General features: G+C 72.0%; 102 protein-coding genes and 1 tRNA gene (2 of these 103 only partly in view). 59 read left to right on the top strand and 44 right to left on the bottom strand.

Going from position 1 to position 112,831, the window contains the following annotated elements; translation table 11 throughout:
- Nucleotides 1–419: the beginning of an isoleucine--tRNA ligase gene (gene ileS, locus ACIBK1_RS25620; protein ID WP_396738204.1), read on the bottom strand. The gene continues 2,740 nt to the left of window position 1, outside the view; 419 of the gene's 3,159 nt are visible here — the first part of the coding sequence; the start codon lies at nt 417–419; the stop codon falls past the left edge of the window.
- Nucleotides 420–1,119: 700 nt separating this feature from the next.
- Here ileS and ACIBK1_RS25615 point away from each other — a divergent pair.
- Genes ACIBK1_RS25615 through ACIBK1_RS25605 form a run of 3 tightly spaced genes read left to right on the top strand, consistent with a single transcriptional unit; the run spans nt 1,120 to nt 3,039 of the window.
- Nucleotides 1,120–1,512: a TraR/DksA family transcriptional regulator gene (locus ACIBK1_RS25615; RefSeq protein ID WP_030509064.1), complete on the top strand. Its 393-nt coding sequence runs from the start codon at nt 1,120–1,122 to the stop codon at nt 1,510–1,512.
- Nucleotides 1,513–1,565: 53 nt separating this feature from the next.
- On the top strand, nt 1,566–2,117 hold the full coding sequence (gene lspA, locus ACIBK1_RS25610) for a signal peptidase II (RefSeq protein WP_231513950.1): 552 nt from the start codon (nt 1,566–1,568) through the stop codon (nt 2,115–2,117).
- Nucleotides 2,110–3,039, top strand: coding sequence for an RluA family pseudouridine synthase (locus ACIBK1_RS25605; RefSeq protein WP_030509066.1), 930 nt, complete (start codon nt 2,110–2,112; stop codon nt 3,037–3,039). The genes lspA and ACIBK1_RS25605 overlap by 8 nt, the downstream gene beginning before the upstream one ends.
- Nucleotides 3,040–3,131: 92 nt before the next feature.
- Here ACIBK1_RS25605 and ACIBK1_RS25600 read toward each other — a convergent pair whose 3' ends face one another.
- The 3 genes from ACIBK1_RS25600 to ACIBK1_RS25590 form a co-directional block, all read right to left on the bottom strand.
- Nucleotides 3,132–4,715 (bottom strand): serine/threonine-protein kinase, encoded by a 1,584-nt coding sequence (locus tag ACIBK1_RS25600; RefSeq protein WP_396738201.1) that lies wholly within the window; start codon nt 4,713–4,715, stop codon nt 3,132–3,134.
- 372 nt (nt 4,716–5,087) lie between these two features.
- Entirely contained in the window at nt 5,088–5,411 is a 324-nt protein-coding gene (locus ACIBK1_RS25595; RefSeq protein ID WP_156080972.1) for a hypothetical protein, read from the bottom strand.
- 185 nt (nt 5,412–5,596) lie between these two features.
- Complete coding sequence (locus tag ACIBK1_RS25590) at nt 5,597–7,498, bottom strand: serine/threonine-protein kinase (protein ID WP_396738198.1); 1,902 nt, start codon at nt 7,496–7,498, stop codon at nt 5,597–5,599.
- A 360-nt stretch (nt 7,499–7,858) separates the two neighbouring features.
- Here ACIBK1_RS25590 and ACIBK1_RS25585 point away from each other — a divergent pair, with 360 nt between their 5' ends.
- Nucleotides 7,859–10,693 carry a M14 family zinc carboxypeptidase gene (locus tag ACIBK1_RS25585; protein WP_396738195.1) on the top strand — a complete coding sequence of 945 codons (2,835 nt, stop codon included), beginning with the start codon at nt 7,859–7,861 and terminating at the stop codon, nt 10,691–10,693.
- 65 nt (nt 10,694–10,758) lie between these two features.
- A complete protein-coding gene (locus ACIBK1_RS25580) occupies nt 10,759–12,189 on the top strand; it encodes a M1 family metallopeptidase (RefSeq protein ID WP_030509070.1) in 1,431 nt (476 codons plus the stop codon).
- 68 nt (nt 12,190–12,257) lie between these two features.
- On the opposite strand, the gene ACIBK1_RS25575 is transcribed toward ACIBK1_RS25580, so the two are convergent.
- Together ACIBK1_RS25575 and ACIBK1_RS25570 are read right to left on the bottom strand one after the other, a co-directional pair.
- Entirely contained in the window at nt 12,258–12,893 is a 636-nt protein-coding gene (locus tag ACIBK1_RS25575; protein ID WP_030509071.1) for a response regulator, read from the bottom strand.
- Nucleotides 12,890–14,035, bottom strand: a complete 1,146-nt coding sequence (locus ACIBK1_RS25570) for a sensor histidine kinase (protein ID WP_051761884.1) — start codon at nt 14,033–14,035, stop codon at nt 12,890–12,892. The genes ACIBK1_RS25575 and ACIBK1_RS25570 overlap by 4 nt, the downstream gene beginning before the upstream one ends.
- Before the next feature lie 123 nt (nt 14,036–14,158).
- Between ACIBK1_RS25570 and ACIBK1_RS25565 the strand changes: the two genes are divergently transcribed.
- Nucleotides 14,159–14,971: a lysostaphin resistance A-like protein gene (locus ACIBK1_RS25565; protein WP_396738190.1), complete on the top strand. Its 813-nt coding sequence runs from the start codon at nt 14,159–14,161 to the stop codon at nt 14,969–14,971.
- Between the two features lie 55 nt (nt 14,972–15,026).
- Here the strand turns inward: ACIBK1_RS25565 and ACIBK1_RS40620 are convergent, their stop codons facing one another.
- Both ACIBK1_RS40620 and ACIBK1_RS25550 read right to left on the bottom strand, forming a co-directional pair.
- Nucleotides 15,027–16,895: a cellulose binding domain-containing protein gene (locus ACIBK1_RS40620; RefSeq protein ID WP_449566890.1), complete on the bottom strand. Its 1,869-nt coding sequence runs from the start codon at nt 16,893–16,895 to the stop codon at nt 15,027–15,029.
- Nucleotides 16,896–17,053: 158 nt separating this feature from the next.
- A complete protein-coding gene (locus ACIBK1_RS25550; RefSeq protein ID WP_030509075.1) occupies nt 17,054–17,776 on the bottom strand; it encodes a DUF2470 domain-containing protein in 723 nt (240 codons plus the stop codon).
- 68 nt (nt 17,777–17,844) lie between these two features.
- On the opposite strand from ACIBK1_RS25550, the gene rpsD reads away from it, so the two are divergent.
- Nucleotides 17,845–18,459: a 30S ribosomal protein S4 gene (gene rpsD / locus ACIBK1_RS25545; protein ID WP_030509076.1), complete on the top strand. Its 615-nt coding sequence runs from the start codon at nt 17,845–17,847 to the stop codon at nt 18,457–18,459.
- Between the two features lie 33 nt (nt 18,460–18,492).
- Here rpsD and ACIBK1_RS25540 read toward each other — a convergent pair whose 3' ends face one another.
- Nucleotides 18,493–19,254 carry a GNAT family N-acetyltransferase gene (locus tag ACIBK1_RS25540; RefSeq protein WP_231513951.1) on the bottom strand — a complete coding sequence of 254 codons (762 nt, stop codon included), beginning with the start codon at nt 19,252–19,254 and terminating at the stop codon, nt 18,493–18,495.
- A gap of 138 nt (nt 19,255–19,392) precedes the next feature.
- Here ACIBK1_RS25540 and ACIBK1_RS25535 point away from each other — a divergent pair, with 138 nt between their 5' ends.
- The gene (locus ACIBK1_RS25535; protein WP_030509078.1) at nt 19,393–20,166 is read left to right on the top strand and encodes a MerR family transcriptional regulator; all 774 of its coding nucleotides are present in this window, start codon (nt 19,393–19,395) and stop codon (nt 20,164–20,166) included.
- A gap of 185 nt (nt 20,167–20,351) precedes the next feature.
- Nucleotides 20,352–20,843: a hypothetical protein gene (locus tag ACIBK1_RS25530; protein WP_030509079.1), complete on the top strand. Its 492-nt coding sequence runs from the start codon at nt 20,352–20,354 to the stop codon at nt 20,841–20,843.
- Nucleotides 20,844–20,928: 85 nt separating this feature from the next.
- On the opposite strand, the gene ACIBK1_RS25525 is transcribed toward ACIBK1_RS25530, so the two are convergent.
- Nucleotides 20,929–23,589, bottom strand: coding sequence for a serine/threonine-protein kinase (locus tag ACIBK1_RS25525; RefSeq protein ID WP_396738183.1), 2,661 nt, complete (start codon nt 23,587–23,589; stop codon nt 20,929–20,931).
- A 340-nt stretch (nt 23,590–23,929) separates the two neighbouring features.
- On the opposite strand from ACIBK1_RS25525, the gene ACIBK1_RS25520 reads away from it, so the two are divergent.
- Together ACIBK1_RS25520 and dnaE are read left to right on the top strand one after the other, a co-directional pair.
- Nucleotides 23,930–24,946 carry a chorismate mutase gene (locus ACIBK1_RS25520; RefSeq protein WP_396738180.1) on the top strand — a complete coding sequence of 339 codons (1,017 nt, stop codon included), beginning with the start codon at nt 23,930–23,932 and terminating at the stop codon, nt 24,944–24,946.
- Nucleotides 24,947–25,025: 79 nt separating this feature from the next.
- Complete coding sequence (gene dnaE / locus ACIBK1_RS25515) at nt 25,026–28,547, top strand: DNA polymerase III subunit alpha (RefSeq protein ID WP_030509082.1); 3,522 nt, start codon at nt 25,026–25,028, stop codon at nt 28,545–28,547.
- Between the two features lie 370 nt (nt 28,548–28,917).
- Here the strand turns inward: dnaE and ACIBK1_RS25510 are convergent, their stop codons facing one another.
- Nucleotides 28,918–31,821 carry a transglycosylase domain-containing protein gene (locus ACIBK1_RS25510; RefSeq protein WP_396738177.1) on the bottom strand — a complete coding sequence of 968 codons (2,904 nt, stop codon included), beginning with the start codon at nt 31,819–31,821 and terminating at the stop codon, nt 28,918–28,920.
- 52 nt (nt 31,822–31,873) lie between these two features.
- Nucleotides 31,874–33,178, bottom strand: a complete 1,305-nt coding sequence (murA, locus tag ACIBK1_RS25505) for a UDP-N-acetylglucosamine 1-carboxyvinyltransferase (protein ID WP_030509929.1) — start codon at nt 33,176–33,178, stop codon at nt 31,874–31,876.
- 101 nt (nt 33,179–33,279) lie between these two features.
- Between murA and ACIBK1_RS25500 the strand changes: the two genes are divergently transcribed.
- The gene (locus ACIBK1_RS25500) at nt 33,280–33,771 is read left to right on the top strand and encodes a hypothetical protein (protein ID WP_051762063.1); all 492 of its coding nucleotides are present in this window, start codon (nt 33,280–33,282) and stop codon (nt 33,769–33,771) included.
- Here ACIBK1_RS25500 and ACIBK1_RS25495 read toward each other — a convergent pair.
- The 3 genes from ACIBK1_RS25495 to ACIBK1_RS25485 form a co-directional block, all read right to left on the bottom strand.
- Nucleotides 33,768–35,180, bottom strand: coding sequence for an amidase (locus ACIBK1_RS25495; RefSeq protein WP_396738173.1), 1,413 nt, complete (start codon nt 35,178–35,180; stop codon nt 33,768–33,770). The two genes, ACIBK1_RS25500 and ACIBK1_RS25495, sit on opposite strands and share 4 nt — an antisense overlap.
- A 94-nt stretch (nt 35,181–35,274) precedes the next feature.
- On the bottom strand, nt 35,275–35,772 hold the full coding sequence (ybaK, locus tag ACIBK1_RS25490; RefSeq protein WP_030509932.1) for a Cys-tRNA(Pro) deacylase: 498 nt from the start codon (nt 35,770–35,772) through the stop codon (nt 35,275–35,277).
- Entirely contained in the window at nt 35,769–36,185 is a 417-nt protein-coding gene (locus tag ACIBK1_RS25485) for an arsenate reductase family protein (RefSeq protein WP_396738170.1), read from the bottom strand. The genes ybaK and ACIBK1_RS25485 overlap by 4 nt, the downstream gene beginning before the upstream one ends.
- A gap of 132 nt (nt 36,186–36,317) precedes the next feature.
- Here ACIBK1_RS25485 and ACIBK1_RS25480 point away from each other — a divergent pair, with 132 nt between their 5' ends.
- Complete coding sequence (locus tag ACIBK1_RS25480; protein WP_051762064.1) at nt 36,318–37,007, top strand: hypothetical protein; 690 nt, start codon at nt 36,318–36,320, stop codon at nt 37,005–37,007.
- Here ACIBK1_RS25480 and ACIBK1_RS25475 read toward each other — a convergent pair.
- From ACIBK1_RS25475 to ACIBK1_RS25460, 4 genes are read right to left on the bottom strand one after another with little or no spacing between them, the layout of a single operon-like run.
- Complete coding sequence (locus ACIBK1_RS25475) at nt 36,996–38,441, bottom strand: NAD(P)/FAD-dependent oxidoreductase (protein ID WP_396738599.1); 1,446 nt, start codon at nt 38,439–38,441, stop codon at nt 36,996–36,998. The two genes, ACIBK1_RS25480 and ACIBK1_RS25475, sit on opposite strands and share 12 nt — an antisense overlap.
- Nucleotides 38,441–39,904 (bottom strand): NAD(P)/FAD-dependent oxidoreductase, encoded by a 1,464-nt coding sequence (locus tag ACIBK1_RS25470; protein WP_231514029.1) that lies wholly within the window; start codon nt 39,902–39,904, stop codon nt 38,441–38,443. Before ACIBK1_RS25470 ends, ACIBK1_RS25475 begins: the two co-directional genes overlap by 1 nt.
- Complete coding sequence (locus ACIBK1_RS25465; protein ID WP_030509938.1) at nt 39,901–41,349, bottom strand: FGGY family carbohydrate kinase; 1,449 nt, start codon at nt 41,347–41,349, stop codon at nt 39,901–39,903. Before ACIBK1_RS25465 ends, ACIBK1_RS25470 begins: the two co-directional genes overlap by 4 nt.
- A gap of 43 nt (nt 41,350–41,392) precedes the next feature.
- Nucleotides 41,393–42,166 carry a DeoR/GlpR family DNA-binding transcription regulator gene (locus ACIBK1_RS25460; protein ID WP_396738165.1) on the bottom strand — a complete coding sequence of 258 codons (774 nt, stop codon included), beginning with the start codon at nt 42,164–42,166 and terminating at the stop codon, nt 41,393–41,395.
- A gap of 189 nt (nt 42,167–42,355) precedes the next feature.
- Here ACIBK1_RS25460 and hisD point away from each other — a divergent pair, with 189 nt between their 5' ends.
- The 9 genes from hisD to hisF all read left to right on the top strand — a co-directional run bounded on the left by hisD (nt 42,356) and on the right by hisF (nt 48,593).
- A complete protein-coding gene (gene hisD, locus ACIBK1_RS25455) occupies nt 42,356–43,663 on the top strand; it encodes a histidinol dehydrogenase (RefSeq protein ID WP_076432225.1) in 1,308 nt (435 codons plus the stop codon).
- Nucleotides 43,660–44,736, top strand: coding sequence for a histidinol-phosphate transaminase (locus ACIBK1_RS25450; RefSeq protein WP_076432227.1), 1,077 nt, complete (start codon nt 43,660–43,662; stop codon nt 44,734–44,736). Before hisD ends, ACIBK1_RS25450 begins: the two co-directional genes overlap by 4 nt.
- Nucleotides 44,733–45,338, top strand: a complete 606-nt coding sequence (gene hisB, locus ACIBK1_RS25445) for an imidazoleglycerol-phosphate dehydratase HisB (protein WP_030509942.1) — start codon at nt 44,733–44,735, stop codon at nt 45,336–45,338. The genes ACIBK1_RS25450 and hisB overlap by 4 nt, the downstream gene beginning before the upstream one ends.
- A complete protein-coding gene (locus ACIBK1_RS25440; RefSeq protein ID WP_167769238.1) occupies nt 45,338–45,490 on the top strand; it encodes a hypothetical protein in 153 nt (50 codons plus the stop codon). Before hisB ends, ACIBK1_RS25440 begins: the two co-directional genes overlap by 1 nt.
- Nucleotides 45,487–46,119: an imidazole glycerol phosphate synthase subunit HisH gene (gene hisH / locus ACIBK1_RS25435; RefSeq protein WP_167769239.1), complete on the top strand. Its 633-nt coding sequence runs from the start codon at nt 45,487–45,489 to the stop codon at nt 46,117–46,119. The genes ACIBK1_RS25440 and hisH overlap by 4 nt, the downstream gene beginning before the upstream one ends.
- Before the next feature lie 114 nt (nt 46,120–46,233).
- The gene (locus tag ACIBK1_RS25430) at nt 46,234–46,617 is read left to right on the top strand and encodes a hypothetical protein (protein WP_030509944.1); all 384 of its coding nucleotides are present in this window, start codon (nt 46,234–46,236) and stop codon (nt 46,615–46,617) included.
- A 4-nt stretch (nt 46,618–46,621) separates the two neighbouring features.
- Complete coding sequence (gene priA, locus ACIBK1_RS25425; RefSeq protein WP_030509945.1) at nt 46,622–47,347, top strand: bifunctional 1-(5-phosphoribosyl)-5-((5-phosphoribosylamino)methylideneamino)imidazole-4-carboxamide isomerase/phosphoribosylanthranilate isomerase PriA; 726 nt, start codon at nt 46,622–46,624, stop codon at nt 47,345–47,347.
- A gap of 52 nt (nt 47,348–47,399) precedes the next feature.
- Nucleotides 47,400–47,819 (top strand): RidA family protein, encoded by a 420-nt coding sequence (locus tag ACIBK1_RS25420; protein WP_030509946.1) that lies wholly within the window; start codon nt 47,400–47,402, stop codon nt 47,817–47,819.
- A 3-nt stretch (nt 47,820–47,822) separates the two neighbouring features.
- The gene (hisF, locus tag ACIBK1_RS25415) at nt 47,823–48,593 is read left to right on the top strand and encodes an imidazole glycerol phosphate synthase subunit HisF (RefSeq protein ID WP_076432229.1); all 771 of its coding nucleotides are present in this window, start codon (nt 47,823–47,825) and stop codon (nt 48,591–48,593) included.
- Between the two features lie 43 nt (nt 48,594–48,636).
- On the opposite strand, the gene ACIBK1_RS25410 is transcribed toward hisF, so the two are convergent.
- The gene (locus ACIBK1_RS25410) at nt 48,637–48,867 is read right to left on the bottom strand and encodes a hypothetical protein (protein WP_030509948.1); all 231 of its coding nucleotides are present in this window, start codon (nt 48,865–48,867) and stop codon (nt 48,637–48,639) included.
- Nucleotides 48,868–49,166: 299 nt separating this feature from the next.
- Here ACIBK1_RS25410 and ACIBK1_RS25405 point away from each other — a divergent pair, with 299 nt between their 5' ends.
- Nucleotides 49,167–49,454 (top strand): chorismate mutase, encoded by a 288-nt coding sequence (locus ACIBK1_RS25405; RefSeq protein ID WP_030509949.1) that lies wholly within the window; start codon nt 49,167–49,169, stop codon nt 49,452–49,454.
- A 213-nt stretch (nt 49,455–49,667) separates the two neighbouring features.
- On the opposite strand, the gene ACIBK1_RS25400 is transcribed toward ACIBK1_RS25405, so the two are convergent.
- The 3 genes from ACIBK1_RS25400 to ACIBK1_RS25390 form a co-directional block, all read right to left on the bottom strand.
- Nucleotides 49,668–49,829 (bottom strand): hypothetical protein, encoded by a 162-nt coding sequence (locus ACIBK1_RS25400; protein WP_167530286.1) that lies wholly within the window; start codon nt 49,827–49,829, stop codon nt 49,668–49,670.
- 309 nt (nt 49,830–50,138) lie between these two features.
- Nucleotides 50,139–50,303, bottom strand: a complete 165-nt coding sequence (locus tag ACIBK1_RS25395; RefSeq protein WP_357319535.1) for a hypothetical protein — start codon at nt 50,301–50,303, stop codon at nt 50,139–50,141.
- 103 nt (nt 50,304–50,406) lie between these two features.
- Entirely contained in the window at nt 50,407–51,042 is a 636-nt protein-coding gene (locus ACIBK1_RS25390) for a TIGR03085 family metal-binding protein (RefSeq protein ID WP_363531528.1), read from the bottom strand.
- Nucleotides 51,043–51,355: 313 nt separating this feature from the next.
- Here ACIBK1_RS25390 and ACIBK1_RS25385 point away from each other — a divergent pair, with 313 nt between their 5' ends.
- The 4 genes from ACIBK1_RS25385 to ACIBK1_RS25370 all read left to right on the top strand — a co-directional run bounded on the left by ACIBK1_RS25385 (nt 51,356) and on the right by ACIBK1_RS25370 (nt 56,009).
- Complete coding sequence (locus ACIBK1_RS25385) at nt 51,356–53,146, top strand: ABC transporter ATP-binding protein (protein WP_036407853.1); 1,791 nt, start codon at nt 51,356–51,358, stop codon at nt 53,144–53,146.
- Complete coding sequence (locus ACIBK1_RS25380; RefSeq protein WP_081903771.1) at nt 53,127–55,001, top strand: ABC transporter ATP-binding protein; 1,875 nt, start codon at nt 53,127–53,129, stop codon at nt 54,999–55,001. The genes ACIBK1_RS25385 and ACIBK1_RS25380 overlap by 20 nt, the downstream gene beginning before the upstream one ends.
- Before the next feature lie 113 nt (nt 55,002–55,114).
- On the top strand, nt 55,115–55,507 hold the full coding sequence (locus tag ACIBK1_RS25375) for a TetR/AcrR family transcriptional regulator (protein ID WP_396738597.1): 393 nt from the start codon (nt 55,115–55,117) through the stop codon (nt 55,505–55,507).
- A gap of 46 nt (nt 55,508–55,553) precedes the next feature.
- On the top strand, nt 55,554–56,009 hold the full coding sequence (locus tag ACIBK1_RS25370; protein WP_396738160.1) for a RidA family protein: 456 nt from the start codon (nt 55,554–55,556) through the stop codon (nt 56,007–56,009).
- A gap of 82 nt (nt 56,010–56,091) precedes the next feature.
- Here the strand turns inward: ACIBK1_RS25370 and ACIBK1_RS25365 are convergent, their stop codons facing one another.
- From ACIBK1_RS25365 to ACIBK1_RS25350, 4 genes are all read right to left on the bottom strand, one after another.
- Nucleotides 56,092–56,892 (bottom strand): ABC transporter permease, encoded by an 801-nt coding sequence (locus ACIBK1_RS25365; RefSeq protein WP_030509955.1) that lies wholly within the window; start codon nt 56,890–56,892, stop codon nt 56,092–56,094.
- A 64-nt stretch (nt 56,893–56,956) separates the two neighbouring features.
- On the bottom strand, nt 56,957–57,826 hold the full coding sequence (locus ACIBK1_RS25360; protein WP_076432239.1) for an ABC transporter permease: 870 nt from the start codon (nt 57,824–57,826) through the stop codon (nt 56,957–56,959).
- A gap of 74 nt (nt 57,827–57,900) precedes the next feature.
- Nucleotides 57,901–59,133 carry an ABC transporter substrate-binding protein gene (locus ACIBK1_RS25355; RefSeq protein ID WP_081903772.1) on the bottom strand — a complete coding sequence of 411 codons (1,233 nt, stop codon included), beginning with the start codon at nt 59,131–59,133 and terminating at the stop codon, nt 57,901–57,903.
- A gap of 30 nt (nt 59,134–59,163) precedes the next feature.
- Entirely contained in the window at nt 59,164–60,216 is a 1,053-nt protein-coding gene (locus ACIBK1_RS25350) for an ABC transporter ATP-binding protein (RefSeq protein WP_030509958.1), read from the bottom strand.
- A 121-nt stretch (nt 60,217–60,337) separates the two neighbouring features.
- On the opposite strand from ACIBK1_RS25350, the gene ACIBK1_RS25345 reads away from it, so the two are divergent.
- From ACIBK1_RS25345 to ACIBK1_RS25265, 17 genes are all read left to right on the top strand, one after another.
- Complete coding sequence (locus ACIBK1_RS25345) at nt 60,338–61,081, top strand: FadR/GntR family transcriptional regulator (protein WP_396738595.1); 744 nt, start codon at nt 60,338–60,340, stop codon at nt 61,079–61,081.
- Between the two features lie 5 nt (nt 61,082–61,086).
- Nucleotides 61,087–61,860 carry a hypothetical protein gene (locus ACIBK1_RS25340; protein WP_396738157.1) on the top strand — a complete coding sequence of 258 codons (774 nt, stop codon included), beginning with the start codon at nt 61,087–61,089 and terminating at the stop codon, nt 61,858–61,860.
- Between the two features lie 55 nt (nt 61,861–61,915).
- Nucleotides 61,916–62,266 (top strand): phosphoribosyl-AMP cyclohydrolase, encoded by a 351-nt coding sequence (gene hisI, locus ACIBK1_RS25335; protein WP_030509961.1) that lies wholly within the window; start codon nt 61,916–61,918, stop codon nt 62,264–62,266.
- Nucleotides 62,263–62,889: a Trp biosynthesis-associated membrane protein gene (locus ACIBK1_RS25330; protein WP_030509962.1), complete on the top strand. Its 627-nt coding sequence runs from the start codon at nt 62,263–62,265 to the stop codon at nt 62,887–62,889. Before hisI ends, ACIBK1_RS25330 begins: the two co-directional genes overlap by 4 nt.
- 439 nt (nt 62,890–63,328) lie before the next feature.
- A complete protein-coding gene (locus ACIBK1_RS25325) occupies nt 63,329–64,099 on the top strand; it encodes an RDD family protein (RefSeq protein ID WP_396738154.1) in 771 nt (256 codons plus the stop codon).
- Nucleotides 64,100–64,109: 10 nt separating this feature from the next.
- Nucleotides 64,110–64,535 carry a DUF2752 domain-containing protein gene (locus ACIBK1_RS25320; RefSeq protein ID WP_396738151.1) on the top strand — a complete coding sequence of 142 codons (426 nt, stop codon included), beginning with the start codon at nt 64,110–64,112 and terminating at the stop codon, nt 64,533–64,535.
- Between the two features lie 144 nt (nt 64,536–64,679).
- Nucleotides 64,680–65,504 (top strand): indole-3-glycerol phosphate synthase TrpC, encoded by an 825-nt coding sequence (gene trpC, locus ACIBK1_RS25315; RefSeq protein ID WP_363535484.1) that lies wholly within the window; start codon nt 64,680–64,682, stop codon nt 65,502–65,504.
- 80 nt (nt 65,505–65,584) lie between these two features.
- A complete protein-coding gene (trpB, locus tag ACIBK1_RS25310; protein ID WP_239104840.1) occupies nt 65,585–66,775 on the top strand; it encodes a tryptophan synthase subunit beta in 1,191 nt (396 codons plus the stop codon).
- Nucleotides 66,776–66,797: 22 nt separating this feature from the next.
- The gene (trpA, locus tag ACIBK1_RS25305) at nt 66,798–67,592 is read left to right on the top strand and encodes a tryptophan synthase subunit alpha (RefSeq protein ID WP_030509967.1); all 795 of its coding nucleotides are present in this window, start codon (nt 66,798–66,800) and stop codon (nt 67,590–67,592) included.
- 137 nt (nt 67,593–67,729) lie between these two features.
- Nucleotides 67,730–68,299, top strand: a complete 570-nt coding sequence (locus ACIBK1_RS25300; RefSeq protein ID WP_396738148.1) for a DoxX family protein — start codon at nt 67,730–67,732, stop codon at nt 68,297–68,299.
- A gap of 51 nt (nt 68,300–68,350) precedes the next feature.
- Nucleotides 68,351–69,097 (top strand): DsbA family protein, encoded by a 747-nt coding sequence (locus ACIBK1_RS25295; RefSeq protein ID WP_030509969.1) that lies wholly within the window; start codon nt 68,351–68,353, stop codon nt 69,095–69,097.
- 251 nt (nt 69,098–69,348) lie between these two features.
- Nucleotides 69,349–69,510, top strand: coding sequence for a zinc ribbon-containing protein (locus ACIBK1_RS25290; protein WP_030509970.1), 162 nt, complete (start codon nt 69,349–69,351; stop codon nt 69,508–69,510).
- A 34-nt stretch (nt 69,511–69,544) separates the two neighbouring features.
- The gene (locus ACIBK1_RS25285; protein WP_396738145.1) at nt 69,545–70,240 is read left to right on the top strand and encodes a hypothetical protein; all 696 of its coding nucleotides are present in this window, start codon (nt 69,545–69,547) and stop codon (nt 70,238–70,240) included.
- Nucleotides 70,241–70,430: 190 nt separating this feature from the next.
- Nucleotides 70,431–71,393 (top strand): ADP-ribosylglycohydrolase family protein, encoded by a 963-nt coding sequence (locus tag ACIBK1_RS25280; protein ID WP_396738142.1) that lies wholly within the window; start codon nt 70,431–70,433, stop codon nt 71,391–71,393.
- A gap of 91 nt (nt 71,394–71,484) precedes the next feature.
- Nucleotides 71,485–72,531, top strand: a complete 1,047-nt coding sequence (gene lgt, locus ACIBK1_RS25275; RefSeq protein WP_396738139.1) for a prolipoprotein diacylglyceryl transferase — start codon at nt 71,485–71,487, stop codon at nt 72,529–72,531.
- Complete coding sequence (locus tag ACIBK1_RS25270; RefSeq protein ID WP_030509974.1) at nt 72,528–73,247, top strand: VIT1/CCC1 transporter family protein; 720 nt, start codon at nt 72,528–72,530, stop codon at nt 73,245–73,247. Before lgt ends, ACIBK1_RS25270 begins: the two co-directional genes overlap by 4 nt.
- Complete coding sequence (locus ACIBK1_RS25265) at nt 73,244–74,185, top strand: hypothetical protein (RefSeq protein ID WP_396738136.1); 942 nt, start codon at nt 73,244–73,246, stop codon at nt 74,183–74,185. The genes ACIBK1_RS25270 and ACIBK1_RS25265 overlap by 4 nt, the downstream gene beginning before the upstream one ends.
- A gap of 142 nt (nt 74,186–74,327) precedes the next feature.
- Here the strand turns inward: ACIBK1_RS25265 and ACIBK1_RS25260 are convergent, their stop codons facing one another.
- On the bottom strand, nt 74,328–75,875 hold the full coding sequence (locus ACIBK1_RS25260) for a bis-aminopropyl spermidine synthase family protein (protein WP_396738132.1): 1,548 nt from the start codon (nt 75,873–75,875) through the stop codon (nt 74,328–74,330).
- 158 nt (nt 75,876–76,033) lie between these two features.
- Between ACIBK1_RS25260 and gltB the strand changes: the two genes are divergently transcribed.
- The 4 genes from gltB to ACIBK1_RS25240 all read left to right on the top strand — a co-directional run bounded on the left by gltB (nt 76,034) and on the right by ACIBK1_RS25240 (nt 84,550).
- The gene (gltB, locus tag ACIBK1_RS25255) at nt 76,034–80,560 is read left to right on the top strand and encodes a glutamate synthase large subunit (protein ID WP_396738129.1); all 4,527 of its coding nucleotides are present in this window, start codon (nt 76,034–76,036) and stop codon (nt 80,558–80,560) included.
- Between the two features lie 68 nt (nt 80,561–80,628).
- Entirely contained in the window at nt 80,629–82,113 is a 1,485-nt protein-coding gene (locus tag ACIBK1_RS25250; protein WP_396738126.1) for a glutamate synthase subunit beta, read from the top strand.
- Between the two features lie 176 nt (nt 82,114–82,289).
- Nucleotides 82,290–83,936, top strand: coding sequence for a S8 family peptidase (locus tag ACIBK1_RS25245; RefSeq protein ID WP_396738123.1), 1,647 nt, complete (start codon nt 82,290–82,292; stop codon nt 83,934–83,936).
- A gap of 197 nt (nt 83,937–84,133) precedes the next feature.
- Nucleotides 84,134–84,550, top strand: a complete 417-nt coding sequence (locus ACIBK1_RS25240) for a DUF2784 domain-containing protein (protein WP_051762071.1) — start codon at nt 84,134–84,136, stop codon at nt 84,548–84,550.
- Here ACIBK1_RS25240 and ACIBK1_RS25235 read toward each other — a convergent pair.
- Nucleotides 84,471–85,325, bottom strand: coding sequence for a hypothetical protein (locus ACIBK1_RS25235; protein WP_156081047.1), 855 nt, complete (start codon nt 85,323–85,325; stop codon nt 84,471–84,473). The two genes, ACIBK1_RS25240 and ACIBK1_RS25235, sit on opposite strands and share 80 nt — an antisense overlap.
- 107 nt (nt 85,326–85,432) lie before the next feature.
- On the opposite strand from ACIBK1_RS25235, the gene pyk reads away from it, so the two are divergent.
- The 6 genes from pyk to ACIBK1_RS25205 all read left to right on the top strand — a co-directional run bounded on the left by pyk (nt 85,433) and on the right by ACIBK1_RS25205 (nt 92,158).
- On the top strand, nt 85,433–86,866 hold the full coding sequence (pyk, locus tag ACIBK1_RS25230) for a pyruvate kinase (protein WP_030509982.1): 1,434 nt from the start codon (nt 85,433–85,435) through the stop codon (nt 86,864–86,866).
- Between the two features lie 150 nt (nt 86,867–87,016).
- Nucleotides 87,017–88,813, top strand: a complete 1,797-nt coding sequence (locus ACIBK1_RS25225) for an ABC transporter ATP-binding protein (protein WP_396738120.1) — start codon at nt 87,017–87,019, stop codon at nt 88,811–88,813.
- Nucleotides 88,814–89,001: 188 nt separating this feature from the next.
- Nucleotides 89,002–90,807 carry an ABC transporter ATP-binding protein gene (locus ACIBK1_RS25220; protein ID WP_396738117.1) on the top strand — a complete coding sequence of 602 codons (1,806 nt, stop codon included), beginning with the start codon at nt 89,002–89,004 and terminating at the stop codon, nt 90,805–90,807.
- Between the two features lie 126 nt (nt 90,808–90,933).
- A complete protein-coding gene (locus ACIBK1_RS25215; RefSeq protein WP_030509985.1) occupies nt 90,934–91,407 on the top strand; it encodes an anthrone oxygenase family protein in 474 nt (157 codons plus the stop codon).
- A gap of 11 nt (nt 91,408–91,418) precedes the next feature.
- The gene (locus tag ACIBK1_RS25210; protein WP_269321803.1) at nt 91,419–91,553 is read left to right on the top strand and encodes a hypothetical protein; all 135 of its coding nucleotides are present in this window, start codon (nt 91,419–91,421) and stop codon (nt 91,551–91,553) included.
- Nucleotides 91,550–92,158 carry an NAD(P)-dependent oxidoreductase gene (locus ACIBK1_RS25205; protein WP_051762072.1) on the top strand — a complete coding sequence of 203 codons (609 nt, stop codon included), beginning with the start codon at nt 91,550–91,552 and terminating at the stop codon, nt 92,156–92,158. Before ACIBK1_RS25210 ends, ACIBK1_RS25205 begins: the two co-directional genes overlap by 4 nt.
- A 13-nt stretch (nt 92,159–92,171) precedes the next feature.
- Here ACIBK1_RS25205 and ACIBK1_RS25200 read toward each other — a convergent pair whose 3' ends face one another.
- From ACIBK1_RS25200 to ACIBK1_RS25170, 7 genes are all read right to left on the bottom strand, one after another.
- Nucleotides 92,172–92,612: an acyl-CoA thioesterase gene (locus tag ACIBK1_RS25200; RefSeq protein ID WP_363533662.1), complete on the bottom strand. Its 441-nt coding sequence runs from the start codon at nt 92,610–92,612 to the stop codon at nt 92,172–92,174.
- A gap of 8 nt (nt 92,613–92,620) precedes the next feature.
- Entirely contained in the window at nt 92,621–93,766 is a 1,146-nt protein-coding gene (locus ACIBK1_RS25195) for an acyl-CoA dehydrogenase family protein (protein WP_396738112.1), read from the bottom strand.
- A gap of 75 nt (nt 93,767–93,841) precedes the next feature.
- Nucleotides 93,842–95,131: an ABC transporter substrate-binding protein gene (locus tag ACIBK1_RS25190; RefSeq protein WP_030509989.1), complete on the bottom strand. Its 1,290-nt coding sequence runs from the start codon at nt 95,129–95,131 to the stop codon at nt 93,842–93,844.
- Nucleotides 95,092–96,120, bottom strand: a complete 1,029-nt coding sequence (locus ACIBK1_RS25185) for a branched-chain amino acid ABC transporter permease (protein ID WP_197042770.1) — start codon at nt 96,118–96,120, stop codon at nt 95,092–95,094. Before ACIBK1_RS25185 ends, ACIBK1_RS25190 begins: the two co-directional genes overlap by 40 nt.
- Before the next feature lie 199 nt (nt 96,121–96,319).
- A complete protein-coding gene (locus ACIBK1_RS25180; RefSeq protein ID WP_030509991.1) occupies nt 96,320–97,210 on the bottom strand; it encodes a branched-chain amino acid ABC transporter permease in 891 nt (296 codons plus the stop codon).
- Nucleotides 97,210–98,106, bottom strand: a complete 897-nt coding sequence (locus tag ACIBK1_RS25175) for an ABC transporter ATP-binding protein (RefSeq protein ID WP_396738109.1) — start codon at nt 98,104–98,106, stop codon at nt 97,210–97,212. Before ACIBK1_RS25175 ends, ACIBK1_RS25180 begins: the two co-directional genes overlap by 1 nt.
- Nucleotides 98,094–98,996: an ABC transporter ATP-binding protein gene (locus tag ACIBK1_RS25170; protein ID WP_396738106.1), complete on the bottom strand. Its 903-nt coding sequence runs from the start codon at nt 98,994–98,996 to the stop codon at nt 98,094–98,096. Before ACIBK1_RS25170 ends, ACIBK1_RS25175 begins: the two co-directional genes overlap by 13 nt.
- A gap of 187 nt (nt 98,997–99,183) precedes the next feature.
- Here ACIBK1_RS25170 and ACIBK1_RS25165 point away from each other — a divergent pair, with 187 nt between their 5' ends.
- The gene (locus tag ACIBK1_RS25165) at nt 99,184–100,362 is read left to right on the top strand and encodes a PucR family transcriptional regulator (RefSeq protein ID WP_076432284.1); all 1,179 of its coding nucleotides are present in this window, start codon (nt 99,184–99,186) and stop codon (nt 100,360–100,362) included.
- Between the two features lie 355 nt (nt 100,363–100,717).
- On the opposite strand, the gene ACIBK1_RS25160 is transcribed toward ACIBK1_RS25165, so the two are convergent.
- Nucleotides 100,718–100,791: transfer RNA gene (locus tag ACIBK1_RS25160), tRNA-Leu, on the bottom strand.
- A gap of 121 nt (nt 100,792–100,912) precedes the next feature.
- On the opposite strand from ACIBK1_RS25160, the gene ACIBK1_RS25155 reads away from it, so the two are divergent.
- Complete coding sequence (locus ACIBK1_RS25155; protein WP_269321804.1) at nt 100,913–101,509, top strand: ANTAR domain-containing response regulator; 597 nt, start codon at nt 100,913–100,915, stop codon at nt 101,507–101,509.
- A 207-nt stretch (nt 101,510–101,716) separates the two neighbouring features.
- Nucleotides 101,717–103,018: an ABC transporter substrate-binding protein gene (locus ACIBK1_RS25150; RefSeq protein WP_030509996.1), complete on the top strand. Its 1,302-nt coding sequence runs from the start codon at nt 101,717–101,719 to the stop codon at nt 103,016–103,018.
- Nucleotides 103,019–103,151: 133 nt separating this feature from the next.
- Here the strand turns inward: ACIBK1_RS25150 and ACIBK1_RS25145 are convergent, their stop codons facing one another.
- From ACIBK1_RS25145 to ACIBK1_RS25120, 6 genes are all read right to left on the bottom strand, one after another.
- Complete coding sequence (locus ACIBK1_RS25145; protein WP_396738103.1) at nt 103,152–103,631, bottom strand: hypothetical protein; 480 nt, start codon at nt 103,629–103,631, stop codon at nt 103,152–103,154.
- Between the two features lie 106 nt (nt 103,632–103,737).
- On the bottom strand, nt 103,738–104,667 hold the full coding sequence (locus ACIBK1_RS25140) for an ABC transporter ATP-binding protein (RefSeq protein ID WP_396738100.1): 930 nt from the start codon (nt 104,665–104,667) through the stop codon (nt 103,738–103,740).
- Nucleotides 104,664–105,593, bottom strand: coding sequence for an ABC transporter ATP-binding protein (locus ACIBK1_RS25135; protein WP_036407872.1), 930 nt, complete (start codon nt 105,591–105,593; stop codon nt 104,664–104,666). Before ACIBK1_RS25135 ends, ACIBK1_RS25140 begins: the two co-directional genes overlap by 4 nt.
- Entirely contained in the window at nt 105,583–106,572 is a 990-nt protein-coding gene (locus ACIBK1_RS25130) for a branched-chain amino acid ABC transporter permease (protein ID WP_030510000.1), read from the bottom strand. The genes ACIBK1_RS25135 and ACIBK1_RS25130 overlap by 11 nt, the downstream gene beginning before the upstream one ends.
- 13 nt (nt 106,573–106,585) lie before the next feature.
- Entirely contained in the window at nt 106,586–107,872 is a 1,287-nt protein-coding gene (locus tag ACIBK1_RS25125; RefSeq protein ID WP_231514034.1) for a branched-chain amino acid ABC transporter permease, read from the bottom strand.
- Nucleotides 107,873–108,345: 473 nt separating this feature from the next.
- Entirely contained in the window at nt 108,346–108,726 is a 381-nt protein-coding gene (locus ACIBK1_RS25120) for a PaaI family thioesterase (protein WP_156081054.1), read from the bottom strand.
- A gap of 97 nt (nt 108,727–108,823) precedes the next feature.
- Here ACIBK1_RS25120 and polA point away from each other — a divergent pair, with 97 nt between their 5' ends.
- Entirely contained in the window at nt 108,824–111,505 is a 2,682-nt protein-coding gene (polA, locus tag ACIBK1_RS25115; protein ID WP_076432296.1) for a DNA polymerase I, read from the top strand.
- Nucleotides 111,506–111,635: 130 nt separating this feature from the next.
- Here the strand turns inward: polA and ACIBK1_RS25110 are convergent, their stop codons facing one another.
- The gene (locus ACIBK1_RS25110) at nt 111,636–112,433 is read right to left on the bottom strand and encodes a DUF2127 domain-containing protein (RefSeq protein ID WP_051762074.1); all 798 of its coding nucleotides are present in this window, start codon (nt 112,431–112,433) and stop codon (nt 111,636–111,638) included.
- A 74-nt stretch (nt 112,434–112,507) separates the two neighbouring features.
- On the opposite strand from ACIBK1_RS25110, the gene ACIBK1_RS25105 reads away from it, so the two are divergent.
- Nucleotides 112,508–112,831 carry the 5' portion of a polysaccharide deacetylase family protein gene (locus ACIBK1_RS25105; protein ID WP_030510005.1) on the top strand. The gene runs 726 nt beyond the window's last position, so the window shows 324 of its 1,050 coding nt (coding positions 1–324); it begins with the start codon at nt 112,508–112,510; its stop codon lies beyond the right edge, outside the window.

The raw sequence follows: 112,831 nt of genomic DNA, 5'->3' as shown, positions 1-112,831 counted from the left end.
TCGGTCATCTCCTCGAACGCGTCCACGTGCCGCAGCACCGACTCGCGGCAGCGCGCGTTGAACTCGGCGATGCCGTACGACTCGATCTCGGGCTTGCCGGACAGGCCGAGTTCCTTCTCGACGGCGACCTCGACGGGCAGGCCGTGGCAGTCCCAGCCGGCCTTGCGGGGCACGTGGTAGCCGCGCATCGACTTGTAGCGGGGGAAGACGTCCTTGAAGACACGGGCCTCGACGTGGTGGACGCCGGGCATGCCGTTGGCGGTCGGCGGACCCTCGTAGAACACCCAGGACGGGCCGTCGGCGTTCTGCTCCAGCGAGCGCTCGAAAACCTTCCCGTCCCGCCAGCGTTCGAGGACCTCGTGCTCGAGGGCCGGCAGGTCGACCTGCGCGGGAAGTGAGCGGAAATAGTGGGAAGACATCGTCGGGCGGGACCTCCACGCGGTGGCTGTGACAGCGCTGCTGACATGGCGTGAAGGGACGAAGCCGGGGACGGCTCCGCGGTACCACCCTTCTTGACGACCGGCATGGCCGGGCGCCCTCTCGTTTTCTCTCCGCTGCCGGTTCTACTCGGCCGGGACGGCCTTTCCTCCGGCGGCTCCGGGGTGATCTTCCCTGCGCGGCCCGCCCCGGGCTCACACCGTCCCCGGGTCGCTGAGCGGGCGGATGCGGAGGTACTCGTCCCCATCAACGCCTTGCAGACTACGACGATAACGCAACGCGGGCGGAAGGGCTTCCCGATATACGGCCGACGTTCCGGGTGAGACCCGGCTCGTCCCGGGAATACGTGGGAGGAACACAGGCGGGCCCCGCGATTGTTGTGGGGGTGTGCGGGTGGGGCCCGGTGGCCGTCCAGGACGATCGAGGGCGGTCCCGTGGGCCGTCGCCTCGGGATTCGGGGCATGGGTCCCGGTGGCACCGTCCGCAACAAAAAGATCGAAATAGAGCGCGACGAGGAGGAGCTGGCCAAATACGCCACCCGGTTACGGATGGGGTAAAAGCCTCGGCGATTCCGTTGCCGACCTGTTATCGGCGACTTATTCTGCCCGGACCGGCTCGAATCGCACCCGCCGGAAGGGTGCCCCGGGCCCGAAGGGTTCTGGGCGAAGGGGGAGGCCCGCAATGACGCGCACGGCGAGAACCGCCACCAGTGACGACGTCTGGTCCGACGAGGAGCTCGCCGAGGTCCGCGAGCGGCTGCGGCACGAGATCGAGGAGCTGCGCTCCGACATCGCCCGGGCGGAGGAGCAACTCGCGTCCGGGGACGTGAGCCAGGGCGCGGGGGACGATCCGGCGGACGCCGGGGCCAAGACGTATGAGCGCGAGCGTGAGATCGCCCTTACCCTGAATGCGCGCGACCTGCTCGCGCAGAACGAGCGGGCGATCGCCCGCGTCGAGGCAGGGACTTACGGAGAGTGCGAATCGTGCCACAAGCCGATCGGCAAGGAGCGTCTTCGGGCATTCCCGAGGGCGACGCTGTGCGTAGCGTGCAAGCAGCGGGAGGAGCGCCGCTGAGCGGTGCGCCGGCGCGGCCCGACCGCGCGCGGAAGATCGCTCTCCTCGTTGTCGTGGCCGCGGTCGTGTACGCCCTCGACCAGGTGAGCAAGTTCCTTGTCGTGGAGTTCCTGGAGCACGAGGAGCCCCTCACCGTCGTGCCCGGCGCGCTGGTGCTGACCGTGATCCGCAACGCCGGCGCCGCCTTCAGCATCGGCACCGGCATGACGATCGTGTTCACGGTGATCGCCCTGGCCGTCGTCGTCGCGATCGTGCGTACGGCGCGGAAGCTGCACAGCCTGCCGTGGGCGATCACGCTCGGCCTTCTGCTGGGTGGCGCGCTCGGCAACCTGACCGACCGCATCTTCCGCTCGCCGGCCCCGTTCCAGGGGCATGTGGTCGACTTCATCCAGGTGTTCCCGGTCACCCGGTTCCCGGTGTTCAACCTCGCCGACTCGGGCATCGTGTGCGGCGGCGTGCTCGCCGTGTTCCTCGCCTGGCGCGGCCACCAGATCGACGGAACCCGCCAGACGGACGAGCCGGTCGAGGGCCGCGAACACACCCACGCGGAGGGCGAGGCGGACACGCAGGCCGGCGAGCCGGCGGGGGAGCGGGCCGATGGGTGACCAGCGCAGCCTGCCCGTGCCGGACGGCCTGGAGGGCGAGCGCCTCGACGCCGCGCTGGCCCGCCTCTTCGGCTTCTCCCGCACCCGCGCGGCCGAACTGATCGCCTCCGGGGACGTGCTGGTCGACGGCGCCGTCCCGGCCAAGTCCGACCGCGTCCACGCCGGGGCCTGGCTGGACGTGACGATCCCGCCGCCGCCCGCCGCGCCGATGCCCGTGGCCGAGCCGGTGCCGGGCATGACGATCCTGTACGAGGACGACGACGTGGTCGTGGTGAGCAAGCCGATCGGCGTGGCGGCGCACCCGACCGTCGGCTGGACCGGCCCCACCGTGATCGGCGGCCTGCTCGGCGGCGGCCACCGGGTCTCCACGAGCGGCGCGGCGGAGCGGCAGGGCATCGTGCACCGGCTCGACGCCAACACCACCGGCGTCATGGTCGTCGCCAAGAGCGAGCGGGCCTACTCCCACCTCAAGCGGGCGTTCAAGGAACGCACGGTCGACAAGCGCTACCACGCGCTCGTCCAGGGGCACATGGACCCGCTGCGAGGCACCGTGGACGCCCCGATCGACCGCCACCCGTCGGGAGACGGGCGCTTCGCGGTGGTGGCGGGGGGCAAGGACTCGGTCACGCACTACGACACGATCGAGGCGTTCCGGGCGGCGTCGCTGCTCGACATCAAGCTGGAGACCGGCAGGACCCACCAGATCCGGGTCCACATGGCCGCGCTCAGGCACCCGTGCGTGGGCGACCTGCTGTACGGCGCCGACCCCACCCTCGCCGCCCGCCTCGGGGTGGGCCGGCAGTGGCTGCACGCGGTCTCGCTGTCGTTCGAGCACCCGGCGACGGGGGAATGGATGACCTTCACCAGCGACTACCCCGCGGACCTGGCCCACGCGCTGGAGATCCTCGCGGACGAGGGCTGAGCCGGGCGCTCCAGGTCCCCGGCCCCTGAGCGGCGCGTCTCGCCCCGGCTCCGGGGGAGGCGCCTGTGCGCCAAGGCCCGGCCGGGCGGAGGTCAGGCATCCCAGTCGGTCTCCGGCTGGGTGTAGCCGTCGGGGATGTCACCGACGTCACCGAGGTCGTCCGTGGTGGCCTCCTGGCCCTCGCCTTTTCCCTGGCCCCCACCCGTGCCCTGGGACGGCTTGGCGCTTCCGCCGCCGTTCCCGGGCTTGGCCGCGGAGGGCTTCCCCTTGCCGTTCTGCTTCGCCGGGGGAGACCCCTTGGGCTTGCCCGCGCCCTTGGACGCGGCGCCGGTGGGCTTGTCCTTGGGCTTTCCCCTTCCGGGCTTCTCGGGTGGCCTCCCGGCGGGCCCGCCGCGATCCTCCGCACGGTGCCCGCCGGCGGCGCCGCCCGCTGGGTTCGCCACCGGCTGGGTGGTCGTCTTCTCCGCGTCGCGGCTCTCGGTCCGCTTGCCGGTCTTGGCGGCCTCGGCGGTCTTGGGCTCGGCGGTCCTGGTCGCGAAGACCGTCACCGTGGGCGTGCTCACCACGGCGGTCCCCCTTGGGTCGGCCGGAAACCTGGCGGTGGCGAACGCGATGGCACCGGCCGCCAGCCCGACGAGCGCGACGAGCGCTCCGGAGCTCGCCGCCAGCGCCCAGGGCCTGCGGCGTCCGCTCAGCGGCACGGGGGCCGGGACCGGCGTCGGGGTGTCCTCGCCGAGGGGGACGTGCGCGGGCGTGGAGACGGAAGCCGCGGGCGAGGTGTCGAAGACGGGCATCAGCCGGGCGAGCCGGGGCGGCTGCCGCGGACGCGGCACGACAGGGTCGGTCACCTGGCCGGTCGCCACGGCGTGCAGGTGCTGCGCGGCGTAGTCCGCGGTCATCCTGCGGGCCGGGTCCTTGATCAGCAGGCCCTCGATCACCGGTGCCAGCGGCCCGGCGTTGCGCAGCGGGCCCGCCTCCTCGTACATGACCGCGGCGAGCGTCGCCAGCGCGTGACCCCGGTGGAACGGCGAGCGCCCCTCGACGGCCATGAACAGCGTCACCCCGAGCGACCACAGGTCCGACGCCCGCTGCGCCTGCCGTCCCGCCGCCCGCTCCGGTGCGATGAACGCCGGGGTGCCGATCAGCATCCCGGTGCGGGTGACCGGCGAGTCGTCCTCCATCGCTGCGATGCCGAAGTCCGTCAGCACGACCCGGCCGTCGTCGGCGAGCAGCACGTTGTCGGGTTTGACGTCCCGGTGCAGCACCCCGTTCGCGTGGGCGACGCGCAGTGCGGCGAGCACACGGGACCCGATCTCCGCCACCCGCCGCGGCGGCAGCGGGCCCTCCTCGCGGATGACCGATCCCAGCGTCCGGGACGGGATCAGTTCGAGGACGATCCAGGGGTAGCCGTTCTCCTCGAAGGCGTCGTGCACTGCCGCCACACTCGGATGGCTCAGCCGTCCGGCCGCCCGGGCCTCGCGGAAGGTCCTGATGGTGAAGACCTCCCGCTCCGGCCCGGTGAGCTCGGACGACGCGAGCAGCTCCTTGACGGCGACCTCCCGTTCGAGCACCTGGTCGACGGCTCGCCACACGGTGCCCATGCCGCCCCGCCCCAGCGGCTCGATCAGGCGATAGCGTCCTGCCACGACACGTTCGGAGGTCTGCGCTTCAGCCATGATTGTCGCGCTACCCGTCTTGGGCGAACGCATGCGACAACATTGCTGTTCTGGGGCGAAATCCCCCTTGAACTGCGGATCTTTACCGAATCGTTATCACGGTTGGAAGGTGCGGGTGGCCGCGCCGGAAGTGGCACGGGCTGCCGACGTCGCAGGCCTTCGACGGCGCGGCGCAAAGGTGGCCGCGCCTGGCGCATAGGTGCGTTCAGGTGCGGCCCGCATGCGGTGCCCGGGCTCGCTTCCGCTCGATCCGCCCGCTGGAGCCACCCCCGCTGGATGACTCACCGACCGGCCCAAGCATAACGACAAGGGTTGATATCCTCAGTTGGAGATGTCTCGCTGCGACGAACTCGAGAAAACGCTCTGAATGCTCTAGAAGGTATAGGCGTCTGTTACGAAGTCGTTCACATTGGTGCACCAGAGAGTGGCTTGCCCGGCGCCCTTCCTCTGTGAGGTGGACTTAGTGTATTCTTGGCCACCGCTGGCCGACTCGCACCAGATGCGGAAGTACCAATAGGTGCTGGCGCTGACAGCGCAATTGACGTGCGCACCATAACGGTATACGCCGACTCCGCCGTCCTCGACATAGCTGATGGAGCAGCCGGAGACCGCGTGGGCGGTCCCTGTGGTCGCGAAAGTCGTTCCGATGGCGACAGCGGTGGCGATAAGGCCCGATGCCAGACGCTTGTACTTCACGAGACCTCCACATTCATCTGAACGGTGCTAGTGAACAGTTACCTGCGTTCTGCCAACGACTAGAAAATATGTTCTCCGCCGGTGCGGGATCAAGAGATTTCTGGTAAGCGTTCTTGCCGAGTGAAGGTTCCGGCGCGGTGCGCCCGCTCGCTTTGTCATCCGGCGCGGTGCGCCCGCTCGCTTTGTCACCCGGCCTCTGGCCGGAAAGTGGAGGTGAACATTCGGAACCGGGACAGGGCGGAAGTCCATCGGGTGTCCGCGACCTGCCAATAGAGCATGATGGACCGGCCGTCGTCGAGCCTGAAGGCGCGGTCGAGCACCCGCACCTTGCCGGAGTCGGTCATGTGGGTGAACTCCCAGTCCGCGGAGGGAACACCGAGGTAGTTCCCGGACGTGATGCTGATGCGCTCGTAGCCGCGCAGGTAGCCCTTCTTGGTCGAGGCCGCCTCGACCGTGCGCAGCGCGTCCGCCGGGTCCGTGGTCTCCCAGGGGGTGAAGTCGACCTGCAGGTAGTCGCGCCCGCTCGGGGCGTGGAAGCGCACGCGGGTGGCCTCCCTCTGGAACGGGACCCAGCCGGCGGGCAGGGCGATAGAGAAGCCCAGCGGGTCGCGGTGGGTCTCCCACCCCTTGGGGGGCTTGACCGTCGCCGTCGTCGGATACTCCGCGGAGGGCTCGTCCGACGGCTCCTCAGACGGCTCCTTCGAGGGATCGTCCGCCGGCTCCGTCGTCGGCTCCTCCGACTGCGACGCGGGCGACTCGACGGAGGCGCTCGGTTCGGTGTCCCCCGGCGTGTTGTCGGTGCCCGTGGTGGGACCGATCTCCGTAGGCGTGAGCCCCTCGGCGACGCTCCCGCCGCCGGCCAGCGAGCGGTAGCCGTACCAGCCGCCCGCGACGACGGCCACGAGCAGCAGCGGTAACAGGACGAGCAGGGTCACCTTGGCCGCGGAGCCGCGTCCCGGAGGGCGCGCACCCGGCGCGGCGTACGGGCCGGGGTGGCTCCCGGGCGGGACGGCGGGCCCGCCGGGACCCGCGTACCCTCCGTGGCCGTTCGGTGCCGTCGGGTGGCCCGCCATACCCGCGCCGCCGGGGCCGGGCGGCCCGGCAGGACCGGTGCCCCCGGGCCAGGGGGCGGAGCCGCCGGACTGGTGCGGGACGCCGTAGGGCTGGGCGCCGTACTGGGGGCCGTACGGGGGCTGCGACGGCCCGGACGGCGAGCCGCTCCACGCGCCGGGCTCGGGCCGGTTCCCCGGCAGATCGGGGGCGGCGTGTCCCGGGCCGGCCGTCAGGGCGGCGTTGAGCAGGGCCGCGGCCTCGGCCGCGCCCATGCGCCGGGCCGGGTCCTTGCGCAGCAGTCCTTCGAGCACCGGCGTCAGGGCGCCCGCCCGCTGGGGCGGGGCCGGGTCGTCGTGCAGGATGGCCGCCATCGTGGCCACCGGGGAGTTGCGGTCGAACGGGGTCCTGCCCTCGACCGCGGCGTACAGCGTCGCGCCGAGCGACCACAGGTCGGACTCGGGGGTCGCCGGCTCGCCGTCGAGCCGCTCGGGCGGCATGAACGCGGGGGTGCCGGTGATCCCGCCGGTCATGGTCAGCGCGGCCTCCTCCGGCATCGTCGCGATGCCGAAGTCGGTGAGCACCACCCGGGTCTCCCCGTTGAGCAGCACGTTCTCCGGCTTGACGTCCCGGTGCAGCACCCCCGCGGCGTGCGCGGTGCACAGCGCGTCGAGCACCTGCAGGCCGATCGCGGCGACCCGGCCGGGCGGGAGCGCGCCCTGCTCGCGCAGCACCTGGCCCAGGGACACCGACCGCACCAGCTGCATCACGATCCAGGGACGGCCGTCCTCCTCGATGACGTCGTGGACGACGACGACGTTCGGATGGTCGATGCGGCCCGCCGCCCGCGCCTCACGGATGGTGCGCCGGTTGAACGTCTCCCTGTCCTCTTCCGAAGTGGGGTGGTAGAGCACCTCTTTCACTGCCACCGTGCGGTCGAGCAGGTCGTCGTGGGCGCGCCACACGACGCCCATGCCTCCGCGGCCGATCGGTTCGAGCAGGTGATATCTGCCCGCGACCCGACGCTCCTCGTCCACCCTGTCCTCCTCCAAACCCCCCTGAATGGTCCCACAGCCCGGCGCGCGGCCGTCCGTCTTCGATCTCACGGAACCGGCGCCGGTGGAGGAACTCGCAGGTCGGGCCGGTCGGCCGTGGCCGCCGCCGAGACGGGCGAAGCCGATGCTCAGTTGTTATCGGACGTTACAAAAGGACGATTCGGTCGGTCACTCCCACATTGACTTGCGGAAACGCCATTGCTCACAGTTTCGGCTCGAGTGTGGTTATGTTTCGCGATGGCTTGTCCGGTTTATTCCCTTCTAATACTGTCCGCAGTGACTTTGTCGTTTCCCGGACGGGTGCTCCTCCGAGACCTCCCCGTCCCCCCGCCTGGAGGCTAGATGCGGTTACGCACGCTGTTGTGCGGAAGATCCCCTTACGGCATGGCGCTCGGCACCGCGGTCCTGGTGTCGGCCGCGCTCACGCTGACGCCCGCGGCCCCCGCGCAGGCCGACCCGGCCGGCGCGGGCAAAGCGCCGGGACGGTGCAGCACCGACCCGAACGCCCGCCTGGGCACGGTGCCGGCGCCCGAGCAGTTCTTCGGCTTCCCGCTGGGCAAGGGACAGTCCCGGGTGCTCACGACCGAAGAGATCAAGAAGTACGTGGAGGCCGTGGGAGGCGCCTCGGACCGCGTCGTCACGGGCACCGTGGCGCACAGCGTGACCGGCCAGGAACTGCCGTACGCCATCGTGTCCGACTCCCACCACATGGTCCCGGGGCAGCTCAAGAAGATCGCGGACCAGATCCGCTCGCTGCGCGACCCGAGGAAGCTGAAGGCGGACAAGGCGGCGCGCATCGCCGACGACTCGCCCGCCGTCGTCTGGATCGCCGGCAACGTGCACGGCGGCGAGAAGAGCGGCGCCGACGCCGCGCTCAAGACCCTGTACGAGCTGGCGAGCGGCCTGTCCTGCGACGTCGCGAAGCGCAACGACAACCTGGTCACGGTCATCGTGCCGACCCAGAACCCCGACGGCCGCGACGCGAGCCGCAGGACGAACGAGTACGGCTTCGACCTCAACCGGGACTGGTTCGCCCGCACCCAGCCGGAGACCGACGGCAAGATCGAGATGCTGCGGAGCTATCCGCCGCAGGTCTTCGTCGACGCGCACGAGATGGGCGGGCGGCAGTACTTCTTCCCGCCCAACGCCGACCCGATCCACCACGAGATCGCCGACCAGCCGGTGAACTGGATCAACCGCATCGGCGCGGCGAACGCCGCCGGCTTCGGCTACAACGGCGCCTGCGGCGGCGCGGTCACCACCGAGTGCTACTTCAACTACGCGACGTACGACCTGTTCTACATGGGCTACGGCGACAGCGTCCCTGCCGCGGGCTTCGGCGCCGCCGGGATGACGTTCGAGAAGGGCAGCACGTCGGCGGTCGAGGACCGGGTGCAGCAGCAGTTCAACACCCAGTGGGCGACGACCGGCTGGGCCGCCGACAACAAGCGCGAGGTCCTGAACGGCTACTACTCGATCTGGCAGACCGCGCTCGCCGAGGGGGCCGCGGGCGCCCTGGAGCCCAACGAGGTCGTCCAGCCGTCCAACACCGTCCGGTTCCCGGTGCCCGACATCTCGATCCGGTCGTACTTCCTGCTGCCCGACCGGCAGCTCGGTGACGTGCGCCGGCTGGTCGAGCGGCTGCGCCGCATGGACGTGGAGGTCTACCGGGTGAGCAAGCCCGTGAAGGTGCCCTCCGCGCGGGTCTTCGGCGGCCGGACGGCCAGTGACGTGACGGTCCCCGAGGGGGCCTACTGGATCCCCATGGACCAGCCGCAGAAGCATTGGATCCAGGCGGTCATGGGGGAGGACCCGTACGTCCCGTTCCCCTACTTCTACGACGTCTCCTCGTGGAGCAACCCGCTGCTCGCGGGCGTGGACGTCATCTCCACCGGCGACGCGCTGTCGCCGAAGGCCGCCCTCGTGAAGGACGTCGACGGCGGCGTGGCCTCCGCCGCGCCCAAGGGCGGGTCGTACTCCTACCCGATGGACTCGGCCGCCGCCTCCGAGCTGACCTTCCGGCTGCTCGGCGCGGGTGTGCCGCTCACGCGCGACGACCGGACCGGGGTGGTCGGCCTGGCCGCCACCGCGATGAACCGCGGCGAGCTGGACAAGCTCGCCCGCTCGCTGGGCGTGACGGTCGAGGGCGGCAGCGCCCCCGCCTCCGGCGCGGCGCTGCGCACGCCCGACGCCGGCCTGTTCGCCGGCACCGGCGTGTCCACCACCTCCGGGTCGTACGGCGAGGCCCGCTACGTGCTCGGCGACCGCTGGGGTCTCGACCTCAAGCCGGTGACCACGGCCGACGTCAACGGCAACACCCCGGCCTTCACCGAGCGGACCGTCCTGCTCGTCCCGGACGGCAGCAGCTCCAACGGCGGCCTGACCGAGCAGGGCCTGGCCAACCTCAGGCAGTGGGTGGCCGCGGGCGGCACGTACGTCGGGCTGCGCAACGAGGGCACCCGGGTCGCCAGGGCCGCCGGCCTCACCTCCACGACCGAGAAGGCCAAGCCGACCGGCTACCAGGTCATCGGCTCGCACTTCCGGGTGGACGTGGAACAGGGCAGCCCGGTGGCGCTCGGCCGGCCGGCGGAGGACTTCCAGTTCAACAACGGCGACCCGATCCTCAACCCCAGCCAGACCGGGGTGAACGTGCTCACCTACCCCACGGATGACACGTTCTGGTCCAACGGCTACACGGTGGGGGCGGAGGCGCTCAAGGGCACGGCTTCTCTCGTCGACGAGCCGACCGGCGCGGGACACGCCGTGCTGTTCGCGTACAACCCGCTGTTCAGGGCGTACAACGAGAACGGCATCCACCTGCTCGCCAACGCGCTGCTCTACCCGGCGGGCGCGTCGCAGGCGTCGCCCCAGGCGAAGCAGCGGATCGCCGCGGCGCCCGACCCGCTGCGCATCGCCGCGGCGACGACGGAGGAGCCGCCGAACCTCGGCGGGGAGTGGCGGCCGATCGTCATCCAGGTGGCCGACGCCGACCTCGCGCGGACGCAGGCGGTGGTCGAGCGCTACACGGACACGGCTCAGACCGCGTCCGCGGACGGCTCGTCCTACATCACCATCCCGAACCCCGACGGACTGTCCGCCGACGAGCACCCGTTCGTCCGCGACCTCGTCCGCGACCTCGGCGCGGCGGGCATCCCGCTCCGCTCCGTCGTCGCCTGATCCCACGTAAGACACCGGGCCGGGCGGCCGGTCTTCCGGCCGCCCGGTTCTTCGAAAGGAACCTCATGACCTCGTTCCGCTCGCGCCGGGCGGCGCGGCTCGGCGGCGCGGCCCTCGCGGCCGCGCTGCTCGCCGCCACCCAGGCGACCACGGCTCTGGCGGCTCCCGGCAACCCCGGCGCGCCGCGCTACTCCGCGGGCGCCCCCTCGCTCGGCGACCCGTACTTCCCCGACCAGGGCAACGGCGGCTACGACGTGCGGCACTACGACGTCACGTTCTCCTACGACCCCGCCACCAAGGTCATGGACGCCACGACGGTGATCACGGCGGTCGCCACCCAGGACCTCGACCAGTTCGACCTGGACTTCCGCGGGCCGGAGATCACTTCGCTGAAGGTGGGCAAGCATCCGGCCGACTACCGGCGGGACGGGCAGGAGCTCGTCGTCACGCCGCGGCCGAAGCTCAAGACCGGGGAGACCTTCACGGTCACGGTGACGTACGCCGGGACGCCGCCGGTCGTCACCGACCCCGACGGCTCGATCGAGGGCTGGGTGCCGACCGACGACGGCGCCTTCGTGCCGGGCGAGCCGCAGGGCGCGCCGGCCTGGCTGCCCTCCAACGACAGCCCCGCGGACAAGGCGACGTTCACCTTCCGCGCGACGGTCCCCGAGGGCGTCACGGTGGTCGGCAACGGCCGCCTGGTGTCCAAGACGACCGCGAACGGCAAGACGACGTTCGTGTGGGACTCGGCGGAGCCGATGGCGACCTACCTCGCCACCGTGACCCTGGGGAACTTCGTCGTGAACGAGACGACCACGCCGAGCGGCATCCCGGTCTACACGGCCGTGGACCCGCGGCTGGCGACCCAGTCGGCCGCGGCCGTCGCGCAGATCCCCGGCATCCTGGAGTACTTCTCCTCGATCTTCGGGCCGTACCCCTTCAACCAGGCGGGCGCCATCATCGACCGCGCGCCGGACGTCGGCTACGCCCTGGAGAGCCAGACCAAGCCGATCTTCTCCAGCGCGCCCAGCGTCGGCACGATGGCGCACGAGCTCGCGCACCAGTGGTACGGCGACAGCGTGAGCGTCGGCAAGTGGTCCGACATCTGGCTCAACGAGGGCTTCGCGACGTACGCGAGCTGGCTGTGGACCGAGCACACCGGGGGCGCCACCGCACAGCAGACGTTCGACAGCTCCAGCAACTACGGCCGGGCGGCGACCTCGTCGTTCTGGCAGATCGTCACGGCCGACCCCGGCCCCGAGGACATGTTCGGCAACGTGCCGTACAACCGCGGCGCGATGACGCTGCACGCGCTGCGCGGCAAGATCGGCGACGCCGCCTTCTTCACGCTGATCAAGGACTGGACGACCCAGCACCGGCACGGCAACGCGAGCACCGCCGACTTCATCCGGGCGGCGGAGAAGGTCTCGGGCATGGACCTGAAGGCGTTCTTCGACGTGTGGCTGTTCCAGAAGGGCAAGCCCGCCTCCTGGTGACCCTCCTCCGGCGGCTCCCGTTCGCGGGAGCCGCCGGTTTCTTCGGCGTACGCGGCCGGGGGAGCGGCTCAGGGACGCAGGTGCAGGGCGAGCTGGATGCGGTCGCGCAGGCCCAGCTTGCGCAGCACGCTGGACACGTGGTTCTTGACCGTGCCCTCGGTGATGAACAGGCGCGCCGCGATCTCCCTGTTGGCGGCCCCGGCGGCGACCATCCGCGCCACCTCCACCTCGCGGGCCGACAGCAGCTCCTGCCCGTGGAAGGCGACCGGGTTCACCGGCAGGTGCCGCAGCTCGGCGACGAGCCGGGCCGCCACCGGGCTGCCCAGCACGGTCTCCCCGCGGCTCACCCGGTGCACGGCCGAGACCAGCTCCTCCGGCGAGCAGTCCTTCAGCAGATAGCCGGTCGCGCCGCCGCGCAGCGCGCCGAAGATGTACTCGTCCTCGTCGAACGTGCTGAGCACGACGACCGCCACCTCCGGATGCTCGGCGGCCAGACGGACGATCAGCTCCACGCCGTTCATGCCCGGCATCCGCATGTCCACGAGCGCCACGTGCGGGCGGCGGTCGCCGATCACCCGCAGCGCCTCGTAGCCGTCGGCCGCCTCGCCGACGACCTCGACGCCGTCCTCGACCTCCAGCAGCTTGCGCAGCCCCTGGCGCAGCAGCGCCTGGTCGTCCACCAGCACCACCCTGACCGGCGTCATGCCCGCACCCCCGACAACGGCAGCTCGGCGCGCAACTCGAACCCGCCGCCCGGCCTGTTGCCGCCGGCCAGCGTGCCGCCGAGCGCCCTGGCCCGATCCGCCAGCGACGACAGCCCGAAGCCGCCGCGCGACCGGTCGTCCCTGCCCGTTCCGTCGTCGCTGACCACGAGCGCCACCCGGCCGTCGCCGAACGTGAGCGTGCCGTGCACGTGCTCCGCCTTCGCGTGCCGCAGCGCGTTGGTGAGCCCTTCCTGCAGCACCCGATAGAGGACGAGCTCGGTGTCGGCCTCCAGCCGCCGCTCCTCGCCCCGCACCTCGAAGCTCACGCTGATGCCGGTGCCGTCGAACGACGCCGCGAGCCGTTCGAGCGCGGCGCCGCCGACGCGGCCGTCCAGCGCGAGCGGCCGCAGCGCGCGCACCCAGCGCCGCGCGTCGGCCAGCGCCTCCACGGTGAGCTCCTTGGCCTGGCGGACCTCCCCCCAGGCGGCGTCGGGGCGGCGCTCGCGGAACCGCTCGGCGTTCTCCAGGCCCATCTTGATAACGGTGAGGTGATGGCCGACCGAGTCGTGCATCTCCGCCGCCATCCGCGCCCGCTCCTCGGCGACGGCCAGCTCCCTGATCCGCTCCAGCAGGCCCTGGGCCTCCTCGCGCCTGCGCCGCGCCTCCAGTGTGGACGCCGCCATGCCCAGGACGAACGCGGAGAACACCGCCATCGCGGTGGCCTGGACGATGCCGTTGGCGATCGTCGACCCGAGAAGCGGGGGCACGAACACGGAACCGACCACGACACAGGACAGGATGGCCGTCGCGACGCGCATGCCGTACAGGAACGCGAGGTTGGCCACCGCGAGGAGGATCAGCGGCAGGTGGGTCTCCCGGGAACCGGTCATCCCCAGCAGGATCGTCGCCGCGAGGAACAGCGGGGCCACCCAGAGGCGGCCCCGCGCCCGGCTCCAGGGCAGCGCCGGCCAGAGCACCGCGAGCAGCACCAGGTCCGCGCCGAAGAGCACATGTAGCGGGGTGGCGGCGCCGGTCACGACCCACTGCGCGAGGCCGGAGGTCAAAATGGCCGTCATCGCCCAGAACACGAGGTTGAACAGGAACGGCCGGTCGGCGTCGCGAAGCCAGTCGAAACGCGCCATGGTCTCGACCCTAGAGCGATTCGGGTCGGACGCAATCGCCCATCGGAACCATGACCATGGTCATGCCCGCGTCTATCCGCCGCTCGATGTGCCGGAAAGCAGGGCGAATCTAGCGTCTCGCCCATGAGAGCCACTACGCCCGTGTGGGCTGTGTCCATCGCCGTCGTCGTGATGTTCATCCAGGCGTTCATCGGCCCGCTGATCGTGTCGCTGCTGACCGACGATCACGGCATCCTCGTCCAGACACTGAGCGCCCTGTCCGTGACGCTCGTCTCGCTCGCCCTGGTCTACGGGGTCCGCCGGTTCCTCGGCGGTCAGCGCTGGTCGGGCGTACGGCTGACCTGGTCGTGGAGCGCCTTGTGGCAGGCGCTCGCGGGGTTGTTCGCCGGAGCGGCGGCCGTCGCGTCCGCCCAGGCGCTCGCGGTGGCGCTGGGCCTGACCACCTGGCTGCCGTGGACGGAGCAGGGCGCGGTGCTGCTGCGGTATCTGCCGTTCGTGCCGGCGATCCTCATGCTCGGGCAGGCGTTCCCCGAGGAGCTGTTGTGGCGGGGGCACGTGTACGACACGCTGTCGGCCCGGCTGTCCCCCGGCGCGGTGGTGATCACGGTGTCGGCCGTCTTCGGCGCGCTGCACATCATTTCCCAGAGCGCGGCCGACACCCTCGCCGAGAGGCTGCTCTACGTCGTGATGGCCACCGCGCTCGGCTTCGCGTGCGCGGTGGCCCGGCTGCGCAGCGGCGCGGTGTGGATGGCGGTGGGCGTGCACACCGGCCTCCACGTCGGCTTGCGTCTGGCGGCCACGCAGGTCACGAACTACGGAGTGCAACTGGTGCTGATGTCAGGCGCCCTCATACTGGCCGCGTGGGTGATCGACGTCGTGTATCGCGCGCGTGCGGATCGCGAGCCGGTGCCCGCCCCTCAGCCGGTCCGCGAGTAGCGGCGGGGCCGCGCCCGCCCGCCCGCTCGTGCGTACGGGCGGGCGCGGGCGGATGTCAGCCGGTGGTGCAGGAGATCGGCGCCGGGACGTCACCCGCGCCGTTGCCGGTGAAGCCGAACGACGTGGACGCTCCGGCGGCCAGGCCGTCGTTGTAGCTCGCGTTCCTCGCAGTGACGGCGGCGCCCGACTGGGTCAGCGTGGCGTTCCACGAGGAGCTGATCGTCTGGCCGTTCCGGAAGGACCAGCCGACGGTCCAGCCGGAGATCGCGGTGGCGCGGGTGTTCGTCACCGTCACGTCGGCCTGGAAGCCGCCCGGCCAGGAGTTGGTCACCTTGTACGTCGCCGAGCACCCCGAGCCGCCGGCCGTGGGGGAGGCCGAGGGTGACGGGGACGGGGACGGGGACGGCGTGCGCGAGGGCGAGGCGGACGGCGAGGCGGACGGCGAGGGGGACGGCGTGGGGGACGGCGTGGGGGACGCGGTGCCGCCGCCGGACGACTTCACCACCGTGATGGAGTACGGCGGGAGCGTGATCGAGGTGGCGGACGACGCGGTGCTCGTGCCGATCGAGGTGGCGCCCTTGCGCCACTGCACGACCGAGGCCGTGCCGCCCGGGGAGAAGCCCGAGTAGGACAGCGAGACCGTCGTGGAGTTGTTCAGGTCCTTGTTGACGAGCACGACGTTGACGCCGCCGGAGGTCCTCACCGCGTGCGCGGCGAGCAGCGAGCTGGACGAGGAGGCCTTGACCAGGGTGTCACCCGGCGATCCGGCCCTGCCGACCATGGCCAGCCCGTAGTAGGGCGGGAGAGGCGTGTTCACCGGGGGCTCCCCGGAGCTGCCGGAGGACAGGATGCCGAAGTCGTTGTAATCGGTGGTTCCGTCGTCATTGGTCTTCGGGCTGCTGCTTGTGCCGTTGTGGAGGCTCCACCAGTCGACGTTCATCACCCCGTTCTCGAACCAGGTGAGGTAGCTGTCGGCGGCGCCCAGGGCCGTCGTCGCGCTGTTGAGCTGGTAGTTGAGGTTGGCCTCCGTGACCGCGATGCCGATGCTCGACGCCCTGCTCCCGGCGTACCTGCCGAGAAGGGAGCGGATCGTGCTCACCATCGGGGCGATCTGCGAGACCTTCGTCAGGCTGTCGGCCGCCGACGTGGCGCCCGGGTACCAGTGGACGATCACGAAGTCGGCCTTGTCCTGCACGATGGACATGACCGTGTTGTTCCAGTCGGCGCTGTCGCCCGAGCCCACGACGCCGTCCGGCCAGCCGCCCGGGGTGGTGAGCACGACGCCCACCTTGATCGAGGAGTCCACGACCTTCATCGCCGAGATGTACTGCAGGACGTTGTTCGCGTACGCCCTCGGGCTCTTGTCGGAGTGGTTGTCCTGCTCCCAGCCCGAGCCGTAGTGGCCGTTGCCGTAGACCTCGTTGCCGATCTCCCAGTACTTGACGCCGTAGCCCTTGGTGACGTTGGCGTAGCGCACCCAGTCGGCGGCCTCCTGGGCCGTGCCCGTGCCGTAGTTGGCGATGACGACGGGCTGCGCGCCGGCCGAGCGCACCGTGCTCACATAGGTGTCGAAGTCGGTGCCCGGGGCCACGTAGCCGCCCTCGGTGGTGTGGGTCTTCCAGTGGTAGATGTCGCCGTACGATCCGCCGGGGTAGCGGACGGCGGTGAAGCCGGCGTCCCGCAGCAGACCCGAGACGGGGGAGCTGTTCATGTTCCCGTCGTAGACGGCGACGTTGACGCCGTGCCCGGCGGCCGGGATCGTGCCGAGGCTCGTGCCGGTGTTCACCGTCACGGTGGCGGAGGTCGCGGCCGAGGCGGGCGCGCTGACGGCCGTCGCCGCCACGACGGCCGACGCGGCGGCGAGCGCCGCCGACGTCAGCAGGGCCAGGCCGGCGCGCCGCCGGCGGGTGAGCGAGCCGTGCATGGGAGCTCCTTCGAGCGGTCGCGCTGTCGCCTTTTCCGGGCGAAGGTCGAGCCGCATCCTTTGCCTCGCCATGCCGTACGGTCAACAGCTCAGGCAGCCTGCAAGCCCCTGAGCTGGGGGTGATTTCGTTTGGACGTGCAACTTTCATCGGAGGTCGCTCAGGAGGGGTGCATGAGGCAGGCCAGGGCGTGTTCGAGCGCCGCGGGCGTCGCGACGGGCGCCGGCCAGGGGACCCTCACCAGGTGGCCGGGCCCCGGCCGCAAGGTGGCGCCGTAGCGGTCCAGCTCCCACAACCACACCTCCTCCTGGGCCGGTCCCCCTGTCAGCCGCTCCGCCGCCTCGCGCAGCTGCCGCGAGTGGGACTCGTTGACGTGGCGCACCATGCGTTCGGCCAGGGGGAGCAACGGGTCGGGCGCCGAGGCGAGGTAGCTCTCGGCGTCGAGGACGCCCGACTCCTGGCCGGTCATATAGATCACGTGGCAGACGTCGACGCGCAGCAGCGCGGGACCGCCTCCTTCGACGGCCGCGAACAGGTCCTCGTCGGGGCACGCCTCCGCGATGGCGACGGCGGCCGCGCGCGTCTCCGCCGCCGGCACGGGCTGCGTCCACCCCCGCACCTTCAGCAGCGCGCGGGGCCGCTCGACCCCGCCGACCTCCCTGCTCGCCGTGAGGTCGACCGTCACCAGGGTCTCCGCGGGCGCGCCGTGCAGGGTCTCGCCGGGCTTCACCAGCAGGACCGGCCGGCCTCTGCCGTCCACGCCGCCGCGGGCGGCGGCCGTGGGCACGCCGGACCCGGCGACGGAGACGTGGGTGGGCGCCGCCAGGGCCGCGAGCGTCCGTACGCGCTCGGGAATGGGGGCTGCGGTGACCGGGTGGCGCATAGGGAGCTCCTCGCTTCAGTAGGTTAGGCTTACCTTAGTAAGGCTTACCTAACTTGGAAAGAGGCGTCATGCGTTACACGGGACCGAAGGTGCGGCTGTCGCGGCGGGCGGGCGTCCCGCTCACCCGTAAGGCGGTGAAGTACTTCGAGGCGCGGCCCTACCCGCCGGGGGAGCACGGGCGCAAGACCAGCCGGCGTAACACCGGCGACTACGGGATGCGGTTGCTGGAGAAGCAGAAGCTCCGCTGGTATTACGACGTGTCGGAGCGTCAGCTCCGCCGCTACTGGGACCTCGCCGTCCGCCGCCCCGGCCGGTCGGGGGAGGAACTGGTCGCGCTGCTGGAGACCCGGCTCGCCTCGCTCGTCCTGCGGGCCGGCCTGGCGCCGTCCATCTACGCCGCCCGGCAGTACGTGAACCACGGGCACATCACGGTCGACGGCCGCAAGGTGGACATCCCGAGCTACCAGGTCACGCCGGGCCAGCGGGTGGGCGTACGGGGCCGGTCGGCCAGGATGCAGCCGTTCGCGGCCGCCGCCGAGGGCACGTACGCGGACGAGCGGATCGCCCCCTACCTGGACGTGGACCACCGGACGCTGCGCTTCACGCTGCTGCGACGCCCCGTACGCGAGGAGATCGCGGTCCCGGTGGACGAGCAGCTCGTGGTCGAGCACTACTCCCGCTGAGGCCTCGACAGCGGAGGCGGCCGTGACGGACCCTCACGGTGTGCGGAACCCCCGGAACGTCACGCGCCTGCGGACCGCGAAGCCCAGCCGCTCGTAGAGCGCCATCGCATTGACGTTGGCCTCGGCCACGTGGAGGAACGGGCGCTCGCCGCGAGCCGTGATGCGGGTGACCAGGGCGCGCACCAGGCGGGAGGCGTGACCGCGCCCGCGGGCTTCCGGGGCGGCGCAGACGGCGCTGATCTCGGTCCACCCGGGCGGGCGGAGCCGTTCGCCCGCCATGGCGACCAAGGCGCCGTTCTCGCGGACACCCAGATAGGTGCCGAGCTCGTGGGTCCGGGGCCAGAACGGCCCCGGCCGGGTCCGCGCGGTGAGATCGAGCATCTCGGGCACGTCGCCGGCGCCCAGCTCGACGATCCGCGCGCCCGACTCGGCCTCCGCGCGACCCGGATGGGCGCCCACGGGCCAGATCATCTGGAAGCCGTCGAGAGTGAAGAGCGGCTCCCAGCCCGCGGGCGGGGTCGCCGGACAGCTGAACATGTCGGCGAATCCGCCCCGGCCGAGCAGTCGCGCGAGGTCGGCCCATTCCGCCGGGCCGGGGTCGGCGGACACCGTGGAGAAGGTCGCGACCTCCGGCAGGTAACCGGCCGCCCGGCCGAGCCGGCGGGCCAGGTGCGCGTGGTGGCCGCGAAGCGACTCCCCGACGGGGTCGTCGAGTGCGACGGCGTCGCGGTCGGCCATCGTGCCGTGCCTTCCCATCCGCGCGTGAGCGCCGCTGACCAGCCGTCGACGGGTCACGGCCGGAGGTTCCGCAGCGCAGTGTAGTCAGGCGGGATCCCGTGCTCGCCGGGGGAGGGGCGCCGCCGGGCGGGTGCCGATGATCGCGCACTCGCGGGGGTTGAACCCTACGCGGCGGGAGGTCGTAGCGTTTCGAGCGTGATCGGGGCAGACGACGCCGGACGGCGATGGTCGATCGGCGAACTGGCGCGGGCGACCGGGATGACGGTGCGCGCGCTTTACCACTACGACGAGATCGGGCTGCTGAGCGCGAGCGAGCGTACGCCCGCCGGGCACCGCCGCTACACCGAGCGGGACCTGCGGCGGCTGTACCGCGTGCGCGCCCTGCGGGCGCTCGGCCTGTCGCTGGAGGAGATCGCGGGCGTTCTCGACGGCGCGGCGGACGACCCCGAGTCGATGCGCGACCTGCTGGCAGAGCAGTTGCGCAGGCTCGACGAGCACGCCGAGCTGATCGGGGTGCTGCGTCAGCGGATCCGCGGCCTGCTTGGGCAGGCCGGCGACTCGTCCGGCCTTGATCCGGATCGGTTGATGACCACATTGGAGTTGATGTCGGTGTTCGAGACCTATTTCACCGAAGAGCAGCGTGAGCGGCTGGCCGAGCGCAGGGACGCGCTGGGCGGCGAGGGCGTCGACGCGGCCAAGGGCGCGTGGGCGGGGCTGGTCGAGGAGGGCCTGCGGCTCGTGGAGACCGGCGTGCCCGCGGAGGACGAGCGCGCCCGCGACCTCGTACGCCGCTGGGACGCCCTCGCGGGCGGGTTCCACCCCGAAGGACCGGAGGGCGAGCGGACCAGGGCGGCGGCCCGCAGGATGTGGCAGGACAACAGCGCGGAGATCGGCCGGAGCCTGCCCTGGCCGGCCGAGCGGATGGCCGCCCTGGTGACCTACCTGGAGCAGGCCCGCCAGGCCGGCTGAGCCCGTCCGCCACGGCGGGTGGGGGCCGGGGCGCGGAGGCGGCGCTGCCGGGGTGAACCTTTCACCCGTTCCGCCGCGTCTTCCGAGCGCCGGTCGAGCGGGGGAGGGCGAACGTTGACCGGCGGGAAGGACCGGCCTACCGTCCGGGTCGCCCGCCCCCGCCCCTGTCGTCAGCCGGAGGTTCCGTGTTCCGCACCGCCGCAGCGCGCCTTGTCCCCCTGGCCGTCGCCGTCCTCGCGGCGGCCACCGCGCTCCCCGCCTCGGCCGAGGTCGTCGACCCCGCTCCCATCGGCCCCCACCAGTACTTCTACGGTTTCGTCAATGGCCAGACCGGCCACACGATCATCAAGATGGCGTGCTACGGGCCGGTATTCCCGGGACAGACCGGTCATCCGTTCCCCGGGCAGACGGTGGAGGTGCGGCCCGTCGCGATCTCGTCGTCGTCGGCGAGCATCGGCTACACCGGCAGCGGCGGCACGTCGATCGCGGTGGACCTGGGCGACCCGTCGACCGTCGCGAGGGCCCTCGTGCTGCGCTACTACGGGGTCAAGGCCGAGATCCCGGCCACCGCGACACTGCCGTGCTACGGCTCCGGGAAGGTGACGTTCACGCCCGTGGCCGACAGCTGGACCGCGCGCCAGGCGACCGTCCTGGTCGACTACGTCGGCCAGCCCTGACCCGCATCGCGTCGCCGCCGTGCGGTGACCGCGGGCACCCGCGCAGGGGTGCCCGCGGTCACCGGCGTGACACGCCCGCCGGTCACTACTTCGCCGGCTTGAAGGTGGAGGCGATGGTCTCGAAGAGCTCCTTCTTCTTCTTCCAGTCCTTGTCCTGGGTCTTGTAGAGCAGCGCGTAGCCGTTGTGCTTGTCGGTGACGAAGCCGCGGTCGATCACACGTGACCGGTAACGGCTGTCGCCGAAGGTGAACTCCCAGTCGGCCGCGGTCTTCCAGTACCCCTTGACCTCTCGGATCTCGACGAGCTTGTAGCCGGGGAAGTTCCGGCTCATGCCCGGGACGTCGCGCCGCCACACCTTCAGCGCGTCCGACTCGGGACTCGTGGTGTGGTGGACCTCCAGATAGGTGTGCGAGTCCCCGCGGAAGCGGACCTCGCCGTTGCCCCTGCCGTCGACGTGCCATCCCTTCGGCAGCGCGAGGGAGAACCCGCTCGAGTGCTTGTACGTGTGCCAGTCCTCGGGGACGTCGGCGGGCTCGGAGGTCTTGGGGCTCGGGGAGGGCTCGGGAGACTCCGTCGCCTCGTCCGAGGCGGACGCGGACGGCTCGGCGGAGGACGGCGCGTCCGAGGGGGGCGCCGAGGCGGAGGGCTCGTCGCCGCCCTTGCCCGTCGCGGCCGTGGCCGCGTCCGACCCGGCGGCGGGGTCGCTCCCCGAGTCGCCCTCACCCGCCCGCAGGCCGAGGTAGCCCGCCACGCCCGCGATGATCAGCAGCGCGGGGATGAGGATCAACGCGACCTTCAGCAGGCTGTTCGACGACCGCGGCGAGACCGGGCTGGTCAGCGATCCGTGCCACTCCGCCCCGCTCTGCGGAGGCATCGTCGCGGACGCCTGCCGCAGCCCGGCGATCGGGCTCCCGGGGCCGGCGAGCCCGGCCGCGCCCGAGGCGTCCTGCGTCCGGTCCGCCGTGGCCGCGCGCCGCTCGTCGCCCGCGCCCGGCGTGGGCCCGCCGCTCGCGAGGGGCCGGGACGCGCCGGCGCGGTCGCCCGTCCGGTCCGTACGGCTGTCGCCCCCGGAGCCGCCGGAACCCACGGAGTCCCCGGAGCCGGTGGAGCCGAGGGAACCGGAGGAGGCGGACGACGCCGAACCCGCCGCGCCCTTCGAAGCGATGCTCTGCGAAGCGGTGCCCTTCGACGCGGCGCTCCCGCCCCCGCCCTTCTGCGTCCCACCCGCCCCGGAGGGGGTGGAGGACTGCGCTGCCGAGGATTGCGCTGTCGAGGACTGCGCCGTCGAAGACTGGGCCGCCGGAGACTGCGGGGGACTGGCGGGGTGCTCGCCTGAGGAGGCGCCGGAGTTCTTCGTCTTCCCGGCGGCGGGTGAGCCCTCCGGCGCCTTACGGTCCTCCCTGCCCGAGGCCGCGGAGGGCCCGGAGGCGATGGCGGCGGGGGCGATCCTGGTGGTGCCGTCGCCCGCGTCCGCGGCCGGGCCGTCCTCCTTCCCGGGCCCATCCTCGGCGGGAGCGCCGGTCGAGGGCTTCGTACGGGCGGGCGGGGCGGCCTGCGCGCCGGTCTCCGGCATGGTCGCCGGCGCCCTCCCCGCCTGCTCCCCAGCCGGGCCGTCCCCCTGCTCGGGGGCCACTTCGTCGCGTATGACCGGAAGGGGGGAGGTGATCTCGCCCGGGCCCGCGGCCTCGCTCGCGGCCCCGGCCCCGGCGCGCCCGGCCGCCGCTCTCTCGCCTGCGGCGGGTGCGCGGCCCGCCCCCGCCGCCTCGTCGCGCTCGGCGGGACGCTCGTCCGGCCGAGCGGATGACGCGGGCGGGTACGGCGCCGCGCCCCGGGACGCCTTGCCCTGCCGGGAGGCGGGCGTTTCCGGCTTCGCGGCCTGCGAGGAGGCGTCCTCTGCGGGCGGGGCGGCGGGCCGGGGCGGCGGCGGGGCCAGGTCCCGCGACGCCCGCTTGAGCAGCCGGGTGAGCTCGTCGTAGCCGGGACGGTCCGCCGGCTCCTTGGCGAGCATCCTGTGGAGAACGGAGCCCAGCGCGCCCGCGTGCCGCGGCGGGGCCGGATCGTCGTTCAGCACGGCGTGCATGGTGGCCATCGCCATGCCCCGGTCGTGCGGGGGCTTGCCCTCCACCGCCGTGTACAGCGTGGCGCCGAGCGACCACAGGTCCGATTCACGCTGCGCGGCCTCGCCGCGGAGCCGTTCGGGAGCGATGAAGGCGGGGGTGCCGACGAGGCCGGTGCGGGTCATGGTGGAGTCGGCTTCGAGCCTGGCGATGCCGAAGTCGGTCAGGACCACCCGGCCGTCATCGGTGAGCAGCACGTTCTCGGGCTTGACGTCGCGGTGCAGCACGCCCTGGCGGTGGGCGGCGCGCAGCGCGTCCAGGATCTGCAGGCCGATCTCGACGGTGCGCTCGGGCGACAGCGGGCCGTCCTCCCTGATCACCTGCCCCAGCGAGCGGGACGCCACCAACTGCATGATGATCCAGGGGCGGTCGTCCTCTTCGATCACGTCATGGACGACCACCACGTTCGGGTGGGTGAGGCGGCCCGCGGCCCGGGCCTCGCGCATGGTCCGGCGATTGAGGTCGCTGAGCTCGTCGCCCATCGCACTGTCGTAGCGGACCTCCTTGACCGCGACCGCGCGGTCCAGCAACTGGTCGTGGGCGCGCCAGACGACGCCCATGCCACCCCGGCCGATCGGCTCCATCAACTGGTACCGGCCTCCGACGAGCCGGCCTTCCGCACGCGACACTCGAACCCCTTCCTGGACCAATGAATCGTCCCACGGATGGCAAAGGGATCAACCGCGTCCATGACTGGCGATCCCGAAATTCGAGACAGATCGGTTCGAGTCGTGGGCCCGCCGCTGCTAAGGTCCTTGTTATGGGTAGGTACAGCTTGTTTACGAGGCCGGCTCCGGAGGGCCGGTCGCGTGACGTGAGCTAGCGACCATCCGGAGCCGGCTTGAGGCAGGGACGCCAGCGTCTCTGCCTTTTTCGTTTTCGGACGTTCGTCTCTCAGCCAGTCCCGATCTCAGCGAGCCCCCATGGCGGACGGCCGGTTCCGCGGGGGCGGCACACGGAGGAGCCCACATGTCGAAGGCGGCCCAACTCGACCGCGATGCCGTACGGATCGGCGATCTCGTGATCGGCGACGGGCTCCCCGTTGTGGTCATCGGGGGCCGGGACGCCCGCTGGCTGCGCCTGCGCGGCGACGGCGGCACGCCCGGGGACGGAGCGGAGACCCTGCGGGACATGCCGGGGGACTCCACGGAGGATGGTTCTTCCGGGGACGGCTCTCCGTGGAATGGTGCGGCCGCCGGGGCCGGGGCGCGCCCGGCGGGCCCGCTGCTGGTGGAGCCCGCCACGGCCGCCGACCTGCCCGCCGTGGCCCGGCACGCCGACGGAGTGATGATCGGGGCGGCCTGGGCGGCCGACCCCGATCTCGTCCGGGCCGCGGCCCGGCTCGGGCTCCCCGTCGTCATCCAGCGGGGAATCGACCGGCACGGGCGCGTGGCGACGCTGGAGGAGTGGCTGGCCGCGGTGGACGACTGCGCCGCCGAGGGCAACGAGGCGGTCGTGCTCTGCGAGAGCGGCGGCCGCGGCGAACCGGAGGACGCCGCGCCCGATCTCGGGCTCCTGCGCGCCGCGCGGGAGCGCGCCGACCGCCCCGTCCTCGCCGGGCTGGGCGGCGACGGCGGGCTGGCGGACGCGGCGGTGGCGGCGGGGGCGGACGGCCTGCTGGTCGGCCCGGGCGCGCCCGCGAGGACCCTCGCGGCGGCGCACGAGGCGGCGACCGTCATGGCGGCGCTCGTGCGGCCCGACGACCCCGAGACCCTCGACGCGGCCCGGGCCGCCATCGACCGGGTGGACGCGGCCCTCGCCACGCTGATCGAACGCCGGGCCGCGCTGGCCGGGCGCATCCAGCGGCTCAAGCCCGTCGGCGGCTTCCGAGGGCGGGACATGGAGCGCGAGCGCCGCCTCGTCGAGGCCATGGCCCGCCGCGCCCCCGGCCTCGGCGCGAGGCTGCTCGCCCCCATCATGAACGCCGTGATCGAGGCCGGGTTGCGCCTGTCGGAGGAGGCGCGGGACGGCGAGGACCGGAGATAAACTCTGTTTCACCTGAGTCCCACTGGCTCGCGATCACGGCGTAGGCTCTGGTCCGCGGTCCGGTGACGATGGGGGTCTCATGGGTGATTCGTTTGTTCATCTGCACGTCCACACCGAGTATTCGATGCTCGACGGAGCGGCGCGGCTGAAGCAGATGTTCAAACTCGTGGGCGAGCTGGAGATGCCCGCGATCGCGATCACCGACCACGGCAACATGCACGGCGCCTACGACTTCTACAAGCAGGCGACCGGCGCCGGGGTGAAGCCCATCCTCGGCATCGAGGCGTATGTCGCGCCCGAGTCGCGCATGCACAAGAAGCCGGTGCTGTGGGGCGAGCCGCACCAGAAGAGCGACGACGTCTCGGCGGGTGGCTACTACACCCACATGACCATCTGGGCGCGGAACAAGACCGGCCTGCAGAACCTGATGAAGCTCAGCTCGCGCGCCTACACCGAGGGCTTCGTCCGCAAGTGGGCCCGGATGGACGCCGACATCCTCGCCGAGCACGCCGAGGGCCTGATGGCCACCACCGGCTGCCCGTCCGGGGAGGTGCAGACCCGGCTGCGGCTCGGCCAGTACGACGGGGCGCTCAAGGCGGCCGCGAAGTTCCAGGACATCTTCGGGAAGGACAACTACTTCCTGGAGATCATGGACCACGGGCTCGACATCGAGCGCCGGGTCCGCGACGGCCTGATCCGGATCAGCCGCGAGCTGGACATTCCCCCGGTGGTCACCAACGACTCCCACTACACGTACGAGTCGGACGCCGCCGGTCACGACGCGCTCCTGTGCATCCAGACGGGCAAGCAGCTCAGCGACCCCGACCGGTTCCGGTTCGACGGCAGCGGCTACTACGTCAAGTCCGCCGACGAGATGCGGGCGGTCGACTCCTCCGACATCTGGCAGGAGGGCTGCCGCAACACGCTGCTGGTGGCCGAGAAGGTCGAGCCCGAGGGCTTCTTCCCCTACCACAACCTGATGCCGACCTACCCGATCCCCGAGGGGCTGACGGAGGAGGAGTACTTCCGGCAGCAGGTCTGGGAGGGCATGAAGCGGCGTTTCCCCGGCGGGGTGGACGAGGAGCACCGCGTCTGGGTCGAGAACGAGATCGGCGTCATCCTCCAGATGGGCTTCCCGAGCTACTTCCTCGTGGTCGCCGACTTCATCATGTGGGCGAAGAACAACGGCATCCGGGTCGGTCCCGGCCGTGGTTCGGCCGCCGGCTCGCTGGTCGCGTACTCGCTGGGCATCACCGACCTCGACCCGATCCCGCACGGCCTGATCTTCGAGCGGTTCCTCAACCCCGAGCGCGTCTCGATGCCCGACATCGACATCGACTTCGACGAGCGCCGGCGCGCCGACGTGATCCGCTACGTGACCGAGAAGTGGGGCGCCGACAAGGTCGCCATGATCGCCACGTTCGGCACCATCAAGGCGAAGGCGGCCGTGAAGGACGCCGGCCGCGTCCTCGGCTACCCGTACGCGCTGGGCGACCGCATCTCCAAGGCGTTCCCCCCGGCGGTGATGGGCAAGGACATCCCGCTCTCAGGCATCTTCGACTCCGACCACCCGCGCTACAACGAGGCGGGCGAGCTGCGCAAGCTGTACGACGAGGACGTCGACGTCAAGGCGACGATCGACCTCGGGCGCGGCCTGGAGGGCCTGATCCGGCAGACCGGCGTGCACGCCGCGGGCGTCATCATGTCGGCCGAGCCGCTGACCGACCACATCCCGATCATGCGCCGCGACTCGGACGGCGCGATCATCACGCAGTTCGACTACCCGACCTGCGAGACGCTCGGCCTGCTGAAGATGGACTTCCTGGGCCTGCGCAACCTCACGATCATCGACGACTGCCTGAAGATGATCGAAGGCAACACCGGGAACAAGATCGAGCTGCTGGAGCTCCCGCTCGACGACAGCAGGACGTACGAGCTGCTGGCCAAGGGCGACACGCTCGGCATCTTCCAGCTGGACGGCGGCGGCATGCGCACGCTGCTGCGGCTGATGAAGCCCGACAACTTCGAGGACATCTCCGCGGCCCTCGCGCTCTACCGGCCCGGCCCGATGGGGGCCAACTCGCACACCAACTACGCCCTGCGCAAGAACGGCCAGCAGGAGATCATCCCGATCCACCCCGAGCTGGAGGAGCCGCTCAAGGACATCCTCAACACGACCTACGGCCTGATCGTCTATCAGGAGCAGGTCATGGCCATCGCCCAGAAGGTGGCCAACTACACGCTCGGCGGCGCCGACCTGCTCCGCCGCGCGATGGGCAAGAAGAAGAAGTCCGAGCTGGACAAGCAGTTCGAGTTCTTCGAGAAGGGCATGAAGGAGAACGGGTTCTCCGCCGCGGCCATCAAGGCCCTGTGGGACATCCTTCTCCCGTTCTCCGACTACGCCTTCAACAAGGCCCACACCGCCGGATACGGCCTGGTGTCGTACTGGACCGCCTATCTCAAGGCCAACTACCCGGCCGAGTACATGGCGGCGCTGCTCACCAGCGTCAAGGACGACAAGGACAAGTCGGCGCTCTACCTCAACGAGTGCCGCCGCATGGGCATCAAGGTGCTCCCGCCGGACGTCAACGACTCCGACTTCGACTTCACCCCGCGTGGCACCGACATCCGGTTCGGCCTGTCGGCCATCCGCAACGTCGGCGCGAACGTCGTGGACGGCATCATCGCGGCGCGCAAGGAGAAGGGCAGGTTCACCGACTTCAAGGACTTCCTGCGCAAGGTCCCCGCGATCGTCTGCAACAAGCGCGTCATCGAGTCGCTGATCAAGTCGGGCGCGTTCGACTCGTACGGGCATGTGCGCAAGGGCCTGCTGATGGTGCACGAGCAGGCCGTCGACGCGATCATCGACATCAAGAAGAACGAGGCGATCGGCCAGGACTCGCTGTTCGGCGCGATCGACGGCGCCGAGGACCAGACCTTCGACGTGCAGATCCCGCCGGGGGAGTGGGACAAGACGACGCTGCTGCAGTTCGAGCGGGAGATGCTCGGCCTGTACGTCTCCGACCACCCGCTGTTCGGCGTCGAGCACATCCTGTCGTCGGGCGCCGACTGCTCGATCGCCGCGCTGCAGGACGACAGCCGCCCCGACGGGCAGGTCGTCACGGTCGGCGGCATCCTGTCGGGCCTGCAGCGGAAGGTGACCAAGAAGGGCGACACCTGGGTCCTCACCATGCTGGAGGACCTGGAGGGCTCGATCGAGGTCATGATCTTCCCGTCCGCCTACCAGCTCTGCGCGACCGTGCTCGCCGAGGACGCGATCGTCTTCGTCAAGGGCAGGATCGACAAGCGGGAGGACGTCGCGAAGATCATCGCGATGGAGGTGACCGCGCCGGACCTGACGGCCGAGTCGGGCGGGCCGCTGGTGGTGAGCATGCCGATCAACCGCTGCACGCCGCCTGTCGTCGGCCGGCTCAAGGAGGTGCTGACCACCCACCCCGGGACGACGGAGGTCCACCTCCAGGTGCACAACGGGCCGCGTACGACGGTCATGCGGCTGGACGACCGGCTCCGCGTGAGCCCGTCGCCCGCCCTGATGGGCGACCTCAAGCAGCTGCTCGGGCCGGCCTGTCTGGCCGGTTGACCGGGCGCCCGGTCAACCGGACGGCGACGTGACGAGGCGGGCCGCCGCGCGATCCGCCTCGTCGTACGGCGACCGGGCCGGCCTCGGCGACAATCCCGGAGGCTGATCCCCGCCGGCTCGCGGCACAGCCGACGTCGCGCCCGGGGGTGAGCACGTCATGGCTGGTGGCGACCTCCTGGTGCCCCTCCGACAGCCGGGACAGCTTCAACCACAACGAGACTGCACCGGGCTCGAAGTCGCGTTGTCCGTGGCGTCGTTCGCGGCGTTTTCCGCGGCGTCGTTCATTTCGCCCCGCGAGCAGGTCCGCGCGTGTTCCCGAATTCGCCCCCACCACATCCCCGCGCAGGTGCGATCGTGACACGCGCGGCCCTCACCGGTGGGGCCGGTCGGGCCGCCCGCCGTGCGAGGCGCGCCGGCTCTTTCCGGCCGCGGCGCCGGGCCGGTGGCCGGACCCGGAGGGCCGGGTGGATCGAGCAGCCGAGGTGGAGCGCCCCTGCCGGTGTCCGCTCCCCGCCGCACCGGCATGGGACCTGCGGGGCGGAACCGCCGCGCCGTGTCGTGTCGCGCCGTGTCGTGCCGTGCTGTGTTGTGCCGCGCTGTGCTGTGTCGTCTCCCGGCGTACCGCGGCACGTCGGGCCTTGGCTCCCGCCGTGGCATGTCCGGCCGTGGCACGTCCGGCTGTGACGCGTCCGGGTGCGGCGCGCTGGGTCTTGGCGGCCCGGATGGCGGGCCGTGCCGCTGGAGGCGCGGCGCGAGGTGGGGCCAGGCTCGCCCAGCCCGTCCTGCTCGCCGGCGCGCTGCCGGCGCCCCTGCGGAGCGGCGCACGGGGTGAGGAGCCACGGGCCGCCGTGTGGGCTCCGGTGGAGACCGGCGTGCCACGGGTGGATCGGGCCGTGGTGGAGCGCGCGGTGGTGGAGCGGGCCGTGGTGGAGCGCACGGTGGTGGAGCGGTTCAGAGGGGCGGCGGCGGGGGCGGCCCGGGGGGCGGGGGGAGTGGTCCTGCCGCCTCCGGCCAAGGGACTGGTCCTGGCGCTGCCGGAAGCCGCCTCACCGCCGTTCGCCGCGCCGTCCGTCGCGTCCTGCGCGGAGGCCGAGGCGCTGTCGCCGTCGTCGTGCTTGTCGCGCTCGGCCTCTCGCTTCTTCTTCTCCTTCTTGCGCTGCTTCTCCAGCGCCTCCTTGAGCCCGGGCGTGAAGCCTCCGCCGAACCGGGCCATGTCGGGCGGGACGAAGCCGTACGCCGGGGTGTCCCGCAGGGCCGCGCGCATCGAGTCCACCCAGATCGGGCCGGGCAGCGAGGCGCCCTGCACCGCCCCGTAGTAACGGCCGCCGATGGTGACGCCGGTGAGCGGATAGCGGTAGGAGCCGCGGATGTCGCCCACGCTGACGGCGGCGGCGAGGGCGGGCGTGTATCCGGCGAACCAGGCCGAGGTGTAGCCGTTGTTCGTGCCGGTCTTGCCCGCGACGGGCCGGTCGATGGACTGGCCGCGCATCGTGCCCTTGGTGAAGACTCCCGTGAGCACATGGCTCACCGCGTCGGCGACCGCGGGTTCGAGCGCGGTCACGCAGGCGGGCGGTGTCTCGGTGCGGGTGCCGTCGCGCTCCACGACGGCGGTGACGGCCATCGGCCGGCAGTAGCGTCCCCGGGCGGCGAACGCCGCGTACGCCGCAGCCACGGTCGTCGGGTCCATCTCGTTGGCGCCCAGCGTGAACGTCGGCACCTCGTGGAGCGGCGTGCCGTCCGCGCGCTTGATGCCGAGCGACTTGGCCGTCTGCACGACGTCGCACAGGCCCACCTCGCGCTCCAGCCGCATGTAGAAGATGTTCACCGACTGCCAGGTGCCCATCTCCAGGCTCAACGGCCCGCCGCCGCCCTCGCCGCCCGCGTTGTGGATGACCGTGTTCGGGTCGTTGACGGCCTTGCCCGAGCAGTCGCGATAGCCGTACGACGGGACGTACGCGCCGGGGATTGAGAAGCCGTCGCCGAACCGCATCCCCTGCTTGAGCGCGGTGGCCAGCGTGAACACCTTGAAGGTGGACCCCGCCTGCAGGCCGAGCCCGCCGCCGTGCGCGGTGTCGGCCGCCAGGTTGTAGGTGGTGCTGGGCCCGAGGTCGCGGTCGTGCGGGTTGCGCCCGTAGTGCTTGCTCACGGCCATCGCGCGGATGTGCCCGGTGCCCGGCTCGATCATCGTCTCCGACGCCACCTGGTTGTCGCGGGGCCTGACCCGCGCGGCGATGGCACGCTCCGCGGCCCGCTGGGCGACCGGGTCGATGGTCGTCCAGATGGTCAGCCCGCCGCGCTGCAGGCGCCGCTCCCGGTCGGCCCTGCTGTAGCCGAAGGCGGGGTTGGTGAGCACCTCGCGCTCCACGTACACGCAGAAGAAGGGGTGCGCGCTGCCCGCGCAGCCGCCGGGCTCGGGACTCAGGTGCAACTCAAGCGGCTCGGCCGTGGCGGTGCGCGCCGCGTCCTTGCCGATCATCCCGAGCTCCGCCATCCGGCCCAGGACCAGGTCGCGCCGGGTGCGCAGCCGGTCACGGTGCTCGTCGCCCAGCGAGGGATCGGTGTCGTACGGCGTTCGCACGGCACCGGCGAGCGTCGCGGCCTGCGTGAGCGTGAGGCTGGCGGCGTCGACGCCGAAGAACCGCTTGGCCGCCGCCTGGACGCCGAACGCCCCGGCGCCGAAGTAGGCGATGTTGAGGTAGCGCTCGAGGATCTGGTCCTTGGTGTATTTACGCTCCAGCGCCAGCGCGTACCGCAGCTCGTCCAGTTTGCGGCGGAACGAGCGGACGAGCGCCTGCGCGCGCTCCTGCTCCGACTCGGCCTGGGTCAGCATGATGTTCTTGACGAGTTGCTGGCTGATGGACGAGCCGCCCTGCCGGATCCCGCCGGCCCGGGTGTTGGTGACGAAGGCACGCAGCGTGCCCTTGAGGTCCAGGCCGCCGTGCTCGTAGAACCGGGCGTCCTCGATGGCCACGATGGCCTGGCGCATGACGGGGGCGACCGCGCTCAGCGGCACCGACTGCCGGTTCTGGTAGTAGAACTGGGCGATCTGGTGCCCGTTGCGGTCGAGCAGCCGTGTCACCTCGGGCAGCGGCTCCTCACGCAGGGGCGTGGGCAGGTAGGTGAGGGTGGACGCGGCGCTCCTGGCCGCCAGGCCGGCTCCGCCCACGAAGGGCATCACCAGCCCGGCGACCAGGGTGCCCCCGGCCGCGCCGCACATGCCCAGGGCGAGGACGGCGCGCCCGAGATTGACGTGGCCGAGAAGACGAGAGGTCACGGGATATCAGTGCGACCTCTGGCGTTTCTCCAAACCCAGCAGCCGCAAAGCTTTACGTAAGCCTGTTGATCTTCAATCCGAGGGAGGTGAACTGTTCGAACGGCCTGTGGTAACCGCGTTCGATGTGGTTGACGCCGCGCAGGGTCGAGGTGCCCTCGGCCACGGCGGCGGCCAGCACGGCGGAGAACCCGGCGCGGATGTCGGGGAGCGTGACGTCGGCCCCGCGCAGGTTGGAGATTCCGCGCACGACCGCCGAGTGCTTGGCGTTGGTGTCGTGGTAGCGGCACGCCGGTCCGCCCAGGCACTGGGCGAACACCTCGATCTCGCACCCCATCTTCTGCAGCGCGGGAACGTACACGAGCCGGTTCTCGAACACCGTCTCGTGCAGCACCGACATGCCCTCGGCGCGGGTGAACAGCACCATCAGCGGCGTCTGCCAGTCCGTCATGAAACCGGGGTGGGTGTCGGTCTGCACCGCCGCGGCGCGCAGGCCGTCCGGGGCGGAGGCGCACAACCACTCGTCGGTTATCTCGAACCGCGCGCCCATCCTCGCCAGCGTGGTGATGGCGGTGACGAGCCGGTCCTGGTGGCAGCCGTGCACGCGCACCTCGCCGCCCGTGACCAGGCCCGCCACGAGGTAGGAGAACGCCTCGATGCGGTCGCCGGCCAGCCAGGTGGAGGCGCCGTGCAGCCGTTCGACGCCCTCGATGACGATGCGCCGGTCGGGGCTCAGCTCGATCATCGCGCCCATGCGCTGGAGGAACAGCGCCAGCTCCACCACCTCGGGCTCCATCGCCGCGCCCTTGATGACGGTCTTGCCCTCCGCCAGCACCGCCGTCATGAGGATCGTCTCGGTGGCGCCCACGCTGGGGTAGGGGAGCGTGATGCGGCTGCCGCGCAGCCGGGCCGCCTTGGCGGTGATGCCGTTGTCGCCGACCTCGATCTCCGCGCCCATCGACCGCAGCGCCTCGACGTGGAAGTTGACCGGCCTCCTGCCGATCGGGTCGCCGCCGACGAGGGGGACGAACGCCTCGCCCGCCAGGTGCAGCAGCGGGCCGAGCATCAGGATCGGGATGCGGTTGAGCCCGGTGTACTCCTCCGGCACCCGCGGCCGTATCTCGGTGCCCCGCTCGATGGTGATCTCACCCGGGGTGATCTCCACGTGGATGCCGAGGGCTTCGAGCATGGCGGCGGTGAGCCCCACCTCGCCGACCTCGGGGGCGTTGTGCAGCGTGCTCGGACCCGTGCCGAGCATCGCGGCCACCATGTGTTTGGAGACCGCGTTCTTCGATCCCCGGACCTCCACGTCCCCCCGCAGGGGGCCGGACGGGTCGATCTGCCATACCTCTTCGCTCACTCGGCCTCCTTGGCCCACACCGATGCCGTGTGTCCCCTGCACCCGGCTCAAGCAAGAGTAACGGGACCGGACCCGATCACCACGTGGGTACTATCGGGACGGTGCGGCATCTGAGGGGCAATCTGGCGGCGATCGGCCTTACCGTCCTCGTGCTCGCCGTCCTCGGGGTGGTCGCCGGATACGTGTGGTCGGCGCTCGCCCCCACTGCGCAGTACGTGCTGATCGACGGGACGCCGCATCTGGCCGATCCCGAGTCGCAGTCGCTCATCGAGGCCGACGGCTGGTTCGCCGTGGTCACCGGCGCGTTCGGCCTGGCCTGCGGAGTCGCGGGCTACGTGCTGTCGCGCAGGCGGCCGGTCGAGGTCCTCATCGGGCTCGCCGCCGGCGGGCTGCTCGCCGGATACGTCGCGATGCTGGTCGGCGGCACGGCCAAGGGCGGGATCCAGGCGGCGGGACCGGACGGCTACACGACCACGACCTCGCTGGACCTGACCGCGCACGGCGTGCTGTTCGCCTGGCCGCTCCTGGCCACCGCGGTCTTCTGGGTCATCGAGTTCGCCGTGACCTACAACCAGAGGGGCGGCCCGGCCTAAGCCCCGCCGCCGGGTCCGCCGAGGTCCGGCTCGGTCCGCCAGAAGCCGGTCGCCCGTTCGAAGGCGTGCCCGAGGCGCAGGACGTCCATGTCGGCCCACGGCCTGCCCACGATCTGCAGGCCGACGGGGAGGCCGTCGGGCGTGAAACCGCACGGCACCGACATCGCGGGCGTGTGCAGCACGCTGATCCAGTAGCACGACCGCATCCAGGCCAGGTAGTCGGGCATCTCCACCCCGGCCACCTGCGTGACGTACGGCTGCTCGACCGGGAACGGCGGCACCTGGCTGACGGGCGCCACCAGGAAGTCGTAGCGGCCGAAGAACTCGCGCATGCGGTGGAACAGGCCGGTGCGCAGCCGCTCGGCCCTGGCGAGGTCGGCCCCGGTGACCTTCCGCCCCTGCTCCACGTTCCAGGCCACATTGGGGCCCACCTCGGGGAGGTCGCCGAAGTTGAGCGCGTAGTACCACGACCGGTAGACGCGGAACGCCTCCTCCGCGGCGGACAGGTCGAGGTCCACCCGCTCGACCTTGGCCCCCAGCGCGGCCAGCGTCTCGGCCCCCCGCGCCGTCGCGGCGGCCGTGCGCGGGTCGACCGGGAGGCCGCCGAGGTCCGGGCTGAAGGCGACGCGGACCCCGGCGAGGTCCATGTCGAGAGACCCCGCGAACGCCGAGCCGTCCTCGCGGATCGAGAACGGCGAGACCGGGTCGAACCCGGAGACGGCCGACATGAACAGCGCCAGGTCGCCCGCGGTGCGGGCCATCGGCCCCGGCACGCTGAGCGTGAACCAGGCCGCCGTCGCCGACTTCGCCGGCACCCGCCCCGGGGTGGGCCGCAGGCCCGCCACGTTGCAGAACGACGCGGGGTTGCGCAGCGAGCCGCCCATGTCGGAACCGTCGGCGAGCGGCACCATCCGGCAGGCCAGCGCCGCCGCCGCGCCGCCGCTGCTGCCGCCCGCGCTCTTCGACGGGTCGTAGGGGTTGCGGGTCGCCCCGAACACCTCGTTGACCGTGTGCGAGCCGGTGCCGAACTCCGGGGTGTTGGTCTTGCCCAGCGCGATCCCGCCCGCCTCGCGGATGCGCCGCACGAGGGGGTCGTCCTCGGTGGGGACGTGGTCGGCGAACGCCCGCGAGCCGTAGGTGGTGCGCACGCCGGCGGTGTCGGCGAGGTCCTTGTGCGCGACCGGGATGCCGTGCAGCGGGCCGCGCACCAGGCCCTGCCGCAGGTCCTCGTCGGCGCGTGCGGCCTGGTCCAGCGCACGCTCGGCGGTCAGCGTCACGACGGCGTTGACCCGCGGGTTCGTCTCCTCGACGCGCCGCAGGCACGCCTCGGTCAGCTCGACCGCGCTCACCTCGCGTGCCCGCAGCAGCGCGGCCATCTCCGTCGCGGTCAGATCGGCCAGCTCGTTCACGTCTCCCCCGTTCGGTGTGCTTCCCGGCCAGTCTCATGGCCGGTGAGCCGCACGGGCGATGGCAACAGTAGACAGGCTCCAACAGTAGACAGGCTCAGAGCTTCGCGATGGGGGCGGTCACGGCCTGGGCGAGCCGGACGAGGTTGCCCGGCGCGGTCTCGATCTGCAGGCCGCGCCGCCCGGCGGAGAAGTAGATCGTCTCGAAGCCGAGCGCGGACTCGTCCACCACGGTCGGCAGCCGCTTGCGCTGGCCGAGCGGGCTGATGCCGCCGACCACGTAGCCGGTGACCCGCTCCACCTTGGCCGCCTCGGCCATCGCCGCCCGCTTGCCCTTCAGCGCCGCCGCGAACGCCTTGAGGTCGAGCTTGCCCGCCACCGGTACGACCGCGACCGCGAGGCCCGCCTCGGTCTCCGCCACCAGCGTCTTGAAGATCCGCTCGTACGGCAGCCCGAGCGCGTCGGCCGCCTCCTCGCCGTACGCCTGGGCGTTCGGATCGTGGTCGTAGGGGTGAAGGGTGAACTCCGCCTTCGCCTGCGTGAGGGCGACCGTCGCCGGAGTGCTCTGGCCGCCCTTGCTCTTGGTCTTGCTCACGACGGCAAGCCTAGTGCGGAGGCTCCTCCCCGATCCGCCCCCGCCGGACGACCCCGTAAGGGCAGGACGGAGCGTACGGCCTCGGGGGAGCGGGCCACCACGGCGGTGCCGTCGTCGGCGGTGATGATCGGCCGCTGGATCAGGATCGGGTGGGCGGCCATGGCCTCGATCCACCGCCCGCGGGCCGCCTCGTCGCGCGGCCACGACTGCAGGCCCAGCTCCTCGGCGACGGGCTCGCCGAGGCGGACGACGTCCCAGGGCTCCAGCCTGAGGCGGCGCAGCACCTCGGCGAGCTCCTCCGCGCTCGGCGGGTCCTCCAGGTAGTGCCGGACGGTGTATCCGGCGCCCTCGGCGTCGAGCAGCGACAAGGCCGACCTGCACTTCGAGCAGGCCGGGTTGATCCAGATCTCCATGGAGCCATTGTCCCGCCCGGCTGCGCGTAAACAGGTCTTCATGCCCACCCGGCGAATGGCAAAACGATCTAAAGGGGACAATCTATCTACGTGGCCTTTGTCGATAGGAGCGGCCGAGCGGAAGGGCAGTCGATGGGAACGGTCGGGGGTTTCGCGGGCGGTGCCGGGGGCGGTGTCGCGGGTGACGTCGCGAAGGGGCAGGCATGCCTGTTCGGGGGGCTGGGGGTGTGCGTCACCGTGCGGCCGGAGGGCCTGGCGGTCAACCACGGCATGAGTTACTACGGGGTCCACTGGCAGACCCTGCTGCCGTACGCCGTGGGTCTCGCCGGAGCCGCGCTGTTCACCCACCGGGCGCTGCGCACCGCGGCGGCCCGCACGCCGTACCCGGCCCACCTGCGGGGGATGGCCGGCTGGTTCGTCGCGCTGCTGGCCGGGATCGTGCTGACGCCGTACACCCTGGGCGGGGCCGTCGACTGGGCGCACCGGGGGTTGGGCGCGGCCCTGTTCGCGCTCCAGCTCCTGCTGGCCGGGCGGCTCGTCGCGTGGGCCCACGGTGACGCGGTCGGCGTCGCGTTCTTTCTTCTCCAGCTCGGCGGGGGCGTCCTCGCCGCGGTGTACGTGCTCCAGACCGAGGGGCTGCTCATCCACGGCGAGGCGACGTTCCAGCTCGGTTTCGCCCTGGTGCTGGCCAGGACGCTCCCGCTGATCGCGCCCGCGATCGCCGCACCCCCGATCGCCGCGCCGTCTCCGGCCGCGGGCGGCGCGCCCGCCGCCGCGCCCGCCGCCGCCCCGGGATCGGCGGCGGCGGTCTCATGCCAGTGAGATGACGATCGGCCCGCCGCGCGGGTCCGCGCCGGACAGCAGGGACGACGGCACCCGGAACACCCGGCCGGGGGAGACCGGCCACGGCAGGACGCGGCGGGCGATCTCGCGGCCGTCCTGCGTCACCACCACCCTGGCGACGGCGCGGTGCTCGTCCGCCCACAGCAGGATCCGGTGCCGGGGCGGCGCGCCCGCACCCGGCCTGACCAGGCCGGGGGACACCCACCGGAACGGCGCCTCGGCCCGCAGCGGGATCGCACCCGCGAACATGCCGCCGGTCTCGCCGCCTCCGGCGCCGTGCTCGCCGCCGTCGCCGCCGCCCGTACGCGTGCGGGGACTCGTCGCGCCGCCCGAGGGACGCGCCGCGCGCGGGAGATCACTCCCGGCGGGCCGGTCCACGGTGCGGGAGGCGGCGGGGGAAGCCGCGGCGAGGTAGGCCAGGACGTGCCGGACCACGTGGCGGCCGTCGAGGGCCGCCACGTCGGCGGTGTCCACGGGGTGGACCAGGTTGCCGACGGCGAACACGCCGGGGCGGCTGGTGGCCAGGGTGTTGTCCACGACCGGGCTCCTGCTGCCCGGGTCGATCGCCAGCCCGGCGGCCCGGGCCAGTTCGTTGTCGGGAACCCAGCCGCCCGTGAACACCACCGTGTCGCAGGGCACCGTGCGGCGCTCGCCCGTGCGCAGGTCCTCGACCTCGACCGACTCCACGGCGTCGCGCCCGTTGATCCGCACGACCCGGGTGGTGGTGGCGACGGGCATCCGCAGCACGGCCCGCCCCGGCACGCTGAACGCCGCGTACGACTCGGCGCGGGCGTGCTCGGTGGTCATCAGCACCGTGCGGCAGCCCGCCGCGCGCAGGGTGAGCGCGGCCGACCAGCTCACCGGCTCGGCCCCGACGACGACGGCCCGCGTGCCGACGCTGCCGTGGTGCAGGTGGACCACGTTCTGAAGCTGGCCGGTCGTCAGCACGCCCGGCGGGCGGTCGCCCGGCACCATCCGGGCCGCGCGGGGACGTTCCCTCGCGCCGGTCGCCAGGACGACGGCGCGGGCGTCCACCCGCAGACGTCCCTCCGGGGTGGTGACGTCGAGGGCGTGCGCCCCATCCCCGCCGGCCCCATCCCCGCCGGCCCCATCCCCGCCGGCCCCATCGCCGCCGGTGGCCGAGGCCCATCCGGTGACCATGGCGGAGGTCCGCACGCGCGCCCCGGCCTCCAGCGCCCGGTTGGCCAGCAGGCGGGCGTACGCCGGGCCGGTCATCACCGTGCGCAGGTCGCGCAGGCCGTAGCCGGTGTGGGGGCTGTGCCGGGGGATGCCGCCCGCCTCGCGCTCCCGGTCGAGCACCAGCACCCGCAGGCCGGCCGCCGCGAGACCGGCGGCGGCGGTCAGCCCGGAGGGGCCGCCGCCCACGACGGCGACGTCGGTGGTGAGGCGCATCACGATCCCTCCACGCGGGCGAGGCGCCCGGCGATCTCGGCTCCGCAGAAGAAGCCCTGGCAGCGGCCCATCATGGCCCGGGTGCGGCGGCGCAGGCCGTCGAGGTCGGCCGGGGGAAGCGGGGAGGCCAGGGCGTCCCTGATCTCCCCGGCGGTGACCCGCTCGCAGAAGCAGACCACGGTCCCGTACGCCGGATCCCCGGCGATGAGGTCGTCGCACATGTACGGCCGGGGGAACGCCTCGCCGATGTTGGGCATCCGGGGCGGTTCCGGCAGGTCGCCGCGTACGGAGGTGAGCAGGCCCGCCTCGGCCAGCAGCCCTGCGGCGTGCTCGGCCAGCGCCATGGACGCGGTCAGCCCGGTGGACCGGATGCCGCCGAGCACGAGATAACGCCGCGCGGCGTCGAGGTGGACCTGGTAGTCGCCGTGCTCGGTGGCCGCCCGCAGCCCGGCGTAGGAGGCGGTGACCTCCTCCCGCATCAGTGCGGGCATGAGCGCGAGGCCCTTGTCCACCAGGAACGCGAACCCCTCCTCGGAGGTGGAGGTGTCGGCGCGGTCGCGCAGGTCCTCGGCGGTCGGGCCGAGCATCACGTTGCCGTAGATCGTCGGGCTGATCAGCACGCCCTTGCCGCGCGAGCCGGGCACGGGCAGCACGATGCGGTTCGCCAGCGGCCTGGCCATCTTGTCGAAGACCAGCAGCTCGCCCCGGCGCGGGGTGACCGTGTAACGCTCGTGCCCGAACAGGCGGTCGACGGCGTCGGAGCCCAGCCCCGCGGCGTTGACGACCCAGCGGGCCCGCAGCGGGCCCCGGTTCGTCAGCAGCACGGTAACCCCGTCGCCGTCGCCGTCCCCGCCCCCGTCTCGCCGCACGCCGTCGACCCGCGTGTTCAGCAGCACGGCGGCGCCCCGCGCGAGCGCCTCGGTGGCGAACGCGAGCGTGGTGGTCCACGGGCAGATGATCGACTCCCCGGGCACGGTCAGCCCGCCGAGCACCCCCGGGCCGAGGGCGGGGACCAGCCGGTAGACCTCGTCCGCGCCGACGACCTCGCACTCCCTGCAGCCGTTCCGCACCGCCTTGTCCGCCAGCCCGTCGAGCGCGGCCAGCTCCTCGCCGGTCCACGCGACCAGCAGCGCGCCGGTCCGCTCGACCGGGATGCCGGCGCGCTCGGCGTACCCGCCCAGCAGCTCGTATCCCCGCCGCACCAGGCGCGACTCCAGGGTGCCCGGCGTCGCGTCGAAGCCGGTGTGCAGGATCGCGGTGTTGGCCTTGCTGGTGCCGTCGCCGACGTCCGGGCGCGCCTCGACCAGCGCCACCGACAGGGGCCGCCCGTCCGTTTCACGCCCGGCCGGCTCACGTCCCGCCAGCTCGCGGGCCACGGCGGCGCCCACCACGCCGCCGCCGACCACCGCCACGTCGACCGTCCCGCCCGGCAGCGGCCCGGACCTGCTGACTCCTCCGCTCACGCGTCCCTCCCCGTCTCGATCGCCGCGCGGACGCCCCGCCGCCAGCGCGTCATGAACTCCTCCGCCCGCTCCGCCGGCCGGCGCGGCTCGTACGTCGTCGCCGGAGCGCACGCGGGCACGGCGCCGGCCACCGTGAGCGAGGGGGTCACCGCGAGGCGGGCCAGCGCGGCGGCGCCGAGCGCGGTCGCGTGCGGCGACGGATAGACGTCCACCGGCGCCTGCAGCAGGTCCGCCTGGGCCTGCATGAGCGCGGCCGACCGGGTGAGGCCGCCGTCCACCCGCAGGCGCGCCGGCGGCCGCCCGAGGTCGGCCGCGACGACCGCCGCGAGGTCGGCCACCTGGGCGGCGATGCCCTCCAGGACGGCGCGGATCAGGTGCCCGGGCCGGGTGGACAGCGTCATGCCGAGGAACGCCGCGGTCGCGTCCGGCCGCCACCAGGGCGCGGCCAGCCCGGCGAGCCCGGGGACGAACAGCACGCCCTCGGCGTCCGGCGCGGCCAGCGCGTCCAGGTCGGAGGCGTCGCCGACGAGGCCGAGGCCGTTCAGCCACCGCACCGCGGAGGCCGCCGTGTAGACCTGCCCGTCCACGCAGTAGGACGTGGCCCCCCTGGCCCGCCAGGCCACCGACGTGGTCAGGCCGGAGGACGAGCGCACGGCCCGCTCGCCGGTGTTGGCGAGCAGGAACGCCCCCGTGCCGTACGTGCACTTGGCCTCGCCTGCCGACAGGCAGCCCTCGGCGAGCAGCGCGGCCTGCTGGTCGACGACCAGCCCGCCGACCGGGATCTCCCCGCCGAAGGCCCGGGTCGTCCCGGCCACCTCGTCGCAGGCGACGATCGCGGGCAGCCGCTCGCCGTCCAGGCCGAACAGGCCGAGCAGCTCCCCGCTCCACTCGACCGCGTCGAGGTCCAGCAGCGCCGACCTGCTCGCGGTCGCCGCGTCGGTGACGAACTCCCCGGTCAGGTGGTGGACGAGCCAGGTGTCGCTGGTCGTCACCACCCCCTCGCGGGTCAGGTTGCGGCGGATCCACGCCATCTTCGGAGCCGAGAAATACGGGTCGAGCACGAGCCCGGTCAGCTCGGCGATCCTCTCGGCGTGCCCGGTCAGCCCGGCGCACACCTCCTCGGCCCGCCGGTCCTGCCACACCAGCGCGGTGGTCAGCGGCTCGCCGGTCGCCGGGTCCCAGGCCAGCACGGTCTCGCCCTGGTTGGCCAGCGCGACCGCGCCGACCGGCACGCCCGCCGCCGCGACCGCCTCCCGCCCCGCGGCCAGCACCGAGCCGAGCAGTTCCCGCGGATCCTGCTCCACCCGCCCGCCCGGCAGGTACGCGGGACGGACTGGCGCCTCGGCCAGCGCGAGGACGGCGCCGTCGCCGCCCACCACGATCGCCTTGGTGCCCGAGGTGCCCTGGTCGATCGCGAGCACGGCCGGGGCGGAGGGGTGGGACATGGATCGTCTCCTGGCTGGAGCTGGGGGAGTCGCGACGGCCAGCCTATGGGTTGATCACCTGGGCGCCCGCGCTGACCAGGGCGGACGCGAGCGCGGGAGGGGGTGCCGCGTCGGTGAGGAGACCGGACAGGCCGTCCAGGGCGCACACCCGGTAGGCGGCGACCCTGCCGTGCTTCGAGCTGTCGGCGAGCACGTACGTCCGTGCGGCGCCGGCGAGGATCACGCGCTTGGTCGCGACCTCGTCGAGGAAGTAGTCGGTGAGCCCGGCTTCGGCGTCCACCCCGCCCGAGCCGAGGAACGCCACGTCGGCGCGCAGGTCCTGGAAGAACCCCAGCGTGTGGGCGTTGGAGACGGCGAGGTCGCCCTGCCGGACACGCCCGCCCGCCACCAGCACCTCCACGCCGGGACGGCCCGCGAGCTCGGCCGCCACCAGCAGCGAGCAGGTGGCGACCACCCCCCGGAAGGACGGCGGGACGGCCCTGGCGAGGTGGACGGCGGTGGTGCCGACGTCGATGATCACGGTCTGGCCCGGGCGCAGGAGCCGCGCCGCGAGCTCGCCGATCACGGCCTTCGCCTCCGACTGGCTGGTCGAGCGCTCCAGGTAGGACAGCTCCTCGCCGGTGCCGGACGGCGCCGAGGTCGCCCCGCCGTGCACGCGGACGAGCAGCGCCCGGCGCTCCAGGATCGCCAGGTCGCGCCGGACGGTCTCGTGGGAGACGCCGAGCAGCGCGGCCAGGTCCTCGGTGCGCACGGTTCCCTTCCGCCCGAGGGTCTCGATGATCCGCTGGTGACGCTGCGCCGGAAGCAAGAGATCCATCCTTGACCGAATGTGACTGTTGTCGCCCGAGAGTGTGGATCGGTGCCCGGAAACCTGTCAAGGGCAGGGCCCGGAAATCGGGCGGAGGCGCGAATTCCCAGCTCCCGGGGGGTGGGCGCGCCGGTGAAACGCCCGTCCCGAATGCTGGACACACGCTGATCCGTGCCCGGTCGTCCGTAGACTGGGACGGTGATTTCCCGTATCGACCTGCGCGGGTCCCTTCCTGCCGACCTGCGCGACGTGCTGCCCCGCGCCGAACTCGACGTCGAGGCCGCCCTGGAGAAGGTGCGGCCGATCTGTGAGGACGTACGCCATCGTGGCGCGGCAGCCGTACGGGAGCTGACCGCGAGATTCGACGGCGTCGAGCTGGAGTCCGCCCGGGTGCCCGCCGAGGCGCTCACGCGCGCCGTGGAGGAGCTGGACCCGGCCGTGCGCGCGGCGCTTGAGGAGTCGATCCGCCGCGCCCGCATGGTCCACCGCGACCAGCGGCGCACCGACACCACGACGCGGGTCGTGCCGGGCGGCACGGTCACCGAGCGCTGGGTGCCGGTCGACCGCGTGGGGCTCTACGTGCCCGGCGGCCGGGCCGTCTACCCCTCCAGCGTGGTCATGAACGTGGTCCCCGCCCAGGAGGCGGGCGTGCCCTCGCTGGCCGTCTCCTCGCCCCCGCAGAAGGAGTTCGGCGGGCTCCCGCACCCGACCATCCTCGCCGCGTGCGCGTTGCTCGGCGTCGAGGAGGTGTACGCCGTGGGCGGCGCCCAGGCCGTCGCGATGTTCGCCTACGGCACCGAGGAGTGCCGCCCGGCCACGATGGTGACCGGTCCCGGCAACATCTGGGTGGCCGCGGCCAAGCGCCTGCTCAAGGGCCGGATCGGCATCGACTCCGAGGCCGGGCCCACGGAGATCGCGGTCCTCGCGGACGAGACCGCCGACCCCGTGCACGTCGCGGCCGACCTGATCAGCCAGGCGGAGCACGACGTCATCGCCGCCTCCGTGCTGGTCACCACCAGCGTGGAGCTGGCCGACGCCGTGGAGAAGGAACTGCCCGGCCAGGTGTCGGCGACCCGGCACCGCGAGCGCATCACCGAGGCCCTCGCCGGCCGCCAGTCGGGCATCGTGCTCGTCTCGGACATCGAGGCCGGGCTGAAGGTCGTGGACGCCTACGCCGCCGAGCACCTGGAGATCCAGACGGCCGATGCCCGCGCGGTCGCCGCCCGGGTGCGCAACGCCGGTGCGATCTTCGTCGGGCCGTACGCGCCGGTGTCGCTCGGCGACTACATGGCGGGCTCCAACCACGTGCTGCCGACCGGCGGCTGCGCCTGCCACTCCTCGGGGCTGTCGGTGCAGACGTTCCTGCGCGGCATCCACGTGGTGGACTACAGCCGCGAGGCGCTGGCCGGGGCCGCGCCGTACGTGTGCGCCCTCGCCGACGCGGAGGACCTGCCCGCCCACGGCGCCGCCGTACGCGCCCGCTTCGACTGGGAAGTGCCCGCATGACGACCCTCGACGACCTGCCGATCCGCGACGACCTGCGGGGCAAGCAGCCCTATGGCGCGCCGCAGCTCGACGTGCCGGTCCAGCTCAACACCAACGAGAACCCCTACCCGCCCTCGGCCGCGCTGATCGACGACCTCGCCCGCGCCGTACGGCGGGGCGCGGCGACGCTGAACCGCTACCCGGACAGGGACGCCGTCGAGCTGCGCAAGGATCTCGCCGACTACCTCGGCCACGGGCTGACGGCCCGCCAGATGTGGGCGGCCAACGGCTCCAACGAGATCATCCAGCAGATCCTCCAGGCGTTCGGCGGCCCCGGCCGCTCCGCCGCCGGGTTCGAGCCGTCCTACTCGATGCACCCGATCATCGCGGGCGGCACGAACACGCGGTGGATCGAGGGCCTGCGCGAGGAGGACTTCGCGATCGACCCGGACGCCGCCGTGCGGCTGATCGAGGAGCACCGGCCCGACGTGGTGTTCCTGACCTCGCCGAACAACCCGACCGGCACGGCCCTGCCGCTGGAGGTGATCGAGCGGATCCTCGCCGCCGCGCCCGGCATGGTCGTGGTCGACGAGGCGTACGCCGAGTTCGCCCGCACCGGCACGCCGTCGGCGCTGACCCTGCTGCCGGGAAACCCCCGGCTGATCGTGACGCGGACCATGTCGAAGGCGTTCGCGATGGCCGGCACCCGGCTCGGCTACCTCGCCGCCGACCCGGCGGTGGTCGACGCCCTGCTGCTGGTCCGCCTGCCGTACCACCTGTCCACGCTGACCCAGGCGGCGGCCCGGGTGGCGCTGGCGCACCGCGAGGAGCTCCTCGGCACGGTGGACGCGCTGCGCGCCGAGCGGGACGCCGTCGTGGACTGGCTGCGCGGGCGCGGTCTGAAGGTCGCCGATTCCGACGCCAATTTCGTGCTGTTCGGTACCTTTGCGGATCGGCGGTCCGTATGGGAGGGACTGCTCGAACGCGGGGTGCTGATCCGGGAGACCGGCCCCGCGGGCTGGCTGCGCGTGTCGATCGGCACGCCGGAAGAGATGGCGGCGTTCCGCGCCGCGCTGGAGGGGGTCCTCGCATGACCGAGCTCAACGAGCGCCGCGGCCGCGTCGAGCGCACGACGAAGGAGACGTCGGTGCTGGTCGAGGTGGGCCTCGACGGCACCGGGATCGTCGACGTGTCCACCGGCGTCGGGTTCTACGACCACATGCTCGCCCAGCTCGGCAAGCACGGCCTGTTCGACCTGACCGTGAAGACCGAGGGCGACCTGCACATCGACGCCCACCACACGATCGAGGACACCTCGATCGCGCTCGGCGCGGCTTTCCGCGAGGCCCTCGGCGACAAGTCGGGCATCCGGCGGTTCGGCAGCGCCTCCTGCCCGCTGGACGAGGCGCTCGCGCAGGTGACGGTGGACCTGTCCGGCCGGCCCTACCTCGTCCACACCGAGCCCGAGGGCATGGCCCCGATGATCGGGCCCGACTACGACACCACCATGACCCGGCACATCCTGGAGTCGTTCGTCGCGCAGGCGGCGGTCTGCCTCCACGTGCACGTGCCGTACGGGCGCAACGCCCACCACATCGTGGAGGCGCAGTTCAAGGCCCTCGCGCGGGCGCTGCGCGAGGCGTCGGAGCGGGACCCCCGGGCGACCGGCGTGCCCAGCACCAAGGGCGTGCTCTGATGACCTTCGCGTCCGGCGGGATGCTCTTCATCGGCCTCTTCCTGATCGGCGGGGTCATCTCGGGCATTCGGCAGGGCCTCAAGCTGCTGGCGGCGCTCGCCGGCGTCGGGGCCGTCATGGCGATCACCGCGGGGGTGATGTGGTGGCAGTGAGCAGACGGGTCGTCGTTCTCGACTACGGCTCGGGCAACCTCCGCTCGGCCGAGCGGGCGCTGGCCCGCGTGGGGGCCGACGTCACCGTCACCGCCGACTTCGACGCGGCCCTCGACGCGGACGGGCTCGTCGTCCCCGGCGTCGGCGCGTTCGCGGCGTGCATGGAGGGGCTGAAGGGCGTGCGCGGCGACCAGATCGTCGGCCGCCGCCTGGCCGGCGGTCGCCCGGTGCTCGGGATCTGCGTCGGCATGCAGATCCTGTTCGAGAAGGGCGTCGAGCACGGCGTCCACACCGAGGGCTGCGGCGAGTGGCCCGGCACGGTCGAGCGGCTCGAGGCGCCCGTGCTGCCCCACATGGGGTGGAACACCGTGACCGCGCCCGAGGGCAGCGTGCTGTTCCGCGGCCTGGAGGAGGGGACCCGTTTCTACTTCGTCCACTCCTACGGGGTGCGCGAATGGCGGCTGGAGGCCGGCGACGGCTTCGAAGAGCCGCTGGTCACCTGGGCCGAGCACGGCGTGCCGTTCGTGGCCGCCGCCGAGAACGGCCCTCTCATGGCCACCCAGTTCCACCCGGAGAAGTCAGGGGACGCGGGGGCCGTGCTGCTGTCCAACTGGCTGAGCACGTTGTGAGCGTGTCCAGCAGGCGAAATCTCGCGGCAGCGGTGCGACACTGGAAACCGGCGGGGCCGCGGCGCGTACGGCCGGCCGGGCCGAGGCCGTGACCGGACCTGAGCGGGAGGCCCGATGAGCAAGGAACGGGCCCGCAGGAGGGCGGAGCGCGAAGCCGAGCGCGAACGCCTCGCGGCGGCCCGGGCCGAGCGCGAGGCGAGGGCCGCCAGACGGCGAGAGATGCGCGAGCGGTTCGTCGGGCCCGTCACCGGAGCCGTGGCCGGGGTCGTGGGCGCGGTGCTGCCGCGGCCGGCCAGGCCCGTGCGGGTGGCCCGGCAGCGCGGGTTTCTCGCCCGTCGCCGCCGCACGGAGAACGCCGTCGTCGCCGTGCTGTGGTTCCTCGTCCAGGTGCTCGCCTGGATCCTGCTCGACTCGTGGATGGCCCGGCTGGGCGTGTTCCTCGGCTCGATCCTGCTGCTCCCGGTGCTCGTCACCATCGTTTTCGACCGGAGGTCATGACCAAATGTCGCTCGTATTGCTCCCAGCCGTCGACGTCGCCGACGGCCAAGCCGTCCGCCTCGTGCAGGGCGAGGCGGGGACGGAGACCTCGTACGGGGATCCGCTCGCCGCCGCCCTCGCCTGGCAGAAGGCCGGCGCGGAGTGGATCCACCTGGTCGACCTCGACGCGGCGTTCGGCCGGGGGAACAACCGCGAGCTGCTCGCCTCCGTCGTCGGCGCGCTGGACGTGAACGTGGAGCTGTCCGGCGGGATCCGTGACGACGCCTCGCTTGAGGCCGCGCTGAGCACCGGCTGCCGCCGGGTGAACATCGGCACCGCCGCGCTGGAGAACCCGGAGTGGTGCGCCAAGGCGATCGCCGAGCACGGCGACCGCATCGCGGTGGGGCTCGACGTGCGCGGCACCACGCTGGCCGCCCGCGGCTGGACCCAGGAGGGCGGTGACCTGTGGGATGTGCTCGACCGGCTGGAGTCGGAGGGGTGCCCGCGCTACGTCGTCACCGACGTCACCAAGGACGGCACGCTGCGCGGTCCCAACCTCGACCTGCTGCGCGAGGTGTGCGCGCGGACCGACCGCCCGGTCATCGCCAGCGGCGGGGTGTCCTCGCTCGACGATCTGCGGGCGATCGCGACGCTCGTGCCGGACGGCGTCGAGGGCGCCATCGTGGGCAAGGCGCTGTACGCCCAGGCGTTCACCCTGGAAGAGGCGCTCGCGGCGGTGAAGTCCGCATGAGCGAGCGCGACGCCTGGCGCGTGCCGTTCCGCGCCGAATGCGAGGAGGCGGCATGAGCACTCAGATGCCCGAAGGGCGGATCTCCTCCGGCGGCCCGTGGGAGGACCGGTACGGCTACGCCCGTGCGGTCGTGGCCGGGCCGCACGTGCTCGTGTCCGGCTGCACCGCCACCGTGGGCGGCGAGGTCCAGCACGTGGGCGACGCCTACCAGCAGACGCTCACCGCCTTCTCCATCGCGCTGGACGCCGTCGAGAAGGCCGGCATCACCCGGGCCGACGTGGTGCGAACCCGTCTGTACGTGGTGAACGCCGGTGACTTCGACGCCGTCGGCAAGGCCCACGGCGAGATCTTCGGCGACGTGCGGCCCGTCTGCACGAGCGTGCAGGTCGCCGGGCTGGTGGACGAGCGCATGCTGGTCGAGGTCGAGGTCGAGGGCTACCGGCCGGTGGAACGCGGCACCCATGAGGACTGAGCGATGACCGTAGCGGTGCGGGTGATCCCCTGCCTGGACGTCGACGGCGGCCGGGTGGTCAAGGGGGTCAACTTCGAGAACCTCAGGGACGCCGGCGATCCGGTCGAGCTGGCCGCGCGCTACGACGCCGAGGGGGCCGACGAGCTGACCTTCCTCGACATCACCGCCTCCTCGGGCGAGCGCGAGACCATGCTCGACGTGGTGCGCCGTACGGCCGAGCAGGTGTTCATCCCGCTGACGGTCGGCGGCGGCGTGCGGTCGGCCGACGACGTGGACCGGCTGCTGCGCGCGGGGGCCGACAAGGTCGGCATCAACACCGCCGCCATCGCGCGTCCCGAACTGCTGACCGAGACCTCGCGCCGGTTCGGGTCGCAGTGCATCGTGCTGTCGGTGGACGCGCGCCGGGTGGTCGACGGGCCGCCCACACCCTCCGGGTTCGAGGTGACGACCCACGGCGGGCGCCGGGGGACCGGCATCGACGCGGTGGAGTGGGCGCGCCGCGGGGAGGAGCTCGGCGTCGGCGAGATCCTGCTCAACTCCATGGACGGCGACGGCACCAAGTCGGGCTACGACCTGGAGATGCTGCGGGCCGTGCGGGCGGCGGTGAGCGTCCCGCTGATCGCCTCCGGCGGCGCCGGGCGGCTGGAGGACTTCCCGCCCGCGGTGGACGCCGGGGCGGACGCCGTGCTGGCCGCCTCGGTCTTCCACTTCGGCCAGCTCAAGATCCACGAGGTCAAGGACACGCTGCGCGCGGCCGGTCACCCGGTCCGCTGAGCGCCCGCCGGGGGCCGGGATCCGGCCCCCGGCCGGTGGGTCCTCAGTCGATGTCGACGATCGCCGTGGGGTAGGCGTCAGGGCCGGTCCCGAGCGACGAGGACGCCATCGACTGGTACTGCCACTGTCCCTGGAAGCTGCCGCCCCGGCCGCACCCGTCGTCGCCCCAGCACGTCGTGGCGGCGGACGCCTTGTGGGCCGGCTCGGCCGCCGCGAGCCCGACGGCGACGAGGAACGCCAGGCCCAGCAGGCTCGGGAAACGCTTTGCACGCATAGCTGTCTCCTGTCCGTGAACCGATCATGTGGCGCTCCGGAGTCCGCCTCCTCAATGGTCAGCCGGGTATCACGCAACCGTCCATCCCAATCACCGCAAATAGGACGATAGTGGGCTAAAACCGGCATGCGGGATTGTGTGTTCTTTATCGAGATTCGTCGTGGCCGGTCAGCGGGGACCGATCGCTCGCGCGTGGGCCCGAGGCGGGGGCTCGAACGCCGGGCGCGGATGTGCGGGCTCTCCTGTGCGAGCCCTAGAGTTGCCAATGATCATCGTCTCGCCGCGCCCAGGAGGAGCATGTGTCCGACCTCGCCTCGCTCGACGACGTCCGCCGCCGGATCGACGAGCTCGACGCCCGTCTGACGACACTGCTGGCCGAGCGGCAGCGTCTCGTGCGCGCCGCAGCGGCTTTCAAGACGGACGAGCAGGCCGTACGGGCTCCCGGCCGGGTGGAGCGGGTCGTGACGGCGGCGCGTGAGCGCGCGGAGCGCGAGGGGCTGTCCCCGGAGGTCGCCGAGGCCGTCTGGCGGGCGATGATCGGGGCGTTCGTGGAGTACGAGCTCACGGAGCACCGGCAGCGCGGGTAGCAGGGCGCCGCGGGCCCGCCGGCATGGAGGGACGCGGAAGGAATGGAGGGACGCGGAAGGAAAGGCCGGCGGAGCAAGGGCGGATGCCCTGCCGGCCTGTGCGCGGAGAGCCTAGGGGCTCTGACTGTCAGTGCGGTTCGTCGGTCGTTCGTCGCTGCCTGTGGTCGTGATCGGGGTTACCTGAGGGAGAGCGGGGACGGGCGAGCCGCGGCCTCAACTCAGCACCGAGGTGAAGAAGGTCGCCAATCTGCTGGCTCCGGTGTTGACCGTGTCGAACACGCCTCGCACGGCGCCTGCCGCCGCTTGCGGCTGGCTGTAGAGGTAGAAGACCACGAACGCGATGGCCGCGTACGTAAGAACCTTCTTCGCCTTCATCGGGGGGCCTCCTGCAGTCGGTATCCCGGTCGTTTGTACCCGGCGGCAGTAATGATCATAACTAGCCGAGAGGCCATGAGGCCGTTCCGCCCTCATAGTGAGACGGCGTGATTCAGCGGCTCGTCACGGCGTGATCCGGGCTGCTCGCGGGCCTGCCCGCACCCCCGCCGACCTGCGGGGAAAGAGCGGAGCCCGGCCGGAAAGAGCGAGACAGAGAGCGAGGCTCGGCCCGGAACGCGCGGGGCTCGGCCTGGCAAGAGCGGGGTTCGGCCCGGAACGCCCGGGGATCACCGCGGAAAGCGCGGGGGTTCAGCCCGAGAAGAGCGAGGTGAAGAACGCGGACAGGCGTTCGGCTCCCGTGGTGACGCCCCCGAACAGGTTCCTGACCGCGCCGGCGGCGTTGGCCGGCTGCGTGAACAAATAGAAGATCACGAACGCGATGACCAGATAGGTCAGGACCTTTTTGAGGTTCATCCGGGGCTCCCAAACGCTCCCACACGTCGTGCGCTGGTCTCACATGCTGCCCCATTGGACGACGTTTACGTGAGAATTCCGGACAACTCCCGTGATTTCCTGCTCATGGCCCCAATCGGGCTTCCTGCAGCCGGGCGATCGCCGCGGCGTCCCCGTCGTACGTCACCCGGGCGTGCGCCTGCCTGCCGAACGCGAACAGCAGCAGCTCCGACGGCTCGCCGGTGACCACCACGGCGGGCTCCGCCATCCGCCCGGCGGTCTTCGCCCCGTCGGGACGGCGGAGCACGACCCCCACCGGAGCCTTGCGCAGGAAGAGCCGGGCGCCGCCGCGCAGCCGGCCCCAGAACGCCTCCTGCAGGTCCCGCGGGATGACGCGAGGCTCCCAGCCGGCCTGCGCCCGGCGCACGTCCTCGTGGTGGACGAAGAGCTCCACCGTGTTGACGATCTCGTCCAGGCGGGGGACCAGCCCGTACGGCGTCCAACGCGGCGGGCCGTGACGGACGAGCCCGACCAGCTCGGGATAGGGGTGGCGCCGCTTGATGCGGTCCTGCACGGCGGCGGTGTAGCCCGCCAGGAACGGCAGCGCGATGCCGGGCGCGGCGTCGAGCCGGCGCTCGCGCAGCACGAGGTGGGCCGTGAGGTCCCCGGTCGCCCATCCCTCGCACAGCGTGGGCGCCTCAGGACCGAGGCGGTCGAGCAGGTCGCAGAGCGCCGCGCGCTCCGTCTGGGCGTGTGTCACGCGATCAGCCTATGCGTCCGTCGTCCCGTCCGGACCGGCGGCCGCGCCTGTCCGAGGAATAAACAGGTTGATCAGGATGATAGGGAGTAACTAGGACTGTCTGGCAGATGCCGCCCCTCACGGCGATCCGCGAGACATGACTAGGACCAAGGGCTTGGGCGGCGTCGGTCCGGTGACCGATCCGGTGGCGTCCCCGAGTGAGTAACGTCCCCTCCGGGACGCTCGCAGGGAGCGGCCCCGGCTGGTCCCCCGATCGGAAGGAACGCACCGCGTGCCGACGAAGGAGTCCCCCGCGCGGCCCGGCAGCTCAGTCATGCTCCAGGGTCTCAAGGTCATCGGTGTGGCGATCAGAACCGAGCCGAGGATCTTCACCGGCGCGGTCGTCGCCAGCGCCGTCTACGGCGCGATGACCGTCGCCTCGTCCTGGGCGCTCGGCTGGGCGACCGACAACGCGGTGCTGCCCGCGTTCCGCGACGGCGCGGCGGGCACCGGCACGCTGGTCGTGGCGGCCCTGCTGATCGTGGGCGTGGCGGTGCTCAAGGCCGCGGGGATCATGGGCCGGCGCATCATGGCCGGGATCCACCAGTACCGCATGCAGGCCCACTCGCGCCGCGCCGTGACGCGGCAGTACCTGCGGCTGCCCCTCGCCTGGCACCACCGCCACCCCACCGGGCAGCTGCTGTCCAACGCCAACTCCGACGTCGAGGCGGCCTGGGCGCCGCTCGCCCCGCTGCCGATGGCGGTGGGCGTGGTCGTGATGCTGGTGACGGCCGCAGTGGCGATCGTGCTGGTCGACCCGGTGCTCGCCGTCGTCGGCTTCCTGATCTTCCCGGCCGTGGCCGTGCTCAACCTGGTCTACCAGCGCAGGCTTTCCCCGCTCGCGATGCGGGCCCAGCAACTGCGGGCCGAGGTGAGCGAGGTCGCACACGAGAGCTTCGACGGCGCGCTCGTCGTCAAGACCCTCGGCAGGGAGGACGCGGAGACCGCGCGCTTCCAGGCGAAGGCCGACGCGCTGCGGGACGCGAACGTCGCCGTCGGCCGGGTCCGCGGGCTGTTCGACCCCATGCTCGAGGCGCTGCCCACGCTGGGTGTGCTCGCCGTGCTGCTCGTCGGGTCGCTGCGGCTGGAGTCGGGCGGCGTCGCGGCCGGCGACCTCATCCAGGTCGCCTACCTGTTCACCCTCCTCGCCTTCCCGATCCGGGCGCTCGGCTGGGTGCTGGCCGAGCTGCCGCGCAGCGTCGTCGGCTGGACGCGGGTCACCGACGTCCTCGACGCCACCGGCTCCATGGAGTACGGCACCGCCCGCCTGGACGCCTCCGGCCCGGCCCGGGTGGAGGCCGAGGGCGTCTCCTATGCGTACGTGCCGGGAAGCCCGGTGCTGAAGGACGTGCGCTTCGCCGTTGCGCCGGGCCGTACGATCGCGCTCGTCGGGCCGACCGGGGCGGGCAAGTCGACGCTCACCCAGCTGCTCGCGCGCCTGATCGACCCCGGCGAGGGCGTCGTCCGCGTCGACGGCGTCGACCTGCGCGAGGTGGCCAGGGGCGAGGTGAGCGCCTCGGTGGCGCTCGTCCCGCAGCAGACGTTCCTGTTCGACGACACCGTGCGCGGCAACATCGCGCTCAGCGGGCAGGAGCCGGACGAGCGGGTCTGGGCCGCGCTGCGGCTCGCGCAGGCCGACGGGTTCGTGAGCGCGCTGCCGTCCGGCCTGGACACCCGGATCGGAGAGCGCGGCGCGACGCTGTCGGGCGGTCAGCGCCAGCGTCTCGCGCTGGCCCGCGCGCTCGTGCGCGAGCCCCGGCTGCTCATCCTCGACGACGCCACCTCCAGCGTCGACCCGCAGGTCGAAAAGCGCATCCTGTACGGCCTGCGCGACGGCGCCGCCGAGGCCACGGTGATCGTGGTCGCCTACCGGATGGCGACGATCGCGCTCGCCGACGAGGTCGTCTACCTGGAACAGGGCGTGGTCACCGACCACGGCACCCACGAGCAGTTGCTGGCCCGCTGCGCGGGCTACCGCGACCTCGTCACCGCCTACGAGCGCGAGGAGGCCGAACGGGCCGCGCTCGACATCAGCGAAGACACCGATGAGGAGGTCGTGGCATGACGCACGGCCCGAAGCCCTGGACGAGGAGCGTGACGCGGTGACCGCCGTGACCGACCCTGAGACCGGCACGGCCGCAGGAGAGAGCTCGTCCCTGCGGTCGGCCGACCGGGGCGCCCTGGAGACGTTCAAGCAGGGCCTGCGGCTGTCGCCGGAGTTCCGCCACGGGCTCGCCGGGACGCTTGTGCTCGCCGTGCTGGCGACGTTGGGCAAGGTCGTCGTGCCGATCGCCGTGCAGCAGGTGATCGACCGCGGCCTGGGCTCGGGCGAGCCCGACCTGCCGTTCATCCGGAACGCCGTGGCCCTGTGCGCGCTCGCCGTCGTGCTGACCGCGCTGTGCGGCTACCTGATGAACGTCCGGCTCTACCGCTCCACCGAGTCGGGCCTGGCGGCCCTGCGCGGCAAGGGCTTCCGCCACGTGCACGACCTGTCGGTGCTGACGCAGAACACCGAGCGGCGCGGCGGCCTGGTGTCCCGCGTGACCGGCGACGTCGACCAGATCAGCACGTTCATGCAGTGGGGCGGGCTGATGGTCATCGTGTCCGCCGGGCAGCTGGTGGTGGCGACCGTGCTCATGGCCGTCTACTCCTGGCAGCTCACGCTGATCGTGTGGGCCTGCTTCCTGCCGCTGGTGCTGGCGCTGCCCCGGTTCCAGCGCCTGGTGGCCAAGGCGTACACCAAGGTGCGCGAGCGCGCCGGCGACGTCCTCGCCGCCGTCAGCGAGTCGGTCGTCGGCAGCGCGGTGATCCGGGCGTACGGCTCGGAGGACCGCACGGCCGAGCGGATCGACACGGCGGTGGACGGCATGCGCGCGGCGCAGACCCGGGCCCAGAAGATCGTCGGGTTCACGTTCCCGGCCACCGAGCTGGTCGCCTCGATCACGGTCGCGCTGGTGGTCGTGGCCGGGGTCTGGCTGGGCGTCGCCGACTCGATCACGGCGGGCCGGCTCATCGCGTTCCTGTTCCTGATCACGCTGTTCATCAGCCCGTTGCAGACCGCGACCGAGGTGCTGAACGAGGCGCAGAACGCGATCGCCGGGTGGCGGCGCATCCTGGGCGTGCTCGACACCCCGGCCGACGTGGCCGACCCCGAGAACGGCGCGACGCTGCCGCGCGGCCCGATCTCGGTCCGCTTCGACGGCGTGGGCTTCGCCTACCCCGGCGGGCCGCCGGTGCTCCACGACGTGTCGGTCGAGATCCCGCCGCGCACGCGGATCGCCGTGGTGGGGGAGACCGGCTCGGGCAAGACGACCTTCGCCAAGCTGCTCACCCGGCTCATGGACCCGACCTCCGGCCGGATCCTCGTGGACGGGACCGACCTGCGCACGGTGAGCTTCTCCTCGCTCAGGGAGCGGATCGTCATGGTCCCGCAGGACGGGTTCCTGTTCGACTCGACGCTTGAGGACAACATCCGCTTCGGGCGGCCCTCGGCGACCCGGGAGGAGATCACCCGGGCCCTGACCGAGCTCGGTCTCGCCGACTGGCTCGACGGCCTGCCCGCGGGCCTGGACAGCCCGGTCGGCCAGCGAGGCGAGTCCCTGTCGGCGGGCGAACGCCAGCTCGTCGCGCTCGCCCGCGCCTACCTCGCCGACCCCGACCTGCTGCTGCTCGACGAGGCCACCTCCGCCGTGGACCCCGCCACCGAGGTGCGCCTCGCCCGCGCCCTCGACGGCGTCACCCGCGGTCGTACGGCCGTCTCGATCGCGCACCGCCTGTCCACCGCACAGGCGGCCGACGAGGTCCTGGTGTTCGAGCACGGCCGGATCGTCCAGCGTGGCCCGCACGCTGTCCTGGTCGAGCAGCCCGGCGTGTACGCCGACCTCTACGCCTCCTGGACCACCGCGACCACCGTCCACTGACGTCGGCGGCCGGCGTCGTCCGGCCCTGATCAGGCCCGCAGCGCGTCGGTGAGGCCCATCGGGTTCCAGTAGTCGCGCAGCAGGAGGATCCGCCCGTCCCGGATGCGGAACACCTGCACGGACCGGCCCTGATAGGGAGCGCCCGTCGGCCGTCCGGGCCTCTCGCGGGCGAGCCGGAACAGGTCGTCGAGGAGATGCTCGACCGGCTCGCCGCCTCGATGACCGACGAGCCGGTCGAGTCGCTGGCCGTGCTGCGCTCGATGCTGACCCATCCGGGAGCCTCCGACGCCGCATCGGAGGGGGCGGTCCGCTACCGGGCGCAGCTCGCCGAGGCCATCCCCGCCGCCGACTCGGGCGTACGCGCGGCGCTGATCAGTGCGGTGATGATCAGCGTGGTCCTCGGGCGGCACCTGCTGAAGCTCGAAGACTTGCGCGACGCGCCTCCCGAGCAGATCGCCGAGCTGCTGCGCCCCTGCCTGCGCTCCCTGACGGGCACGGACGGCTGATCTGCGCCGAGACTGTCATGAAGGAGATCGCCGCCAGGGCGGCGGTATGAGCGGAAGCGAGCGGGACATGGAGGACGTCGTGGGGAAGCCGGTGCTGGTCGAGCGGGGTAGCACGGACAGGATCGCCCCGCCCCTCGGTGCGTACAGCCATGCGGCGCGTGTCTCACCGGAGGGCGTCGTCCTGCACATCGCGGGGCAGGTCGGCAACGCCCCCGACGGAACGGTCGCCCCGGACGCGTACGGGCAGACCGTCCAGGCGTTGCGCAACATCGCCGCGGTCGTCGAGGACGCCGGAGGTACCCCGGCGGAGGGGCTGGTCTCGCTGTTCACGATGGTCGCGAGCCGGGAGGCGCTTCCCGGCGTGCGCCGCGGCATGGGCGAGGTCTTCGCCGAGTGGTTCCCTGAGGGGGACTATCCGATCAACTCGTTGTGCGTGGTGGCCGGGCTGGCCCGCGAGGACCTGCTGGTAGAGATCGCCTCGGTGGCGGTGGTTCCGGGATGACGCCGGAGGACATCCCCGCGCTCTTCCCCGCTCTGCGGCAGATGACAGCGGTGGGCGCATAGATCTGCCGTCTCCCGCGCGTTCAGTGGGTCTGCGGGTCTCCGCCGGACAGGCGCTGGGCCAGGTAGATCGGGATCACCGACAGCAGGATCAACGCGGCGGCGACCACGTTGACCACCGGCGCCTGGTTGGGCCGGAACAGGTTCTCGAAGATCCAGATCGGCAGCGTGCGCACGCCGGCCCCGGCGGTGAACGTCGTGACGATGATCTCGTCGAACGACAGCGCGAAGGCGAGCAGCCCGCCCGCGAGCAGCGCCGAGCGCATCATCGGAAACGTCACCAGGCGGAACGTGGTGAACGTGTCCGCCCCGAGGTCGGCCGACGCCTCCTCCAGGTTCAGACCCATGCGGCGCAGCCGGGCCAGCACGTTGTTGTAGACGGTGACCACGCAGAACGTCGCGTGGCCGACGATCACGGTCAGCAGCCCGAGGGGGAGGCCCAGCACCGTGTGAAAGGTGTTGCTCAGCGCGATGCCGGTCACGATGCCGGGCAGCGCGATGGGCAGCACGATCACGAGCGAGACCGTCTCCCGGCCGAAGAACCGGTAGCGCTGCACCGCGAAGGCGGCCATCGTGCCGAGCACGAGCGCGATCGCGGTCGCGCCGAGACCCGCCTGGACCGAGGTCCACAGCGCGTCGCGCAGGCCGGCCGAATCCCAGGCGGCGCCCCACCAGCGCAGTGTGAACCCGGCGGGCGGCCAGGAGAAGGTCCGGTCGGAGTTGAACGAGTTGAGCAGCACCACGGCCAGTGGCACGTAGACGACGGCCAGGCCGATCACCAGCGCCGCCCGCAGCAGCGTCCGGGACGTACGAGAGAGATTCACCCGGCCTCCTTCGCCGGCCGGTGGACCAGATCGCTGTGCTTGCCGGTTCGTTCGCTTCGCTGTCTCACAGGTTCTCCAGCGCTCCGGTGCGGCGTACGGCCGCGAGGTAGACCAGCATGATCACGACGGGGACGGTGGCGACGGCGGCGGCGAAGGGGAGGTTGTTGGCCGCGCCGATGTTGTCGTAGACCACGTTGCCGATGAGCTGGGTCTTGCCGCCGACGATCTTCACGGTGATGTAGTCGCCCAGCGAGAGCGAGAACGTGAAGATCGACCCCGCCACGGCGGCGGGGAAGGTCAGGGGCCAGACCACCGTGCGGAAGGTCCGCCACCCGCGCGCGCCGAGGTCGCCGGCGGCGTCGAGCAGCGAGTCCGGCAGCCGTTCGAGCCCCGCGTAGATCGGCAGGATCATGTACGGCAGCCACAGGTACGACAAGGTCACCACGGTGGCGGTCAGGCCGTAACCCCAGCCGAGCACGCCGTCCGAGGACAGCATCACCCGCCACGCGTACGCCTTGACCAGGTAGGACGCCCACAGCGGGGTGAGCACGGCGATCACCAGCCAGCGCTGGGCCCGCGGCGAGGCCAGCTTGGCCATCGCGAACGCCATGGGGAAGGCCACCACCAGGTCGATCAGCGTGACCGCCGCGGCCACGCCGATCGAGCGCAGGGCGACCGTGCGGTAGACCTCGCCGGTGACCAGGTCGGTGAAGTTGGCCCAGGTGAACACCTTGACCACGTCGCCGGTGAACACGTCGGTCGACCAGAACGCGGTCACGAGAAGGGCCGCGAGTGCGCCCAGGTAGGCCAGCCCCAGCCAGGCCAGGGGCGCCGACAGCAGCAGCGACAGCCGCACCCCGGCGTGCCGGTGCAGGAACGAGGCGGCCCGCCTCCGCATCCCGGGGGAGGCGGCCGTCGTGGTGATGGTCGTCATCGTCTTCTCTCCGTGCGGCTTGTCTCCGTGCGGCCGAGGGGGACGGCCGGGCGGCCGTCCCCCATGGGGAGCGCTCAGCCCTTGATCTCGGTCCAGGCCCGGGTCCACTCGGAGTAGTCGGTGCACTTGACGTCGGTGCGCCCGTCGAGGCACTGCGTGATCGGCGTGGTCCAGTAGTGGACCTTGGAGAAGTACTCCTCGTCGGTCGCGTGGTAGGTGTCGCAGAACGACTTGTCGGAGGTCTGCTCGCACGCCTTGGCGTTGGACGGTGCCTCGCCGAACCACTCGGCCACCTGCGCGTTGGCCTTGGGGGAGATGATCCAGTCGAGCCACTTGTAGGCGCAGTTGGGGTGCTTGGCCTTCGCGGCGACCATCCAGGTGTCCGACCAGCCGGTGGAGCCCTCCTTCGGCAGCGTCGTCTCGACCGGCGCCTTGTCGGCCTCCACCAGGTTGGCGATCACCTGCCAGGTCGTGCCCACGACCGTGTCGCCGGACTTGAACGACTGCACCGCCTTGGTGTAGTCGGACCAGTACTCGCCGATGTTCTGCTTCTGCTGCTTGAGCAGGTCGACCGCGGCCTGGAGCTGCTTGTCGTCCAGCGCGTACGGGTCCTTGATTCCCAGCTCCGGCTTGGCCGACATCAGGTAGAGCGCGGCGTCGGCGATGTAGATGGGCGAGTCGTACGCCGTCACCTTGCCCTTGTACGGCGAGGCGGGGTCGAACACGACGCCCCAGGAGTCGGGGGCCGGCTTCACGGTGTCCGTGCGCCACATGAGCAGGTTCGCGCCGCGGCCGTGCGGGATGCCGTACGCGACCCCGTTGACCGAGTTCCACGGCTTGAGCTTCAGCCCGTCGAACACGTCCGCGTAGTTCGGCACGAGGTCGGTGTTGACCGGCGCGACCGTCCCCGAGGCGATCAGGCGCAGCGAGGCGTCGCCCGAGGCCGACACGGCGTCGTACTCGCCGGTCTTCATCAGGTTGACCATCTCGTCGGAGGTGCCGGCCGTCTTGGTGTTGACCGTGCAGCCCGTGGCCTTCTCGAACGGGTGGACCCAGTCGACCTTGGGGTCGTTGGAGCCGTCCTCCGCGTACCCGGCCCAGGCGACGAGGTTGACCTGTCCCTCGCCGGGGCCGAGGGACTTCAGGGCCTCGATCTTCGGCGGGGTGAAGGCGCCGCCGCCGGGGGCCGCGGCCGGGCCGCCGCCGGTAGTGGACGACCCGCCGCCGCAGCCCGCGACGGCGGCAAGCGCCAGCGCGGCGGTGACGACGAGAGAAGGCCTGGCGAAACGCGGACGGGGGGACCGCATCGTGGTTCTCCTTGCTGTGAGTGGTGCGAGTCAGCCGGCGGCGACCGGCTCGGCGGGGGCGTCGATGGGGAACTCGTGCCGGCGGTTCCACACGAGGCGGACGCGGGCGCCGCGCAGGCCCGTCACGTCCATGGACGACGCCTGCAGGTTCTGCTGGAGGGCGATCAGGCGCCCGCCCGCGTCGAGGTCCACGACGAACCGGGTCGCCGGACCGGCGTACACGACCTCGCGGATCACGCCGGCGGCCTCGTGCTCGTCCGGGCCCGAAGGCTCCTCGCCGAGCACGACGCGCAGCTTCTCGGGCCGGACGCTGAAGGTCCCCTCCCTGCCCAGCACGGCCCGCGCGGCCTCGCCGGAGATGAGGTTGGAGGTGCCGACGAAGGAGGCGACGAAGGCGGTGGCCGGGCGCTCGTACACCTCGGCGGGGGTGCCGACCTGCTCGATCCCGCCCTGGTTGAACACCGCGATCCGGTCGCTCATCGTCAGCGCCTCCTCCTGGTCGTGGGTCACGAACAGGAACGTGATGCCGACCTCCCGCTGGATCGCCTTCAGCTCGACCTGCATCTCCTCACGGAGCTTGAGGTCGAGGGCGCCGAGCGGCTCGTCGAGCAGGAGCACGCGCGGCCGGTTGACCAGCGCGCGGGCCAGCGCGACCCGCTGGCGCTGGCCGCCGGACAGCTGGGCCGGGCGCCGCTTCTCGAAGCCCTCCAGCCGCACCGAGCGCAGCGTGGCGAGCGCCCGCTCGCGCCGCTCCGCCCTGGGCACCTTCTTCACCCGCAGGCCGTACTCGACGTTGTCCAGCACGCTCATGTGGGGGAACAGCGCGTAGTCCTGGAAGACCGTGTTCACGTCCCGCTCGAACGGCGCGAGCCGCGTGACGTCACGCCCGCCCAGCTCGACCGTCCCTGCGGTGGGCGACTCGAACCCCGCGATCATGCGCAGCACGGTGGTCTTCCCCGAGCCGGACGGCCCGAGCATCGCGAAGAACTCCCCGTCGGCGACGTCGAGGTCGATCCCGGCGACCGCCTCGACCGGCCCGAAGTTCTTGCGCAGGCCACGGAGACTGACTGCTTGGTCTGGCATGACCTAGAACATATGGAGTTAAATGTTTCACGTAAAGACCCGATCCGGTATCACTGTTGTCAACTTTCGCGGGAGTCCCCTTTCGCGGACGGCGTGGGCGAACAGGAGTGCGACCGTGAACATGGCTCGCCTGGCCGTCTTCTCACCCGTGGACAGCACCGCGCGGGTGGACGTCGTGGTCCGGCGGCTCGCCGACGCGATCGCGGTCGGCCTGCTCGCCGACGGCGAGCAGCTGCCCAGCGAGGCGGAGCTCGCCGGCAGGCTCGGCGTCTCCACCGTGACCCTGCGGGAGGCGCTCATGGCGCTGCGCCAGCAGGGGATGGTCGAGACGCGGCGCGGCCGCGGCGGCGGCAGCTTCGTACGCCTGCCCGCCGGGCTCGACCCCCTGGCGCGGCTGCGCGCGTTCGCGGCCGACGAGCTGCGCGACTTCGGCGACCACTACGCGGCCATCGCCGGCACGGCGGCCAGGCTCGCGGCCGAGCGCTCGCTGCCCTCGGACGTCGCGCCCCTGTGGCGCACCCTGGACGAGATGGACGCCGTCGTCGCCGCGCCGGAGGCGGCCGGGTCCGCGGAGGCGTGCGCCCGGCTGCGCAGGCTCGACGGCCGGTTCCACATCGAGGTGGCGGCGGCCTCGCAGTCGGCCCGCCTCACTCAGGAGGAGATCCGGTTACAGGCTGACATCGGACCGTTGCTCTGGCTTCCGCACGAGGGCCTGAGCGGGCACGATGAGACGGCGGCACAGCATCGCGCCATCGCCGGGGCCGTCGAGCGCGGCGACGGCGAGCAGGCCAGGGCCGTCGCCGAGCGGCACGTGCTCGACGCGACACGACACCTCATCGAGCTTCGGTTGCGGCTGCGGGAGTAAGAAGCATGAGCACACCGGCGTCACTTGTGCAGGCCGGGCAGGACCACGCCGCCGCGGCGGTGGCGCGGGTGCGCGAGGCGGCCGAGGGCGTCTTCGAGGCGCTGCGCGAGGTCCGCGACGCCGCCGTCGCCTGCGTCCTGCCCGCGGGCGGCACCCGCCGCCCGGTCGTGGCCGACCTCGCGGCGCTGCGCCCGCTGCTGTGGGCCCGGCTGCGCGGCGCGCTGCCCGCCCATCTGCCGGTCCATCTTCCGGCGCTGATCGCGGGGATCGGCTTCATCGCCGCGCCCGGCCTGCTGGCCGACGCGCCCTGGTACCTCGAATGGTGGCAGGAGAACCCCTCCGGCGACCCCGTGCAGCTGCTGCGGGACATGGACCCGGCGAGCAGCGCCTTCTACGACTACACCCACTGGGACTGGTACGCCGGCCCGTCCTCCGGCGCGGAGCGCACGATCTGCGGCCCGTACGTCGACTACCTGTGCACCGACGAGTACAGCCTCACGCTGTCGGTGCCCGTGCTGGCCGGGGGGATCTTCGCCGGGGTGGCCGCGGCCGACGTGTTCGTGCGGCGGTTCGAGGCCGCGGTGCTTCCGGCGCTGCGGGAGATCCCCGGCCCGGCGTTCCTGGTCAACGCCGAGGGGCGGGTCGTCGCGTCCAACACCGCGAGCCGGGTCGCGGGGTCGGTCTACCGGGGCGGCTCGCGCGACGGTGACCACGTCGTGCGCCGGGTGGGCGACCTGCCGCTGTCCCTGGTGACCGCGACGGCCTGCGAGGCCGTGTAACGGCGGCGGGGTAGCGGCGGCGGGGGCGGGCGGGACCTGCGGCAGAATTGGCGTCATGGCCCTCGACCCCAAGATCGCCGACCGGCTGAAGCGCACGCCGGACGGCCTGGTGCCCGCGATCGTCCAGCAGCACGACACCGGAGAGGTGCTCATGCTCGCCTGGATGGACGACGAGGCGCTGCACCGCACGCTCACCACCGGCCGGGCGACCTACTGGTCCCGCAGCCGGGGGGAGTACTGGGTGAAGGGCGACACCTCGGGCCACGTGCAGTGGGTCAAGCACGTGGCGCTCGACTGCGACGGCGACACGATCCTGCTCAAGGTCGACCAGGTGGGGGCGGCCTGCCACACGGGCGACCGCACCTGCTTCGACGCCGACGTCCTCGACGTGAGCGGCGCGCCGTGACCGCCCCCGCGCCCGCCCGCGACCAGGCGCGCACGGCGCGGCGCTCGCTGCTGGTGTGGCTGGCCGCCTGCGCCGTGGGCGGCGGGCTCGCGCTGCTGGCCGCGGGCCGCGTGTGGGTCACGCTCGGCACGGCGGGAGGACCCGCGGGAGCGGGCGCCGGCTCCCTCACGGGCAACGACCTGGTCGCCTGGCTCACCCCCGCCGCGCTGGCCGCGCTCGCCGCCGTGCTGGCCGTACTGGCGACCCGGGGGGTCGCGCGGCGGGCGACGAGCGTGGTGGTCGCCCTCCTCGGCGCGGCGGTCGCGGCCGGGGCGTGGGACGGCACGCGTGGCGCGACGATCGCGTCCGCGGCCGCGCAGCACATGACGACCGCGGTGACGTCCTCGGGTCACATCTCCCTGGAGTCGCGCGCCTGGGTCTGGCCGGTGCTGACCGCCGCGGGCGGGCTCGTCCTGGCCGGGGCGGGCGTGGTGGCGGCGATCCTGAGCGTGCGCTGGCCCGGCATGTCGAGCAGGTACGAGCGGGGAGCCGGGCGCGAGGGCACGGCCGGCGCCACCAGGGTGAAGGACGCCGACAGGGCGATGTGGGACGCCATCGACGAGGGCGAGGATCCGACCGCGTAGCCGGTCCGCCGGGCGGGGGAGGAAACCCCACGCGAGTTGGACCGTTCCCGGCTCAGATTACAAATTGTCCACAAAGCGGATTCTCGCCGGACCGGCCACCCTGCTGCCGATAGGCTTCGCGCCGACCTCTGATCGTCGCACAGGAGACCGAATGAGCCACGGGAGTCGGCCGGGCGGCACGGGCGGCCACGGCCGCCGGCCCGGCCGGGGTGACCGGCTGCCGGCCTCCGGCGGCCATCGCCATCCGCTCCGTTCGGATCGCACCGGCGCCGGCCACCCTCCGGCGCCGACGGGAACGGCATGGTCGTCGCGTCGATCCTCCCCGGCATCCCCGGCCCGTCTCCATGCGGTGCTCCGCGGATTCTCGGGGCCGTCTCCGGTCTCGTCGCGCTGAGGAAGATCCGAGACCTCTTTTCCCCCACTCACGCAGGAGCATTCCATGACGTACGGCAACGACCCGGGCCAGAGCCCGGGTGGTTACCCGCAGAACCAGCCCGGCCCGCAGGGCGGGTATCCCCCGCCGCAGGGCGGATACCCCCCGCCGCAGGGTGGTTACCCGCCGCCCCAGGGTGGATACCCCCCGCCGCAGGGCGGTTACCCGCCGCCTTCCCAGGGCGGCTACCAGCAGGGCGGCGGCTACCCGCCCCCGCAGGGCTCGTACCCGGCCGCGCCCGGCGGTGACCAGTACGGCGGTCAGTACGGTGACCAGTACGGCGGCCAGTACGGCGGCGCGTACGGCCCGCCCGGCGGCTACCCGGCTCCCGAGCTCGCCCACTGGGGTCTGCGCGTCGGCGCCACGCTGATCGACGGCCTCATCGTCGGCGTGCCCACCTGGATCCTGAGCATCATCGGCAGCGCCCTGAGCGCCGGCTCGGTGGACCAGGAGACCGGCCAGGTCGGCTCCGGCTTCGGGATCGGCCTGGTGCTCTCCCTCCTGGCCATCGCCGTCGGCCTCGGCCTGGGCCTGTGGCTGAAGCACAAGGAGGGCACGACCGGCCAGACGGTGGGCAAGAAGGTCGTCGGCATCCAGACGGTCAAGGAGCAGACCGGCGAGTACATCGGATTCGGCATGGCCGTCGTCCGGTACATCTGCCACATCGTGGACGGCCTGCCCTGCTACATCGGCTACCTGTGGCCGCTCTGGGACGCCAAGCGGCAGACCTTCGCCGACAAGATCGTCGGCACCGTGGTCGTGCGCGCCCCGCGTTAGGCTGACCTTCATGGAGGTGACCGGACGGCGCGCGCGGGACCGGGTGCGGTCGCTGTACGCGCCGTTCGGCGCCGCGGCCGTTCTGGCCGCGGCGGTGACATGCCTGGCGGTGGTCGACCCGCACGAGCCGGGTCACTACCCCGTCTGTCCCCTCTATTACCTGACCGGCCTGTACTGTCCCGGGTGCGGCGCGCTGCGCGCCGTCCACGACCTCGCCCACGCCGACCTCGCCGGGGCGGCACGGATGAACCTGCTCTTTGTCTTCTGCGTCCCTGTCGTAATCACGTTGTGGGCCCGTTGGGCGTTACGATCATGGCAGGGACGGCCCACGCGCCCGGACATCGCGCGCCCCGCATACCTGTGGGGACTCCTCGCCGTCGCGGCCGTCTTCGGAGTGGTGCGTAATACGCCTTTCGGGCAATTCCTCGCACCGTGAATCGACCCGGTGGCGGCCCGACGGGAGACGGGCCGATACCATCGCAGGGCAGGACACGCAGAGCAGCCGACCGGAGGGACCCTTACGCGTGAGCGAGCGGACAGGCAAATCGCGCGAGCTCCGAGCCGAAGGCGAGGAGGACGCGTGAGTGTTCTTGAGGAGATCATCTCGGGCGTGCGGGAGGACCTCGAGGAGCGGCAGCGCGACGTGCCGATCGAGGAGCTCAAGCGGCTCGCCGCCCGCGCCCCCGAGCCCCGGGACGCCTATGCCGCGCTCGGCGGCGACCGGGTGTCGGTCATCGCGGAGGTGAAGCGGTCGAGCCCCTCGAAGGGCGCGCTCGCCGCCATCGCCGACCCCGCGGCACTCGCGGCGGACTACGAGGAGGGCGGCGCCCACGTCATCAGCGTGCTGACGGAGCGGCGCAGGTTCGGCGGGACGCTCGCCGACCTTGCGGCCGTGCGCGCGGCCGTGGACATCCCGATCCTGCGCAAGGACTTCATCGTCACCTCCTACCAGCTGTGGGAGGCCAGGGCGCACGGCGCCGACCTCGCCCTGCTCATCGTGGCGGCCCTCGACCAGCAGGCGCTCGTCTCGCTGATCGAGCGGGCCGAGTCGATCGGGCTCGCCCCGCTCGTCGAGGTGCACACCGAGGAGGAGCTGGGCCGCGCGGTCGACGCCGGCGCCAAGATCATCGGTGTGAACGCCCGCAACCTCAAGACGCTCGAGGTGGACCGCGAGGTCTTCGCCGCGCTCGCGCCCAAGGTGCCGGACGGCGTCATCAAGATCGCTGAGTCCGGGGTGCGCGGCCCGCACGACCTGCTCGCGTACGCGCGGGCGGGGGCCGACGCCGTGCTGGTGGGCGAGAGCCTGGTCACCGGCAGGGACCCGAAGGCGGCGGTCAACGACCTCGTCACCGCGGGCGCCCACCCGGCCTCCCGGCAGGACACCGGCTCCGAGAGGCACTCGTGAACGACAGCGCAGCGGAAGGAGGCCACGTGACCGCGACGGAGGGGCCCATCCTCACCCCCGCGGACCTGGCCGGCAACGGGATCCACGGCAACGACCCGGACATCCACGGCAAGTTCGGCAAGTTCGGCGGCAGGTACGTGCCGGAGGCGCTCATCCCGGCCCTCGACGAGGTCGCCGCGGAGTATGAGAAGGCCAAGACCGACCTGGGCTTCCTGCGCGAGTTCGACCACCTGCTGCGCACGTACGCCGGGCGGCCCACGACGCTGACCGAGGTGCCGCGCTTCGCCGGGCACGCGGGCGGCGCGCGGATCCTGCTCAAGCGCGAGGACCTGACCCACACGGGCGCACACAAGATCAACAATGTGCTCGGGCAGGCGCTGCTGACCAAGCGGCTCGGCAAGCGGCGCGTCATCGCGGAGACCGGAGCGGGCCAGCACGGCGTCGCCACCGCCACCGCCGCGGCGCTCATGGGCCTGGAGTGCGTCATCTACATGGGCGCGGTCGACTGCGAGCGCCAGGCGCTCAACGTCGCCAGGATGAAGCTCCTCGGCGCGACGGTCGTGCCGGTCACCAACGGCAGCCAGACCCTCAAGGACGCCATCAACGAGGCGTTCCGCGACTGGGTCACCAACGTCGACCACACCCACTACCTGTTCGGCACCGTCGCCGGTCCGCACCCGTTCCCGGAGATCGTGCGGGACTTCGCCAGGATCATCGGCGTGGAGGCCCGGCGTCAGGTCCTGGAGCTCACCGGCGGGCTGCCGGACGCGGTCTGCGCCGCCGTCGGCGGCGGGTCGAACGCCATCGGCGTCTTCCACGCCTTCATCGAGGACGAGGACGTCCGGCTGTACGGCTACGAGGCCGGCGGCCGGGGCGTGGAGACCGGCGAGCACGCGCTGACCCTGACCGAGGGCAGCGTCGGCGTGCTGCACGGCGCCCGCACCTACGTCCTGCAGGACGAGGAGGGTCAGACGATCGAGTCGCACTCGATCTCGGCCGGCCTCGACTATCCCGGCGTGGGCCCGGAGCACGCGTGGCTCAAGGACACCGGCCGGGCCACCTACGAGGGCGTGACCGACGAGGAGGCCATGGAGGCCTTCGCCCTGCTCGCCCGCACCGAGGGCATCATCCCGGCCATCGAGTCCTCGCACGCGCTCGCGGGCGCGCTGCGGCTGGGCCGCGAGCTCGGCCCGGACGCCGTCATCCTGGTGAACCTGTCGGGCCGCGGTGACAAGGACATGGGCACCGCCATGAAGTACTTCAACCTCTGATCAGCATCGATAGGGCATCCCGATGACGACACTCCACGCGGTGTTCGACAAGGCCCGCGCCGAGGACAGGGCCGCGCTCGTCGGCTACCTGCCGGCGGGCTTCCCGACCAAGGACGGCGGGGTCGCCGCGGCGACCGCGATGGTCGAGGCCGGCTGCGACGTGATCGAGATCGGCCTGCCGTACTCCGATCCGCTCATGGACGGCCCGACCATCCAGGACGCGGTCCACCGGTCGCTGACCAACGGCACCCGCATCGCCGACGTGCTGCGCACCGTCGAGGGCGTGGCGAAGTCGGGGGCCGCGACGCTGGTCATGACGTACTGGAACCCGATCGACCGCTACGGCGCCGAGCGCTTCGCGCGCGACCTCGCCTCGGCGGGCGGCGTCGGGACCATCACGCCGGACCTGACGCCCGAGGAGTCCGAGCCCTGGCTCGCCGCGAGCAAGGAAGCCGCCATCGACACGGTCTTCCTCGTCGCGCCCAGCTCGCCGGACGAGCGCATCTCCCGGGTCGCCGCCTGCTGCACGGGCTTCGTGTACGCGGCCTCGCTGATGGGCGTGACCGGCGCCAGGGAGACCGTCGGCTCGGCGGCGGAGGGCCTGGTCAAGCGGACCAAGGCGAACACGTCGCTGCCGGTCTGCGTCGGGCTCGGCGTCGGGAACGGCGCCCAGGCGGCCGAGGTCGCGGCGTACGCCGACGGCGTCATCGTCGGGTCCGCCTTCATCCGGCGCCTGCTCGACGCGCCAGACGAGAAGTCCGGTCTTGCGGCGGTACGCGAGCTCGCGTCCGAACTCGCCCGGGGCGTCCGGCGCTGAGCCGCCCTGGGGTTTCCTTCCCGTACAGGCGCCGCGAGCAGCCAAGATAAGGCGGCTTACCATGCTCTTATCCAGCACATGGTGAGGTTGGGTCCCGGTACTGTTCAGTCGGTGTTGCCTACCGGGCGAGGAGACTCATGGTTCAGTTGGCATCCGGCGCCTCGGTGTCCGAGCGGTTACAGCCTGCGAAACCCGTACTCTCCTGGGTCACGACCGCCGCGCGGGTCGTGCTCGCCGGCGTACTGATCGTCGCCGGGGCGCTCAAGATCGGAGCGCCCGCGTTGTCGGTCCAGGCGGTGCGGGCCTATCAGCTCCTGCCCGACTCCGTCGCGCAGGTCGTGGGATACGGCCTGCCGGTGCTGGAGATCATCACGGGCGTGTTGCTGCTCGTCGGCCTGTTCACACGTGCGGTGGCGGCCGTCGGCGGGGTGCTCATGGTGGCGTTCGTCATCGGCATCGCGTCGGCCTGGGCCCGGGGGCTGCGCATCGACTGCGGCTGCTTCGGCGGGGACGGCACCCTCGCCGCGGGACAGGACCCCAACTACTTCTGGGAGCTGATGCGCGACCTCGGGCTGCTGGTCTGCGCGGCGTGGATCGTGGTCAGGCCATCGGGCCGCCTGTCGCTGGACTCCGCGCTGGGCTTCACGGGGGAGCGGGAAACGGCGGACGAGGACGACTCGGACGGCGGCGAGGACGACGCCGCGTGACCGCGGGACACAGCGGCGCGCGGCCGTGTATATAGCCAGGGGGGAAGCTTCGTGAGCAAGCGGACGAGTGAGGCGGCCAGGGCCCGGATCGCGGCCCAACGGGATGCCTTGCGCAAGCAGGAGCAGCGCAAGCGCATCACGATGATCGTCACCATCGCGGTGATCGTCGTGATCGCCGCCGCCTTCACGGTGTGGTCGGTGCGGCAGGGAGCCGCGGAGGAGGCCTCCGGAGGCGTCGCTCCCGTCACCGTGGAGAAGGACGGGACGGTCGTGATGGCCCAGGCCGGCGTGACCAAGCCCGTGGTCGACGTGTTCGAGGACTTCCAGTGCCCGGCGTGCAAGCAGTTCGAGGAGACCAGCGGCTCGACGCTGAAGAACCTGGCCGCCGAGGGCAAGGCCAAGGTCGTGTATCACCCGATCACGATCTTCACGCAGGAGCCGACCAAGAGCAACTCGCTGCGCGCGGCCTCCGCGGCTCGCTGCATCACCGACGGGCGGCAGTGGCTGGCGTTCCACGACCTGCTCTACAAGAACCAGCCGAGCGAGACCGTGAGCGGCTTCTCCGCCGACGAGCTGATCAAGTGGGGCAAGCAGGCCGGCGTCACCGCCGAGGACTTCGACAACTGCGTACGGCAGCAGCGCAACGTCGCCGCGCACCAGCAGTTCTCGTCGCAGACCATGACCGCGCAGAAGCTGCAGGGAACGCCGACCATCAAGGTCGACGGCAAGGAACTCGACAGCAACGTCGCCTTCGTGCCGAGCTCGCTGCGTGACGCGGTGGAGAGCGCCGGCAAGTGACCTCCCGCCGGGACGGCCCCCACGCGGGCCGTCCCGGTCCTCGCCAAGAATCGGGCAAGGGCCGCGTGCCTCTCCCGTGACGGGGGTATCGAGCGCGATGTCACAAGCTCCGCCGCAGGGCGGGGGAGAGGCCGGTCCGGCCGGAGTGCCGCCCGAGCCTGCCACGAGCGGTTCCGCCGCGATGAGCTGAGCGAGGAGGCGCCGCGCCCGCCACGAGCGGTTCCGCGTGATGAGCTGAGCGAGGAGGCGCCGTGCCCGCCCACACCGGTGAGAAGGCCCGCAAGACCGGCGTCTTCCACTGCGCCGTCTGCGGGGAGAAGGTGTCGGTCCACGAGGGCGACACGATCCCGAAGTGCCCGAACGGCCACACCGAGTTCGACAGCCGCACCCAAGAGCCGGACAACCGGTCGTGACGGAGCGCCGGCCGACGCCGGTGCCGGCAGGGCGATGAGCGGGCGCGACCTTCCCGGGGAGCAGCCCGCAGGACAGCCCGGCGTCGCCCGTGTCGTGCTGCGGCCCATGGGCAGTCCGCTGCCGCTGGGGTTCCTCGGTCTCGCCCTGGCCACGACCGCCTTCGCCGCCGTGGAGCTCGGCTGGGTGCCCGCCGCGCAGGCGCACGTCGCCGCCCTGGCCGCGTTGCTGTTCACCGCGCCGCTGCAGTTCCTCGTCTCGGTGCTCGGCTTCCGCGCCCGCGATGCGGTCGCCGGGGCCGCGATGGGCGTCCTTTCCGGCACCTGGGCGGTGATCGGCGGCGTCACGCTCGTCTCCGCGCCCGGCACCGCCAGCGCGGCGCTCGGCGTCGTCCTGCTCACGGCCGCCGCGGCGATGCTCGTCCCGGCCCTCGCGGGCCTGCCCAAGCTGGTGGCCGCGGCCGTGATGGCGATGTCGGCCACCAGGTTCGCGATCACCGGCGTCTACGAGCTCACCGCGTCGGCGGAATGGAGGACCGCGGCGGGCGTCGCCGGTCTGGTGCTCGCGGTCGTCGCCTACTACGCCGCCCTGGCGTTCGAGCTGGAGGACGCGCACGGGCGTGCGCTCCTCCCCGTGGCCCGCCTCGGCCGGGCCCGTTCGGCGGTCCGGGGCGACCTGGGCGACCAGACGAAGGGGCTGGCCCGCGAGGCGGGCGTGCGCGAGCAGCTCTGACGCCCACCAGGCATCCGGTCGTGCGGGAGCGCCCGGGTCACCGGCCCGGCGACCTGAGCGGGCACAGGCGGGAGTGCCCGGATCGCCGCCCCGGCGGCTGAAACGGTTGCAGACGGTGGGTGCCCGGGCCGCCGCCCCGGCACGGCCGCGCGCCGGGTTTCGCCTCCGCGGCCGCGGTTAGCATGCCCGCATGCCGTACGACGATCGGTCTCCCCGCACCGAACCCGCGGGCACCGCGAGGAGGATCCACGCTGCGATGATCGCCTTCGCGGCGGGCGACGCGCTCGGCGTGCCCTGGGAGGGCCGCCCGCCGGCGAGCATCGATCCGGCCGAGGTCGTGCGCTTGCCCGCGCCGGACCGGGGGTGGCCGCGCGGTTCGACCTCCGACGACACCGCGCAGATGGTGCTGGTCGCCCGGTGCCTGGCCGACACGGACGGGCGGCCCGTCTCCATGGACTTCCTGACCCGTCTGGCCGCCGCGGCGCCCGGGGTGCGCGGCCTCGGGCCGACGACGCGGCGGGCCCTCGCGCACTTCCACGCCACGGGGGAGCTCCCGGCGCCCTCGGCCGGCGACCTGCCCACCAACGGCGCGGCCATGCGCATCGCCCCCGTCGGCTGGGCCGTGCCACCCCACCTCCCGGAACGCCGCCGGAGGCTGTGCGGGGCGCTGTCGGCCGCGACGCACCGCGCGCCGGCGGCCGTGGCGGCGGCCTGCGTGATCGCGGCCATGGCGTCGGCCGCGGCCGAGGGCGCGGGAGTGGACGCGGCCGATCTGCCGGACGTGGCGGCGGCGGAGGCCCGCTGGGCGGCCGAGCACCACGGGCCGATGGACGCCGTGGCGGACGCCGCCCGCGGCCGCTGGTCGCCGCCGTCCGAGGGCGTCTCCCTGGACGCCGTGGAGACGGCCGCCGCGGTGGTCCACGTGATTTGCGAGGCCCCCGACCTGGCCGCGGCGCTCCCGTACGCCGTGTCCCTCGGCGGGGACGCCGACACGGTCGCGGCACTGGTGGGCGGCGTCCTCGGCGCCCGCGACCCGGAAGGGATCACCCGGCTCGGCTGGCTGGGGCTGGTGGATCTCGGCGAATATCCGGGCCTGGGAGACCTCGCCGCACGCCTGGCCGCCCTCCGCGGGGCGACCGCCGCCGGGCCCTGATCGCGGTGCGGCGAGTGGTCGGCGCAGGTCGCGGGACGGTTGCCCGCGCCTCGCTCCGGACCCGCCCTCTCTTGCGGTAACGTCACGTTACATGCCCCTCCTCGCCTCGATTCCCAGCCCGTCTCAGGGGGTCTGGAATCTCGGACCGATCCCGATCCGCGCGTACGCGCTGTGCATCGTGCTCGGCGTCATCGTCGCCGTCTGGATCGGCGAACGCCGCTGGCGCGCCCGTGGCGGCGCCCCGGGGACGGTCACCGACCTCGCGGTCTGGGCCGTGCCGTTCGGCCTCGTCGGCGGACGCCTTTATCACGTCATCACCGACTGGCAGATCTACTTCGGCTCGGAAGCGCCCAAGCGGCCGATCGACGCCCTGTTCATCTGGGAGGGCGGCCTCGGCATCTGGGGCGCGATCGCCCTCGGCGCGCTCGGCGTCTGGATCGCCTGCCGCCGGCGCGGCATCTCCTTCACCGCCGTCGCCGACACCCTCGCCCCCGGCGTTGCCGTGGCGCAGGCCATCGGCCGGTGGGGCAACTACTTCAACCAGGAACTGTTCGGCGGTCCGACCGACCTGCCGTGGGGCCTGGAGATCGAGCCGGGCCGCCCGGGCACCATCCCCGGCGCGACCACCTACCACCCGACGTTCCTGTACGAGTCGCTGTGGGACCTCGCGCTCGCCGGTGTGCTGATCCTGGCCGCCCGCAGGTTCGGCCTGCGGCACGGCCGGGTGTTCGCGATGTACGTGGCGGGCTACACGCTCGGCCGGTTCTGGGTCGAGGCGCTGCGGGTGGACCCCGCCCACCACATCCTCGGCCTGCGGCTCAACCAGTGGACCTCGGTCGTCATCTTCCTGTGCGCGCTGGCGTACCTGTGGCTGGCCCGCAACCGTACGGACGAGGAACCGCTGGGCGCGCCGACCGGCGAGACCGGCGACGACCACGCCGACCCCGCCCATGGACGGGACCTGGCCGACGAGCCGGAACTCCTGCGCGACGAGGAGCGGAAGAACGGGGAGGCGCGAGGCGACGCCGGCGACCCGCCTCCGGACGGCGACACGGGCCCCGGCAAGCAGACGGCGGCCGCGGGAGCGGGCGCCGCGAGCGACGGCGCGGCGGTGGAACCGGAGGCCGGCCAGCGATGACGAAGGCCACGACGGGGGCGCGGGCCGAGATCCACCATGAGCATCGGGACGTCAACGGCGGCTGGTTACGCCCCGCCGTCTTCGGCGCGATGGACGGGCTGGTCTCCAACTTCGCGTTGATCGCGGGTGTCGCCGGCGGCACCGCGGAGAGCAGGATCGTCGCGCTCGCCGGCATCGCGGGCCTGGCCGCCGGAGCGTTCTCCATGGCGGGCGGAGAGTACGTTTCGGTCGCCAGCCAGCGCGAGCTCGCCCAGGCGGAGATCGACGTCGAGCGGCGGGAGCTGGAGCGGCACCCCGAGGCCGAGGAGTCCGAGCTCGCCCGGATGTACGAGCAGCGGGGCGTGGACCCGGAGACCGCCAGGGAGGTCGCCCGGCAGATCTCCCGGAACCCGGAGGAGGCCCTGGCGGTCCACACGCGGGCCGAGCTGGGCGTGGACCCCGACGACCTGCCCTCGCCCGTGCTGGCCGCCGTGTCGTCGTTCCTGTCGTTCAGCCTCGGCGCGCTGGTGCCGCTCCTGCCCTACCTGCTGGGCGTGCGCGGGTTGTGGGTCTCCGCGGCGGTGTCGATGGCGGCGTTGTTCGCCGCGGGCGCCGTGGTCTCCCGGGTGACGGCCCGCAGCTGGTGGTTCAGCGGCCTGCGCCAGCTCGTGGTGGGGGCCGTGGCGGCGGCGCTGACCTGGGGCCTCGGTTCGCTGATTGGAACCGGCGGTCTATGACCAAGCGCAAGCGCCGGTCGTCCGCGCCGGTCGAGAGGCGGACCGGGGCCGCCCTCGCCGAGCTGGGGCTGGACGACCGGCAGCAGCGTGTGGTCGTGTGGTCGGTCACCGCTGGGGGAGTGCTGGCGATCGCCCTGGTGCTGACGCTGGTGGTCAACGCGATCGGCGGCGGGCAGTCGCGGCCCGCCCAGGCGTCGGGCGACGTGTCGGGGGAGGGCCTGCCCGCGACCTTCCAGTCCTGGCCGACCCTGAAGGAACTGGCCCCGATCGCCGACAGGAAGGCCGACACCGCTCCGCTGACCGCGAAGGAGGTGTTCGGCGCGCGGGCGCTCACGTCCGGGAAGGTCACGCTGCGCAGGCTGGACAGCCGCCTGGACCAGTCCTGCGCGGGCGCCGTGTGGGGAGTGGACCTCACCGACGACCTGGCCGGGGCCGGATGCAGCCAGGCCGTCCGCGGCCTGTACGGCAGCGCCGACGGGGTGTACGTCGCGCAGTACACCCTGTTCAACCTGGCGGACGTCGCGGCGGCGGAGTCGCTGGCGAAGTCGCTGGCGTCGCTCTACCGGGGCGCCTGGGTGCAGCCGCTGGAGTCGGCGCGGGCGAAGTTCGGCGCCTACAGCGAGGGAAACGCCTACGTCCTGGGGCACTACCTCGGGGTGACCTGGATCGGCAGGGCCGACGGCGCGGAACCGGGGGAGAAGGACGACTTCATCATGCTCGGGCTGGCCGTGCGCGAGGCCGAGAAGGCGGTCTTCCGGCGCGTGGTCAAGGTGGCCGGGGTGCCGTCGGACCCTGCGCAACCGCCGGGCCCGGCCGACACCGCGCAGCCCTCCGAGGAGCCTCCCACCGATCCCGGCGCCTCTCCCGCGGTGTCCGCGAGCGCGCCCGCGCAGCCGCCCGCCACGACCTCCTCGGCGGAGCCGCCCCTCGACCGGTAGGCCGGGCTTCGGCGCCGCGGGCGTCACGGGTCTCGGGCCCTCAGCGTGGGGCGGGACGGCGTCGTGGGGGCCGGCCGCCGCGGCACCCCGATCGCAGGGGTCGGATCGGGGCGGTCAGGTCGCAGGGGCCAGGTCTCGAGGATCAGGTCGCGGCGCTCTGCGCCGTCATCCGGGCGAGCCGGTGGAGGGGGAGTTCGAGCGGGGTGGCGTCGACGGCCCACGGCGCCGTCTCCTCGACGGCGGCCCTGGCCTGCCGCTTGGTGAGCCCGGCTGTCTCGGTCAACGCCTCGCGCCAGGCGTTTCCGGCCTTCCCGTGCGCGCTGTCCATGATCCTGCGCACCACCCGGTCCGGGCCGCCGTCCGGGGGCGACAGCCGTACGGCGTCGAGGACGTGGCCCGCTTCCGGAGGCGCGGCGGCCAGGCGATAGACGGGAGCCAGCAGCGCGGCCAGCGCGGGCAGGTCCACCACAGGGCCCGCGGTCAGCACGCGCACGTGCCGGGCACGCGTCGCCAGCAGCAGGCGGGGCAGCGCCGCCTCCAGACCCGCCGGCACGGCGATCGCCACCCGCTCGGGGTCGCCGGCGTACGGCTTGGCCAGCAGGGTGGCGAGCCGGGTGCGCGGCACCTGCGGCAGCAGGCCGCGCGGCCAGTCGCCGGCGAGCAGGTCCGGCCCGAACGCGGCGACGGCCGCCTCGCCCGGCGGCGCCGCCGGGGCGGACTCGACGGACTGCGGGCCCTGCGTGTAGATGGCCGTGGCGAGGCGGTCGAGCCGGGAGGCGATCGCCGGCCACGTCTTCGTGGTGGGCCGCAGCACGTACAGGTCCGCCGCGCTGCCGATCGCCTCCGCCCCGAGATACCGATTGAAGTGCGGATAGATCGCCTCGTGCAGCAGGTTGAGGTCGAACAGGGCTTTCTGCACCTTCAGTGCGAGCATCGGAGTGCGCTCGGACGCGCCGTACGCCACGAGGATCCGCCCCTGGTCGCGGTCGCGCAGGCCCTCGGCCGCCCGGGCGGCGAACAGCCCGATCCCCTCGGGCGTGTACGGCGGGTCGGTGATCGCGAGGTCGGCCCAGCCGCGCAGCGACGGCGGCAGGCCGAGGCGCAGGTCGGCCCAGCGGGTGCGCACCCCGAGGTCCTGGGCGTCGATGTACTCCAGGATGCGGTCGTCGATGTCGGCCACGGCGACCTCGACCTCGGGATGGACCATCCGCACGGCCAGCGAGGTCAGGTCGTGGTCGCCGACGCACAGCAGGCGGGCGCCGGGAAGCCAGAACCGCCGCCCCAGCAGGAGGGCGCGGCGCAGCACGGTCTCGGCGGTCGCGGAGACGTGGTCGAGCGCGTGCCGCCCCCGGGGGGCCCCGGCGATCAGGGTCTCCAGGCGTTCGAGCGTCTCGGCGTGTGCCGGAACCATTCCGGCGACCGGATTCCCAAGACCGGAAATATCCGTATCAAGCCAGACGTTATAGCGGTTGACCTGATCACTGGGAATACGGACACGGTCGCCGCTGTGCTCAAGGGGGAGCACTCGCAGCAGCGACTCGATCGTCCGCCGCGACGTCGCGGTCTCCCTGACCAGGTCGGCGAGGGTCCACCAGCGGCCGCCGGACAGGAGCGCCAGCGCTCCGCGCAGGCGCAGGCCGTCAACGCCGGCCTCCGCCAGCAGTTCGTCGATCGCCTCATGACCATCCATGCGCAAACCATATCCACGGCGCTGACCTGTGAAGGTACGCGAAGCGGACCTGGGGGGCACTATTCCGGCAGCGTGTTGTAATCTCTAAGCACCACAACCGCAGCAGGGCCAGCGTCGTCCCTCTGTTCCACGCAGACGTTGACGACGGGAGTGACTACATGCCTGCTGCCCGCCTTGGCCTTCCCGGAGGTCTCCCCGAGCCCCAGGGACTCTACGACCCCGGATTCGAGCATGACGCCTGTGGCGTAGCCATGGTGGCCGATGTCGCGGGCCGCCGCAGCTACGACATCGTCGCCAAGGCACTGACCGCGCTCCGCAACCTCGACCACCGGGGTGCCAGCGGCAGCGAGCCGGACACCGGCGACGGTGCGGGCATCCTCACCCAGATCCCCGACGCGTTCTTCCGCGCCGTCGTGGAGTTCGAGCTTCCCGCGGAGGGCGCGTACGCCGCGGGCACCGCGTTCCTGCCGCTGGACGAGCAGGCCAGGCAGACCGCGATCGGCCTCATCGAGCAGATCGCCGCCGAGGAGGGCATCACCGTCCTCGGCTGGCGCGACCTGCCGGCGGACCGCGACCTGCCCGGCGCCACCGCCCGCGCGGTCATGCCGCACTTCGCGCAGCTGTTCGTGACCTCGCCCGGCGGCGAGACCGGTGTCGAGCTCGACCGGATCGTGTTCGCCTTCCGCAAGCGGGCCGAGCACGAGGCGGACGTCTACTTCTCCTCGCTGTCCTCGCGGACCATCGTCTACAAGGGCATGCTGACCTCGCTTCAGGTCGAGCCGTTCTTCGCCGACCTGTCCGACGAGCGCTACGTCAGCGCCATCGCGCTGGTCCACTCGCGCTTCTCGACCAACACCTTCCCCTCCTGGCCGCTGGCCCACCCGTACCGGTACATCGCGCACAACGGCGAGATCAACACCGTGCGCGGCAACCGCAACTGGATGCGAGCCCGCGAGGCCATGCTCGCCACCGGCCTGATCCCGGGCGACCTGCGGCGGCTGTTCCCGATCTGCGACCCCGACGGCTCCGACACCGCCTCGTTCGACGAGACGCTGGAGCTGCTGCACCTCGGCGGCCGGTCGCTGCCGCACGCCGTGCTGATGATGATCCCGGAGGCGTGGGAGAACCACACCGAGATGGACCCGGCCCGCCGGGCCTTCTACGAGTTCCACTCCACCCTCATGGAGGCGTGGGACGGCCCCGCGTCGATCACCTTCTCCGACGGCACGCTGGTCGGCGCGGTCCTCGACCGCAACGGCCTGCGCCCCGGCCGGTTCTGGGTCACCGACGACGGCCTGGTCGTGCTCGCCTCCGAGGCGGGCGTGCTGTCCGACATCCCGCAGGAGAAGGTCGTCCGCAAGGGCCGCCTGCAGCCGGGCCGCATGTTCCTGGTGGACACCGCGCGCGGCCGGATCATCGAGGACGACGAGATCAAGGCCGAGCTCGCGGCCTCCGAGCCGTACGGCGAGTGGCTGCACGCGGGCCTGGTCCGCTTCGAGGAGCTGCCCGAGCGCGAGCACGAGCACCCCACCCACGAGGCGCTGGTCAAGCGGCAGCAGACCTTCGGCTACACCCAGGAGGAGCTGCGGGTCATCCTCACGCCGATGGCCAGGAACGGCGCCGAGCCGATCGGCTCGATGGGCACCGACAGCCCGGTGGCGGTGCTGAGCGAGAAGCCGAGGCTGCTGTTCGACTACTTCAGCCAGCTGTTCGCGCAGGTCACCAACCCGCCGCTGGACGCCATCCGCGAGGAGCTCGTCACCTCGCTGCAGTCGACGATCGGCCCCGAGGGCAACCTGCTCGACCCCGGCCCGGCCTCGTGCCGCCGGCTCGTGCTGCCCTACCCGGTGATCGACAACGACGAGCTCGCCAAGATCATCCACATCAACGACGAGGGCGCGCTGCCCGGCTTCCAGCCGCACGTCGTGTCCGGCCTGTTCGACGCGGCCGGCGGCGGCGAGGCGCTGGTGCGGCGGCTGGAGGAGATCCGCCAGGAGGTCTCCCGGGCCATCGAGGACGGCGCGCGGATCATCGTGCTCTCCGACCGCGGGTCCTCCCGCGAGAAGGCGCCGATCCCGTCGCTGCTGCTCACCGGCGCGGTGCACCACCACCTCATCCGGGAGAAGTCCCGCACCCGGGTCGGGCTCGTGATCGAGACCGGCGAGGCCCGCGAGTGCCACCACATGGCGCTGCTCATCGGCTACGGCGCGAGCGCGATCAACCCCTACCTCGCGCTGGAGACGGTCGAGGACATGATCGCGACCGGCCAGCTCGACCTCGACCCGCGCAAGGCCGTGCGCAACCTGATCAAGGCGTACGGCAAGGGCGTACTGAAGGTCATGTCCAAGATGGGCGTGTCCACGGTCGCCTCCTACACCGGCGCGCAGATCTTCGAGGCGCTCGGCCTCGGCGCCGAGGTCATCGAGCAGTGCTTCACCGGCACCACCTCCCGCCTCGGCGGCGTCGGCTTCGACGTGCTCGCCACTGAGGCGCTGGAGCGGCACGCGCGGGCCTACCCCCGGGCGGAGAACCCGCACCGGCGGCTGGAGGTCGGCGGCGAGTACCAGTGGCGCCGCGAGGGCGAGCCGCACCTGTTCAACCCGACCACGGTCTTCAAGCTGCAGCACTCCACCCGCACCCGGCGGTACGAGATCTTCAAGGAGTACACGTCCCTGGTGGACGGGCAGTCCGAGAAGCTCATGACGCTGCGCGGCCTGTTCAAGCTGCGTCCCGCCGGCGCGCCCGTGCCGATCGACGAGGTCGAGCCGGTCGAGTCGATCGTCAAGCGGTTCTCCACCGGCGCCATGTCGTACGGCTCCATCTCCATGGAGGCGCACGAGACGCTGGCCATCGCGATGAACCGGCTCGGCGCCAAGTCGAACACCGGTGAGGGCGGCGAGGACCCCGAGCGGCTGCACGACCCCGAGCGGCGCAGCGCGATCAAGCAGGTGGCCTCCGGCCGCTTCGGCGTGACCAGCGAATACCTCGTCAACGCCGACGACCTGCAGATCAAGATGGCGCAGGGCGCCAAGCCCGGCGAGGGCGGCCAGCTGCCCGGCCACAAGGTGTACCCGTGGATCGCCAGGACCCGGCACTCCACGCCCGGCGTCGGCCTCATCTCGCCGCCGCCGCACCACGACATCTACTCGATCGAGGACCTGGCCCAGCTCATCCACGACCTGAAGAACTCCAACCCGCGCGCCCGCGTCCACGTGAAGCTGGTGGCCGAGGTCGGGGTCGGGACCGTGGCGGCGGGCGTCAGCAAGGCCCACGCCGACGTCGTGCTGATCTCCGGCCACGACGGCGGCACCGGCGCCTCCCCGCTGACCTCGGTCAAGCACGCCGGCGCCCCCTGGGAGCTCGGCCTGGCCGAGACCCAGCAGACGCTGCTGCTCAACGGGCTGCGCGACCGCATCGTCGTCCAGGCCGACGGCCAGCTCAAGACCGGCCGCGACGTGGTCATCGCGGCGCTGCTCGGCGCCGAGGAGTACGGCTTCGCCACCGCTCCGCTGGTCGTCTCCGGCTGCGTGATGATGCGGGTCTGCCACCTCGACACCTGCCCGGTGGGCGTGGCCACCCAGAACCCCGAGCTGCGCAAGCGGTTCACCGGCAAGCCCGAGTTCGTGGTGAACTTCTTCGAGTTCATCGCCCAGGAGGTGCGCGAGTACCTCGCCGAGCTCGGCTACCGCTCGCTCGACGAGGTCATCGGGCGCGCCGACCTGCTCGACACCACCCAGGCGATCGAGCACTGGAAGGCCTCCGGCCTCGACCTGTCGCCGATCCTGCACCAGCCGGAGCTGCCCGAGGGCACCCCGCGCCGCAAGGTCGTCGAGCAGGACCACGGGCTCGACAAGGCGCTGGACAACACGCTGATCCAGCTCGCCGAGGGCGCGCTGAACCTCGGCGAGCGGGTGACGCTCGAGCTGCCCATCCGCAACGTCAACCGCACGGTCGGCACGATGCTCGGCCACGAGGTGACCAAGCGGTACGGCGGGGCCGGCCTGCCGGACAACACGATCGACGTGTCGTTCACCGGCTCCGCGGGCAACTCGTTCGGCGCGTTCGTGCCGCGCGGCGTCACGCTGCGGCTGACCGGCGACGCCAACGACTACCTCGGCAAGGGCCTGTCGGGCGGCCGCATCGTCGTCCGCCCGCACCCCGACGCGCCGTTCGAGGCCGAGACGCAGGTCATCTCCGGCAACGTCGGCCTCTACGGCGCGACGTCCGGCGAGGTCTTCGTCCGCGGCATCGTGGGCGAGCGGTTCTGCGTGCGCAACTCCGGCGCGACCGCGGTCGTGGAGGGCGTGGGAGACCACGGCTGCGAGTACATGACCGGCGGCCGGGCCGTCGTCCTCGGCCCGATCGGCCGCAACTTCGCCGCCGGCATGTCGGGCGGCGTCGCGTACGTGCTCGACCTGCGGGCCGAGCGGGTCAACCGCGAGATGGTCGAGCTGGAGGCGCTGGACGACGACGACGCCGAATTCCTGCGGGAGATCGTCGAGAAGCACTTCGCGGAGACCGGATCCACGGTGGCCAAGGCGCTGCTCGCCGAGTGGGACGCGGCGCTCGGCCGCTTCTCGAAGGTCATGCCGTCGGACTACAAGCGGGTCCTGCTGGCGCGGGCCGCCGCCGAGGCCGAGGGCCGCGACATCGACGAGGCGGTCATGGCCGCCGCCCACGGGTGACGCCGATGCGAGTCACCACGTCCGTTTCCGTGACCGTTTCCACGCAGGGATAGAGGGGGGTAACACCGTTGGCTGACCCGAAGGGGTTTCTGACACACGGGCGCGAGCTGCCGGCGCGCCGCCCGGTCGACGTTCGCATCCGCGACTGGCGCGAGGTCTACGAGGACTTCCCCCGGCCCGCGCTCACCAAGCAGGCGGCCCGCTGCATGGACTGCGGCATCCCGTTCTGCCACAACGGCTGCCCGCTGGGGAACCTCATCCCCGAGTGGAACGACCTCGTCTACCGCGACGACTGGCGTGAGGCGATCGAGCGGCTGCACGCGACCAACAACTTCCCGGAGTTCACCGGCCGCCTGTGCCCCGCGCCGTGCGAGTCGGCGTGCGTGCTCGGCATCAACTCGGACCCGGTCGCGATCAAGCGGGTCGAGGTCGAGATCGTCGACCGCGCCTTCGCCGAGGGCTGGGTCACGCCGCAGCCGCCCGCCGCCAGGACGGGCAGGAAGGTCGCGGTCGTCGGCTCGGGCCCGGCGGGCCTCGCCGCCGCGCAGCAGCTCACCCGGGCCGGGCACGACGTGGTCGTGTTCGAGCGGGCCGACCGGATCGGCGGGCTGCTCCGCTACGGCATCCCCGAGTTCAAGATGGAGAAGCGGCACGTCGACCGCCGCATCGCCCAGATGGAGGCCGAGGGCACCGAGTTCCGCACCGGCGTCGACGTCGGCGTGGACGTCACGGTGGCGCGGCTCCGCGAGGAGTTCGGCGCCGTCGTGCTGGCGGGCGGCGCCACGGCGTGGCGCGACCTGCCGGTTCCCGGCCGCGAGCTCAAGGGCGTCTACCAGGCGATGGAGTACCTCCCGCCCGCGAACAAGACCCAGGAGGGCGACTACGCCGAGTCGCCGATCTCGGCCGAGGGCAAGCACGTCGTCGTGATCGGCGGCGGCGACACCGGCGCCGACTGCATCGGCACGGCGATCCGCCAGGGGGCCCTGTCGGTCACCCAGCTGGAGATCATGCCGAGGCCGCCGGAGACCCGTCCGGGCAGCCAGCCGTGGCCGACCTATCCGATGCTGTTCAAGATGGAGAGCGCGCACGAGGAGCTGGAGGCCGGGTCGGGCGACCGCGTGTACGCGGTGTCCACCACCGGGTTCGCCGGCGACGACGAAGGCAACGTGCGGGCGCTGCGCCTGGTCGAGGTCGAGGGCCCGGCGGCGGGGTTCGCGCCGATCCCCGGCACCGAGCGGGAGATCCCGGCCGAGCTGGTGACGCTCGCCATGGGCTTCCTCGGCCCGGAGAAGGGCCCTCTGCTGAACGACCTCGCGGCGCTGTCCGGCGACCCGGAGTCGTTCTTCGACGCCCGGGGTAACGTGGCGAGGAACGCGTCGTACGAGACGTCCGTCGAGGGCGTGTTCGCGGCCGGGGACATGGGCCGCGGGCAGTCGCTGATCGTCTGGGCGATCGCCGAGGGCCGCTCGGCCGCGGCGGCGGTGGACGGCTACCTGAGCGGGCGGTCCGTCCTGCCCGCTCCCATCCCCCCGACGGCGCGACCCCTCGTCTGAGGCGTCATCCGGCGGCCGTGGTCCCAGGGGACCGGACCACGGCCGCCGGAGTGTAAGGGATAAAACGGGCATATCTCAGTTCGGTGGCCGAGTTGCGTGCGCGTACGGCTGCCGGGAGGATGCTGAGCCCGGATCGAGGGGCCCCGGCACCGGGGGCCCACCATCGAGGAGGACCGTTGTACGCACGGGGGCGGCTCGCCGGGGCCATCATGTCCATCACATTGCTCGGCGGGCTGGGGGCCGCCGGCCTGCCGGGGGCGGCGAGCGCGTCCGAACCCGCGCAGAACTACCTGGTCTTCTACAAGGACGGCGGCAAGGACGCGGCGCAGCGGGCGGCCGAGGCCGCCGGAGGAACGGTCCAAGGGCGGGACGACAAGCTCGGCTACCTCATCGTGCGCGCGTCCGACCCCGAGCGGATCGGCGCCGATCCCTCCGTGGTCGGCGTCACGCTCGACCGTCCCATCGGCAAGACCGCCGACGCGCCCGCCGCCTCGGCCCCCCGGCGCGCGAAGCACGCCCGGTCGGCCGCGAAGCATGTCAGGTCAGCACAGGCCGGAGACCCGCTCTCGGACCGCCAGTGGGACATGAAGATGATCGGCGCCACCCCCGCCGGGTCGTACGCCAAGGCCCGGGGCAGCCACAAGGTGCTGGTGGGCGTCATCGACACCGGCATCGACGGGCACCACCCCGACATCGCGCCCAACTTCAACCGGGCGCTCAGCCGCAACTTCGTCGCCGACCAGCCCACCGACGAGAACGGCAAGCAGCTCGACGGCCCCTGCGAGCACAAGGGCTGCAAGGACCCGGCCGACGTCGACGACGACGGCCACGGCACCCACGTCGCGAGCACGATCGGCTCGCCGATCAACGGCCTCGGCGTCAGCGGGGTCGCCCCCGACGTGTCGCTGGTCAACCTCCGCGCCGGCACCGACTCCGGCTTCTTCTTCCTCAAGCCCACGATGGACGCCCTGGAGTACGCCGCCGACGTCGGCGTCGACGTGGTCAACATGAGCTTCTACGTCGACCCCTGGACGTTCAACTGCGCGAACAACCCGAGCGACACGAACAGGGAGCGCCTGGAGCAGCGGGCGATCCTGGAGGGCATGCGCCGCGCGGTCAAGTACGCCCACACGCGCGGCGTCACACTCGTCAGCGCGATCGGGAACGAGAGCCTCGACCTCGGCAAGGTGAAGGCCGACACCTCCAGCCCCGACTTCCCCAAGGGCGCGGAGAAGACGCGGTCCGTCGACAACACCTGCCTCAACGTCCCGGCCGAGCTCGACGGCGTCATCTCGGTGTCCTCCGTCGGCCCCGGCGGGCACAAGGCGCCGTACTCCGACTATGGCGTCGAGCAGACCGACATCGCCGCGCCGGGCGGCGACATGTTCGACGCCGGCACCGATATCAAGGGCGTGAGCCGGGAGATCCTGGCCGCCGCTCCCGAGAGCGTCCTGCGCGCCAAGGGTCTCCTGTTCGCCGACGGTAAGCCGAAGACGTCCTCGGTGATCCGCGACTGCCAGGGCGGCAAGTGCGCCTACTACCAGTATCTGGAGGGCACCTCCATGGCTGCGCCGCACGTCACCGGGGTGGCGGCGCTGATCATCGGCCGGTTCGGCAAGCCGGGCAGGGGCGGGCTCCAGATGGACCCCGCGCAGGTGGAGCGCCTGCTGTACGCGACGGCGACCCCGAAGGGCTGTCCCGTGCCCGGCGCCTACCGCTACGGCACGGGCGAGAGCCAGGTCTGCGAGGGGCCCACGGCGAAGAACGGCTTCTTCGGCCACGGCGTGGTCGACGCCGCCCGGGCCGCCGCCGTCGCGTTCTGAGCCGCTTCCCGGGGTCTTTCCGCGCCCTTCACCGGCTCCATCCGGGGCCCGTTCCGGCGTCCGCTCTGAGGCCCGTTCTGAGGCCCGTTGCGGGGCCCGGAACGGGCCTCGTCCCCACCTGAGTACGCGCCTGAGTAGCCCGCCGGATGTCCGGCGGGCCATGGCGGGCCTACCCTCCTCGCGAAGGAGGGCAGATCATGATCTACCGGCTCGTCTGGCAGGCCACGACGGTGGCGCATTTCCTCGTCATCGCCTACATCGCCCTGGGCGGCTTCCTCGCCTGGTGGCGGCCCCGGCTCGTCTGGCCGCACCTCGCGCTGTGCGCCTGGGGGCTGGTGCAGCTCTCCGGGCTCGTGGAGTGCCCGCTGACCGCGTTGGAGAACTGGGCGCGGGCCAGGGCGGGGGAGCGCGGGCTGCTGCCCGGCGGCTTCATCGACACCTACATCGAGGGCGTCGTCTATCCGGAGGCGTACGTGTGGCACGTGCGGCTGGCGGTGATCGCCGTCGTGCTCGCCTCCTGGGCGGGTCTCGCGATCAGGATCCGCCGACGCCGCAGACGTCCTGCGCGTACGACAGGAACGTCTGCTGCACCGGAGCCGGAGGCGTCGCGATGAGATAACGTTTTTCGCCGCCGCCCACGGTGCCGTAGATCGGGAACAGGTAGGCCTTCTTGGCCTCGGCGAAGGCGTGCCAGTCGCAGCGCATGGGGGTGACCTCCACCGGGATCTCCAGCCGTGTGGCGTCCGCCGCGAGCACCGCCACCGGCCGGCGACCGCCGGAACGGGGCAGCATCGTGTAGTGCGTGGTGGCGCCGAGGTCGTCGATGGTGACCGGCTCCGACCCGCCCTTCCTGGTGACGACGAGGTTCCCGCGGAGGGTCCGGCCCACGCGGGTCCAGGTGTCCCCGAACGTCACGTCCACCGACTGGCGCAGGATGTAGGCCCCGCACTCGGCCTTCACCAGCCCGTCCAGGGTGGGATCGGGGTGGTGGACCGGGAACTCCACCTTGCGTAAGGCCCCGTCCCCGACCTGGACGTGCGCCACGACCGTGGCCGGGCGCACCGGCGGGATCTTCTCCGGGTCGCAGCGCGCCTCGCCGTACGGGATCCGCAGGTCCGTGCGCGGCGTCCTGCCGAGGGCGGTGTCCACGCGGGTCGGCGGGAGCGTCGCGAACGAGGCCGTGACAAGTTGGACGTCCTGGAAGCGCACGCGCGTGCCGGTGTCGTTGCGCACGGACACCTCAAGGTCGTGGGATGTCTCGTCGCTGCGCCACTGGTTGAGCGATACCGAAACACCCGTCGGCGGCGCCGCCGATTCGGTAGCCTGGCCTCCGCACGCGGCCAGGGTGAACAGCGCCGTTATTACCCCCCAGGTCCGGGTACGTCCCATGACTGCCAAGGCTAGGGCACGCGGGTGATCGCGTGAAGTGTCTGAACATTAGGCGACAGCTGTGTGCGCCGTCACTGCAAGTGGTCTGTACCAATTAGGGTAGTGCTGTGAGTCGTCGAGCAAAGATCGTCTGTACCCTCGGGCCCGCCACCTCCTCACCGGAGCGCCTACGCGAGCTCATCAAGGCGGGCATGAACGTCGCCCGCTTCAACCTCTCGCATGGCAGCCACGAGTTGCACAAGGAGGTGTTCGACCGGGTCAGAGCCGCCGCCGACGAGCTGGGCTGCGCCGTGGGCGTCCTCGCCGACCTCCAGGGTCCTAAGATCCGCGTCGGGCGTTTCGCCTCCGGTCCCGTTCGGCTCGGCTTCGGCGACGTCTTCACGATCACGACCGAGGACGTCCCCGGCGACCGTGACATCGTCTCCACGACGTACGAGGGCCTGCCGGGCGACGTCAAGCCCGGCGACACGATCCTCGTGGACGACGGCCGGCTGAACCTCGAGGTGACCGCGGTCGAGGGGCCGCGCGTCGTCACCCGTGTCGTCATCGGCGGCATGATCTCCGACAACAAGGGTCTCAACCTCCCCGGCGTCGCCGTAAGCGCTCCGGCGCTCACGGAGAAGGACGAGGAGGACCTGCGCTGGGCTCTGCGCACCGGCTTCGACATGATCGCCCTGTCGTTCGTCCGCTCGCCGGACGACGCCGCGCTCGTCCACGCGATCATGGAGGAGGAGGGCGTCAGGCTCCCGCTCCTCGCCAAGGTCGAGAAGCCGCAGGCCGTCGACTGCCTCGAGGAGATCGTGGACGCCTTCGACGGCGTGATGGTCGCCCGCGGCGACCTCGGCGTCGAGCTGCCGCTGGAGCAGGTGCCGATCGTCCAGCGCCGCATCGTCGAGCTGTGCCGCGAGAAGGCCCACCCGGTCATCGTGGCCACCCAGATGCTCGACTCGATGATGAGCGCCCCCCGGCCCACCCGCGCCGAGGCCTCCGACGTCGCGTACGCCGTGATGGACGGCGCGGACGCGGTCATGCTGTCCGGCGAGACCTCGGTGGGCAACTACCCGATCGAGTCGGTCTCCACGATGGCCCGTATCGCGGTCGCCGCCGAGGGCACCACGCTGCAGGCCACCCACACGCTGGACCGCCTGCCCGAGACGACCGGCGGAGCCATCGCCCGCGCGGCGGCCGAGGTCGGCGCGATCGTCGGGGCCAAGGCCCTGGTGGCGTTCACGATGTCGGGCGAGACCGCCCGGCGGCTGGCCCGTTACCGCTCGCCGATCCCGCTGCTGGCGTTCACCTCCAACCCGCAGGTGCGCGGCCAGCTCGCGCTGACCTGGGGTGTGGAGACGTTCGAGGTGCCGTTCGTGCACCACACCGACGACATGGTCCGCCAGGTGGAGGCATCGCTGCTGTCGCTCGGCGTCTGCGAGAAGGGCGACAAGGTCGTCGTCGTGGCCGGCTCGCCGCCCGGCAACCACGGCTCCACCAACGCCCTGCGCGTCCACACCATCGGCTCGGCGGTCGCCCACCCGTCGACCTGACCCCGGCGGGCGGCCGGGTCCCCGGGCTACGCGGCCTGGGGCACCCGGCGGTGGGAGAAAACCCCTTGAAGGCGCGGCGCCCTTCGACGGAGCATGGCAGGAGCGAGTCGACATTTCCTGTCAGATGCCGGAGGAGCGCTGCGCCCGTTGATGGACTCCCCTCAGGAACCCGGGCCCGACGCGAGCGACGGCGCTGGTCACCGGTCGCCATGGCGCTCGCTGTGGCGATTGCGGTCCTATCTGCGTCCGTACGTGCCCAGCCTGGTGGTGTCCTGGATCGCCGCGCTGCTCGGGATCGCCGCGGGCACGGTGATCCCGCTGGTGAGCAAGGAGATCATCGACGGCCCGGTGGCCCACGGGGACCTCGGCGGGCTGGTCCCGCTCGGGCTGCTGGCCCTCGGCCTCGGCGTCGCCGAGGCCGTTCTCACGTTCGTCCGCCGCTGGTCCCAGGCCGGGCCGGTCCTCGGCCTCGAGACCGCGATCCGGGACGACCTCTACCGGCACCTCCAGCGGCTGCCGATGAGCTTCCACGACGGATGGCAGTCGGGCCAGCTGCTCTCCAGGGCGACGACGGACCTGTCGGCGATCCGCAGGTTCCTCGGCTTCGGCATGCTCTTCCTGATCATGAACATCCTGCAGCTCACCGCGGTCACCGTGGTGCTCCTGCGGATGTACTGGCCGCTCGGCCTGCTCGTCGCCGTCTCCGCCGTCCCGGTCGTGATCCTGTCGCTGCGGTTCGAACGGCGCTACATCGTCATCTCCCGTCAGGTGCAGGACCAGCAGGGCGACCTCGCCACGCTGGTCGAGGAGTCGGCCGTGGGAATCCGCACGGTCAAGGCGTTCGGGCGGCGTGAGCACGTCTTCGCGAACTTCGCCGCCGCCGCCCGCGACATTCGCCGCACCTCGCTGGCGAAGGTGCGGCTGGCCTCCCGGTTCTTCACCTTCCTCGAAGTCGTGCCGAACGTCACGCTCGCCCTGATCCTGCTGCTCGGCGCGATCGCGGTCGGCGCCGGCGCGCTGACGCTCGGCACCCTGGTCGCCTTCACCACGCTGGTCCTCCAGCTCGTCTGGCCCGTCGCCTCGCTCGGCTACATCCTCGCCATGGGCCAGGAGGCCATGACCTCGGCCGACCGGGTGGTCGAGGTGCTCGACACGGTGCCCGCGATCAGCGGCGGCCCGGGCGTGATCGAGCGCCCGCGCGGCCACGTGCGCTTCGAGGGCGTCGGGTTCCGCTTCCCCGGCGCCGACCGGCCGGTGCTGCGCGACGTGTGGCTGGAGGTGCGGCCGGGGGAGACCGTCGCTCTCGTGGGGGCCACCGGGTCGGGCAAGACGACGCTCACCGCGCTCGTGCCCCGCCTGCTCGACGTCACCTCCGGCCGCGTCACCGTGGACGGGCACGACGTGCGGGACCTGTCGCTGACCTCGCTGCGCTCGGTGGTGGCCACGGCGTTCGAGGAGCCGACGCTGTTCTCGATGAGCGTCCGCGAGAACGTGACGCTCGGCCACGGGCACGCCGCCGAGGAGGAGATCAGGCAGGCCCTGGAGATCGCGCAGGCGACGTTCGTCTACGACCTGCCGTGGGGGCTCGACACGCGTATCGGAGAGCAGGGGATGTCGCTGTCGGGCGGTCAGCGGCAGCGGCTCGCGCTGGCCAGGGCGGTCCTCGGCAGGCCGCGGGTGCTCGTCCTCGACGACACCCTGTCGGCGCTCGACGTGGAGACCGAGGCGCTGGTCGAGGAGGCGCTGCGGCGGGTGCTCGCCGAGGCGACCGGCATCGTCGTTGCGCACCGCGCCTCGACCGTGCTGCTCGCCGACCGGGTGGCGCTGCTGCGCGACGGCACCGTCACCCACATCGGCCGCCACGGCGACCTGCTGTCGGCCGTGCCGGAGTATCGCGAACTGCTCGCCCAGGACGCCGATCTCGACCCCGAGGGATCGATGCGATGACCCAAGGGACCGCTGACGGCGGAGGCGAAGCGGGGAACACCGAGCGAGTCGGAGAGGCGCGCCGCCGGTCTGGACTGAGGAGCGCGCGGGAGCGGAGCGACCAAGCGCGACGAGGGAAGCGCTCACCGCGCGTCTCCGGCACGACCCCCGCGGATAAGAGCGCCTCGACGAGCGAAGCGGGGGACACCGTGTGGCGCGGGGTCGCCGCCGAGAGCCGGGACGAGATCTCCGAGCGGGTCTCCCTGCTGCTGCGCACCCGGTCGCGCCGCCTGCTCGGCGACCTGCTGCGCCCGCACCGCCGGGCGATCGCCGTGCTCACGGCGGTCATCGTGGTGTCCAACGCCGCCGGGCTGGCCCTGCCGTACCTCGTGAAGGCGGGCATCGACGACGGGATCCCGCCGATGCTGCGGGGGCAGGGCGCGGGCACGCTGCTCGCGATCGTCGGCGCGGTGCTGGCCGCCACGCTCACCCAGGCGCTCACCCGGCAGGCGTTCCTGCAGATGTCGGGCCGGATCGGGCAGGACATCCTGCTGGAGCTGCGCCGCCGGGTCTTCGACCACTTCCAGCGCCTGTCGCTGTCGTTCCACGAGAAGTACACCTCGGGGCGGGTCATCTCCCGGCTCACCTCCGACGTGGACGCGATCGCCGAACTGCTCGACTCCGGTTTCGACGGCCTGGTCACGGCCGTGCTCACGCTGTGCGGCACCGCGGTCATGCTGCTCGTGCTCGACGTCCGCCTCGGCCTGGTGGCGTTGCTGCCGCTGCCGGTCCTGCTGCTGTTCACCCGGTGGTTCCGCCGCCAGTCGAGCGTCACCTACCGCCGTACGCGGGAGGCGGTGGCGCTGGTCATCGTGCACTTCGTGGAGTCGATGACCGGGATCCGGGCGGTGCAGGCGTTCCGGCGGGAGCCGCGCAACCAGGAGATCTTCGAGCGGCTCAACGCGGACTACCGCGTCGCCAACACGCGGGGCATGCGCCTGGTCGCCGTGTTCATGCCCGGCATCAAGCTGATCGGCAACCTCACCGTCGCCGCCGTCCTGCTGTACGGCGGCCTGCTGGCGCTGCGCGGCACGGTCACGGTCGGCGTGCTCGCGGCGTTCCTGCTCTATCTGCGCCAGTTCTACGAGCCGATGCAGGAGATCTCGCAGTTCTACAACGCGCTGCAGTCGGCCGGGGCGGCGCTGGAGAAGCTGTCGGGCGTGCTGGAGGAGCGGCCCTCGGTGGCCCCGCCCCGCCGCCCGGTGCCGCTGCCGCGCGCCGCGGGGGCGCTGCGTTTCGAGGCCGTCCGGTTCGCCTATCCCAGCGGCCCGCCGGTGCTGCCGCTGCTCGACCTGGAGATCCCGGCAGGGCAGACCGTGGCCGTCGTCGGCACCACGGGCGCGGGCAAGACCACCCTGGCCAAGCTCATCGCCCGGTTCCACGACCCGGTCGCCGGACGGGTGCTGCTCGACGGCGTGGACCTGCGCGACCTGGACGAGAACGCGCTGCGCCGCCATGTGGTGATGGTCACCCAGGAGAACTACCTGTTCAGCGGGACGGTCGCCGACAACGTGCGGTTCGGGCGGCCCGGCGCGCCGGATTCGGAGATCGAGCGGGCCGCGGAGGCCATCGGAGCCCACACGTTCGTCTCCGCGCTGCCGGACGGATTCGAGACGCAGGTCGGCAAGCGCGGCGGACGCATGTCGGCGGGGCAGCGCCAGCTCGTCGCGTTCGCCCGGGCGTTCCTCGCCGATCCGGCCGTGCTGATCCTGGACGAGGCCACCTCCAGCCTCGACGTGCCCAGCGAGCGCCTCGTCCAGCGGGCACTGCGGACGATCCTCGCCGACCGGACCGCGCTGATCATCGCCCACCGTCTGTCCACCGTGGAGATCGCCGACCGGGTGCTCGTCATGGAGCACGGCCGGATCGTGGAGGACGGCCCGCCGGACCGCCTGATCGCCGGCGCCGGCCGGTTCGCCCGTCTCCACCGTGCCTGGCTCGACAGTCTCGCCTGACCTCTGCCGTCGCCGGCTACTCCCGGGGTCTTAGCCCGGCCGGCCGGGCTGATCCCGGTGGGGTAGCGGCAGATGACTCCGTGGGTGGGACGCCGCCGGGCTCCGGCCGGACGACGATTGGCAGTCATGGAAACCCCACAGAGGTATATCCACGGGGCGGCGTTGCTGGCCACCGGCCTGCTCGCGGGCGCGTTCGGGTACGGCGCGGCCAACGTGATCCCCACGTTCGGGGCCGTTCCGCTGGATGTGCGCCTGACCTTCCACACCACGATGATGAAGGTCAACGAGCCGATCATGCAGAGCGCGATGGCGCTGGCCATCCTCACCACCTTCGGTCTGGCGATCGCCGGTCGCGGCCGGGTGCGCGTGCTGGCGCTCGGTGCCGGTGCGCTGGCGCTGACCTCGCTGCTCGTCACCGTGTTCGGCAACGTCCCGCTGCACGCGCGGTTCCGGGAATGGGCCGCGGGTCCGGTGCCGGACGGCTACGCCGAGGTCTTCCGGCGGTGGGAGCTGTTCCACGACCTGCGCACCCTGACCGCGCTGGCCGCCTTCGCCTTGATCATCACCATCGCCGTCGTCCATCGGCCCTCCGGCCGCTGAGGAGAACGCCCATGTTCCGTTCCACCATGACCGTCCTGACCAGCAAGGATCCGACCCCGCGGACCGAGGCTCACCTGCGTGCCCGGGTCGCGTCCGACGCACGGGTGCGGCGCGTCGGCTCGATCATCCGGACGGTGACGCCGTGAACATCACCCTCATCGGCTCCACCGGCCGCACCGGGCGCTACGTCCTGGCCGAGGCGTTGCGCCGCGGTCACCGTGTCACCGCCTTCACCCGCAACGCCGCGGCCCTGGAGGCGCGGCCGCACGCCGTCGTCGAGGGCGACGGCCGAGACCTGGAGAAGATGCGCACGGCGGTGGCGGACGCGGACGCGGTGATCTCCATCATCAACGGCGGCGACAGCCGCGACCCGCATCGCGCGGCCGAGGCCACCCGCACCGTCATGCGGGCCATGACCGAGACCGGGGTGGAGCGGCTGATCGTCACCACTCCCTACCCGATCGTCGCCCGCAGGCCGTTCCTGCTGATCTGGCTGCTGCACCGCCTGCTGGCCACCCAGTACGCCGACGCCCGCGACCTGGAGCAGGCCGTGACCACCGGCGACCTGGACTGGACCATCGTCAGGCTGACCCGGCTCACCGACCGGCCCGCCACCGGGACGGCCGTGATCCGCCGCGAGCTGCTGGGCACGCCGCGTTCCCTGACCAGGGCGGACGTGGCGACCACTCTTCTGGACATCGCCCAGGAGGGTCACCTGAGCCGCGTGGCGGTCAACGTCCAAGGCCGCTGAGCCGGCCACACGGTCACGCCGGGGGCGAGGGGAGGAGCAGGCGTTCCATGGCGGGGCGCAGGGGCGGGCCGATCTCGACGGGGCGGCGGGTGTGCCGGTCCACGAAGACGTGCGTGAAGTCGCCCTCGGCGACCAGCGTGTCCCCGGCGAACAGGGCGAGTTCGTAGCGGACGCTGGATCGGCCGAGGTGCCCGATCCGCAGCCCCACGCTGATCACCTGCGGGAAGGACACCGAGGCGCGGTAGGAGCAGCGCGACTCCACGCACAGCCCGATCGCCGGGCCCTCGTGGATGTCCAGCCCGGCCTCCTCGATCAGCCAGGTGTTGATCACGGTGTCCATCAGCGAGTAGTGCACGACGTTGTTGACGTGCCCGTAGACGTCGTTGTCCTTCCAGCGGGTGGGCACGTCATGCCAGTGGCGATACGCCGCCCGGTCGTTCACAGGCCCGTTCACAGCCCCGTTCACAGTCCGAGGTCCCGCCCGATGATCTCGCGCATGATCTCGTTGGACCCCGCCCAGATCCGGGTCACCCTGGCGTCCGCCCAGGCCCGCGCCACCCGATACTCCTTCATGTAGCCGTAGCCGCCGTAGAGCTGCACGCAGGCGTCGATCACCTGGTTCTGCACCTCGGCGGTCCACATCTTGGCCTTGGCCGCGTCGATCGCCGTCAGCTCCCCGGCGGTGTGGGCGGCCACGCACTGGTCGACGTACGCCCGGGTCACCTCCACCTTCGTCACCAGGTCGGCGAGGGTGAACTTGTTGTACTGGAAGCTGCCGATCGCCTGGCCGAACGCCCTGCGCTCCTTCACGTACGACATGGTCTCAGCGAGCACGGCGGCGGCGTGGGCGAGGTTGGTGACGGCGCTGCCGAGCCGTTCCTGGGGGAGGCGCTCCATCATGGCGACGAACCCCCGGTCCACCTCGCCGATCACGTTGGCGGCCGGCACCCGCACGCCCTCGAAGAACAGCTCGGCCGTGTCGGCCTCCGGCTGGCCGATCTTGTCGAGCTTGCGCCCCCGGTGGAAGCCGGGCATGCCCTCCTCGACCGCGAACAGCGTGATGCCCTTGGCCCGCTTCTCCGGGCTGGTCCGCGCCGCCACCACGACGAGGCCGGCCTGGTAGCCGTTCGTGATGAACGTCTTGGAGCCGTCGATGATCCAGTCGGAGCCGTCCCTGACGGCGGTGGTGCGCAGCGCCGCCAGGTCCGACCCGCCGCCCGGCTCGGTCATGCCGATCGCGGTGATCAGCTCTCCCGAGCAGAACGGCGGCAGCCAGCGCTTCTTCTGCTCGTCCGTCGTCAGGTCCACCAGGTAGGGCGCGACCACGTCGAAGTGGATGCCGAAACTGGACGCCAGAGCCATGCCGACCCCGGCCAGCTCCTCGATGAGCACGGCGTTGAAGCGGTAGTCGCCCGCCGCCGCGCCGTCGTACTCCTCGGGGACCTCAAGGCCGAGGAGTCCCTGCCGTCCGGCCTCCCGCCACACCTCGCGGTCGATCAGCCGGCGCTCGATGAACTCCTCGGCCCTCGGGGCGACCGAGCGGATCACGAACTGCCGCACGGAGTCGCGGAAGGCCTCGTGGTCCTCGCCGTAAATGGTGCGTCGCATCGATTCTCCAGACGATTATTCGGTAGAGGGACTCTAGCGAGTCACCTCCGGCGCGGACGCGGCGGCCGTCGCCCCTCAGCCCACCGGAACCGGGTAGTCCTTCGCCAGCCCGGAGACCTCCGCCTCCCTGAAGACCACCGCGCCGCCGAGCGCCGCCTTGTCGGGCTTGAGCACGTAGGACGACCGGGAGGCCGGCTTGTCGAAGAACGTGAAGTCCATCGGCGTGCCGAAGTCGCCGCCGAAGCCCGACTGCGAGCGGTGCGCGTTCAGTACGCCGTCCCGGGTGAGGTCCTTGGCCTCGCACGCCTTCTTCATCGCCTCGTCCACGATCATCGCGGCGCTCCAGCCGGTGGGCACGCCGCTGTCGAGCGTCTCGCCGGGATACTTCGCCTGGTAGTCGGCCACCAGCCGCTGCATCGCCGCGTTCCCGGCGCTGACCGGCGTCCCCGCCGACACGTAGTAGAAGTCCTTCAGCAGGGCCGGCCCGGCCGGGGTCGCGAGGAGCTGCGGAGAGTAGGCCGAGTTGCTGCCGACGAACGGCACGTCCATCCCCTTGGCCAGGGACACGCCGACCAGCGAGGCCGTCTGCCGGGGCCCCACCGAGACGAGGACGGCCTTCACCCCGGCCGCCTTGAACGCCGCCACCTGGGCGCTCATGTCCTGGTCGGTCGCCTTGATCTTCTGCTCGACGATCTGCAGGCCGAGCTTGCCCGCGGCGTACTTCGAGCCGTTGAGCGAGCTCTCGCCGTAGTCGCCCTCGAAGTACAGGTGCCCGATCTTGTCGCCGGACGTGATCCCCTTCTCCTTCGTGAGGAACTCGACGGCATTGATCATGTCCACGTCGTACGTCGTGCCGGTCACCTGGATGGCCCGGCTGCCGAGCAGCGTGGTCGCCCACGCCATCGGGATCGTGAGCAGCTTGTCGCCGTCGATGCGCTGCTTCAGCGCCGTGATCATCGGGGAGCCGATGAACTGCGCGATCGCCGCCGACTTGGGCGCGACCTCGGTGTAGGCGGCCACGGCCTTCTGCGTGTCGTAGCCGTGGTCGCGGACGACCAGCTCGTACTTGCGGCCGCAGACCCCGCCGGCGGCGTTGACCTGGTCGAAGTACAGCTGCTGCGCCTGCGTCTGGCTCTTGCCGAACGACGCGTACGGACCGGTCAGGTCGGTGAGCGCGCTCACGGTGATCGTGGTGGCCGTGACGCCGGGGCCGGTCTTGACTCCGTCACCGCCGGCCGCTCCGGCGCCTTCGCCTCCGCCACCGCCCGTGGCCTTGCCGCTCGCGCATCCCGCCGCCGAGGCCGCGACGGCCAGGGACAGCAGGGCTAACGCCGCGACGCCGGCGCGGGTGCCGATTTTGCCCATCTGAGCTCCTTGAGTCGAACGCGGCCGAGCCGCGTGGCGAGCCCGGCCAGACCGCCGGGCAGGAACAGCACCACCGCGACGACGGCGGCGCCGTAGAGGATCCGCGCGGCCTCGGCGGGGGAGACCCCGCCGGAACCCGGCTCGGCCACCAGCGGCAGGGCGTCGCTGTAGCGCGTGAGCAGCTGGGGGAGCAGGGAGACGAACGCGGCCCCGGCGACCGCCCCGGCGACCGACCCCAGGCCGCCGATCACGATCATCGCGAGGTAGTCGAGCGACAGCAGCATGCCGAAGTAGTCCGGCACGACCTGCTGGAAGACCAGGGCGACGAGCACCCCGGCGAGCCCGCCGTACATGGACGACAGGACGAACACGCCCGCGCGGTATCGGGCGACGGGCACGCCCATCACCCCCGCGGCGATCTCGTGGTCCCTGATCGTGTTCATCGCCAGCCCGGGACGGCCGCGCAGCACGCCCCTGGCGAACACGGCCGCGCCCGCGAGCAGCGCGATCCCGAGGAACCACAGCCGTTCGAGCGAACCGAACGGCACGTTCAGCACCACGAGCTCCGGAGTGTCGGCGAAGACGAGGCCGAACAGCTCCATCGGCGGCACCGGCCGTCCGTTGAAGCCGCCGGTCACCGGTTCCGCGTTGAACAGGATGTGCTGGCCGACGAAGATCAGGGCGAGGGTGGCGATGCCCAGGTAGGCGCCCCTGAGGCGGCCGGCGATCGGGCTGAACAGGCCGCCGGACACCCCCGCGACGATCACCGCGGCCACGGCCGCGAGCGGCGTCGGCAGCCCCAGGTCGGTCGACAGGAAGACGTAGGAGTACGCCCCGACCGCGAGGAAGAAGGCGTGCCCCAGGGACAGCTGCCCGGTCGCCCCGGTGAGCAGGTTGATCCCGATCGCGCCGATCGCCGCGGACATCGCGAACAGCCCCGCCTGCAGCCAGAACCCCTCCAGGTAGAAGGGCACCGCGACGGACACCATGACGGACACCGCGAGCACCGCGAGCCGCAGCACGGCCCGGAGGGGTTGTGCCGTGCCACGCGCGGGCCAGGGCGTGCTGAGGGCGGGCGTGCTGAGGGCGGGCGTGCTGAGGGCGGGCGTGCTGGGGGCGGGCGCGCCGGGCTCGGGAGTCCCTGCTGCGGGCGAGTCGCGTCCGGGCGTCGCCGCCGTGGGCGTGGGTTCAGACACGGGCCGGCTCCTTCGTGCCGAACAGCCCGGAGGGCCGCAGCAGCAGGATCACGATCATCACGAGGAACGGCGCCGCGTCGCCGATGCCGCGGCCCAGGAAGGCGAGCTCGCTCTGGTAGCCGCTCATCAGCGTCTCGGTGACGCCCACGATCAGCCCGCCGGCCAGCGCGCCGGTGGTCGAGTCGAGCCCGCCGAGGATGGCGGCGGGGAACGCCTTCATCGCCGCCGCGGCCGTACCCCGGTCCAGGCCCGGCGTGGGGAAGACGCACAGGAACATCGCCGCGACCGCGGCCAGCGCCCCGGCGACGGCCCACGCGCTGAGCGAGACCCGGCCGAGCCGCACGCCCATCAGCGCGGCGGTCTCCGCGTCCTCGGCCGTCGCGCGCATCGCCACGCCCCAGCCGGTGAACTTGAAGGCGAGCAGGAACGCCACGATCAGCGCGGCGGCGACCGCGAGGGCGACGACGCGGGTCTCGGCGACCGTGACCGGGCCGAGGCGCAGCACCCGGTCGCCCCAGGGGTCGCCGAGGGCGAGCACCTCGGTGCCGATCCGGCGGGTGAGCTCGGTCGTCAGCAGGATGTCCACGCCGATCGTGACGATGGCCAGCACGCCGCGCGAGCCGACGTGCGCCCGGCGCAGGATCAGGAACTCCACCAGCGCGCCGACCAGGGCCGCCGCGGCGATCCCGGCCGCCAGCGCCGCCCAGAACCCGATCAGCGGGTGCAGCCGGGCGATCACGTAGCCGCCGGCCAGCAGCAGCGACGCATGCGTGAAGTTGACGACCTCGGTCGCCTTGAAGATCACCACGAAGCCGAGCGCGATCAGCGCGTACACGGCTCCGACCGAGATGCCGTTGACGAGCAACTCCAGGAAGACCGCCATCACGCCTGCCCCCGCTCACCGGAGGGGCGGCCGAAGTCGCCGAGATAGGCGCGGATCACCTCGGGGTCGCGCTGGACCTCCTCGGGCGGCCCGTCCGCGATCCGCCTGCCGAAGTCGAGCACGGTCACCGCGTCGGCGATCCGCATGACCACGCCCATGTCGTGCTCGACCAGCAGGATCGAGATGCCGAGGCTCTCGCGCACCGACTCGATGAGGCCGGCCATCTCCCGCCGCTCGCCGCCGTTCATCCCCGCCACCGGCTCGTCCAGCAGGAGCAGCCGCGGCTCCATGCACAGCGCCCGGGCCAGCTCCACCCGCTTCTGCACGCCGTATGGCAACAGCCCCACCGGGATGGACAGCGCGTCGCCGACGCCCGCGAACTCCGCGATCTCCGTCACGCGCGCGCCGTGCCGTACGGCCTCGCGCCTCGCCGTGGGCAGCCGCAGGCCGGCCGAGACGAAGCCGGCACGGGTCAGGCGGTGCCGGCCGAGCATGAGGTTGTCGCGGACCGTCAGGTGCGGCGACAGGGCGATGTTCTGGAACGTCCGCGCCACGCCCAGCGCGGCCACCTGGTGCGGGCGCAGCGAGGTCAGCTCGGCGCCGCCGAAGCGCACGCCGCCCGAGGTGGCGCGGTAGACGCCCGACAGCACGTTGAAGCAGGTGGACTTGCCCGCGCCGTTCGGGCCGATCAGCGCGTGCACGCTGCCGGGGGCCACGGTGAAGCTCACCGCGTCGAGGGCGGTGAGCCCGGCGAAGCGCACCGTCACCTCGCTGACCACGAGTTCCGCCGGGCCGTCGCCGACGGCCGTACCGACCGGTTGGTTTCTGAGGGGTATGCGTCGCCGCCTCGTCGGGTGTGCGCGCGGCTCGCCGCGGCGGTGGGTCATGCCGTCCATCTCGCCAGCCTGGTCCTCTCGTGCCTCGCGGGCCTCTCATGCTCTTCCGGGGCGGAGCCGGGCTCGGTACCGACCGGTCGGTCTGTATCGGTCGCGCCGACACCGAGATAGCGGCGGCGCACCTCGTCGCTGGCCGCCAGGTCCGCCGCCGGTCCCGACAGCGCCACCTCGCCGACCTCCAGCACGTACGCCCGCTCGGCCAGCGCGAGCGCCATGGCCGCGTTCTGCTCCACCAGCAGCACCGACATCCCCTGGGCGTTGATCTGCCGCACGGTGTCGGCGATCCGGGCCGCCATCAGCGGCGCGAGCCCGAGCGTGGGCTCGTCGAGCAGCAGCAGCGACGGCCCGGCCATGAGCGCCCGGCCGATCGCCAGCATCTGCTGCTCGCCGCCCGACAGCAGGCCCGCCCGCTGGTGCGCCCGCTCGGCCAGCACCGGGAAGAGGTCGAGCACCCGCTCACGGGCCGTCGCCGCGCGCCTGCCCGGCACGCCCAGCGCTCCGGCGCGGAGGTTCTCGGCCACCGTCATCCGGGCGAACACCCGTCGCCCCTCCGGCACCTGGACCACGCCGCGCCGCACGACGGCCGCGGCCGGCACTCCGTCGAGCCGGGACCCGCCGAAGGCGACCGTCCCCGACGTGATCGCGCCTCGGTGGAATCGCAGCGTCCCCGAGACGGCCCGCAGCAGCGTCGTCTTACCCGCGCCGTTCGCGCCGAGCACCGCGGCCACCGCACCCCAGGGCACGGACAGGTGGACGCCCCGCAGGGCGCGTACGGGGCCGTACCGCACCTCCAGGCCCCTGATCTCGAGGCCGCCGGTCTTCTCGGGGGCCGTGATCCGCGGGCCCTCGCTCCTTGGGCCGCCGGTCTCCGGGCCCGCCTCACCAGACATCCGCGCCTCCTGTGACTTCGATGAAGGCACACCCAACCCACCGTGGTCGAGGGCCGTCCAGCGCCGGAGGTCAAGTCGGGACCCCAGCCCATGCCCGCCGGTCGTGCCCTGTGCTCCAGCACAATCCCGCATCACGAAACGAAAACCGAACCTTGTTCCGGACGCTGACGGCTGGCACATTCGGGGCATGAGGTCCAGGACGGACGCCGAGGTCCGGGAACTGCTGCGGACCTCCGCCGCAGGCCTGCTGGAACGGCTCCCCGAGCTCGCCGACGAGCTGGTGAAGCGCGGCAGGGACAGCGACGAGGCCTACCGCATGACGGTCCCCTTCGAGGACCACTGGAAGAGCACCCACGAGGGGCTGCGCGTGGGCATCACCGCGATCCTGCAGCCCCGGCACGAGCGGCGCGACGTCGCGTACGCCCAGACGGTCGGGCGCAGGCGGGCCGAGTTCGGGCTCCCGCTGGACTCCCTCATGCGCAGCTACCGCCTGGCCGCGCAGGTCACCTGGAACGGCGTCATCGACATCATCGGCGACCAGGGCCAGGAGCGGCTGCCCGCCCTGCTGCGCAGCGCCACCCACGTGTGGCACGCCATCGACCGCCAGGCCGTGGCGGCGGCCGACGCCTACCGCCGCCGGGAGAACGAGCTGCTCGGGCGGACCAACCAGCGCGTCAACGCCATGCTCGACGCGCTCCTGGAGGGCCGCGCCGACCCGGCGGTGGCGGGCGTGGCGGCCGGGGCACTCGGCCTGCCGGAGCACGGCCGCTATGCGGTCGTCACAACGCGGCTGCCCGCGCAGCCCGACCGGGTGCACCGCCCCGACGAGATCGGCGGGCTGCGCTTCCTGTGGCGCATGCGCCCGGACCTGGAGATGGCCGTGGTGTACCTCGGCGACCGGGAGCTGGACGACCTGGTGGCCGCGATCACCCCGGTCGTCTGCGCGAGCGCCGGCGTCAGCCCGGTGGTGGAGAGCCTCGCCGACCTCGGCACGGCCCGCCGGCTGGCGGAGGTGGCCATGCGCACCTGCTCGGGGACCGCGCCGGAGATCGCGCGGCTCGACCGGCGGCTGCCCGCCGCCCTGGTGGTCTGCCAGCCGGAGCTGGCCGGGCACCTCGCGGGCGGCGTCCTCGGCCCGATCATCGCCTCGCCCGACGGCGGCGTGCTGCTCGCGACACTGGAGGCGTGGCTGCGCTGCGAGGGATCGGCCGTCCGGGCGGCGGTCGAGCTCTACTGCCACCGCAACACCGTCTTCAACCGCGTGCGCCGCATCGAGCAGCTCACCGGCCGGTCGCTGGCCCGTCCCCTGGACGTCGTCGAGCTCTCCCTCGCCCTCGACGCCGTCCGTCTCCTCCCCGGCACCTGATCTCTTGCATTCAGGGTGACGTGCCGGTTACAGCGCGTATCATCTGGCCCACTGTGGCTCTCTTGGCGTTACTCGTGGGCAGCGTCGTGTGGTGGCTCGGCGGCGACGGTGAGAGCTTCGACATCATCCGGCAGATGATCGAGTTCCTGTGACCGTTCCTCGTGGTGTCCGGTCTGGAAACCGCGAAGCCGGAAACCGCGAAGGCCGGGCGCCCGATTCCATCGGGAGGTCCCGGCCTCACTTCCGCGACCCCAGCGGGGTCCGGCGGTCACAGTATGTCACCGCATACAGCTGGAGCGCGACCACGCCCCCTCGTCGTCCTGGTGGCTTCTCAGGGGGCCACTTTTGGCGCAAGTGCCCCGAGTGGGATTCGAACCCACACTGAATGGATTTTGAGGCCATCGACTCTGCCGATTGGTCTATCGGGGCTATTTCCGGATTTGTCCGGTTTTGGCAATGGGTACCACACAGCAGTCGATCTTGCTTCGAGATCGCTTAGGGCATCCCCTGCCGTGGTCCTAATGTAGCGGACGTCGGTAACCTCTTGTGCGTGAGTACGCAGCGGCGAGTGGTGATCGCGGAAGACGAGGCGCTGATCCGCCTCGACCTGAAGGAGATGCTCGAAGAGGACGGTTACGCCGTGGTCGGCGAGGCCGGCGACGGCGAGACGGCGGTCAAACTCGCCGTGGAGCTCCGCCCAGATCTGGTGATCCTGGACGTCAAGATGCCCGTGCTCGACGGGATCTCCGCGGCCGAGCGCATCGTCTCGGAACGCATAGCGCCGTGCCTCATCCTCACCGCGTTCTCGCAGCGCGACCTGGTCGAACGGGCCAGGGACGCGGGCGCGATGGCCTACCTGGTCAAGCCGTTCACCAAGGGCGACCTGGTGCCGGCCATCGAGATGGCGGTCAGCCGGCACGAGGAGCTCGCCGCGCTGGAGAAGGAGGTCTCCACGCTGTCGGAGCGGCTGGAGACCAGGAAGCTCGTGGAACGGGCGAAGGGCCTGCTCATGGCCCAGCACGGGTGGACCGAGCCGCAGGCCTTCCGGTGGATCCAGAAGGCGTCGATGGACCGGCGCATGAGCATGCGCCAGGTGGCCCAGGTCGTGGTCAACGAGAACGGCGGCGAGGTCCAGCCACCCGCCTGATCGTCGCCCTGCTGATCGCGGAGAAGAAGACTCCTGGTCAGGGGCCGTCCCGCTAAGTTGAGGAGTTATTACGACTCCGCATCCAAGTGCGGACAGTTCTGATGCATCCCTGGTCGGGGCATGCCCCGCCTATGTACCTTTCAGCCATTCGATCGGGACCAGTCGGGAGCGCTGACGATTCCCGGGCCTGGATGAAGGAGATGCTTCATGATCCGCATTGCCCCCCTCGGGCGGGCGCTGGCCGTCGCCGCAGCCGCCAGCCTCGCGCTGACGGCCTGTGGCGGTGGTGAGGACAGCGCCGCGCCGGCTTCCTCGGCGCCGGCGGCCGAGTCCTCGGCACCCGCTGCCGCCACCGCCCAGGGCGATGGCGTTCTCACCGTCGGCACGCTGCTGCCGCAGACCGGCTCGCTCGCCTTCCTCGGCCCGCCGGAGTTCGCGGGTGTCGGGCTGGCGGTCAAGGAGATCAACGACGCCGGTGGTGTCCTCGGCAAGCCGGTGACTCAGATCGACACCGACTCGGGTGACACGTCGACCAACATTGCGTCCCAGTCTGTCGACAAGTTGCTGCAGCAGAAGGCCGACGTGGTCATCGGTGCCGCCTCGTCCTCGGTGTCGCTGTCGGTCATCGACAAGATCACCGGTGCGGGCGTTGTCCAGATCTCGCCGGCGAACACCTCGGACCAGTTCACCACGTACAACGACAAGGGCCTGTACTTCCGTACGGCTCCGCCGGACGTGCTGCAGGGCCGTGTCCTCGGCGACCTCATCCTCGCCGACGGCAACGACACGGTCGGCATCCTGGCCCTCCAGGACGCGTACGGCACCGGCCTCGCGGACAACGTGCAGAAGGCGGTCGAGGGCGGCGGCGGCCAGGTCGTGGAGAAGGTCATCTACGACCCGAAGGCGGCCGACTACTCGGCGGACGTCGCCAAGATCAAGGAAGCCAACCCGAAGGCCGTCGCGCTGATCGGCTTCGACGAGACCAAGAAGATCATTCCTGAGCTCGTCAAGCAGGGCCTGACCGCCAAGAAGGTGAAGTACTACTTCGTCGACGGCAACCTGTCCAACTACGGCACGGGCAAGGACGGCTTCCCCAAGGGCACGCTCGACGGCGCCAAGGGCACCCAGCCGGGCGCCCAGGTCTCGGACGACTTCAAGGCCAAGCTGAAGACGATCGACCCGAACCTGAAGGACTACAACTACGGTCCCGAGTCGTACGACGCGACGATCCTGACCGCGCTCGCGGCGATCGCCGCCAAGAGCGACGCGCCCGCGGACATCGCGGCCCACCTGGCCGAGGTCTCCACCGGCGGGGAGAAGTGCAAGGACTTCAAGTCCTGCAACGACCTGCTGACGGCGGGCAAGGACATCGACTTCGACGGCGCGTCCGGCCCGATCGAGTTCAACGAGGCCGGTGACCCGGCCGAGGCGACGATCGGCATCTACGAGTACGGCGCCGACAACACCAACAAGAACATCGCCTTCAACACCGGCAAGATCGCCGGCTGATAGCGAGCACGAGGGGCCCGCTCCCATGGAGCGGGCCCTTTCCGCGTCCCAGGAGCTTGCTGGGACGTGGAGAAGCAGGCGTCTCGCCGCGGGTCAGGAATGGCCGTGGCGGGTCAGGAACGGCCCTGGCGGGTCAGGAACGGCCGCAGGCGGTGAGGACGGCGGCGGACGCCTTGCGATACCGGCGGAGCAGGTCCGTACGCAGGGAACCGGCCGTGCCGGCCCGGGACAGGGTCTCGGCGAGCCCGTCGATGGTCGTGACGGCGGCCGAGGCGGAGGCCGGCAGGTGCGGGCCGTACATCGACAGGGTGCCGCGCAGATAGCCGAAACGGCCGCGTACGTCCCCGTCCCAGTGCTGGGCGTCCTCCTGCCCCGCCGGCAGCAGCGACAGCCCCAGATAGCCGATGGCGGACACCACGCGGGCGCAGGGGTCGTCTCCGGCCTTCGCGCCGGTGACGTAGACCGCGCCGCTGGTCTTCCCGTACACGGTGCTCATGGACGAGACAACGGCGCCCGGCGACGCGTCGGGCTCCGGGGACGGCGACTGGCAGGCGGACAGGCCCACCGCGAGCGCCGAGGCGACCAGTGCCGTGCGGAGGGGGGTTCGGGTCATACGGCCCATTGTCGCCCCCGCGGTCGCCGATCAGATGGAGATCAGGTCACAGACATACGACGAGGGCCCCGGCGGATCCCTCCGCCGGGGCCCTCGTGCGAGCGGCTCAGGCCCGGGCGAGCGTGCCCAGGTAGAGCTGGATGACCTTCGGGTCGTTGATCAGGTCGCGACCGCTGGCCATGTAGGCGTTGCGGCCCTGGTCGAGCACGTAGCCGCGGTGGCAGATCTGCAGGCAGCGGCGCGCGTTCTGCTCCACCATGATCACGGTCACGCCGGCCTTGTTGATCTGCTGGGCCTGGATGAAGACCAGGTCCTGCAGCTTGGGCGACAGACCCGCGGACGGCTCGTCCAGGAGCAGGACCGACGGCTCGGTCATGAGCGCCCGGCCCATGGCGACCATCTGCCGCTCACCGCCGGACAGCGAGCCGGCGCGCTGCTTGCGGCGCTCCCGGAGGGCGGGGAAGATCTCGCAGACGAACTCGAACCGCTCCTTGAACTTGCCGGGCACCTGATAGGCGCCCATCTCCAGGTTCTCCTCGATGGTGAGGCTGGGGAAGACGTTGTTCGTCTGCGGGACGTAGCCGACCCCGCGGGCCACGAGCGAGTGCGCCTTGAGGCTGGTGATGTCCTCGCCGTTCAGGGTGACCGAGCCGCTGCGCACCGGCACGAGCCCGAACAGGGTCTTCAGCAGGGTCGACTTGCCGGCGCCGTTCGGGCCGATGATGCCGATCAGCTCGCCCTTCTTCACGTACAGGTCGGTGCCGTTGAGGATGTTGACGCCGGGGATGTAGCCGGCGTACAGCTCGTCGGCCCGCAGCAGCGCGTTCTCGGCTCCGGCGAGGTGGTCGGAGCGGTCGACGACGGCCGCCCCCGAGACGGGCTCGGCGCCGTCCTCGTCCGCCGCCGCGACGGGCGCGGGCACGCCGCCGTCCGCCGTGGCGACATCCGGCGTGCCGGTGCGGTCCTGCCGGTCGGCCTCGTCCGGCGTGGGCGTGCGGTCCGGCTCTGCGGGGTTCTCCGGCGTGGGGGCGCTCATGCCTTCTCCTCGATCTCGGACTCCAGCTCGGCCTCGGCCTCCTGCAGCTGCTCCTCGAACTCCTCGCTGGACATCGGCGCGTCGTGGTGGGCGCCCAGGTAGGCGTCGATCACGCGCGGGTCCGACATGATGGTGTCCGGCGGCCCTTCCGCGATCACGGCGCCCTGGGCCATCACGATCACCCAGTCGCTGATGTCGCGGACCATGTCCATGTCGTGCTCCACGAAGAGCACGGTCATGCCCTCCTCGCGCAGGTCCTTCACGTGCCCGAGGAGCGACTGGGTCAGGGCCGGGTTCACACCCGCCATGGGCTCGTCCAGCATGACCAGCTCGGGGCCGACCATGAGGGCGCGCGCCATCTCCAGCAGCTTGCGCTGGCCGCCGGACAGCGAGCCGGCGAAGTCGTCGCGCTTGGCGTCGAGCTTGAAGCGCTCAAGGAGCTCCTCGGCGCGCTCGGTGATCTCGTCCTCCTGACGGCGCCAGCTGCCCGGGACCAGCGCGCGGAAGAAGTTCTCGCCGCGCTGGTTCTGCGCGCCGAGACGCATGTTCTCCATCACGGTGAGCTTCGACAGAGCCTTGGTGAGCTGGAACGTGCGGACCATGCCCGCACGGGCCACCCGGTGGGCGGGCACGCCCTTGAGCTGCTTGCCGTTGAACGCCCAGGACCCCTCGTCGGCGCTGTCGAAGCCGGTGAGCTGGTTGAAGAACGTGGTCTTGCCGGCGCCGTTCGGGCCGATCAGCGCAGTGATCGACCCGCGCTGGACCTCCACGTGGTCGACGTCGACGGCGGTGAGGCCGCCGAACCGGCGTACGACCTTGTCGACGACGAGGATGGGATCGGGCTTGGGCACGCCGGGCTCCTGGTCGAGGCCCGCGAAGGCGGCCAGCGCCGCCGCTTTCCTGCCCGGGGTGGTGTCAGCGTGCATCGAGCGCGATCTCCCTCTTGTCACCGAAGATGCCCTGCGGCCGGAAGATGAGCAGGAGCATCAGGCCGAGACCGACCAGCATGAAGCGGACCGCGCCGATGTTGTTCACGGTGAACAACGAGGGGAGCAGCCCGGCGCTCACGGCCTCGCTGAGCGTGTTGCCGACGAAGACCAGCAGCACCCAGAAGATCGCGGCGCCGACGACGGGGCTGAAGACGCGGGCCGCGCCGCCGAGGATCACGATCGTGTACGCGTAGAAGGTGAACTCCGTGCTGAACAGGTCGGGCTGCACCGACGCCTGGCCGAGCGCGAACAGGAAGCCGCCGAGGCAGCCGACCACGCCGCCGAGCACGAGCGCCTGCATCTTGTAGGAGAAGACGTTCTTGCCGAGGCTGCGCACGGCGTCCTCGTCCTCGCGGATGGCCTTGAGCACGCGGCCCCAGGGGCTCTTCATGAGCAGGTAGACCAGCCCGCAGGCGATCGCGATGAGCACCCAGCCGACGGTCAGCACCCACGTCACCCGCTCGTTGAAGCTGATCGGGCCGATGCCGTACGTGCCGGGGGAGTAGGGGTTCATCGCGAAGAAGTCGCCGGAGAAGTTCTGCCGGCCGTCCGAGCCGCCGAAGACGCTGCTGAACTTGACCGACCTGAAGATGAGCCGGACGATCTCGGCCGCCGCGATGGTGACGATGGCGAGATAGTCGGCGCGCAGGCGCAGGGTGGGGATGCCCAGCAGGAACGCCAGCACGATCGTGGCCGCCAGCCCGATCAGGATGCCGAGCCAGAACGGCAGGTGGAAGGTGGCCACGGTGACGGCCATGCCGTAGGCGGCGACGCCGAGGAAGGCCGCCTGACCGAAGTTCAGCAGCCCGGCGTAGCCGAACTGGATGTTGACGCCGATCGCGGCGAGCGCGTAGACGACGGTCTCCAGGCCGATCGAGGCCTTGACCGTGGTGACGAAAATGGTGTTCCAGTCCACGTGTGGTCTCCGATCAGCCGATGCGCTCGCGCCGGCCGAGGATGCCCTGTGGCCGGAAGAGCATGACGAGGATGAGCACCAGCAGCGCGCCGACGGTCTTCAGCTCGGTCGGCACCACGACGGTGGACAGCTGGATGAACAGGCCGACGACGATGGAGCCGACGAGGGCGCCGAAGGCGGTGCCGAGGCCGCCGAGGGTGACTCCCGCGAAGACGAGCAGCAGGATCTGGAAGCCCATCTGGTAGCTGACGTTCTGCGACAGGCCGAGCATGACGCCCGCGAGCGACGCGACGGCGCCGCCGACGGTCCAGATGATCCGGATGACGCCGTCGACGTTGATGCCGGAGGAGGCCGCCAGCGCGGGGTTGTCGGCGACGGCCCTGGCCGCCTTGCCGACGCGCGTCTTGAGGAGCGCGAGCCCGACGATCACGAGCACGGCGAGCTCGATGCCCATCGCGATGAAGTTCTTCGGCGCGGCGGAGATCGGGCCCACCTGGATGCCGGGCTGGGCGTTGTAGTCCGCGAACGGAGCGCCCTCGCCGCCGAAGAAGAACAGGAAGACGTAGCGGAGGAAGAGGGCGAGGCCGATCGAGATGATCATCATCGCGACCAGGCTGCTGCCCCGTTTGCGCAGCACTCCCCAGAAGAACCGGTCCTGGGTGTATCCGAAGACCCCGCCGATCACCACCGAGATCACCGCGGCGAGGATGAGCGGGATTCCCAGGACCACGTTGAAGAAGTAGGCGCACATCGCGCCGAACGTGAGCAACTCGCCGTGGGCGAAGTTGGTGAGCCCGGTGGTGCCGAACACCAGGGACAGGCCCATGGCCGCGAGGGCGATGATGAGCCCGAGGTTGAAGCCCTCGAAGGTGAGCTGGGCGACCCGGTCCCAGAAGGAGGAGGAGTCCGACGAGGACTGCGCGGCGCCCCCGCCCTGCTGGCCGGCGGGGGCGAGGGCGAACAGGACGTTGCGCTCGCTTCCCTCGTAGACCTGGACGTTCAGGGTGGCCCGGTCCTTGAACTTCAGCCCGACCCCTTGCGGGAGCGTCGACTGGTCAAGTGTGACCTTGTATGTGCCCGCCTCGGGGACCGGCACCTCCCACTTGCCGTCCGAACCCGTGGTGGCGTCTCCGACGGGTTTGCCGTCTTCGCCTGCCACGCTGATCTTCACGCCGTTCACCGGCTGGCCTTGGTTTTGGAGTGTGCCCTTCAACGCCTCCCCGTCCGCCCAGGCGGGGGAGGAGAGGAGAAATACGAGTCCACCCAGGAAGGCCGTGAACGCGATCACGGCTCTGCGCAATGGTGCTCCCTCTGTTCAGGTCTTGGCGGGGTCGTGCCCCCACTGCGGACGCGCAACATCGTCCAGGTTGCTGCGATGTTGTGGCCGGAGCATAAGCCTGAGACGCCCGTTTCGGGGTCGTTCGTCACCAATTGGTGACCATGGTGTGTCACTGACGTGAGAAAGGCTTCGCAGGTCAGGGCATGTAAGGAGTCAACTGAAGGATCACTGCTGTAGGGGCTGGAGGATCGCCGCCGAGGAAAAGCGTGAGCCCGTGGGAGGACCTTTGGGACCGTACACAGCTTCCCCGGCTCCGCACGTTGTCTACTCGGTCTTCCCACGGGCTCTGGAGCCACAACGGTAGCGACCGGAGCGACTCCCGTGCAAAGAGAGTCGCAAGCCGTTCCGTTATGAGGCCCAACGCGTCGTATGTGGTTTTCGTGGTGCTTGCCCGGCCGGCCCGCGGGGGAGCGCGGCCCGCGAGCCGCGCGGTCTCAGCCGGCGTCCCTGAGCATGCAGGTCAGGCGGGCCGTGCAGACCGCCCGGCCCTCGTCGTCGGTGATCTCGATGACGTACGTCGCGAGCGTGCGCCCGCCGTGCACGCGGGTGGCGACGGCGGTGACGTGCCCCGAGGTGGCGGAACGGTGGTGGGTGGCGTTGATCTCGATGCCGACGGCGATCCTGCCCGGGCCGGCGTGCAGGGCGGCGCCGGTCGAGCCGAGGGTCTCTGCCAGCACGCAGGACGCGCCGCCGTGCAGAAGCCCGTGCGGCTGGGTGTTGCCCTTGACGGGCATGCGGCCGACCACCCGCTCGGCGCTGGCCTCCAGGATTTCGAGGCCCATCCGCTGGTGCAGGTGGTCCCCAGGGGCGTTCATCGACGCCACGAACTCCTCGGGATTCGTCAAGGTCAAGGGGACGCCTCCTGTGGGAAGAGCACGGGTTTCTGTCGTACAGGGAGACTAGGCTGCGGATGTGCCGAAGAGTGAAGCGACCCCCACCCGTCCGTGTCTGCTGCTCCTGGACGGGCATTCTCTTGCTTATCGCGCGTTCTACGCGTTGAAGGACGCGAACCTCATGACCACCGACGGTCAGCACACCGAGGCGGTGTACGGCTTCACCTCGATGCTGGCCAACATCCTGCGCGACGAGCAGCCGAGTCACGTCGCGGTGTGCTTCGACCGGAGCGAGCCGACCTTCAGGCACGAGGCGTACGACGGTTACAAGGCCAACAGGGCGGAGACCCCCGAGGACTTCCGCGGGCAGATGCAGCTCATCTTCGAGCTGCTCGACGCGCTGCGCATCCCGCGCCTGTCGGTGCCCGGCTTCGAGGCGGACGACCTGATCGCGACGCTGGCGACCCGGGCGTCCGCCGAGGACATGAACGTGCTCATCGTGACCGGCGACCGCGACGCGCTCCAGCTCGTCGACGACAAGGTCACGGTGCTGATGACCAGGCGGGGCATCAGCGACATGACCCGCTTCACCCCCGGCGCCGTCATGGAGAAGTACGGCCTCACCCCGGCGCAGTACCCCGACTTCGCGGCACTGCGCGGTGACCCGAGCGACAACCTGCCGAGCATCCCGAGCGTGGGCGAGAAGACCGCCACCAAGTGGATCGTGGAGTACGGCTCGCTCGACGAGCTGGTCCGGCGGGCCGACGAGGTGAAGGGCAAGGTCGGCGACAAGCTGCGTGAGCACCTCGGCCAGGTGATCCACAATCGGATGCTGACCGAGCTGAAGCGCGACGCCCCGGTCGACGCCGAGGTGGCCGCGCTGACCATGGGCCTGTGGGACCGCGAGGAGGTCAACAAGCTCCTCGACGCGCTGCAGATCCGCGGAGAGCTGCGCGAGCGCCTGTTCAAGACCCTCGGCACCACCGAGCCGGAGGCGGGCGAGGGCTTCGAGCTCGAGGTGACCGTGCTGGAGCCGGGCCAGGTGGCCGGCTGGCTGGCCGCCCTTCCCGAGGCCCGCGCCGGGCTGGCCTTCAAGGGCGTCTACGGCAGCGGCACCGGGGGGCTGGAGGGCGTCGCGATCGCCGGACCGGACGGCGCCGCCTATCTCGACCCCACGCGCCTCACTGAGGAGGACGAGGCGGCGCTGGCCGCCTGGCTGGCCGACGAGAACCGGCCGAAGGCCGTGCACGACGCCAAGGGGCCGTTGCTCGCGCTGTGGGCGCACGGCCTCGACCTGCGCGGCCTCACCTGCGACACGGCGCTCGCCGCGTATCTGGCGATGCCGGGGCAGCGGTCGTTCCCGCTGGAGGACCTGGTGCTGCGCTACCTCCACCGCGAGCTGCGGGCGGAGTCCGCGCCCGGCGGGCAGACCTCCCTGTTCGAGGACGCCGACGAGGGCGCGGCCCGGGACCTGGCGCTGCGCGCCCAGGCCGTGTGCGACCTGGCCGACGCGCTGGAGGCCCACCTGTCCAAGCGCGGCGGCACCCGGCTGGTGACCGAGGTCGAGCTCCCGCTGGTGCGGGTGCTGGCCCAGGTGGAGAGGGCCGGCATCGCCGCCGACCGGCAGTATTTCGCGGCCCTGGAGGCCGAGTTCGGCGCGGCCGTCAAGCAGGCGGTCGAGGCCGCCCACCAGGCGGTCGGCGAGCAGTTCAACCTCGGCTCGCCCAAGCAGTTGCAGGAGATCCTTTTCGGCAAGCTCGGCCTGCCCAAGACCAAGAAGATCAAGACGGGTTACACGACCGACGCCGACGCGCTCGCCTGGCTGGCCCAGCAGACCGACAACGAGCTGCCGGTGATCCTGCTGCGCCACCGCGACCAGACCAAGCTGCGCACCACGGTCGAGGGCCTGATCAAGGAGATCGCCGACGACGGGCGGATCCACACCACGTTCAACCAGATCGTGGCGGCCACGGGGCGGCTGTCGAGCGAGAAGCCCAACCTGCAGAACATCCCGATCCGCACGGTCGAGGGCCGGCGCATCCGCAAGGGCTTCGTGGTGGGGGAGGGCTACGACACGCTGCTGACGGCCGACTACAGCCAGATCGAGCTGCGGATCATGGCCCACCTGTCCCGGGACGAGTCGCTGATCTCGGCCTTCGAGTCGGGGCACGACTTCCACCAGGCCACCGCGTCCCGCGTCTTCGACCTGCCCCCGGAGCAGGTCGACGCCGACCTGCGCGCCCGGATCAAGGCCATGAACTACGGCCTGGCCTACGGCCTGTCCGACTTCGGCCTGTCGGGGCAGCTCAACATCCCCGTCGCGGAGGCCAGGGCGCTCAAGGAGGAGTACTTCGAGGAGTTCGGCGGCGTCCGCGACTACCTGGAGTCGATCGTCGCCCAGGCCCGCAAGGACGGCTACACCGAGACCATCCTCGGCCGCCGCCGCTACCTGCCCGACCTGACCAGCGACAACCGGCAGCGCCGGGAGATGGCCGAGCGGATGGCGCTCAACGCGCCCATCCAGGGCTCGGCCGCCGACATCATCAAGGTCGCCATGCTGAACGTGCAGAAGGCGATCGAGGGCATGCGCTCCCGCATGCTGCTCCAGGTGCACGACGAGCTGGTGTTCGAGGTCGCGCCGGGCGAGCTGGAGGAGCTGACCGAGGTCGTCCGCACGCAGATGTGCGGGGCCTACGACCTGAGCGTGCCGCTGGAGGTCAGCGTGGGCGTCGGGACCACCTGGGAGGACGCCGGCCACTGACCCCGGCCCGTTCCGGGGCTCGCCGGGCTCAGCACGCCGGGCTCCGCACACGAGGCTCACCACACGAGGCTCGTCGCACGGGGCTCGTCGCACAGGGCCGGCTCACGGGGCCGGCTCACGGGGCGGCGGGTCAGGGGTGGCCGGTCGGGCGGGTGGGCCCGTGGTCCCGCCCGGCCAGGGCCAGGCCCGCCTGCTCGACCTCCAGCAGGCTCGCCTGGTGCCGCTCGGACTCGTACGCCGCCCGCCCGCCGCGCAGCCCCAACAGGCGCTTGCTCAACGCGATGTACAGCACGGCCGCGATGTTGATCAAGAGGAGCACGATCCGGAACGGGCTCACCTTCTCGGCGATCTCGTAGATCTCCACCGGGATGAACGCCGAGGTGACGATCACCGAGAAGTACTCGCCCCATCGCTTCAGCAGCCACAGGCCGGCCCCCTCGGTCAGCAGCAGGGCCGCGAGGGCGAGCAGGGCGAGGAAGATCCAGGTGAGGGTCGTCGTCCGCGCGCCCAGCGCGGTCCGCAGCGTGTGCACGACTCCCGACTGGTCGAGGTTCCACCCGAACTGGTGGGCCAGCGGCCGGACCAGCGGGAGGTCCTGGTCGAACGCCCGCCGCACGGCGTCGTGGTGGGCGCGGAACCGCCACACGCCGTACGCTCCCGCGATCACGAGCACGGCCTTGGCCCAGCGGAAGACGGCGATCAGCCGCAGCACGGTCGCGTCCCGCAGCGCCCTGCCCCGCAGCACGACGGGCGCGTCGCCGGCCGGCCCGGCCCCGCGTGGCGGGCCCAGGGTGAAGTCGCCGCAGCGCAGGCAGCGCCACGCCTCGCCCAGCGAGGTATCGGCGCGCAGGCGGCGACGCAGCGCCTCCTCGTCCGGGGCGTAGGTGACGTGCCCGTGCCGCCCGCAGGCACGCAGGCTCCAGTCCACAGGAAAATTGCAACACACGCGAATGCGGACACGTCGGGCAGTAAGGTCAAATAACTGTGCGCAACGTTGCCCGAATGACTGCAATCGCCAATGTCGTCGTTGTCGTGATCGGTCTTGTCGCGCTCGTGCTGCTGCCCCGGTCCGCGGGCGAGGAACGGTCACAGGTGCGGGTGGCGCCGCCGCGGTCGCCGTCGCCGTCGCCCAGCGCGGCCCCGCCGAAGGCGACCGCCGAGTCCGCCAGGAAGGTCAAGGCGAACGAGGCCGGCCTGGTGCCCGTGATCATGTACCACCGCATCCTGCCCAAGCGGCTGGCGTCCATCGACCGGACCCCCGCCCAGCTGCGCAAGGAACTGGAGCGCCTGGCCAAGGACGGCTACGTGCCGATCACCGCGGCCGAA

Source organism: Microbispora rosea, from assembly GCF_044460045.1.
GTDB classification, from domain to species: domain Bacteria; phylum Actinomycetota; class Actinomycetes; order Streptosporangiales; family Streptosporangiaceae; genus Microbispora; species Microbispora rosea.
Note: the sequence above shows the minus strand (reverse complement) of the source record. Positions and strands in the feature narration are given on the sequence as shown.

What these genes read in the sequence shown, in the direction of transcription:
- ACIBK1_RS25410 (WP_030509948.1), bottom strand. Translation starts at nt 48,867, where the DNA reads ATGCGTGCAAAGCGTTTCCCGAGCCTGCTGGGCCTGGCGTTCCTCGTC.
- ACIBK1_RS25575 (WP_030509071.1), bottom strand. Translation starts at nt 12,893, where the DNA reads ATGACGCCGGTCAGGGTGGTGCTGGTGGACGACCAGGCGCTGCTGCGC.
- ACIBK1_RS25170 (WP_396738106.1), bottom strand. Translation starts at nt 98,996, where the DNA reads ATGTCTGGTGAGGCGGGCCCGGAGACCGGCGGCCCAAGGAGCGAGGGC.
- hisF (WP_076432229.1), top strand. Translation starts at nt 47,823, where the DNA reads ATGACCGTAGCGGTGCGGGTGATCCCCTGCCTGGACGTCGACGGCGGC.
- ACIBK1_RS25570 (WP_051761884.1), bottom strand. Translation starts at nt 14,035, where the DNA reads ATGGCGCGTTTCGACTGGCTTCGCGACGCCGACCGGCCGTTCCTGTTC.
- ACIBK1_RS25225 (WP_396738120.1), top strand. Translation starts at nt 87,017, where the DNA reads ATGGACTCCCCTCAGGAACCCGGGCCCGACGCGAGCGACGGCGCTGGT.
- ACIBK1_RS25550 (WP_030509075.1), bottom strand. Translation starts at nt 17,776, where the DNA reads ATGCGCCACCCGGTCACCGCAGCCCCCATTCCCGAGCGCGTACGGACG.
- hisB (WP_030509942.1), top strand. Translation starts at nt 44,733, where the DNA reads ATGACCGAGCTCAACGAGCGCCGCGGCCGCGTCGAGCGCACGACGAAG.
- ACIBK1_RS25385 (WP_036407853.1), top strand. Translation starts at nt 51,356, where the DNA reads ATGCTCCAGGGTCTCAAGGTCATCGGTGTGGCGATCAGAACCGAGCCG.
- ACIBK1_RS25265 (WP_396738136.1), top strand. Translation starts at nt 73,244, where the DNA reads ATGACCAAGCGCAAGCGCCGGTCGTCCGCGCCGGTCGAGAGGCGGACC.
- ACIBK1_RS25180 (WP_030509991.1), bottom strand. Translation starts at nt 97,210, where the DNA reads ATGGCGGTCTTCCTGGAGTTGCTCGTCAACGGCATCTCGGTCGGAGCC.
- ACIBK1_RS25210 (WP_269321803.1), top strand. Translation starts at nt 91,419, where the DNA reads ATGTTCCGTTCCACCATGACCGTCCTGACCAGCAAGGATCCGACCCCG.
- ACIBK1_RS25580 (WP_030509070.1), top strand. Translation starts at nt 10,759, where the DNA reads ATGACCTCGTTCCGCTCGCGCCGGGCGGCGCGGCTCGGCGGCGCGGCC.
- ACIBK1_RS25285 (WP_396738145.1), top strand. Translation starts at nt 69,545, where the DNA reads ATGAGCGGGCGCGACCTTCCCGGGGAGCAGCCCGCAGGACAGCCCGGC.
- ACIBK1_RS25240 (WP_051762071.1), top strand. Translation starts at nt 84,134, where the DNA reads ATGATCTACCGGCTCGTCTGGCAGGCCACGACGGTGGCGCATTTCCTC.
- ACIBK1_RS25440 (WP_167769238.1), top strand. Translation starts at nt 45,338, where the DNA reads ATGACCTTCGCGTCCGGCGGGATGCTCTTCATCGGCCTCTTCCTGATC.
- ACIBK1_RS25350 (WP_030509958.1), bottom strand. Translation starts at nt 60,216, where the DNA reads ATGCCAGACCAAGCAGTCAGTCTCCGTGGCCTGCGCAAGAACTTCGGG.
- ACIBK1_RS25370 (WP_396738160.1), top strand. Translation starts at nt 55,554, where the DNA reads ATGAGCGGAAGCGAGCGGGACATGGAGGACGTCGTGGGGAAGCCGGTG.
- ACIBK1_RS25195 (WP_396738112.1), bottom strand. Translation starts at nt 93,766, where the DNA reads ATGCGACGCACCATTTACGGCGAGGACCACGAGGCCTTCCGCGACTCC.
- ACIBK1_RS25175 (WP_396738109.1), bottom strand. Translation starts at nt 98,106, where the DNA reads ATGGACGGCATGACCCACCGCCGCGGCGAGCCGCGCGCACACCCGACG.
- ACIBK1_RS25485 (WP_396738170.1), bottom strand. Translation starts at nt 36,185, where the DNA reads ATGGAGATCTGGATCAACCCGGCCTGCTCGAAGTGCAGGTCGGCCTTG.
- ACIBK1_RS25420 (WP_030509946.1), top strand. Translation starts at nt 47,400, where the DNA reads ATGAGCACTCAGATGCCCGAAGGGCGGATCTCCTCCGGCGGCCCGTGG.
- ACIBK1_RS25430 (WP_030509944.1), top strand. Translation starts at nt 46,234, where the DNA reads ATGAGCAAGGAACGGGCCCGCAGGAGGGCGGAGCGCGAAGCCGAGCGC.
- ACIBK1_RS25360 (WP_076432239.1), bottom strand. Translation starts at nt 57,826, where the DNA reads ATGACGACCATCACCACGACGGCCGCCTCCCCCGGGATGCGGAGGCGG.
- dnaE (WP_030509082.1), top strand. Translation starts at nt 25,026, where the DNA reads ATGGGTGATTCGTTTGTTCATCTGCACGTCCACACCGAGTATTCGATG.
- ACIBK1_RS25185 (WP_197042770.1), bottom strand. Translation starts at nt 96,120, where the DNA reads ATGGTGTCCGTCGCGGTGCCCTTCTACCTGGAGGGGTTCTGGCTGCAG.
- ACIBK1_RS25320 (WP_396738151.1), top strand. Translation starts at nt 64,110, where the DNA reads ATGGAGGTGACCGGACGGCGCGCGCGGGACCGGGTGCGGTCGCTGTAC.
- ACIBK1_RS25465 (WP_030509938.1), bottom strand. Translation starts at nt 41,349, where the DNA reads ATGTCCCACCCCTCCGCCCCGGCCGTGCTCGCGATCGACCAGGGCACC.
- ACIBK1_RS25165 (WP_076432284.1), top strand. Translation starts at nt 99,184, where the DNA reads ATGAGGTCCAGGACGGACGCCGAGGTCCGGGAACTGCTGCGGACCTCC.
- ACIBK1_RS25605 (WP_030509066.1), top strand. Translation starts at nt 2,110, where the DNA reads ATGGGTGACCAGCGCAGCCTGCCCGTGCCGGACGGCCTGGAGGGCGAG.
- ACIBK1_RS25345 (WP_396738595.1), top strand. Translation starts at nt 60,338, where the DNA reads ATGGCTCGCCTGGCCGTCTTCTCACCCGTGGACAGCACCGCGCGGGTG.
- ACIBK1_RS25135 (WP_036407872.1), bottom strand. Translation starts at nt 105,593, where the DNA reads ATGCACGCTGACACCACCCCGGGCAGGAAAGCGGCGGCGCTGGCCGCC.
- ACIBK1_RS25280 (WP_396738142.1), top strand. Translation starts at nt 70,431, where the DNA reads ATGCCGTACGACGATCGGTCTCCCCGCACCGAACCCGCGGGCACCGCG.
- ACIBK1_RS25215 (WP_030509985.1), top strand. Translation starts at nt 90,934, where the DNA reads ATGGAAACCCCACAGAGGTATATCCACGGGGCGGCGTTGCTGGCCACC.
- ACIBK1_RS25460 (WP_396738165.1), bottom strand. Translation starts at nt 42,166, where the DNA reads ATGGATCTCTTGCTTCCGGCGCAGCGTCACCAGCGGATCATCGAGACC.
- ACIBK1_RS25355 (WP_081903772.1), bottom strand. Translation starts at nt 59,133, where the DNA reads ATGCGGTCCCCCCGTCCGCGTTTCGCCAGGCCTTCTCTCGTCGTCACC.
- ACIBK1_RS25340 (WP_396738157.1), top strand. Translation starts at nt 61,087, where the DNA reads ATGAGCACACCGGCGTCACTTGTGCAGGCCGGGCAGGACCACGCCGCC.
- ACIBK1_RS25395 (WP_357319535.1), bottom strand. Translation starts at nt 50,303, where the DNA reads ATGAACCTCAAAAAGGTCCTGACCTATCTGGTCATCGCGTTCGTGATC.
- trpA (WP_030509967.1), top strand. Translation starts at nt 66,798, where the DNA reads ATGACGACACTCCACGCGGTGTTCGACAAGGCCCGCGCCGAGGACAGG.
- ACIBK1_RS25380 (WP_081903771.1), top strand. Translation starts at nt 53,127, where the DNA reads ATGAGGAGGTCGTGGCATGACGCACGGCCCGAAGCCCTGGACGAGGAG.
- gltB (WP_396738129.1), top strand. Translation starts at nt 76,034, where the DNA reads ATGCCTGCTGCCCGCCTTGGCCTTCCCGGAGGTCTCCCCGAGCCCCAG.
- ACIBK1_RS25475 (WP_396738599.1), bottom strand. Translation starts at nt 38,441, where the DNA reads ATGCGCCTCACCACCGACGTCGCCGTCGTGGGCGGCGGCCCCTCCGGG.
- rpsD (WP_030509076.1), top strand. Translation starts at nt 17,845, where the DNA reads ATGCGTTACACGGGACCGAAGGTGCGGCTGTCGCGGCGGGCGGGCGTC.
- ACIBK1_RS25615 (WP_030509064.1), top strand. Translation starts at nt 1,120, where the DNA reads ATGACGCGCACGGCGAGAACCGCCACCAGTGACGACGTCTGGTCCGAC.
- hisI (WP_030509961.1), top strand. Translation starts at nt 61,916, where the DNA reads ATGGCCCTCGACCCCAAGATCGCCGACCGGCTGAAGCGCACGCCGGAC.
- ACIBK1_RS25145 (WP_396738103.1), bottom strand. Translation starts at nt 103,631, where the DNA reads ATGACCCGAACCCCCCTCCGCACGGCACTGGTCGCCTCGGCGCTCGCG.
- lgt (WP_396738139.1), top strand. Translation starts at nt 71,485, where the DNA reads ATGCCCCTCCTCGCCTCGATTCCCAGCCCGTCTCAGGGGGTCTGGAAT.
- ACIBK1_RS25260 (WP_396738132.1), bottom strand. Translation starts at nt 75,875, where the DNA reads ATGGATGGTCATGAGGCGATCGACGAACTGCTGGCGGAGGCCGGCGTT.
- ACIBK1_RS25585 (WP_396738195.1), top strand. Translation starts at nt 7,859, where the DNA reads ATGCGGTTACGCACGCTGTTGTGCGGAAGATCCCCTTACGGCATGGCG.
- ACIBK1_RS25120 (WP_156081054.1), bottom strand. Translation starts at nt 108,726, where the DNA reads ATGAACGCCCCTGGGGACCACCTGCACCAGCGGATGGGCCTCGAAATC.
- ACIBK1_RS25480 (WP_051762064.1), top strand. Translation starts at nt 36,318, where the DNA reads ATGGGAACGGTCGGGGGTTTCGCGGGCGGTGCCGGGGGCGGTGTCGCG.
- ACIBK1_RS25235 (WP_156081047.1), bottom strand. Translation starts at nt 85,325, where the DNA reads ATGGGACGTACCCGGACCTGGGGGGTAATAACGGCGCTGTTCACCCTG.
- ACIBK1_RS25600 (WP_396738201.1), bottom strand. Translation starts at nt 4,715, where the DNA reads ATGGCTGAAGCGCAGACCTCCGAACGTGTCGTGGCAGGACGCTATCGC.
- ACIBK1_RS25270 (WP_030509974.1), top strand. Translation starts at nt 72,528, where the DNA reads ATGACGAAGGCCACGACGGGGGCGCGGGCCGAGATCCACCATGAGCAT.
- ACIBK1_RS25150 (WP_030509996.1), top strand. Translation starts at nt 101,717, where the DNA reads ATGATCCGCATTGCCCCCCTCGGGCGGGCGCTGGCCGTCGCCGCAGCC.
- ACIBK1_RS25520 (WP_396738180.1), top strand. Translation starts at nt 23,930, where the DNA reads ATGTCGAAGGCGGCCCAACTCGACCGCGATGCCGTACGGATCGGCGAT.
- ACIBK1_RS25450 (WP_076432227.1), top strand. Translation starts at nt 43,660, where the DNA reads ATGACGACCCTCGACGACCTGCCGATCCGCGACGACCTGCGGGGCAAG.
- ACIBK1_RS25140 (WP_396738100.1), bottom strand. Translation starts at nt 104,667, where the DNA reads ATGAGCGCCCCCACGCCGGAGAACCCCGCAGAGCCGGACCGCACGCCC.
- ACIBK1_RS25400 (WP_167530286.1), bottom strand. Translation starts at nt 49,829, where the DNA reads ATGAAGGCGAAGAAGGTTCTTACGTACGCGGCCATCGCGTTCGTGGTC.
- ACIBK1_RS25565 (WP_396738190.1), top strand. Translation starts at nt 14,159, where the DNA reads ATGAGAGCCACTACGCCCGTGTGGGCTGTGTCCATCGCCGTCGTCGTG.
- ACIBK1_RS40620 (WP_449566890.1), bottom strand. Translation starts at nt 16,895, where the DNA reads ATGCACGGCTCGCTCACCCGCCGGCGGCGCGCCGGCCTGGCCCTGCTG.
- ACIBK1_RS25190 (WP_030509989.1), bottom strand. Translation starts at nt 95,131, where the DNA reads ATGGGCAAAATCGGCACCCGCGCCGGCGTCGCGGCGTTAGCCCTGCTG.
- ACIBK1_RS25300 (WP_396738148.1), top strand. Translation starts at nt 67,730, where the DNA reads ATGGTTCAGTTGGCATCCGGCGCCTCGGTGTCCGAGCGGTTACAGCCT.
- ACIBK1_RS25325 (WP_396738154.1), top strand. Translation starts at nt 63,329, where the DNA reads ATGACGTACGGCAACGACCCGGGCCAGAGCCCGGGTGGTTACCCGCAG.
- priA (WP_030509945.1), top strand. Translation starts at nt 46,622, where the DNA reads ATGTCGCTCGTATTGCTCCCAGCCGTCGACGTCGCCGACGGCCAAGCC.